This window comes from Maricaulis sp., assembly GCF_030149515.1.
GTDB lineage: Bacteria > Pseudomonadota > Alphaproteobacteria > Caulobacterales > Maricaulaceae > Maricaulis.
Map to the genome: position 1 here is coordinate 55,713 of NZ_JASBRI010000003.1, position 111,491 is coordinate 167,203.

Sequence of the window (111,491 nt, forward strand, 5' to 3'; positions counted from 1 at the left end):
AAAATAACGTGCCAGAACAGCTGGATGCCCTGACCGTTGTAGAACATGGTCGCCCCGGCGTCGGTGCCAAAGCCACCGGCGAATCCGGCAACGGAGAAGGCCATGACCTGACCGGCGATAACCGAATAGGTGGTCAGGATCAGGAAGCCGGCGGCCGTACACACCCAGCCAACGATCGACCATTTGCCCGACTTGCCCGCTTCCTGGGCCATTTTCCGGGTCGAGGAGATCGCCGATTGCTGGGCGTGGCGGCCGATGGAGATTTCCGCCATCAGCACTGGCAGGGCAAACAGGATCACGCACGCGATATAGATCAGCACGAAGGCCGAACCGCCATTCTGGCCCGTCATGAACGGGAAGCGCCAGAGGTTACCCAGACCGACAGCCGATCCGACCGCAGCCATGATGAAAGCAAAACGCGACGACCAGTGTGCGTGCGTCCCCGTGGGCGTAACCGCCATGAATCTCTCCCCTCACATGGGCGCGTATTGGGCGCGCCTGCCTTGCATAAAATTGTCGCGCACACTTCCCCAAGCGCGCGGAACCGTCAAGTTGGGTTCGCCAGCGCAGTAAGCCTAGCCGAACAGCCCCGCCCCCCGCGGCGGCTCCGCATTGCGATGGATGTGGGCACCGAGGATCAGGCCGAAACCGACGAGCACCGCCAGCACCACCGTCCCGCCATAGGAAATCAGCGGCAAGGGCACGCCGACCACCGGAAGCAGGCGCGAGACCATGCCGATATTGATGAAGACATAGGAGGCATAGGTCGCGATGATCCCGAATGTCAGGATGCGCAGGAACGGGCTCTTGCAGCTGATCGCGATCATCACGGCCTGGGCCATGATCAGCGCGTTGATCGCCAGGATGGACACTCCGCCGACAAAGCCGAACTCCTCACCGAGCGCGGTGAAGATGTAGTCTGTCTGCATTTCGGGAAGATAGCCCAGCTGGGACTGGGTGCCTTCCAGGAATCCCTTGCCCGTCATCCCGCCGGATCCAAGCGTGATCATGGCCTGGTTCGGGTGATAGTTGATCCCCAGCGGATCGAAATCCGGATTGGTGAAGGCCCGCACCCGGTCCATCTGATACTCGGCCAGGATATTCTCCAGACCGTAGAGACCGATGCCGATCATGCCGGCCATGCCCACCCCCGTAACGACCAGGATGAACCACCAGCTGAGCCCCGCCATGAACACCACGGCCGCGCCCGTGGCAGCCAATAGCAGCGTCGTACCCAGATCCGGCTGTCCAACGATCAGCGCCGCAGGCGCACCGATGATCAGCAGGGGCGGGATCAGTCCGGACAGGGTCGTCACCTTCTCCGCCGGCAGATCGTGATAGTAGCGGGCCAGAGCCAGCACCAGTGCAAGCTTCATGATTTCCGAGGGCTGTAGTCGCACCGGGCCGAGATCGACCCAGCGCTGGGCGCCATTGATGCTGACACCCATGACCTCGACCAGAACCAGCAGTATCAGCGCCACGACGTAGACGGGATAGGAGACGCCCATCCAGAAGCGCGGCGGAAACATGGCCACAACCACCATGGCCACGAGTCCGATGGCCAGGCGGATGGCATGGTTGAGCGCCCAGGGCGACCAGCTGCCACCGGCCACGGAATACAGCATGCCGATACCGGCCACGCCCAGCAGGAGAAGAAGCAGAACCAGCGTCCAGTTCAGCTCCATCATCTTGCCGCGCAGATCGCGCGGCACGCTTTCGCGGAAGACCGCCATTCAGGCCCCTTCCCGCCGGTTGCGCCGCAGATCGGCGAAGACGCCGGCCCGGCTGGACGGATCCCTGGCCACGACCCGGCGCAGGATGTCGCGCGCCGGCCGCGTCGCCGCGCTGGACCCGCCGCCATGTTCGACGACGACGACGACCGCGTATTTGGGATTGTCCGCCGGCGCATAGCACATGAACAGGCCATGGTCGCGCAGACGCCAGGGCAGATCCTCCTGGTCGCGGACGCCTGCTGCGCGCTCTTCGGCGGTGATGGAATAGACCTGGGCCGTCCCCGTCTTGCCCGCCATTTCCACGCCTTCGATACCCAGCCCGCCCAGCGAATAGGACGTGCCGCCCGGCTCGTGCACGACCGCGCGCAACCCGTTGCGCACCTGTGCCAGCGCCTCGTCGGTCACGCCGATATAGGGCGCAGGCCGCGCGAGGGCGTTCCGGTAGAGCGTCGGCGTGACGGCCCGGCCTGAGGCCACGCGGGCGGTCATGACGGCCAGTTGCAGCGGCGACATCGCCACCGCGCCCTGCCCGATGCCGACATTGTAGGTGTGCCCCGTCGTCCACGGCTCGTTGTGCCGGGCCCGCAACCAGGCCGGATTGGGCATATTGCCCGAACGTACGCCGGCAATGCCGATATCGAACTGCTCGCCGGCGCCGAAACGCACGGCCATGTCGTGCAGGCGGTCGATACCCAGCCGGTTGGCCATTTCGTAGAAGAAGATGTCGCACGAGGTCTTCACCGCCTCGTGGATATTCACGATGCCGTGCCCCTGGCGCCGCCAGCAATGGAATTCCCGATTGCCCAGCCGGGTCGAACCGGTACAGCGGATTGTCTCGGACGGCTCGACCAGCCCGTGTTCCAGCGCCGCTGTCGCCACCACCGCCTTGAAGGTCGAACCGGGCGGATAGGTTCCCTGGATGGACTTGTGGAACAGCGGATTGTGGTCGTTCTCGCGCAGCGCCGCATAGTCGTCGGTGGAGATACCGCCCACAAAGAGGTTCGGGTCGAAACTCGGCGTGGAGACCAGGGCGATCAGCTCGCCCGTATTCACGTCGAGGACAACGGCCGAAGCCGCCTCCTGGCCCAGACGCTCGTGCGCGAAGCGCTGGATGTCGGCATCCAGCGTCATCACCACGTCCTGGCCCGGCTGTGGCGGGGTCGACTGGTCGGGCAATTCCCGGATCACCCGGCCGCGCGCATTGACTTCGGTCTTGAGGGCCCCGGCCGCGCCGCGCAGATCGTGTTCGCGCGCGCTCTCGACGCCGGTCTTGCCGACCCGGAAGCCGGGATGGCGCAAGAGGCGTTCGGCCTCACGCGGATTGTTGGCGATGTCGTCCTCGTTGGGCGGCTGCACATAGCCGGCCACATGGGCGAAGGACGCTCCATACGGGTAGGCGCGCACCTCGCCGACATCGGGAATGATCCCGGCCAGGTCCGGGGCGTTGAGGTTGATGGCCGAAAAGGTCTGCCAGTCGAGATCGTCGGCAACGGTGATCGCCCGGAAGCGTTCCTGCTGGCTTGCGGTGCGCAGGATGCGGCTGCGGGCATAATCGCCCAGCGGCATGAAGCGGCTCAAACGGTCGAGCGCCGCCTCCACGTCGCCGGCCTGTTCGGGCACCAGCAGCACGCGGTAGCTGTCACGGTTTTCCGCGATGGCGACGCCGAACCGGTCGAGAATGCGCCCGCGCGAGGGCGGCAGCAGGTAGAAATTGAACTGATTGTCTTCCGAGAGCAGGCGATAGCGCTCGTTTTCAAGCACTTGCAGCGAGTAGAGGCGGCCCGCCAGGCCGACGAAAGCCAGCCCGCCCAGGCCCGACATAATCAGGGCCCGGCGGGTGAATTTCAGATCCTGTTCCTGACGGTCGGCACGCATGAGATCTCGCGATCACCCCCCGATAAACCCGCTCCGCCCGCCGCGGCGGCGGCGAAGCACGAGATAGGCAATGAGCGGAAACATGAGGATCGTCGCGACGATCTCGATGATCAAGGGCTGCAGATCGGCCATCTGCTCCAGGGCGAAACTGCCGGCCGCGAAGGCGATGGCATGGGCCAGCAGCAAGGTGGCGGCAAAACGGGCAAAGACCGGCGGCAGATCGCGCGGCATGCCATCCTCGCCGCGGAAGCGGAACACCGCGATCGCGATCAGGTAGGACAGGGCCCACACCCCCATCGGCGCCCCGGTCAGCAGGTCCTGGGCCAGGCCGATGGCAAACACGGCGACCGGCGGCATGAATTGCGGCCGCAGGCCCGACCACAGGAAGATCGCCATCAGCGGCCAGGTCGGCATCACGGTGATGCCGTCGATCAGGCGCGTCGGCGCAGCCTGGACGATCAGGGCCGCCAGAACTGTGAGAATGCAGCCGATGGCGGAAAGCCAGAGCGCGTCGCGTTCCGTCGGTTTCCTCACGGTGTGCCCTCCGGATCCTCGGCCGCAGGCGAGGGTTCGGAGCCGCCTGCCGGTGCCGTCTCCGTCTCTGCCGTTGTCCCGGCCGTCGCCGGCCCGGCCTCGACCGGATCTACCAGGTCCGCCTCGCCGGCATCGACTTCCCGGTCGGGCGGCACGATGCGGCGATACGGCCAGACCCAGACAAAATCGATCGGGGCCTGGTCGGAATAGAGCCGCACCCGCCACTCGCCGTCACGCGTCGACACCGCCTCGCCGACCGGCAGGCCGCGCGGCAGGATGCCGCCATCGCCCGAGGAGACGATGCGGTCGCCCTCCTGGATGTCCGGCGCCCGGCCGACATATTCCAGGCGCGGATAGGGTGAATTGTCGCCGATCAGGATGGCCCGGGCATTGGAGCGGTCGGCCATGACGGGAACCCGGCTGTTGAGGTCGGTGAGCAGCAGGACGCGGGCCGAGCGCCGGCCGGTCTCGTAGACCCGGCCGACCAGGCCGTAGAGATTGATGACGGGATAGCCGTCCTCGATGCCGGCATCCGAGCCCCGCCCGATCAGGCGCGCCTTGACGAAGGGACCGCGCGGATCGGCCACGGTCCAGGCGCCGATCCGGTCCTCGATGGCGGGCGAATCAACGTTCAGCGCGTCCTCGTAGACCTCGATCCGGTCGCGCTGGCGATAGGCCAGGTCTTCCCAGTAGCGCGCCTCGATCAGTTGCTGGCGCAGGCGGGCATTTTCCTCGGCCAGTTCGCCCTGGCGGCGAAAATAGGGGCCGATATTCTTGACCGCACGCAGGGGCTGGGCGCCCAGTTCCAGGAGCGGTGCGGCGATATCGGTGAACGCGGAGCGGAAGTCCGCAAAGGCGTCCGAACGCGAAGCCGGCCGGTCGAAGGCGATCAGGGCGCCGGAGAGGACGAGAAGCGCGATGAACAGCGTCCGCGAGAACCGGACACCTTGATCACCGTCATGTCGTGTCGAGCGCCTGGACGCCACCGACTCACTCCTTCTGCCTCCATGCGCTGGAGGTTACACGGCTTCGGAGAGGATGGGCCGCCAGACCCGCAAGTCTTCCACGGCTTTTCCGCAGCCCAGCACCACGCAGGACAGCGCCTCGTCCGCAAGGCTGACCGGCAGGCCCGTGCGCTCGCGCAGTTCGGTGTCGAGATTGCGCAGCAGCGCGCCCCCGCCCGTGAGAACAATACCCTTGTCGACGATATCGGCCGCCAGTTCCGGCGGCGTCGCCTCGAGCGCCTGTTTGACCGCCTCGACGATCTGCTCGACCGGCTCGGACAGGCTGTCGGCGATCATCGCCTCGGTGACCGCGATCTCGCGCGGCACGCCATTCATCAGGTCCCGGCCCTTGATGTCCAGCGACAGGCCCTCGCCCTTCACCGGCGGCATGGCCGAACCGATTTCCTTCTTGATCCGCTCGGCCGAGGTCTCGCCGATCAGAAGATTCGCGGAACGGCGGATATAGTTGATGATGGCCTCGTCCATCTTGTCGCCGCCGACGCGCACCGAGCGCGAATAGACGATGCCCGACAGCGACATCACGGCCACCTCGGTGGTACCGCCGCCGATATCGACGATCATCGAACCGGTCGGCTCGTCGATCGGCAGGCCGGCCCCGACGGCCGCGGCCATCGGTTCGTCGATGAGATAGACCTTGCGGGCACCCGCGCCCAGGGCGCTCTCGTGGATCGCGCGGCGTTCCACGGCGGTCGCGCCGGAGGGGACGCAGATCACCACCTGCGGCGACACCATGGCCCGGCGATTGTGCACTTTCTGGATGAAATGCTTGATCATTTCCTCGGCGACGTCGAAGTCGGCGATGACGCCGTCGCGCATCGGCCGGATGGCTTCGACATTTCCGGGCGTCTTGCCGAGCATCAGCTTGGCTTCCGCACCGACCGCCTGGACCTGCTTGCGGCCCTTCTCGATCTTGTAGGCCACGACAGAGGGTTCGTTCAGGACAACGCCGCGCCCCTTCACGTAGACGAGCGTGTTTGCGGTTCCCAAGTCGATGGCGATGTCCGCAGAGAGTAAACCGAAAAGGCTGTTGAGCATGAGCGTGCTGGAGTCAGGGCGGGTGTGGCGGCAATACCGCGGTGCAACTTGTTTTCTTGTGCGATGCTCCGCCCGACATTGCAAGGGGGGCGCACCGCACGGCCGCATATGGCGGCAAAAGATATGGTTGGAGGTTATGGCCGAATTCAGGCTGGTTCTTCGCTTGTCTCCTTGTCGCGATTGCGGCGCAGCCATTTTCGGGCCACCAGCATGATGCCGATCCAGGCCGCCACGGCGACCAGCAGGGCCAGGCCCAGCAGGACCTTGCCCTCGGTGAGCATGGCCAGGATGCTCTGTCCGGCAAGCCCGACGACAACGATTTTCGGGGCCGTGCCCAGGGCCGTACCCAGGGCAAAGGCCCAATAGGGCGTGCGGGCGATGCCGAACCCCATGTTTACGACGATGAAGGGGCCCGAGGGCACCCAGCGGACCACCATCGAGGCCAGAAGGCCGTTCCGGCCGATGAAGCTGGAGATCCGGTTCGCCCAGTCGCCGCCATAGCGCTTGAGAATGCGGGCACCGAACAAGCGGCCGAGGATGAAATTGACCGACGCCGCCACCAGCGTGGCGATCCAGGCGTAGAGCGAGCCCATGACCGGTCCGAAGGCGACAATCGCCGCCGCCATCAGGCCGAATTGCGGGGCTCCGAGAAAGGACAGGGCCGTGAAGACAAGTATCGTGACCGGCAGAGCGTACCAGCGCCCCGCCATATCCGCGAACCAGTCGCTTGCCGCACCGGGCTCCAGATCCAGGACGAAACGCCCCATCAGGAAGACGATGCCGACCATGGCGAACAGCGCGACCGAGACGCCAACGGCGCGGGCGGCGCGGGCATCCATGCGCAGAATGAAATCGAGAATGCGGTTCATCGCTCCGGCCATCCGCCCTGCAGTGTGCCACTAGCTAAGCACGGATTGCGCCTGCGGCAATCGGCATCAGCCGTCGGCATCGCCCGCCGTATCCTCGGCAGCGTCCACCGCCTCGCCCGAGGCGATAGCCACCAGCTTGGCGCGCTGTACCGCCAGAATGGCCAATTGCTCGTCGAGCACTTTGAGGATTTCCCGGGCTTCGTCCTTGTCGACACGGCCCGGCGAGCGCTCGGTCTCGCTCAGCGATTCCATCAGCGCGGAGATATTGCGCGCATTGGACTGGCTGGCATCCCCCGCCAGGGCCAGCCAGTTGGCGTCCCCGGCCTTCTCGATCGGCAGGAAGATCCCGCCGGCCAGCGCCGCCAGATGCTGGGCGGCGGCGGTCGATCCCGCCTCGGTCAGGGTCGCAATTCGCGTGTAGGAAATCTCATTGGTCGAGTCCGGGTCGGCCAGGGCGTAGACCCGCGTGCGGCTGAGATCGAGCAATTCCATGACTTTGGGAATGCCGCCAACCTCCTCGAATACGCGCGCCACGACTTCCTTGGGCTCGCCGTACCGCCGGACCTTGACCGGATTGAATGACATTCTTTGCCCCCGCGCCGTAATACCAATATTCCCGACTAATACAGGTTGATGATCTTGTTGGCTATTTCGTGGCACCGTAGATCCGGCTGCGAAGTTCAGCACCGGCATCCTCGATCGGCAGCGTCTTGTCGGCCGCCCGGTCGGCCTTCATGGCGTCGCCGGCCTCATGGGTCTCCACCCATAACCGCGCGAAACTCCCGTCCTCGATCGCGGCCATGGCCTGATCGAAGGTGCGCCGTAATTCGGGACCGGCAATCCGGTCCTCGATCTGGCGCGCACCGAACTCTGCCGTATCGGAAATTGCCTCGTACATGCCCGCGATGCCCCGCGCCTGGATCAGGTCGGCCAGGTATTTGATCTCGTGAACGCAGTCGATATAGGCCATGCGCGGCGACACGCCGGCGGCCACGAGCCGGTCGAAACTCGCCTTGGCCAGCGCCACCATGCCACCGACCAGGACCGCCTGTTCGCCGAACAGGTCGGAGACGGTCTCCTCACGGAATGTAGTCGGAAAAATCCCCACCTCGCCGGACCCGATCCCCGCCAGATAGGCCAGCGCCAGCTCGCGCGCCGTACCGCTGGCGTCCTGATGCACGGCCCAAAAGCCGATCAGCCCCCGGCCCTTCTCGAACTCCTGCCGCACGGCACCGCCCGGCCCCTTGGCCGCAGCCAGGATCACATCGGCATCGGCCGGCGGATCGATCAGCCCGTAATGGATGGAAAAACCGTGGCACAGGATCAGCGCCTGCCCCGGCTTGCGATGGGGCGCGATATGTCCGGTCCATATCTGCCGGTGCGCCTCGTCGGCGGCCAGTAGCGCAATCGCGTCGGCCCAGCCGGCTGCATCGTCCAGGGAGACGACCTCGAAACCGTCGGCCTCGGCCCTGGCGCGCGACGGCGATCCGTCTCTCAGCGCAATGCGGACTTTGCGCACGCCGCTATCGCGCAGGCACAGCGCATGGCTGCGGCCATGATTGCCGTAGCCGACAATGGCAAGACGGCAATTGCGGATAGGGGCGAGATCGATGTCCGGGGTGTATAGCGGTTCGGTCATGCGGAGCGGGGTTTTGCGAATCGGCTTTGGCAGAGGCCCCGATAGGACGGCCCGCACGCGCCGATGTCCAGAACCGGCCCGGTCATCCCTCGCCGGCAATCAGCGCCGCAAGCGCTGAGCGGGCCTCCACCGGATCGAGCGCGGTGATGCGCGGCCAGCTGCCGCACTGATTGCGGAACCAGGTCAGCTGGCGCTTGGCGTAGCGGCGGCTGTCGCGCCTGGCAGCTTCCACCGCCTCGTCCAGCGGGGTCTCTCCGCGCAGATGCGCCATCAGCGGCGGCACGCCGAGCGCCTTCATGGCCGGCAGGTCGGGATCAAGTCCCCGGGCCGCAAAGGCGCGGACCTCGTCCAGTGCCCCCGCTGCCATCATCCCGTCGAACCGCCTGTCGATGCGCGCATAGAGTGCCTCGCGATCCGGTTCGATCACCAGCCCGCGCCAACACCCCGGTTCCAGCATGGGTTCGGTGCGGTCGTGAAAACGCGAAAGGCTTTCCCCGGTCTGGTAGCCGACTTCGACGATGCGCTGCAGGCGCTGCCGGTCCGCGGCGTCCACCCGCGCTGCGGACAGGGGATCCAGACGCCTCGCCTCGGCACGCAGGGCGTCCATTCCGCCCTGTTCGATCAGGTCCGACGCGCGCTGGCGGGCCTCCGGGCCGATTTCGGGAACGGGAGCCAATCCGGCAGTCAGCGCATTGAAATAGAGCCCGGTTCCGCCGACGAGGATCGGCGATCGGCCGCGCGCCCCGATGTCCTCGATGCAGGCCAGAGCCGCATCGGCCCAACGTCCCACGGACCAGCGCTCGGCGGGATCGGCGATACCGAAGAGATGGTGCGGCGCTTCAGCCTCTTCTTCCGGCGAGGGGCGTGCCGTGATCAGATGCAGACCGTCATAGATCTGCATCGAGTCGGCATTGACGATCTCGCCATCAAGCTCCCGGGCCGCAGCGATGGCCAGCGCGGTCTTGCCCGCCGCGGTCGGTCCCGCGATCAGCCAGGTGCGGCTCACGGGCGTATGGATTGCAGCACGTACTGGCCGCCGCGATTGATCTGGAAACGGATCGGACCGCCGCCATGACCGGACACGATCTCGCGGATATCGGCAACGGTCTCGACCCGCGTGAACTCGACCTCCTCGACAACATCGCCGGGCCGGATCTTGCCGGCCGCGTCGGACGCGGGGTCGACCTCGGTCACCAGGACGCCGACCGCGTCGGGATCGACGCGGTAGCGCCGGCGGGCGGGCGCGTCCAGAACGCCCAGCGTCATGCCCAGAATCGTGTTGCCATTGCCGGGCGTCGGATCGACGACACCGTCATTGTCTTCGTCTTCCGGCGCCCCGGCGCCGCCCTCTTCCTCGAGTTCGCCGATGGTGATGTCCAGGGTCATCGGCCGGTCCCGGCGGATGATCTCGATCTCGACTTCGCGGCCGATCTCGCTTTCCGCGACCATGCGGGGAAAGCTCTGGCTGTCACGCACCCGGCGGCCGTCAAAGCGCAGCACCAGGTCGCCCTGGCGCAGACCCGCCGCATCGGCCGGCCCGCCCTCCTCCACACGCGAGACGATCGCGCCATGGGGCGTGTCCAGTTCGAAGCTCTCAGCCAGTTCCGCCGTGACGCGATGTACGCTGACACCCAGCCAGCCGCGACGGGTTTCGCCAAATTCGATCAACTGGTCGACAACGCGCGTGGCGATGTTGGAGGGAATGGACAGGGAAATACCGACGCTGGCGCCGGTGGGCGAAAGGATCAGCGTGTTCACCCCGATCACGTCGCCGCTCATGTTGAACAGCGGGCCGCCCGAATTGCCGGTATTGATGGCCACATCGGTCTGGATGTAGTCGTCATAGCGACCGCCCGCCTCGCGGCCGCGCGCCGAGACGACGCCGGCCGTCAGCGTGCCCCCCAGGCCGAACGGATTGCCGATCGCGATCACCCAGTCGCCCACGCGGGCCGTGTCGCTGTCGCCGAACGCGACCGAGGGCAAGGGCTCGTTCACCTGCATGCGCAGGACAGCCAGGTCGGTCACGGGATCGATGCCCACGACATCGGCGGCAAAGACGCGGCCGTCGGGCAGCGAGACTTCCACCTCATCGGCGCCGTCGATGACGTGGTTGTTCGTCACCACAAGGCCTTCCGGATCGATGATGAAGCCGGATCCCAGCGAGTTGGCGATGCGCGGCGCGTCGCCGAAAATATCGTTGAAGCGTTCCAGCGGCGAGCCTTCCGGGAATTCCGGCAGGCCGTTGCCCGAATCCAGCCGCTGGGCCGCGGAAATGTTCACGACCGCGGGCGAGAGGCGTTCCGCCAGATCCGCGAACCCGTCCGGTGCCGGGTGGGCCAGCACCGCGGGTGTGAGGATCACGCAGAAGAGGAAAGCCAGGAAACGCCGCATCATTCACCGCCGCAGAAGAAGAACAGGAAGTTCGTTCACGTGAATACAGCTTCGCCGGGCGGGGCCGCAACCGCAACGATGCAGGCGCAGTCTAGCGCAGCACCAGCCAGACCAGGCCCACGCCGAGACACAAGGCCGTGAGCCCGGCCAGCCGCAACTGGTCCGGGCTCATCTCGCCGATGCGGGCGATCATGCCTTTCATGGCGCCGGGCGCCAGGGCATAGGCCGCGCCTTCAAGCGCAATCGCCACCCCGACGCCGGCGATGAGGATTGTCCACACTTACTCGTTGCCGGCTTCCGACCGGAAGTAATCGAAAAACTCGCTGTCCGGCGGAATCACGATCGGTGTGCCTTCCACGATAGCCTGTTCATAGGCCTGCATGGAGCGGTAGAAACCGAAGAATTCGGCATCGCGATTATAGGCGTCGGCATAGATGGCGTTCCGCTGGGCATCGCCCGTACCGCGGATCCGCTCGGCCTCGGCGCGCGCCTCGGCACGGATGATTGCGGCCTGGCGGTCGGCATCGGCCCGGATCTCCGTGGCCCGCTGCTCGCCTTCGGCGCGGATGCGCGCGGCTTCCTGTTCACGCTCCGAACGCATGCGCTGGAACACATTGTCGGCGATCTGCTGGGGCAGGTCGGCGCGCAGGATCCGCACATCGATGACTTCGATGCCGAAATTGCCGTTGACCACCTGGGCCTCGACCGCATCCTGGACCCGGTCCATCAGGGCCGCACGCTGGCCGGAGATAACGTCGCCGGAGGGGATCGAGGCGATCGCGCCACGCAGGCTGTCATCCATGATCTGCTGCAGACGCACCCGGGCCCCGCGTTCGTCGCGGAAGGTCTGGTAGAAGCGCAGCGGATCGGAAATGCGGTAGCGCAGAAAGGCGTCGACGATCAGCCGCACCTGGTCGGACGCCTGGATTTCGGCGGCGTCCATATTGAGTTCGATATTGCGCTTGTCGAACATCAACACGTCCATGACGAAGGGCAGCTTGAAGTGCAGCCCCGGATCGGGATCGGCGCGTTCGTTCACGGCATCGACCGGTTCGCCCAGGCGCAGCACCAGCGCCTGTTCGGTTTCGCGGACGGTATAGACGCTCTGGAGGCCGACAAAGAGCGCGGCCACCAGGACGATGATTCCCAGCGTGCGGATCATTGGTCGTCTCCTTGCGTGTTGCGCACCCGGTTGCGGCCGAGCTCGTTGAGCGGGAGGTAGGGCACGGCCCCGGCCTCGCCGTCGAGAATGGTGATGTCGGAACGGCCGATGACGCGTTCCATGGTTTCCAGATACATGCGCCGGCGCGTGACGTCGGGGGCCTGGGCATATTCCTGGTAGATGGCGATGAAGCGGTCGGCGTCACCCTGGGCCTGGGCGATCACCGAGTCGCGATAGGCTTGCGCGCGCTGGGTAAGCTGGGCCGCCTCACCGCGGGCCGCCGGGATCACGCTGTTGGCATGCGCGGTGGCATTGAGCTGGGCCCGCTCGGCGTCCTGCTCGGCCACGTCGACATCGCGGAAGGCGTCGATCACGCGCTCGGGCGGCTGGGCGTTGCGCAGGTTGACCTGCAGGATCTCCACGCCGGCATCGTATTCGTCGAGGGTCTGCTGCAGCAGTTCGCGGGTGCGGCTGGAGACCTCGGCCCGGCCTTCCGTGATGATGAATTGCAGGTCGGATGTGCCGATTACTTCGCGCATGGCGCTTTCGGCCACGTCGCGAACCGCGCCCTGGATGTCGCGCACATTGAACAGATAGTCGCGCACACCATCGGGATAGGCGAGATTGACGCGCCACTGCACCGAGAAGTCGATATCGACGATATTCTCGTCGCGGGTCAGCATCTGGCCTTCCGGACCCTGACCGATCTGGATCGTGTTCGTGGTCGTCACTTCCGGCAGCAGCACCGTTTCGATCGGCGTGGGCAGCTTGAAGTGGAAGCCCGGCGAGGTGGTGCGGGAATATTCACCGAAGCGCAGCACGACGCCGGCCTCGCTCGGACCGACCTGGTACCAGCCCGAACCGGGCATGACGAACCAGACCGCCGCGATGATCGCGACAATGAAGCCGAGGCCGAAAGCGCTGGCACCGCCGCCTCCCTTCTTGCCGCCACCGCCATTGCCGCCGCGGCCGCCGCCGAACAGGCCGCGCAGGCGGCGCTGCATGTCGCGGACGACTTCGTCGAGATCGGGGCCGTCATCGCCGCCACCGCCGCCCTGGGGGCGCCGGCCCCACGGGTTCTGGTTGTTGTTGCCGCCGGAGCCCCAAGGGCCTCCGCCGCCGCCACCCTGATTGTCGTTCCACGGCATGGGTCGGATCGATCCTCTCGTCTGGTTTGCCGCCCTACATGAACTTAAGCGCGGCGGGGTTCAAGGGGATGAGGGGCGGGACAGACAGATGCCGCGTCCCCCGCTGAGCCGTCAGACCCGCTCCAGACAGCGCATGACGAAGGCATGATCGTCGCCCTCTCCGGCGGTTACGGCCTCGCGCAGGATCTCCGTCCAGGCGCTTTCGTCGAAGTCGGGAAAACGGGTTTCGCCGGCCGGTTCGGCGTCGACTTCGGTCAGGTACAGCCGGTCGGCCAGGGCCAGGGTGCCGGCATAGATCTGGGCGCCGCCGATCACGAAAACCTCGTCCACCCGGTCAGTATTGGCCTGGATGAAGGCGGCATCCATCGCCGCACCCAGATCGGCCACGGCCCGGGCGCCCCGGGCGGTATAGCCGGGCTGACGTGTCACCACGATATTGAGCCGGTCCGGCAAGGGTTTGCGCGGCAGGCTTTCCCAGGTCCTGCGGCCCATGATCACCGGCTTGCCGCGCGTCAGGTCCTTGAACCGCCGCAGGTCGGAGGACAGGCGCCAGGGCAGGTCACCGTCTGCACCGATGACATTGTTGCGGCCCCGCGCGGCGATCAGGCAGATTTTCGGAACGATAGTGGTCATGCGTCTGCGGGTTCGTCGAGCCAGCTCAGCCATTTTTCGCGTACGGCCGCATCCAGGTCCACACCTTCATCGCGCGCCAGCAGGAGCAGCATGCCCAGAACGTCGGCCATCTCCCGGGCCATGGCCGTGCGCGCCTCATCGCCGGCGGGCCGTCGCGTACGGCCGCTGGCGGTCAGATAGGACTGGGTCAGCTCGCCGACCTCTTCCTGCAGTTTGAGCAGATGCCAGTCGCCCGACCGGTCGATGCCATAGCGCCCGGCATAGATGTCAGACACCTGCGCGATGCGCGCGGCAAGATCGCCGAGCGGGCGGGTCAAACCGCCACCGGTGCGGCGATGCGGGGATGCGGGTCGTAGCCCTCCAGCACGATATCCTCGTACTCGAAGGCGAACAGGTCCTTCGCATCCGGATTGAGCCTCAGCCGCGGCAGGGCGCGCGGGGTGCGCGACAATTGTTCGCGCACCTGGTCCATATGGTTGGAATAGATGTGCGCATCGCCGAAGGTGTGGATGTACTCGCCCGGTTCCAGGCCGCAGACCTGCGCCACCATGGCGGTCAGCAGTGCGTAGGATGCAATGTTGAACGGCACGCCCAGGAACATATCGGCCGAACGCTGATAGAGTTGGCAGGACAGTTTCCCGTTCGCCACATTGAACTGGTACAGCGTGTGGCAGGGCGGCAGCGCCATGTTGGGCACGTCGGCCGGATTCCAGCCCGACACGATCAGCCGGCGCGAGGACGGGTTCGTGCGGATCTGTTCCAGGATATTGGACAACTGGTCGATCTCGGTGCCGTCGGGCCCTTCCCAGCGCCGCCACTGCTTGCCGTAGACCGGACCGAGATCGCCGTTCTCGTCGGCCCACTCATTCCAGATCGTCACGCCACGTTCCTGCAGCCAGCGCACATTCGTCTCGCCACGCAGGAACCACAACAACTCGATCGCGATCGACTTGAAATGCACCTTCTTCGTGGTCAGCAGCGGGAAGCCCTGCGACAGGTCGCAGCGGAGTTGCCGGCCGAAGACCGAACGCGTGCCCACGCCCGTGCGATCATTCTGTTCCGCCCCGGTCTCCAGAATGTCGCGCAACAGGTCGAGATAGGCCAGTTCGACCGCGGAGCCGGCCTCGCCGGCGCGGCCTGCATCGTCGGCCCGGTTATCGGAATAGGCCACATCGGCCATGGCGGTCTCCTGCGGTCAGCGCAACCGGAATGATTCGCAAACATCAAGTCTACCGGTATCCGGCGCCACCGGGAGCCTGTCCGCTGCGGCCGTCCGGGGATAACCGGCCAGGCGCGAAGACTTTCCTGCGCTTCGGCGGATGGCAAGCCGGCTGCAGCAGCGGCCCGGCACCCGGCCCTCCCGCCCTTCACGCGATCTGGCGGGGCCTCTGGCGCATGTCTGACGGGCGTGTGGCGCACGTCTGGCGGGTCCCTGACGCCCGACCGGCGTGGCGGCGCAGCGCCCGTTCTGGCCTTTGGAGCCGGCCCGGCTACTATCCGCACACAGGAGACGATCATGGCATTCAAGGCAGACGCATCCAAAATCAGGCGCTGGCGGGAAGAACGCCACTGGTCCCAGGAACACCTGGCGCACCTGGCCGGCATCGGCCTTCGAACCGTCCAGCGGATCGAGACCGGCGAGCCGGCCTCGCGCGACACGCTCACCGCACTTGCGGCCGCCTTCAATGTCGAGGCCATTGCCCTGTGTATCGACCCGGAGGCGGAAGCCGCCGATATCGTCCAGCGCCGGAACAGGGAGGCAGGCGCCGGTCTGCGCCTGTCCTTCTGGATCAATCTCGCCGGCTATCTGCTGGGCATGGTCGTGTTCGCGGGCATCAGCCTGGGCATGGGCACCTTCGTGATGAAATGGCCGGCGATCTGGTGGACGATCGGCCTGGCCGGCCATGGCTTCACGATCGCGATCGTCACGATCGTCGCCCGCCACCAGGCGCGCTGACCCGCTCCCGGAAACGCACGGCCGGCCCGGCCACCGGCCGCGACAGCCTGCGGACAGCACGGTGGCAGGAATGATCCACACCCCGTGTCCACTTTGCCGGCCGGTTCGGTCAGTATCCGCTTGCCTTGCCGCCTCGTTCCAATATCGTACCGGACGGAACATTTGAAGAACAGATACGGAGACCTCAACCATGCTCGGTTATGTGACACTGGGAACGAACGACCTGCCCCGCGCCGCCGCCTTCTACGACAGGATCTGCGCCGAGTTCGGCGCCGGCCGCTTCATGGAGGCGGACACCTTCATCGCCTGGGCGGGGCCGGACGGCGGGTGCGGTATCGGGCTGACCAAGCCCTTCGACGGCAATACGGCCACCGTCGGCAATGGCGTCATGGCCGCCTTCCAGGCCAAGGACCGCGAACAGGTGGACCGGGTCTACAAGCTGGCCATCGAACTGGGCGCCCAGGACGAGGGCCCGGCCGGCCCGCGCGGCGACAATTTCTACGCCGGCTATTTCCGCGACCCCGACGGCAACAAGCTGAATGTGTTCTGCATGGGCTGACGAAGCTGCGCCCGGCACTCTTTCTTCCCCCGCATGGCGGGGGAAGAAGCTTTGCCAAGGGCAAAGCCGAAGGGGGCCGTCGCCCCTTTCTCTCCATTCTTTCCGATCGCAACCCGGCGAAGGCCGGGCGGAAATCCGGGACCTACCGAACCCCGATCAAGCCACACATCTGCAGCAGGTAGTCCCGGATCGTACCGACACGCCCGGGCAAAGTCGCGCGTTCGCTCGATAGCCCGGCGCACTGTATCCTTCTGAGGAAATAGCCTGCTGCCAGCTCCGGAATCCCACCGCCTGCCTCCCCCGCCATTCTCACCTATAGTGAGATGTCGATTCCCAGGGGGCTTCATGACGGACACGCCGAACCAATCCCGCTGCGCCGATTGCGGGGCCGCGCTATCCGGACCGTTCTGCGGGCAGTGCGGACAGTCGGACCAGGATATCCGCCAGCCGGTACGCACCCTGTTCACCGATTTCGTCGGCGACGCCTTTGTCTGGGACGGGCGGATCTGGCGCACGCTGCGGCGCTTGTTCGCCAATCCCGGCGCCCTCGCCCGGGCCTATGCCAACGGCCAGCGCGCCCGCTGGACCCAGCCGATCCGACTTTACCTGGTCATCAGCCTGGCCTTCTTCTCCTTGATGGCGCTGGCCGGCGTACGCGTGCTGGCGGTCACCATCACACCGGATGCCCAGACCGTGCGCGCCCAGGATGCCGAGGTCGTGCAACAGCGCCGCGACCGGCTCGATCAGGCGATCGCCGAGGCGGCCCGGGCCGGCAACCCGCCCCCGCAGCTGTGCGGTGTCGCGCCCGGTCCGGACGAGCTGGCCGAGAACGGCGCCCTGCGCCTGGCCCAGGACACGAGTGTCCTGATCACCCTGTTCCAGTTCACGCCCACACCGGAAGGGCGGGAATTGTCGCCCGAAGATGCCCAATGCCTGGACACGCTGATGCGCTCGGCGGGCCTGCCGGCCGAGCTGGATCGCGCCGCGCTCACCGATCCGCAGGGCTTTGAGACCCGCACCTCGGCCGCAACGGGTCAGGCACTGATCCTGATGCTGGCCGTCTTCGCGCTCTTCAATCTCATGCTGCACCCGCGCACACGGATCATCGAACACATCATCTATGCGCTGTATTTCCACGCCGCCCTGCTGCCGGTCGTGGCCGCCGCACTGCTGGGCGCCCACCTGCTCAACGCCCTGCCCGGCTCGGCCATTGCCATCGCGGTACTGGCCAACCTGGCCAGCCTGGTCCAGGCATGGCGAGCCGACCGCGCCTTCTATGGCTCCAGCTGGTACGGCGCCAGCCTGCGCCTGCCCGTCCTGTACATAGGCTACGTCACCGGCCTCGTCCTGGCGGCCACCTTGCTAATCTTGCTGCCGGTGCTATAGCGGCGGGCCGGTCGGGCGCGTCTCTCCCATTTCTCCCGGACGCAGCCCGGCGAAGGCCGGGCGGAAATCCGGGCCCCACCGAACCCCGATCAAGCCACACATCTGCAATGGATGCCCCCGGATAGCACCGCGCGACTTCGGGAGAACGACGCGAACGGGATGACCCGGCCCCACACATCCTTGACGCTGATGGCTGCGCAGGCCGTGTCTGAAGTGCCCGGGTCGGCTGTCGCGCCTTCTATCGGTCCTGCTGGTATTACGCGGCCCCGCGTTCCCCTGCTCTATGTGGGCTATCTGGCCGGACTGATCGTCGCGTCCATTCTACTCATTCTGCGCCCCCTGATGTGACCGGCCGGACTGGTGCGCCCCCTTCATCTTGGCGGGACGATCGCCTATATTGAGGTTGCTGGCTTGCCAGCTATGGCGATAAACGCGCTCGTAATAACCGGACCGGACCCGGGGGCAGTACCCGGCGGCTCCACCATAACTGCTCTGCGTTGGCAGACATGCTTGGGGCCGAAACAGGATCGACGGACGGGTAAAGGGGATTGCTTTCGCCCGGGTGAGGCCCGTTACAGGCTCGTTATGAAAGTTGCCAACGACAACTTTGCTGAAGAGACCGCTCTCGCCGCGTAATGCGGTGCGGGTAATCTCGCTTTAAACTCCTGGACCCTTTAGCCGGTTCAGGCGGGGCTCGGAGGCGCCTGGCAACAGAAGCCTCCACTTTGATCTGCCGCAAAACGCCGGCAGAAATTCCGCCGTACCCTGAATAAAATAGAACGCCGGCACCCTCTGGTCGCCGATGCCGGCGCAGCGTATACGCTAAACGTGTGCCGTTTTTCCCGGCAGCCTAGAGTGAGCGTATGCGCAAACCCACACCGCAAATCGAATGGATTGGACAGGATGTTCTGTCGCTGACCGTCATGTCCGGCAGCAGCTGGCTCGCCCTTCTGGATGCCGTCGAAACCCTGTCCGAGCTGAACCTCTCTTCCCGGCCGGTCAACTATCTGATCCGGCTCGATGGCCGGGCCAGCTTTGCCGATGGCGGACGGGCCGACAATCTCGCCGAATTCTTCCTTCGCTTCATTCCGGCGCGCACCGCACTGGCAGTGATCCACAAGACGGAGTTCTCCGGCGGCGCGGCCGAATTCCTGTCCCGGCTTGCCGCGGCCGGCTATCAGGTTGCGACCTTTTCCGGCACGACACCCGCCCTCGCCTGGCTGCGCCGCAATCCGACGCGATGCCAGGTGCGCGGCCTGTCCTGCAGCCCGGATTGCCCCGAAGCCTATTCGCCGACCTGCCCCGCCATCGGCGCGGCATATCGCGAAACCACGCCCGTCGTGCCGGCGGACAAGGTCCCCCCCGGGCACAAGGACACGGGATAATTCGCCTTGCACACGTACGGTTAAGCCGGGATTCACGTCACGATACCGCTTCTGCAGATCAGCAGCCGATATGCGTTGACCTTGCCTAGGCTTGGAGTACCCTCAAATCGGGAGACCCGGGGGAATGCAAGATGGCTAAGGACCTGATGCGCTACGATTTAATGGCGCAGGACGCTCTTCGCGGGGTGGTCCGTCAGGCTCTGCTCAAGGCTGGCGGCCCCGAGGGGCTGCCCGGTCAGCATCATTTCTACATCACTTTCCGCACCCGGGCACCAGGCGTCGATATCGATCCCAGCCTGCTGGAAAAATACCCCGAGGAAATGACCATTGTCCTGGAACACCAGTTCTGGGACCTCGACGTGACCGAAACCGGGTTCGAAGTGACGCTGAAGTTTTCCGGCGTCCCGAAATATCTGAAAATGCCCTATTCGGCGATCTCGCGCTTCCACGACCCCTCGGTCGGCTTCCATCTGCAGTTCGAACAGGAGCCGGATGCCGAGGCCGCCCAGACCGGCCCGGACGATGACGAGCCTAAGGCGGCGGCCGGCGGAAAAGCCCCGGCCGGTAAGGTCAAGCCGAAATCCGGCGATGGCGCGCAGGTCGTGTCACTCGACAGTTTCCGCAAAAAGTAATGAAGGTTCCGGGCCTCGTCGCACCGGACCTAGCCGGCGGCGCCCCGCCGGAACCGCTGGATGCGGCCCAGATCCGCGCACATCTGGGCCAGCGGGCCAATCACCCTCACGCCTCCAGACTTCTCGGTTTCAGCCTCAGGGATTTCTCGATCGAGGAACGCTGGCTGGAAGCCGACTTCCACCCGACCGGCCAACTGGCCAATCTGCGCGGCAGTGTGCAGGGCGGTATCGTGACGGCCATGCTGGACGAGGTGATGTCGCTGTCGGTGCTCGTTGCCGAACGCTTTACCTGCGGCGTGCCGACGCTGGAAATCAAGACCAGCTTCTTCAACCCCCTGCCGGTCGAACCCTGCCGCGCCCGCGGACAGGCGCTGCGGATCGGCGGACGGGTGGCTTTCATGGAAGGCACGATCTGGACACCGACCGGCGAGATCGCGGCCAAGGCCAGTTCCACCTGCCAGGTCCGCCGCGTCAAACCCGCCGCGCGATGAACACGGGCGATCCGTTCGCCGGCAAGGCACGCGCCCTTCTTTTCATCGCCCTGGCGCAGGTTCTCGCCCTGTCTGTCTGGTTCGCCGGCGCTGCAGCATTGCCCGGCCTGATCGCCGCGGGCGACCTATCGCCGGCGCGGCAGGCAGCGCTGACGAGTGCGGTGCAGATCGGCTTTGTCGCCGGTGCCCTGGCCAGCGCAATCTATGGATTGCCAGACCGGATCGATCCGCGCCGCGTCTTTGCCTGTGGCGCCGTCATCGCCGCGCTGGCCAATATCGCCGCGCTGGCGCTGGAGCCCGGTTCGGCCGCCATGATCGCCACGCGCTTTGCAGCCGGGGCCGCACTGGCGCTGGCCTATCCCGTCGGCATGAAGCTGGCAGCCAGCTGGGCGCGCGGCGATACGGGCTTTCTGGTCGGCCTGCTGGTCGGCGCGCTGACCCTGGGCTCGGCCCTGCCCTTTGCCTTCAATCTTGCCGAAACCGGCCCGGGCTGGCAGATGCCTTTTCTCGTCTCCGCCCTGGCCGCGCTGGCAGCCTCAGGGCTGATCCTGCTGGCCGCCGGCGGGCCGGGTCTGCGTCCGGCGCCTCCCTTCCGGCCCGGCGCGGCCCTCCTCGCCTTTCGCGATCCGGCCCTTCGCCTGGCCAATCTGGGCTATCTCGGCCACATGTGGGAGCTCTACGCGATGTGGGCCTGGATCGCCCCGTTCGCCCACGCCTACTGGTCGGCGCGCAACGGGTCGCCCCTTGCCGCCGACCTGACCGCCTTTGCCGTCGTCGCGGCGGGAGCCATCGCCTGCCTGGCCGCCGGATTGCTGGCCGACCGGCTGGGCCGCACGGCGGTGACCATGGCCGCGATGGCCGTTTCCGGCAGCTGTGCCCTGGCGGCGGGCCTGGTTTTCGGCCTTCCGCCCTGGCTGATGCTCACCGTCCTTTTGATCTGGGGCATGGCGATCATTGCCGACAGCGCGCAATTCTCCGCCGCAATTGCCGAGCTGGCTCCGCCCGAACGCACCGGGACGCTGCTCACCCTGCAGACTGCGCTGGGCTTTGCCCTCACCGCGATCATGGTTCAGCTGCTGCCGTTCTGGATTGGCTGGGCCGGGTGGCAATGGGCCTTCGCGCCGCTGGCCATCGGCCCCTTCCTGGGCGTCTGGGCCATGGGCCGGCTGCGAGCGCGGCCCGAAGCGGCCAGGCTCGCCGGCGGTCGAAGGTAGGAGAGATCAGTCCTCTTCACCGGGCCACTCCACGATATGCCTGTCCCAGTCGATGGTGGTGAAGGCGTCTTCCGACGTCACCTGTCCGGCCACGCTCATCCCGGCCTTGCGGGTGGAGTCGGGATCGCCGGTCTTCAACGGATGCCAGTCGTAGAGGTCCCTGCCTTCGGCCACGAGACGGTAGGCGCAGGTCTTCGGTATCCAGTCCAGCTGGTGGATGGCCTCGGGCGTCAGTACCACGCAGTCCGGCACATGCCGCTTGCGGTTGGTATAGTCGCTGCAGCATCCCTTATCGCAATCATACAGCTTGCAGGCGATGTCTGTTTCCAGGCGCAGCCCCGTATCCTCGTCCTCCAGCTTGATCAGGCAACACTTTCCGCAATGGTCGCACAGGGCTTCCCATTCCTGCGGCGTCATCTCGGCCAGGGATTTCATTTTCCAGAAAGGCTGCGGCATGATCCTCGCCTGAATTCCGCCGTTATTGAGAGGCTTTAGACTGGGGTTTGCCCACCGGTTCGGCCATTGGGGGTGGCTATAGCATGTATCAGGAGCCGTTTCGCGCGGATCACATGATGGAACGCGATCGCCGCGAACGCCGGACCCGCACCATCCTCGGCGCAAGCCTGGGCGTGGTGCTCCTGATCGCCGTCGTCTCCATCGGCAGCGTCTGGCACTGGGCCTTTCACGACCTGCCGCCCGTTCCCACCGGTGCCGGCGAATTGTGGAGCGTGCGGCGCGAACCCGCGGTGACGCTGCAGGACCGCAATGGCCATGTCCTTGCCGTGCGCGGTCCGCTCTATGCCCGGGCCGTTGCGCTGGACAGCCTGCCCGAACACGTGCCGCAAGCCTTCCTGGCGATCGAGGACCAGCGCTTCTACGAACATTCCGGCGTGGATTTCCGCGGGGTCGTGCGCGCGGTCTGGCGGAATGTCCGGGCCGGCGAACTGGTCCAGGGCGGATCGACCATCACGATGCAGCTGGTCAAGAATCTCATCCTCACGCCGGACCGGCATCTGCGCCGCAAGCTGCAGGAAATGCGCCTGGCCCGCGCGCTGGAACGCCATCTCACCAAAACGGAAATCCTGGAACTCTATCTCAACCGCATCTATCTCGGCGCCCGCGCCTACGGGATCGAGGCTGCAGCCCGGCGCTATTTCGACAAGTCCGCCACCGAGCTGACCCTGGCCGAAGCCGCCTTGCTGGCCGCCCTGCCCAAGGCGCCCAGCCGGCTCGACCCGACCACCAATCTCGAAGCGGCCCGAGCCCGCGCCGCCCAGGTGCTGGCGGCGATGGAGGAGGCCGGCTACATCACGCCGGACCAGCACGCCGGAGCGCTGGCCGATCCGGCCGAACCGGTGGCCGACACGTCCGATCCCAACGCCACGTCGAACTGGGGGCACGCCTTCGACTTTGCCCTGGCCGAGGCGGAACGCCTGGTGTCGGGCGACGTGCCCGATCTCGTCATTCGCACTACGCTCGATCCCGAACTGACGCGGGCCGCCCAGGAAACCATGGAAACCGTGCTCGCCGAACAGGGCACAGCCGTGAACGCCGGTGAGGCGGCCGTCATGCTGCTCGCTCCGGACGGGGCGATCCGCGCCTTTTCCGGCGGACGGGATTATGCCGCCAGCCAGTTCAACCGCGCCATCCAGGCCCAGCGCCAGCCCGGCTCGGCCTTCAAGCCCATCGTCTTCGCCGCCGCCCTGGAGGCCGGCTACGACCCCTCGTCGGCGGTCTGGGACGAACCGGTCGATCTGGAAGGCTGGACGCCGGAAAATTTCGGCGGCGGCTATCGCGGACTGGTCACCCTGCAGGACGCCCTGAAACGTTCGATCAACACGGTCGCCGTGCAGGTCGCCAGCGAGATCGGGATCGGGCGGATCGTGGAGATGGGGCACCGGCTGGGCATTCGCTCCGACCTGCCCGAACTGCCGGCCATCGCGCTGGGCGCGGCGGAAGTGAACCTGCTCGAACTCACCGCTGCCTATTCGGTCTTCAACAATGACGGGGCCTACCGCGAACCCTATTTCATCCAGTCCATCACCAATTCGCGCGGCGACGTGCTCTACGAGCATCAACGCATCGGCGCGCAGCGCGCGATGACGGCGGAACGGGCGCAGGCGATGTCGACCATGCTGCAGGATGTGGTGCTGACCGGAACCGGCCGCCGCGCGGCGCTGCCCGGCCGGCGCTCCGCCGGCAAGACCGGCACCAGCCAGTCCTTCCGCGACGCCTGGTTCGTGGGCTATACGGCCGACTATGTGGCGGGTGTCTGGGTCGGAAACGACGACGACAGCCCGATGCAGGACGTCACCGGCGGTGGCCTGCCCGCGGAGATCTGGCGCCGCTACATGATCCGCGTTCATCAGGGCCTGCCCGCACGGGATCTCTCGGCGCCGGCCCCGCGCACGCGTTCGGAACGGGAGGAGCGCCTGGCAGCCTTTTATTCCGACTTGTCGGCGGCGTTTTCCGAACTGCTCGAGGACACGCCCAGCGAACGCTGAAGCAGCACTTTCAGCTCAACGATCTCCGACTTCAGCTCAGCCACTTCATGGTGCAGCCGGTCACGATCGGCATCGGCTTCGGCGTCGCGCGCCTCCTCGTCATCGAAATGCTTGGCCTGCAGGCTGTCCACGATGATGGCGATAAACAGGTTCAGCACGGCGAAACTGGTCAGCACGATAAAGACAACAAAGAAAATCCAGGCCCAGGGATGGGTCTCCATCACCGGTATTGCCACATCCGATGCCCAGCCCTCCAGCGTCATGACCTGGAAGAGGGAAAAGGCACTGTCGGCCAGCGTGCCGAACCGCTCCGGCACGGCGTCGCCATAAAGCTTGGTCGCCATCACCGCGGAGACGTAGAACATCAGGCCCAGAACGGCGATCACCGCCCCCCTGCCGGGGATGGCGCGCAACAACGCCTCGACCACCTTGCGCAGGTCCGGCATCACCGAGAAGAGGCGGAAGGCGCGCACGATGCGCAGCGCACGCAGGACCGAAAACCCGCCCGCCGTCGGCAGGATGGAAATCACGATCACGCCCAGATCGAACCAGTTCCAGCCCGAAAGGAAGAAACGATGGCGGTAGACGACGAGTTTCAGCAGGATTTCCACGACGAAGATGCCGACGATGACCGTATCGAGCATCGGCAGCCAGGTCGTGAACCACTCGCCCTCATAAGGGTAGGTTTCCAGCCCCAGCGTGATCGCATTGATCACGATCAGCGTCATGATGAAATTGCGAAACGGCGCGCTTTCGACGAACGATTTCACCTGTCCCCTCCGGTGCAATCCGGGACGGCGCCGCCCCGTAGCGTCCTGCTCCTAGCTCTGTGGAGGCGGGAATTCAATCGGAGGCGCTGTCTTCTTCCGGGCAAAAAATCCGCCGATCGTTCGAATTTTACCGAACCACTTATCCGCGATTTAACGACGGCCATTGTATCGTGCAGGCAACCAAGGGTATCCGTTGCATGCAACTGCACCAAACATCCGACACATCGCCGGACGGCATGGGCACGCCAACCGGCGACTCCGTAAGGGGCGACGAGATCACGATCGCCTATCAGCCGATAGTGCGCGGAGCAGCAGTCGCGGTGCTGGGATATTTCCTGTTCGACCTGACCACCCGGCTGATCTTCCCCGGCGACAGCCACCACGGTGTCATGCTGATCGCGGTCAGCCTGGCCTCGCTTGTCAGCCTGGGTGTCATGCGTCACCTGCGCCGTCCGCAAAACGCCCGCCAGCTGGAAATCAGCGGCGGCATTCTGTGCCTCACCCTGTTCGTCAATTCGAACCTCCAGCAATCGCTGTATTTCGAGACGGAGAACCTGATCTACGCCATTTTGATGATGCCGATCTTCGCGGCGATCCTGCCGCGCAGACGGACGGCTGCGGTGGCGGTGATCCTGTGTTTCGCCAGCCTCATCGCTCAGGTCCATCAGAACCTGCCCGCTCAGCTAGCCGACTATATTTGGACAGGGGTGTCGGGCGTTGTCGCCGGCATTTCCGTTGCCCTGATCATCCGAACCGCCGTCCTCAACGCCGTGAAAGCCCGTCTCGAAGCGGTGCGGGACCGCGAGACCGCCGAGGCGCTTGCACGCGAAGCCAAACATCTGGCCGAATGCGACGCGTTGACCGGACTACCCAATCGGCGCAGCTTCTTTCTGGCGCTCAACGAGCGGATGGAGCGCCTGCGTGAACATGGCGAGCCCTTTGTCCTGGCCCTGGTCGACCTGGACGGTTTCAAGCCGATAAACGACACGTACGGCCATGCTGCCGGGGACGAGATGCTCGAGACCGTCGCCGAACGCCTGACGGTGGCCGGTGGCAAGGACGCCATGCCGGCGCGCCTGGGCGGCGACGAATTCGCCCTTCTGGCGTGCATCGATCCCTGCACCGCCGAGACCGCACTGTCCCTGGGCCAGCGCGTCGAGTCCAGCCTCGCCGAGCCCTATGCGCTTGGCCCCTACACCTGCAAGGCAGGCGGGTCTGTGGGCCTGCTGATCTGCAAGGATCCCGAATTGAGCGTGCAAGACCTGATGGAACGCGCCGACCATGCGCTTTACTTCGCCAAGCGGGCGCTACGCGGCAAGGCCGTCCTGTTCAACGCCGCCCTGGAACAGGAAATGACAGCGTCCAGCCAGGTCGACAAGGCACTTCGCCGCAGCGATCGGGAGGCCGAATTCGAGGTCTATTTCCAGCCGCAGTTCGACGTCGTCAAATCGCGTATCACCGGCTTCGAAGCGCTGGCGCGATGGCACTCGCCCGAGCTGGGCGCCGTGACCCCGGATGTCTTCATTCCCGCGGCAGAGCGCGCCGGGCTGATCCGCCCGCTGACCCGAACCCTGCTGGGCAAGGCCCTGGATGCCATGTCGGCATGGCCGGAGGAAATCCGCCTCTCTTTCAACCTGTCCACGCACGACCTGATGTCGCCCAACGCCATCGAGGACATCCTCAAAACCGTCGCCGCCAGCGGCATCCGCCCGGACCGGATCGAGTTCGAGATCACGGAAACCGCGATGATGGGGGATTTCAAACAGGCTCGCCACGCCATCGGCCGTATCAGCCAGGCCGGTCACAGCGTCGCCCTGGACGATTTCGGCGTGGGCTATTCCTCATTGCGGTATCTGCAGCAGCTGCCGGTCACGACGTTGAAAATCGACCATTCCTTCGTTGCCGATATCCTGGCCGAGACCTCCTCCTTCAAGATTGTGCGCACGCTGCTGTCGCTGTCCCGGACACTGGGGCTGGGCTGTGTCGTCGAGGGGGTCGAGAGCGAGGCCCAGTTGCACATCCTGCGCGGAATGGGTGCCCGGCACGTCCAGGGCTATCTGATCGATCCCCCGATGCGGGCCGACGCCGTGGCCGGCGCACTGGCCCGGAACCGGGACTTCTCGCCACAGGCCCTGAGCCGTCCGGTTGCCGCCGGATACGGGACGGCCTGACCGAAGATGCCAATCCGCGCCCCCTTCCTTCGCATCACGATCGTTGCCGTTGCTGTGCTTGCTGCCGAAGGTCCGGCCGTGGCCGGCGACCGGCTGGAGGGCTGGGCACGCCGTGGTGCGGTCTATCAGAGAACGCCGATGGATGGCGGCACGGCACAGGCCTGCGCCGCCCTGTGCGCGAGGGACCGGCAATGCCGTTCCTGGGTCTGGACACGTCCGGGACTCGACGGCCCCGACGCCCAGTGCGCCCTTCTGTCTTCGGCCCCGACTCCATACCGCGCGCCTGGCCAGACCACCGGCCTGGGTGTGGAGCTGGTCCGGAACATCGAGGAGGCGGCCACCAGGCCGCCGACACAACGTGAAATTGATGCGCTGCGTGCCACACTTACAGAGCCGCACAAATAAGCGCGATATCCAACAATTTGACCGACGGCGCGTACGCTTTTTTTACCCGCTGAGGTCATGTTCGAACACCAAGGGATGGTGCGGAGCGGGCAATGGCCGTCGTCAGCAAGCTGAACAATCTGGTCGACCTGGCACGGGAAAAATCCTCCGAACGCCGGCGCGCCTTGCTGCGCGAGGTCACCGATCTCTTCTTCGAGGAGACGCCGGCCCGCAACAGCGCCGTCTCCAACAAGTTCGACGAAGTCCTGTCCTCGCTCGCCGTACAGAGCGCCCAAGAGGCGCGCGAGGAACTGGCCGAACGCTTTGCCGACAGCCCGATGGCACCCCCGGGCCTGGTGCTGCAACTGGCCCGGGATGCAATCGAGGTCGCCGCACCCATCCTCAGCCGCTCCGTGGTCCTGTCCGACGAGGACCTGGTCTCGATCGCGGAGACCGGCGGACAGACCCATCTCAAGGCCATCAGCCGCCGCTCCGAAGTCTCCGAACGCCTCTCCGACACCATCGTGCGACGGGGCAATGACGAAACGGTCGCCAGCCTGATCGGAAACGAAGGTGCCAAACTCTCGCGCGAAGCCTTCGAGACCGTCACCGAGCGCGCAGAAACCTCGCCGGCCTTGCAGGGTCCGCTCGTGGAGCGCGGCGACACGCCCAACGACCTCATTGCCGACCTCATGCTGGCTGTCGGGAACCATCTGCGCGACCGCATCATGGAACGTTTCGACAGTGTCGATCCGAAAGTGCTGGAACAGGCCATGGAGGCATCCCGCACCCGCCTCGCCGCAAGGGTTGCCGACGACCAGGCCGTTGCCGAAGCCGAGAAATTCGTGAGCGCCATGGCGGTGCGCAAGAGGCTCGACGGCGGCCTGCTCGCGCGCCTCCTGCGGGAGCGCGAAATGGTCAAGTTCAACGTCGCCTTCGCCGAGCTGACGGGCGTTGACTACATCACGGCGAAACGCGCCATCGAGCAGGACTGTATTGACCCCCTCGCCCTGATCTGCCGTGCAGCCGATTTCGACAAGGCCCTGTTTGTCACCCTCGCCGTGCTGCGAAACACCTCGGACGCCAGCGCCTTCCGCGACGCCAAGGAACTCGGCACGCTCTATGACTCCATCACTCCCAACGACGCCGCCCGGGCCATGCGCTTCTGGCGCATGCGCCGGGACATGGCAGCGTAGGCTGTCGGCATTGGCGGTGCGGCCCTACCCGTCGGACGCACCCTCGCTGCCGCCGGAGTCCCCATCCTCCTTGCCGGGATAGCGTTCGAACCATTCGCGCAGATAAAGCTGCGTTCTCAGCATGTTCGACGGGACGCTCCAGGTACCGTGATACTCCCGGTTCATGGAGATCAGGACCGACGGCACACCGCGCCGAACCAGATTGGCGTACAGTTCCTCGGCCTGGGCCAACGGTGTGCGCAAATCCTCCGCTCCCGTCATCAACAGGGTCGGCGTCGTGATGTTGTGGGCATGCATGATCGGCGAATGCTCGAGCCAGTTGGTGGGATCTTCCCAGTAGTTCGGGCGGAACCGGTTGAAGCTCCATGCCGAAATATCGGCCTGACCGGCAAAGCTGATCCAGTTGATCACCGGACACAGGGAGGCCGCCGCCGCGAACCGGTCGGTATGCGCCACGACCCACGCCGTGAGAACTCCTCCGCCGGAACAGCCGGTCACATACATGCGCGCCTCGTCGATGAAGCCGCGCGCGACAACCGTGTCGACCCCGGCGAGCAGGTCTTCCAGGTCGGCGCGTCCGGGATAGGCATTGTCGATGGCGTTGGCGAATTCCGGGGTGTAGCCCGTCGAACCGCGCGGATTGGTGAACACGACGACATAGCCCTGCGACGCCCATTCCTGAAAACGGAAGTTGAAATTCACCCCGTACATGGCGTGCGGGCCGCCATGGATGTGCAGCATGAGCGGATAGCTCTCCCCGGGATCGAAATCCGGCGGGTAGACGACCCAGCCCTGAACCGGCGTACCGTCGGGCGACGTGTAGTTGATCTCCTCGACGCGCCCCAGCGTGACACCGTCGAGAATGTCTCCGTTGAGGTCGGTCAGGGTGCTCAGCCGGCCCCGGCGTCCGACCAGGGCAACATTGCCCGTATTGACCGGCGAGCTCAGCGTCCCTGCCGCCTCCCCGCCATCACTCATCGAAGCCAGATAGAAGCGGTGCCCGCCTTCGGTCAGCGTGCGCGTATCGCCATTGAGACCGGTATAGGCCAGCTGGGTCGAGCCGCGGTAATTCATCGAATAGTAAAGCCCGCGGCTATTACCGGCCCAGATCAGGGTCCCCGGCGTGTCGGGCAGATCGTCGCGCAGGATACGGATATCCGATCCGTCGGCCGAGACAATGTTCAGCGAATTGGCGGGATAGTTTACCGCTTCGGGCTCATGGCCCACATAGGCAATATGGCGGCCATCGGGCGAAACGGCGGGATTGCCCCAGAAGCCGCCGTCATCGACGAGTGTCGTGATCTCGCCGGTCTCCACCGACACGCGATGAATGGCCGAGACCCGGTCATCGCCGGTCGGGTCGGGCTCGCGGTTGCCGTCGAAGACAATGTAACGGCCATCGGGCGTCCAGTCGAAACCACCCGATCCCACACCGGAAAAGCGCAGCGTGGCGTCCCATTCCCCTTCGGTGAGCTGACGCGGCGTGCCGCCGTCTGCCGGTGTGACGAAAAGATGATCATGGCCGGTTCGCGCGCCTTGCCGGTCGACGCGATAATTCAGCCGGTCGGTCACGAAGGGATCCGGCGTCCAGTCCGCGCCTTCCGGCCGTGACGGCAGCGAGATGGTCAGCGGCGGCTCGAAGGGGACCTCGCCGAGAAAGGCGATTCGACGGCCGTCCGGGGCCCAGTCGAAACTCCTGATCTTCACATCGGTGTGCGTGATCTGGCTTTCGGCACCGGATGCATCCATCCAGCGCGTGAAAAGCTGAGGGCGCTCATCGACCGGCCGCAGAAATGCGATCCGGTCGCCCTCCGGCGACCACCGTACGGCACTGCCCTCGGTCAGGAAACGATGCCGGCCGCCATCGGCGTCCATGATCCATAACTCGCTGGCCCAGCGGTCGGCCATCGCGTCGACCCGGCGGCGTGTATAGACAATGCGTTCGCCATCGGGCGAGATCTGCGGTGAGCCGGCCTCCTCCCAGTCCAGATAATCTTCCAGAGCCAGGGTTTGAGGCCCCTCGTTCCCGGCCTGTCCCCAAGCGGGCGCAGCGGCCAGCGACACCGCGCACAGGGCGAATGCGATTTTCATGATGTGTCCCTCCCCTGCCGGTCCCGCTTTGCCCGGGGCCGGCTATTGGGCGAAAGACTAGGCAACACCTTGCCGGCTGTCGACAAGGGCCGGGTTTTTCCCCGCCGGACGTTCATGGCAGACTGGGGCCATTGGCAGGGTGGCCCATGCCCGACAGTGCAATCGCCGAACTCGAAAACTTCCTCCTCCGCCACAGCCTCGTTCTGGCCGTGCGCCCGGCGGATACGGGTCTGGAGGGGTTCGCGGCCGTCGACATCCTGCTCTCCGATCCCTACGGAGACAGCCGCCTGACCGTGTTCGACGAATACGGGGACACCGCCACCGGCGATCCGTTGTTGCTGGCCGTACTGTGCGGGTTCGCATTCCAGGAACTGGACGATGCCGGCAACGCCGCCGAATGGGCACGGGCCGAGGGCCTGCCGCCGGACAGGGCCGGCCCCGTTTACGCGCGCAACCTCGCGACACGCGATGCCGTATTCCAGACCATCGGCGAATGGCCGGACGTGATCTCCCCGCTGGACTGGCAGCTCAATTCCGGCCCTGCCCGGACACTCCGGGAGCGTGCGAAGGCCGCGCGCCGGCGCTAGCCGGCAGCGGCGGCCGCCAGTTCCGGCGTGACCTGCGGGATACCGTCCGGCGCCTCGACCGGATTGGCACCATGCGGCTATTGCGCGTCCGCCACAGCTGCGGCCGCGCCGTCGCCGGCCGGCGGCTGGAAGACTTCCGCGCCGCTTTCCAGATAGACCGAGGTCGAGGGGAAGGCGAATTCCGTACCCGCTTTTTCAACGGTCTGCTTGACGAACAGGGCCAGGTCCTCCTTGAGGCGCAGCCATTCGCCCCAATTCGTCGTCTTGGTGAAGCAGTAGAGCAGAAAATCGATCGAGGACGGGCCGAACGCGTCGACGCGCATGAAGGTGGCCACGTCCGGCGGATCGGCGAATTCGGGATGATCGGTGACCCAGGCCAGCACCTTGTCGCGGATCTCGCGCAATTGTTCGCTTGTCGTGTCATAGCGCACGCCGATCGCCCATTTGATGCGGCGGTGCGTCATGCGGGAGAAGTTCGTGACGGCATTGTCGGCGAGTTTCGAATTGGGCACATAGACCGGGCCCTTGTCGAAGCGGCGCACCAGGGTGGAACGGAAATTGATTTCCTCCACCGTCCCCTCGACCACGCCATCGACCAGGATCCAGTCGCCGGGAAGGAAACGTTTTTCGGCCAGGATCAGGATGCCGGCAATCAGGTTCTTGAACAGGTCCTGGGCCCCCAGGCCGATCGCCACACCGAACAGGCCCAGGCCGGCGACGATGCCCGCAACCGGAATGTCCCAGATCTGCAGTACCGCTGCCGCGCCGACTATGACGAACAGGATGCGCATGGCCTTGGTCAGCCAGTCGATCATCACCGGCGTCAGCGCGCTGCGTACGCCGCGCATGGCAAGGGCCAGGGGTCCCACGGCATTGTGCAGGGCCCAGAACAGCGCCACCACGACCAGCGACTGCACGAACTGCTCGCCGCGCAGCGCTCCGTCACCGCCCAGATGGATGATGTTGATGGAGAAGAAGAGCGCCACGATCACCGGTACGAGCTTCATCGGCCCGGACAGTGCGGCAACGACCTCATCGTCCAGCGTGGTCTCCGATCGTCCCGCCAGCCGTGTCAGCGCCGCGATCAGCCAGCGCGCGATCAGGCCGCGCACCATGAAGCCGATCAGCACAACCAGTACGGCCGCCAGGCCCTGTCCGACACTGACGCCGAGGAAGGAGGTGTTCCACACCTCCACGACAATGGACCAGAAGTCCCGGAGCTGTTGCGGAAGACTGTCGCTGGCTGCAGTGCTCATGCGGCGCGTTCCTTGGCTCTATGGAAGGTAACATCGGGAAATTTCTCTTCCGAATAGGACACTTCCCAGGCGCTTTTGGCCAGAAAAACCGGATCGCCATTGATGTCCTCGGCCATGGCCGATTTGTGCCGGTCGGCGAACGCCTCGATCTTGTCGCGCTCTCCGGTCACCCAGCGCGCGGTCTCGTAGGGCGCCGCCTCGAACTGGACTTCCAGCCCGTATTCCGCGGCCACGCGTTCGCGCATCACGTCGATCTGCAGCGCCCCCACCGCACCGACAATGAAGTCGCCGCCCAGCACCGGGCGGAAAAGCTGTGTCACCCCCTCCTCTGCCAGGCTTTCGAGCGCCTTCTTGAGATGTTTCGCCTTCAGCGGATCGGCCAGGCGTGCGCGGCGCAGGATTTCCGGGGCGAAATTGGGAATGCCCGAGAAGCGCAGTTTGCCGCTTTCTGACAGGCTGTCGCCAACACGAAGCGTGCCGTGATTGGGCACCCCCATCACGTCGCCGGCAAAGGCCTCGTCGGCGATCTCCCGGTCCTGGGCGAAGAACAGGATGGGCGAGGACACGGTAAGCTGCTTGCCGGCCTCAGTCTTCAGCTTCATGCCGCGTTTGAACCTGCCCGAACACAGGCGCACAAAGGCGACCCGGTCGCGGTGATTGGGGTCCATGTTCGCCTGCACCTTGAACACGAAGCCGGCAACCTCCTTGCCGCCCGGCTCGACATCCACCGGCTGGCCGTTGGCAATGGCCGCCACGGGCGCGGGACCGGGGATCTTGTCGGCCAGGCCTTCCAGCAACTCGCGCACGCCGAAGCCGCGCAGGGCGGAGCCGAAGAAGACCGGTGTCAGATGTCCTTCCAGAAAGCTCCGGGGATTGAAGGGCGGGCAGAGTTCCCGGGCCACTTCTGCGCCTTCGCGCAATTCATCGACCTCGTCCCCGGAAAGGAATTCACGCACTGAATTGCCGTCCAGCGCCACGCGCGCCGCCGGCTCGTGGGGGTCCACATTCTCGCCCGGCTTGCGGTAGCGCAGGAAGTCGCCGCTGCCGATGTCGAGCACGCCCTTGAACCGCTTGCCGGAACCGCACGGCCACTGCATCGGCGTTGCGTCCAGCGCCAGCTTGTCCTGGATGTCTTCCAGGAGGTCGACCGGGTCCAGCGCTTCGCGGTCCATCTTGTTGATGAAGGTGACGATCGGGATGTCGCGCAGCCGGCAAACCTCGACCAGTTTCAGCGTGCGCGGCTCCACACCCTTGGCGGCGTCAAGCACCATGATCGCGCTGTCGGCTGCGGTCAGTGTGCGGTAGGTGTCTTCGGAGAAATCCTCGTGACCCGGCGTATCGAGCAGGTTGAAGAGGAGGCTGCGATGCTCGAACGTCATCACCGAGGCCGAAACCGAAATCCCGCGTTCCTGTTCGATCTTCATCCAGTCCGACTGGGTGCGCCGGTTCTCGCCGCGGGCACGCACCTGCCCCGCCAGGCGGATCGCACCGGCGGACAGCAACAGCGTTTCGGTCAGCGTGGTCTTGCCCGCGTCCGGATGCGAGATGATGGCGAAGGAGCGGCGGCGCGCCCATTCGGGCGCATCGGTCGGATTGGCGGTCATTTCGGGCTCGCGGTCAGTGCAAGCCGCGGGGTTACCCCGTTCCCGTGGCCTGAGGCAAGGGGCCACTGCTCCGCGTCCAGACCGCCGAGTTCACGTCGGCGGCCATGAGCGGGCGGTCTGACTGACGTCCCCAGAGATAGGCAAGCGTCTCGATCGGCACGTGTGCATAGCGCAGGCCGACATCGGCATGGGTCTTGGCCCCGTCCGGCCGCACGGCAAGCAGGGCGTTGGCGCCCGGCGCAACATACGTGATCAGGGCGACCAGGTGCTTTACGTGTTTGGGCTTGTTCTTCGCAATATTCGGATCGGCGAAGACAGCCTCACGGACCAGGGCGTTCAATTGGCCCGCTGTCAAAGCCTCGACCTGGGCGCTTGTCAGCGGAATCTCTCCACTGCGCAGCACACTATTCAGATCACCCAGATCGAAGACGACATCGTTGAACAGAAACAACATCGTTGAACCCGATACATCGTGAGCAGATTGATCGCGGACATTATCGCCAGCCACCGTTAAGGATTTTCTACCGGCTCGGTCAGGAAGTGGCGCCCGTCGCGATCCTCGATTTCCACCAGCCAGAGATCTGGATCACTCTCCAGCCGGCGCCGGCAATACGCATCGGCATCCGCTTCCGGCACCGGCCCGTCGCGAAATACCTGCCAGATCCGTTCGCCATGCCCGTCCCGCGCCGGGACAAGAAGGCGTGCCAGACCGTCTCGCAATACCACTTTGACGAGAACGGCGCCGGCATCTTCGTCTCCCCGGCGAATCACATAGATCGCAGCCAGGCCTGTTTCAGCCCGCCTGACAAGGGCGTCCACCCAGATTTTCGTCTTCAGCCCACTCATTTCCGTTGATGGCAGCGCAATTGCTTAATAATCTGTAAACGGGTGAGGGAGCGTTTCATGTTTGTACGTATCGTATCGGTTGCGGTCGCCGCATGGGCTGTCGTGGTGTCTGGTGTGTTCGCGGCTACGGCCCAGGACACTCATATCGACACGGATCGCATCAATACGGAAGAGCGTGCCCTGGCCGATCTCGACGGCAGCGGCGACGCCTTCGTTCTCTCGAACACCCAGCCGACGACACATATCCGCTTCACTCTGCCGCCCCATGTCGTGACATCGGAGGCCTGGTTGCGCCTGGCCGCACGCCCCGCCAGCGACACCACCGCCGGCCGGATCCAGGTCAGCGTCAACGGCGGGGAAGCCATTGTCATCCGCCCCCAGCCACGCGCCATGGAAGCCCGTTTCGCGCTGTTCTCCGCCGATGTCCGGCCGGGCGAGAATGTTCTGGAGATCAGCTACACCAACGAGTCGGCGGCAACCGGATGGATCGTCGATGCCCGGCGATCGCAATTGCGCCTCACGCTTGAGCCCGTGCGCCCTGTGGAGAGCCTCGGGGAGCTTGAACATACACTGGGCGCCAGTTTCGCTGCGCCGCGCCGTATTGCGCTGGTCACCGATGCAGGCCGTGAACGGATCACGCTCGAGGCCCTGGTCGCGCAGGGGCTCGCCCTGCGCGCCGGCGAAGTTCCGCTGTTCACCGCCGCCGAGGACAATGCCGACCTGATCGTCCGGATTGCCAAAGCCGGGCGCCTGGACGACGGGGACCGGGCCGCACTGCGCCAGGGCCAGAGCCAGGGTCCGGAAATTGCCTTTCGCAATGACGGGACACCCCGGCTGATCGTGACCGGCCGCAATCTCGACGAAGCCACCGCCGCCGCCCGCCTGATGGCCGCCCGTGCTTTCGACGGCTATGGCTCGACCTTCCTGGCGGCCGATGCGATCACCGCCCGCCGCCTGGGCGAGCGCCAGGTGCGCGACGCGCGCCAGCTGAGCGAGAATGCCAGCCTGCGCACCTTTGCCGCCTCCGGCCTGCCCTTCAGTGCCGATCAGGGCGCGCGCACGGCCGTCCAGTTCTCCACCCGCTACGATGCCGACCGCCACGGCGCCTTATCGGTGATGGCACGCGCCGCGCTGATCGGTGGTCAGGCCTGGCTCTATGCCTGGTACGGCGATACGTCCGAAACCGCACCGGCGGACCACAACCTTCTGATCATCGGCCCGAATTCGACCGACGTCGCCGATGTCGACCGCAATGCACCGGACGAGTTGCGCGCCGCCCTGCGTGCTGCGGAACGCTCCCGCGGCCAGCGTGGCCTGATGCGCCTGGCCGCCGCGGCCTACGCCGATGCCGGTGAGCATGCTGCATCGGACAGCGATGCGGATGCCGCGGATATCGGTGTCGGCGTGGCCTCGCTGTTCCGCGACCGGCAGCAGGCCGGGCGCTGGATCGGCACGCTGACCGCGCCGGACGTTGCATCCTTCGAGAATGCCGGCCGCAGCCTGGCCCGTTCCGATCTCTGGCAGGCGCTTGAAGGGCGTGCGGCGGTGTGGAGTTCACGCGGGGTGACCCCGCTGGACTTCTCGGTGGCAGCGCCGACATTGTCCGATCGCGCCCGCGAGTTTGCAATCGACCATACCCGCGACGCGGCCCTGGTCCTGTTCGGGGCTGCGCTGCTGATGCTGGTCCGTGGCTTGGCCCGGCGCCGACGCGCCGTTCGAGCGTGATTTTAATCAATGCCTTAGGCGAAGATTAACCCTGCTTCTTCACGGGGCATAAAAGCCGTGTGTGATAGTCCGGACGCATGCAATCGGGACGTCACATGCACCATCCGATCACAAATCTGGCACGCGCCGTGGGCGCCGGTCTCGCACTGGCCGGCCTGACATCTCCAGTCATGGCGAACAATGCCGGTGAACAATTCGGAGAGCGCGAGCTCGCCCTGGCGCTCGACGATCGCTGTCATCTATTCAGCCCCGCCCAGCGCGCCGCCCTTGACGCGGCACGGCTGCAGGCCCGCGGCATCCTGCTGCGCGGCGGCGTGACGCACACGGCCCTGGACGACTATTCCCGGGAGCTTGAAGCGCAGGCCGATGCCACACAGTGCTCGCGCCCGGAAGTCGACGATCTGCGCCTGCGCGTCGTCGAGGCTTTCATTGCCTGGCAACGCGTCCGCGACATGGAGTTTCCCGGCGGCGCATTCGGCTGGACCGCCACGCGCTCCTTCATTGCCGGAACGCCGGGTTGGGCCGTCCTGCAGGATACCGGCGAGCTGAGAGTGGGCATCACCCGCGACGGCGACAATCATCGCTTTACCGTGGCCATGCCGCGTGTGGAGAACGCCGTGAGTGCGGTTCTGGTGATGCGCGATCCCGGCCGCGCGCCCGAACTCTACGACCCGACCATGGGCGGGCATTTCCCGGCACCGGCCGGCGCCGGATGGGCCGATTTCACACCACCGAACTTTGCCCGTTCCATGATCTGGGCCTCCGGCCAGGGCGATCGCGCCGATACGGCCGCGCTTAGCGACGGCGGCGATGGCCTGGTCTTTCACTTTTCCGGCCGCGCCGCCGATGCGCTGGCCGTCCTCGACCCGCGCGAAACCGCCAGGGTCGAATTGCTGGGCCGCAATGGCGAGCCCCTGGCCGTGCATTATTTCGAAATCGGGGATTTCGCGGCCGCCCGCGCCTTCCTGCGCGCCGGCAATCTGGCCGAAACGCGGAGCTAGGCCGCGTCGGTCTTCCCCGTGGTGATGTCCTGCGAAGCCGCCTGCGCGCGCTCAATCTGCTGACGCACATCGAGTCCCGTCGAGGACGGGTAGTCCGCAACCTCGCCTTCGCCACGATCGAGAATGGGCAGGCTGACCGTGACGGTCGTGCCAACACCCTTGCGCGAGGCGATATTCATCTGACCGCCGTGCAGCTCGGCCAGGGCCCGCACCAGGGAGAGGCCCAGCCCCGTCCCGCGCTTCTCGATATCCCGGGCGTTGGACGCCTGGCGATAGGGCTGGCCAAGGTTTTGCGCGTCTTCCGGATCGATGCCCACGCCGCTGTCGCCAACCGCCAGTACCAGCTGACCGCCCGACGGACGAGCCATGACCACGATCGCACCGCCCTTGGGCGTGAACTTCACGGCGTTGGACAGAAGGTTCAGCAGGATCTGGCGCAGGGCCTTGCGATCGCCCAGCACCGGCAGCGGTGTGTCATTGCGCTTGACCGACAGCGTGATTCCGGCCTCCTCGGCCTGCAGCCGCATCATCTTGGCGGCCAGTCCGACGACTTCGTCGATCTCGAAACGCTCGCGCACCAGTTCATAGCGGTCGGCCTCGATCTTGGACATGTCCAGAACATCGCCGATCAGTTCCATCAGATGCTGGCCGCTCTCATGGATCAGATCCGCATATTCCGCATAACGCGCCGGCATCGGTCCGAACAGGCGGGCCTTCATGACGTCGGAAAAGCCGACAATGGCGTTCAGCGGCGTGCGCAATTCGTGACTTACGGACGCCAGGAATTGCGATTTCGCCCGCGCCTCCTCCTCGGCATGCGCGCGCGCGGCTTCGGCCTCGCGCAGTCGCGCCTCGAGCGCGGGACCTTCATCCCGGGACAGCACCGCCACCGAGCCGCCATGCACGGGACGGGTTGCCAGGAGGACATCGGCCTCGCGGCCGCGATCGCCGCGCAGCGTCAGGTGCTGGCTTATGGGACGGATCGCGGCACGGCGCGCCGATGCGGCCAGATCCGCCCGGTCGTCCTCGTCAAACCCCAGATCGGCAATCGGCAGGCCTGCCAGATCGCGCGGAAGGCCCGGCGAGAGATCGCGCAGACCCTGCGAGGCGGCCAGGATATGACCGTCGCTGTCACAGGCCAGAAGGGCCACCGGCGCTGCATCGAAGGCCTTGGAGCGAACGCGGCCGCGCTCGGCTTCGCGGCGGATCTCGTCGGTGTCGCGCATGGCCCGCAATGCACCGAACCCGAAACCGGCGGCCATCGTCAGCGCACAGCCGGTGACGAAGGGCAGGTGCAGTTCCACCGCCATCGGAGCGGGATTGATAAAGCCGCTCGCCTGCAACAGCGCCACAAGCAGGGCTGCAAGCCCCGACAGGGCTGCGGCCTTGACCACGGCGTCGCGCTCGCCGCTGGCGGCGGCAACGGCCGGCGCCAGCAGGAAAGCCAGGACGCCGATGCCGGTCACGCCGCCACCCGTCACGGCGACAGCCGCCGCAAAGCCGGTCCAGATCATCGCCAGCACGAAACGCTCGAACGGCCGGTCCAGCCGCGGCATCAGCACGAAGCCGGCGAAGGCCGGCCCGGCAACCGCCGCAAGGCCGAGCACACGCAACCATTCCGGACCGTCCAGGATCGGCCAGATCTGGGGAATGGCAGCCGCCAGCGTGCCAATCCATACAAGATTGACAAGCGGGCCTCCCCGGCGGGCCAGCAAGGCCGAGATATCTCGCTTTTTCGGGTCCATGTCCTACCGGTGCGACTCGGTACTGATTCCTTCACGGAATCTTCGCCTTTGGCGTTAACAAATACTGAATCTTAAATTTTGTTCATTTACGGATGGGTTCCGTAAGGTCACAGAATAAATCATCACATATGGGCACTTGGAGCTATTCGCGCTGCAAGGCAATATGCGACCCGACGGGGTAAGGAGCTTCAGGATGTTTACGACTTGGCTTGCCGCACTCGTGCTGACGACGGCCAGCGTTCAGGAATCCCGGAGCGACATGCCGCAGACGGCCGCGCCGGTCCAGGACGCGCCGGTTGCCGCCGAGCCCGCCGAAACACCAGCCGCCCCGCCCGACATGCCGGCGCAGGCCGCCGGCCCGCAATTGCGGTTCGACACCGCACCGGCGGAACCGGATATCGTTCGCACCTCTGCGCGCGATTATGCCGCCTTCCACCACACGGTGGCCGATCTGCGTGAAGCCCCGATCGGATCCGCCGAGGATCTCGACACGGCCATGGACCGGCTGTCGGTCTTTTACGGCGAGGAACGCCTTGTGCGCGCATGGATCGCCTATGCGGCCATCGTCGCCGCGCACCATCCGGAATATCTCGACGAGATTCGCGAGCTGGCCGACTATTACGGACCGCAAGCCGCGATCTCCGGGCTGATGTACGATCCTGCCTATGCGACCAGTTTCGGCTCGGCGGCGGCGGCCCAGGATTCCGTGGTGGACGCCATCGAGCGCGACAATGAAGAGATCCGCGAAGTCTCGCAGCGCTATCGCACCGCCGCCTACGACCTGCAGTCCGAACGATGGGCCAACCGGGTCTATCGCGACCGCGCGGAACGCCTGGCCCGTATTGTAGAGGTAAGCGACGATCCGATCCTGATGCCGGACGAGCTTTCGATGTCTCTGGATACGGGGCTGGATGCCGGAGTGCCCGCATCGGCCCTGTTCGAACGCCTGGACGCCGTGCCGGTCGAAAGCGCCCTGGGGCCGCAGCTGACACTGACCGTCGGCGAAGCCACGCCGGACCCGGACCGCACCCGTATCGGCCGCATCCTGTCGGTTGCCGCCCTGCAGTCGATCGACGGCACCATGGGGACGGACACGGATGCCGCGATCGACAACCTCCTGGCCGATCCGTCTGTCGAACGCTGTCTCGCCTGGGTTCGCCTGGACCTGCAGCAATGCGTGGCGGCGGGGCATTTCAAGTATGAGGACAGTTTCTGCATCGCCGAACACGCGCTGCTGGACGTGTCCCGCTGTCTGGCGACAGCGAATCCGGCCCAGTAGGCGGCATTCGAACCGTTCCGGCAGCCACGCGTTAACAAAAAGTGTCCCAGTTGGGGACTCGGTAAAATTGCGCGCAAATTTTACGAAAAAAATCTGCTCCAGTTTTGCACGCTGTTCGCTCTGATACCCGGAATCGCGTGCAATAGCGTGGGTTTTCACCTAGCCTCATTCCTGCACTGACAGGTCCGGAAGAGATCGCCGGTGCCAATAAGAAGAGGAGGCCTGGTCATGATGTTTCTTATTCGCGCCGCTTTCTGGCTCGCGATCGTCAGCGTCTTCGTCCCGCGCGATTTCGCCGGGGAAGCGTTCGACCTGCCCTTCGATCTCGCCCAAACCCGCATAGATGCCGCCGAGCCCGTCGATGGCTGGTGCAAGGACAATGCGGCCATCTGCGAAGCCGGTCGCGAGGCTGTCCGCCTGGGCGGTTTCCTCACAGACATGGCCGCCAACCGCATCGAAGCCGCGCTCGACGAGCGCGAAGAGACCGGCAAGTCCTGACCCCGAGCCGCTTACAGGACTTGCTTCGCGCGAGCGCCCGCACTACGTCGGCGCTGTCATGACGGCACAAGCGATCCAAACCGAAATCGACGATATCGTGGATGAGTTCGACCTCCTGGGCGACTGGGAGGAGCGTTACAAATATCTCATCGACATGGGCAGGGCCCTGCCCGAAATGCCCGAGGAAGACCGCACCGCCGAGAACAAGGTGAAGGGCTGTGTCAGCCAGGTCTGGCTGGTCACCGAACCTTCGGGCGACATCCTCACCTTCCGCGCCGACAGCGATGCCCATATCGTGCGCGGCCTCGCCGCCCTTTTGCTGCGGCTCTATTCCGGCCGCTCGCGCGACGACATCCTGTCGGTGGATGCGCGCGAGGTTCTCGAGCGCATCGGGCTTTCCGAACACCTCTCCCCGCAACGCTCCAACGGGCTGAATTCCATGATCGGCCGTATTCGCGGTGCGGCGGAAGCGGCCTAGGTCAAACCGTAGATCTCGGCCAGACGCCCCAGCGCCAGTTTCACCGCCGTCCGTCCCGAGCGCTGCGCCCAGCCAAAGCGGCGCTCCATCGCGGCCAGGCTTTCCTCGCGGATGAGAACCGCCTCGACGATACGCGCCATGCCGGGACCGAGCCGGTCGAGCGCGTCCATCACACGATCCTTCGCCGCGATCGCACCGAGGGCGGCATCCTCGGGACCCCTGCACGGCCCCTCGCCCCGGCGCGGTGCCGTCGGCGACCAGTTCCGTGTGACATTCCGGGTCAGGGTCGAGCGGTGATAATCGGCCAGAAAGCGTTCGGCAGCATTGCGCTCTGCGGGTGCGAGATCGGCGGCCCAGGGGCCCAGCGCGCCTTCCCGGGCATTGGCCCGGGCGGTGACGATAGTGCCCGTTTCCAGCATGACCGGCCGGTCGACCCAGTCGCGATGCTGGTCCGCCACATCCATATCCTGCCGCAGCACCGCCAATCCGGCGGCGGAGAGGACATGACCCGCCCCGCGGCGCGTCAGCCAGCCCTGCGCTTCGGCCCGTTCGGCCTGGTTCGCGGAAATCCGGGCGACGGGGCGGCGCCGCCGGTCCGCCCCGGGGAATACGCCCCGGCCCTTGCCGCGGCCCGCAATGGGCAGGAGGACATTTCCGTCCCGGGCCAGCGCCCGCATCCAGCGCGGGGCGTTCACGACGACGCCCCGCCATCCGGGTTGATGCAGATGCGCGGTGTGGCACGCAGGCTTTCCTCCAGCGCATCCATGTATTCGTCGAACGCGGCGTCGTCGCGCCTGTCCTCGATGCGATGGCAGGCATGGGCCGCCGTCGACCGGTCGCGGCCGAAGGCCTGGGCAACCCGCGACAGCGGCAGTTCGAAGGCGACATGGGCGAGATACATCGCCGCCTGGCGGGCCAGGCAGGCCTCGCGCGAGCGCCGGGTCGGCGCCTCGACTTCCTGCTGGGTCACGCCGAATGCGTAGGCTGCGGCGCTCTGGGCCAGGCGGGCACGGGCAACGTCGTCGTGCAATCGCTCCATCGGTGGCGTCATGAACTCCTCCCGGTCTCGCGCGGCGTCCCTTCGCGCCGCGGCATGACGGTCATGCTAGGGAAGCAAAGCCAGGTGGGGATAATATTCCTATATCAGGTGTAAAGAAAGAGGGCGCCACCTTTGCGTGTGGCGCCCTGCTTCCCCGTCTAAGTGCTTGCGACTTAAGGGGCCATATAGGCAATCAACAACACGATCGCCAGCAGCGCACTCGTCCAGATCGCCAGCAGACCACTGGGGATATCCCGGCTGAGGGCGCCCATAGGACTGAAAGCCTCGAACAGACGTCCACCCATCCGTCCGCGCGTGGCGCCCAGAACATTGCCAATCGAGGCCCAGAGCCGGCCGAACATCGCATGACCCCAGCGGGCCACACCGTCGGCCGCGCGGCGATAGATCCAGTCGAAATCGATATTCACCGACCGTTTCTCGTCGGGATACCATTTCATGCGCACCAGGAAGGCGAAGGCGAACAGGGCGGCCAGCAGGAGCTGCATCTGCCCGACGACGTGATCGAAGGTCCACATCGGATACTCGTTCGCCACCTCCGGGAACGGCGTGAGATTATAAAGCGCCCGATAGCCGCCCGGGATGCCGAACATGTCCGGCCAGCCCAGATAGATGCACATGAGCGCGGCGATCCCCATCGCCATGAGCATGTTCACCGGCGCTTCGCGCACGCGGTGCCCCTTGTCGTGGGCGAAGAAGGCGAAATACGGGATCTTGATGCCCGAGTGCTCCAGCACGCCGGCCGAGGCAAACAGCAGGATGAACCAGACGACATAGTGGTGCTCGTGCGCCACCGCAGCCAGTGTCATCGCCTTCGCGACGAAGCCGGAGAAGAGCGGGAAGGCCGAGATCGAAGCCGCGCCGATGATGCAGAAGATCGCCGTGGCCGGCATGGTCTTGAACAGACCGCCCAGTTCCGAGGCCTTCACCGTGCCGACCCGATAGAGGACCGCGCCCATGCTCATGAACAGCAGGGCCTTGTAGATGATGTGCACGAAGGCGTGCGCCGCCGCGCCGTTGATGGCGAGCTCGGTGCCCACGCCGACGCCGACGACCATGAAGCCCAGCTGGTTGTTGAGCGAGTAGGACAAGACCTTGCGCAGGTCGTTCTCCACCACGGCAAAGAAAACCGGGAAGGCCGTCATGATGGCGCCGATCCAGATCAGGATCTCCGTGCCGGCATAGCCGCGCGCCAGGGCGTAGACTGCCAGCTTGGTGGTGAAGGCAGACAGCACAACGGCGCCGGTCACCGTCGCCTTGGGATAGGCGTCCTGCAGCCAGTTGTGCAGGAAGGGGAAAGCGCATTTGATACCGAAGGCGAGGAAGATCAGCATGCCGCCCAAGGTCTCGGTCGACAGGCTGTCATCGAAGGCCCAGCTGCCGGTATCGGCCGCATGCACCACCGCGCCGGCCAGCAGCATCACGCCGGACAGGACATGGATCGCCAGATAGCGCAGGCCGGCCTTGTAGGCGGCCCGGGTGCGCGAACCCCAGATCAGGAAGACCGAGGAGATCGCGGTCAGCTCCCAGAAGAAGAAGAGCGAGAGCAGGTCACCGGAAAACACCGCGCCCAGGCCGGCACCGGCATAAATGAGGCCGGCCGCATCGGCGACACGGTCTTTCTCGTGCAGCCCGTAGAGCGCGTTGATGAAGGCCGCGATGATGAAGATCAGCCCCCAGATCCGCGACAGGCCGTCATAGCGGAAGGTTTCCAGCACGAAACCGCCCAGCTCGATGAGGCCGCCGGTATGCACGCCCGCCGGCACGTTGAACCACAGGAAGCCCGCCAGGATCGGGGCCAGAAGGGCCAGGCCCTTGCGGACATGGTGGTTCGGTATGGCCGCCGCGAGGAGGCCGCCGAGAATGACCGGCCAGGCGGGGGAGATGTCGTAGAAGGCTTCGATCATTGATCGCCCTCCCCGTCCCAATAGTCTTCCTCACGCCCCAGAAGGCCGCGGATCACGAACCAGCCCACCATGACGGCGAGGACGAAGGATCCGAACCCCCAGAGCGCGTAAAAGCCTGTCGTCTCGGCCAGATGCACGTATTCATGCCGGTGATGGAACAGGTCGATCGCCGCAAAGCCGACCGCCAGGACCAGCAGCACCCAGAGCATGGAGGATTTCAGCCATTTCGCGTCCAGCCACAAAAAGGGCCGGGCCGCAGGATGGACAAGATCATCATGTTTGCCGGATTGATCGCTCACGAGGCGGCCTCCGCAGCAAGGGACGAGGAGAAGAAGACCGGCGCGAGGTAATCGCGCAGCGGTCCGATCAGGAAGAAGAGAACGATGACGCCTGCCGCGGTGATCACCGGCGGCAGAATGACGAACATCGGCGGTTTCTTCTTCAGGCCTGCCTCTTCCGGCTTGGCGAAGAAGCCGCGCGCGGAAACCGGCAGGAGATAGGCGACATTAAGGATGGACGACGCCACCAGCGCCACGATCAGCAGGCCGTGGCCCGATTCCCAGGCGCCCTGCATCAGGAAGAGTTTCGGCCAGGTCCCGCCCAGCGGCGGCAGACCTATGATCGACAGCGCGCCGACCGTATAGGCGATGAACAGCCAGGGCATATAGCGGCCCAGGCCCGCCATCTGCGAGATCTCGGTCTTCTTGGTGGCGGTGTAGATGGCGCCCGCACTCATGAAGAGGGTGATCTTGCCCCAGGCGTGCATCACGATCTGCAGCGCTCCGCCCAGCATGGCCAGCGGCGAGGCGAGCATCACGCCCAGGGTGACATAGGACAGCTGGGACACGGTGGAGAAGGCCAGCCGGGCCTTGAGATTGTCCTTGGTCATGGCGACGACCGAGGCCAGCACGATGGAAATTGCGGCGATCCACGCCAGCGCATCGGAGGCCGGAGCCGCGGCGATCAGCGCCGGGCCGAAAATATAGGTGCCGACTTTCAGCATGGCGAAGACGCCGGCCTTGACGACGGCCACGGCGTGCAGCAGCGCCGAGACCGGGGTGGGTGCGACCATGGCATTGGGCAGCCAGGGGTGAACCGGCATCAGCGCCGCCTTGCCGATCCCGAAAGCGAAGAGGACGAGAAGCACGCTGGCGATCGCGGGGGTGACATCATTGATGGCCAGAAGCCCGCCCGCGACAAAATCGGTCGAGCCGGCGAGGAAGTGCGTGGCGATCACCGCCGGCAAAAGGAGGCCGATCGAGGTTCCCAGCAGGATGGACAGGTAGATCGCGGCCCCCCGCTTGGCATTGGCATCACCCTTGTGCGCAACCAGCGGATAGGTCGACAGGGTGAGAACCTCGTAGAAGAGGAACATCGTCAGCAGGTTGCCCGACAGGGCCACGCCCATGGCGGCGCCGATGGCAATGCAGAAACAGACATAAAAGCGCGTCTGGTTCTTCTCGTTGTTCCCGCGCATGTAGCCGATGGAATAGAGCGAGTTGACGATCCACAGGCCCGACGCGACAGCGGCGAATACCGCGCCGAGGGGTTCCAGGCGGAAGACCAGGTGCAGGCCGGGCGCCAATGTCGCCAGTTCCAGGGTCGGATGACCACGCGCAACCTCGACCAGATAGGCCACATTCAGCGCCAACAATACGGCGGCGACCAGAGTCGCGCCTTCGCGCAGATTCGGCTGGCGCCCCAGAAGCGCAACGGCAACCCCGCCGATAGCCGGAATGGCGAGCGCAAGCGCGAGCGAGAGTTCAGGCGTCCACATCAACTTATTGTCCTCCCATCACGGCGTCTGCGGCCGCGCGGGCCAGACCGACCAGCGGATCGGCGTGGAAGAAGAAATAGACATTGGCCACCGCCAGGATCCCCATGGGCGCCAGCACCATCCACGGCGCCAGGCGACGTTTGGCAATCTCGCCATGATGACTGGGCGGGGTTTCCATCCAGATTGCCGCCAGAAGCCGCGCAACATAGGCCAGTGCCAGAAGCGAGGAGATCATCAGCGCAGCAACCGCCCACCACCAGCCGCGATCCAGCGCAGCGGTGACGAGATACCATTTCGAAGTGAAACCGACGGTCAGCGGCACGCCGACGAGGGACAGGCCCGCCACTGTAAAGGCCATGGCCGAGGCAGGCATGGTCTGGCCCAGGCCGGCGAGATCCTTGACCCGGCGCACGCCGAAATTCAGGGCGAAAGCCCCCAGCGCCATAAACAGCGCGCCCTTCATCAGGGCGTGGTTCATCAGGTGAAGAAGACCGGCCGACAGGCCCGCGGCCGTGCCCATGCCCAGGCCCAGCATCATGTAGCCGACCTGCGCCACCGAGGAATAGGCCAGAAGGCGGCGTGCATCGGTCTGAAAGACGGCCTGCACCGAGGCCACCATCATCGCCACCACGCCGACCACGGCAAACAGCCAGGTAAAGGACATGGAGACAAAGCTCACGTCCGGGTGGAAGACCGAAAAGACAAAGCGGATCAGGGCGTAGAAGGCCACTTTGGTGGCCGTCGACGCCAGGAAGGCCGTCACGAAATTCGGCGCGAAGGCATAGGCGTTGGGCAGCCAGACGTGCAGCGGGAACATCGCGGCCTTGAGGCCCAGCCCCACAACGATGAAGGCAAAGGCGGCCTGGGTGACACGGTTGTGTCCGTTCGCCTCCAGAATGACCGCCATGTCGGCCATGTTGAGCGTGCCGGTGGCCATGTAGAGAAAGCCCACGCCGATGACGAAGAAGGTCGCGCCGATCGTGCCGAGGACAAGATAGTTATAGCTCGCCGTCAGCGCCCGCCGGTCCTTGGCGGCGCCCATTGCGATGATCGTGTAGGTCGAGATCGAGGAGATTTCGAGGAAGACGAAAACGTTGAACGCATCGCCCGTGATTGTCACGCCCAGAAGGCCGGCAAAACATACCAGGAAGGCCGAATAGAACAGCGCTTCCTTCCTGGGACCGATCTCGTCGGCCACGCTGGGCAGCGCATAGATCACGCACAGGAGGCCAACAATGCCCACCAGGAGCAGGAGCGGCACATTGAGCATGTCGACGCGCAGTTCGATCCCCCAGGGCGGCGGCCAGCCACCCATGGCGTAGGAGATCACCCCGCCGGTCGAGACCTGGCCCAGCAGGACCAGGGAAAGCACGGCCACGACGATCGCGGTGACGAGGGTCACACCCCAGGCCCAGGGTCCGCGGGGCATCAAAGCGGCGATGGCGGCAGCAATCAGCGGCACAACCACGATAAGGGCGGGCGCATGCACGGCAGCACCGGCCGGCAGGAGTGAGGCCAGCATGTCCATTTATTCGGAACTCCCGGTCTCAAGGGAATAGTCGGCCGCGTTGAGGGCATCGTCCTCGATCGTGCCGTAGGACTCGCGGATCCGCACCACGAGTGCCAGGCCGACGGCCAGCGTCGCCACCCCGACGACAATGGCGGTGAGGATGAGAACGTGCGGCAGCGGGTTGGAGTAGACGGCCTCGGCCGCATAGTGCGCCGTGTCGGCCGCGTAATGCGCGGCGTCGGCGCCATAACCGGCAGCCGTTTCAGCACCGTGAGCCGCCGTTTCGGCACCATGTCCGGCGTCCTCGCCATGCCCGCTATCGACCAGGATCGGCGGCTGGCCGCCAAACACCTTGCCGATGGTGATGTAGAGCAGGAAGACCGAGGTCTGGAACAGGGACAGGCCGACCAGGCGCTTCACCAGATTGCCGGTGGCGATGATCACGTAGAGCCCGGTCATCATCAGGATGATGATCGGGATGTAGTTGAAGCGTTCAATGAGGATGTCGAGCATGATCACCAGTCCTCGTCCCGGATGTCCGGCACCCGGCCGGCAAAGGCGTAGAAGATCGCCAGCATCACCGAGGCCACCGTGCACAGCACACCCAGCTCGACGAGCAGGATGCCGTAGTGCTGGCCGGTATGATGACCCTGGTCGGGATGCAGCGCGTCGTAGTCGAGGAAATTCAGCGGCTCGCCGGCCCCGTTCATGAACAGGGTGGCCACGCCAACCCCGGCATACAGCAGGACACCGGTTGCCGCGCCGATACGGGCAACGACCGGCGGGATGGCCTTGCGGGCTTCTTCCATGCCGAAAATAAGCGCGTAGAGGATCACCGCCGCCGCAACAATAACACCGGCCTGGAAACCGCCCCCCGGCCCGAAATCGCCGTGGAACTGAACATAGAAGCCGAACACCACGATCATCGGGATCAGCAGTTTGGAAACGACGCGCAGGATCAGATGCGGGCTCATGCCTCGTCCTCCTCCTCGTCTTCGCGGCGGCCGGTGCCAAAGCCCAGCAGCAGCATCACGCCCAGTGCGGCAGTAAAGATCACCACGGTCTCGCCGAAAGTGTCATAGCCCCGGTAGGACGCCAGGACAGCCGTCACGACATTGGGAACGCCGATCTCGTTGGGTGTGCGATCCATATAGTCCATGCCCACATAGGCATTGGCGGGCGAATTGGGATCGCCATAGACCGGCATGTCCGGAATGGCGAAGAACAGCGCAGCACCGGCCGCCGCGACCACCGCCAGCGCGGCCCAGTGGCGCTTCTGTCCGGCCGGCTCGCTCTCGCGGGCGGTCAGCAGCATGGCGCCCAGCATCAACACAGTGGAAATTCCCGCACCGACGGCGGCTTCCGTAAAGGCCACGTCGACGGCGTCCAGCGAAACGAACCAGGCCGCCGAGAGCAGCGAATAGACACCGGTCAGCATCACCACGGCGAACAGGTTGCGCAGGCGGACGATGGCAAATCCGACCGCCAGCAGCATGGCGATCAGCGCATAGTCGAGATACTGGGTAAGATCATTGTCCATCATGACGTGCCCTTCCCGGCCGGCTTGCCGGCCTCGCTCGGGTGCGGCGGACGGAACCGCGACAGGTGCGGCTTGTGGCCGGCCCGGTGCGCGGCATTGGCGATCGCGTGGGTGGCGGTCGGACTGGTCAGGAAGAGAAGCAGGCCGACCAGGGCCAGCTTGGCTACGGTCTGCCAATCATGCGCCTGCAGGACCAGGCCGAGCACGATCAGTTCCGCGCCCAGCGTGTCGGTGACCCCGGCCGAATGCATGCGGGTATAGAAGTCCGGCAATCGAATGACGCCGATGGCGCCCGCCAGCACGAAAACCAGACCGGCCGTCATTGCTGCAACCGAGGCTGCGAACAGCGCATACTGGATGATCTCGCCCCAGTTCATTGCTCATACTCCCCGTCCAGCGCCTTGCGCAGCGACATCTGCGCCAAGGCGATTTCCAGCGAGCGGTAGCGGAAGAATTTCAGGATCGCGATCGTCGCGACGAAATTGATCAGGGCGTAGAGCAGCGCGATGTCGATCGCGTCCTGGCGCCCCACAAGCGCGGAGAAGACCAGCAGGAACAGGACCGTCTTGGTCCCGAAGGAATTCATGGCCAGCACACGGTCATAGAGTGTCGGGCCGGCGAACAGGCGCGCCAGCATGATCGCCATGGCGGCAGCCACTCCCAGCGCCACCAGGAAGGTGACAACTTCCATTATCGTGTCTCCCGCTTGCCATCCGATGCGGCGTCCGAACGCGCACCCATTTCCGCGAACCCGGCCGGATCGGTGAAGGAAGTATCCAGTGCGTGGACGAGAAACCCGTCCTCCTCGACATCTACTGTCACCGTGCCCGGCGTGAGCGTGATCGAGTTGGCGAAGACGCACAGGCCCAGGCCCGAACGCTGTTCGGCCGGTACGCGGACCAGGCGGGGCTCGATATCCAGCTCCGGCTTCATCACCAGACGCGTCACGGCCAGGTTGGCTTTCAGGATTTCTCCGCCCAGCCAGCTCCAATAGGCAAAGAGCGGAAATGCAGGCGCGACCGGCACCGTCTCCCGGTCGACGATTCGCATCCGGAATGTCAGGGCGACCGCGAGTGTAATCGAAACCACCCCCAGGGTCATGACGATGGGATAGTCGCCAGACAGGGTGAACGGCCCTGACAGGGTAAGCCAGAGCGCCACCAGAATGGCGGTGAGGCTGACGCCGTAGAACATGGAAACTCCCCGCGCGATAACGCTTGAGCCTCGGTTATTAGCGGGACAGGCGAGCCTTGACCAGACGAACCGGACGGTCAGTTGCAGACACAACCGGCGTAGGGTTATTGGCTCGCCCGGTGGCGGACGTCTTGCGGAACGCCAGGACGGCGTCCGCACCAGCGCCTGCGCACGAAGACTAGTCCTTGTCTTCCATGGACAGGTTCAGATAGCGCAGCACCGTCTGCGCCTTTTCCACCGACAGGCTGTCATAGACCTTGCGTGCCTGTACAAACGGATCGCTGTCCTCGGACCGCCCGAGCCCCTGCCAGATGTGGACGAAAGACGGCCATTTGAGCCCGGTTGCCTTGCACAGGATCGCCAGCGGTTCGCCAGCCATGTCGTCGAGCATCCGCAGGACGAGACGCCGGTCGACGGCGGCCAGGACAGCGATTTCGGAGACGATTTCGGGCCGCGCCCCGTCTCTGGCCATCGCCTTGCAGGCCCCCTCCAGGGATCCGAAGGGGCTGGCTTCGGCGGCATCGCGATTGCGCTGCCGCCGGTCGATATAGCGCAGCACCCGCGCGACCATCGGATCGGACCAGTCCTCGGCGGCTGCCATTGGAAAGATGTCATCCGAGGCTTCCCGCAGAATGGTGCGATCAACGGCGAAGCGCTCGAGGATCTGGAAACGGTCGACATGTTCACAACCCCAGAACAGGCGGAAGGCCTGGGCCGGGCGGAACTCGTCCCGCCGGATCAGCAGCGCCGGATAGCTTGGCTCCTCCATCGCGGCACCGACGAGATGATCGAGGGTCGGTGTCGCGAGCGTGGCGGTCTTGTTGCGCAGCAGGCGTTCGACGACCGGCGTCTCGCCATAGGCGGCCAGCGCCGCCGACACGGTTTCCGACAGGTTCTCGCGCCGCGCGATGGTCAAACGGTGTTGCAGCGTGCCGGCACTGACGATTTCCAGCATGTCGAAATCGGTCAGCGCGGTACAGGTCTCCAGGATGGGTGCGGCCACTTCGAACTCGTCGCTCGCCAGCGTGCGCAACAGGCGGTGCGGCGCATCGACAAGGCCGGCCAGGCGCTGGGCGCAACGCTTTCTGAGGTCGATATCGCTGGCGCGGATTACATCGTAGAGCAGGTCGCCGACGATCCAGCGCTCACGCGGCGTGATCCGGCTGGACGGCAGGCCCACAATATCCGCCAGACGCCGCGCCAGGACGGCGCGTGTCCTGGGCGTGGCGGCGGGTTCGGTCAGATCGAGCGGCTGGGCATCGGCCATGCAAACGAATCCCGGGCTTCAGGTCATGCGCCAGAATGCCGCGCGTGCGTTAACGAATAGTGCCCCATCACGCCTTTCGCAGCCACGGGATGAAGGCTACAAATCTATGCATGAGCCGTTTCGCGACCCTCGGCGGGCGCGCCGGCCCGGGACGCCTGCAGATGCAGGCTCTGGCCGCTGCGCTCTTCCTGGCCGGTCTCCTGATCGCCGCCCTGGCGGCGGCCCAGGAACCGGGCGGGGCAAGAACAGCCTATCTCATTGAAATCGATGGCGCGATCGGCCCGGCAACCGCCAGCCACGTCAGCCGCACGCTGGATGAGGCTGCGGACCGGGGCGGTGCCATCGCGGTGATCCGCATGGACACTCCGGGCGGTCTCGACACCTCGATGCGCGACATCATTCAGGCCATTCTCGCCTCACCCGTGCCCGTTGCGGTTCACGTCGCCCCCTCCGGATCGAGAGCCGCCAGTGCCGGGACCTATATCCTCTATTCTGCCCACATCGCAGCCATGGCCCCCGGGACGACACTGGGAGCGGCAACACCCGTTCAGATCGGCGGCGGCAGCCTGCCCTTCGGCGCCCCCCAGGACGAGGGCGACGCGCAGGACAATACCGGGGACGACGCCAGGACCCCCACCTCGCCCACAGCACCGTCGACCGCGATGGAAGCCAAGGCGGTCAATGATGCCGTCGCCTATATCCGCTCCCTGGCCGATCTGCGCGGCCGCAATGCCGACTGGGCCGAGCGTGCCGTGCGCGAGGCCGCAAGCCTGCCGGCCGCCGAGGCCGTGGAGGCCAATGTCGCCGACTTCATCGCTGACGATATCGATACCCTGTTCGCCGCCGCCCACGGTCGCGAGGTCATGGTGGCGGGACGCCCCGTGATCCTGAATATGGAAGGGCTGAGCGTCGAACGGCTGGAGCCGCGCCTTCGTGAACAGATCCTGTCGGTCATCACCGACCCCAATGTCGCCGTCATCCTGATGATGATCGGCGTCTACGGCCTGTTTTTCGAGTTCCTCAATCCCGGCGCGCTCTATCCCGGCACGATCGGCGCCATCTGCCTGCTTCTGGGCCTGTATGCCATGGCCGTGCTGCCGGTGACCTATGCGGGCGTGGCGCTGATCCTGCTCGGCCTGGCCCTGATGATCGCGGAAGCCTTTGCGCCCTCGTTCGGGATACTGGGCATCGGCGGCGTGGCGAGCTTCGTGATCGGTGCCGCCATCCTGATCGAGCCTGGCACGCCTGGCTTTGAAATCTCCTGGCCGTTGATCGCCGGCACGAGTGCGGCCATGGCGGGCCTGGGCCTCGTCATCGCCCGCGTGACCCTGCGCTCCTTCAGGCGCCCGGTGAGCACCGGCCGCGAAGAGATGATCGGCGCGCACGGCGTCACCGAGCCGGACTGGTCCGGCACACGCGGTCATGTCTTCGTCCACGGCGAGCGCTGGCGTGCGGTTTCCCGAACCCCGCTCGTGCCCGGCCAGCCCGTTCGCGTGACCGGCGTCAATGGCCTCACCCTCACCGTAGCCGCGGAGACATCCCGATGAAGGACCTGATCCCCATGCTGTCCAATCTGACCTTCTACCTGCCGATCATCGTGCTGGGCTTTGTTGTCCTGGCCTCCGCCATCAAGATCCTTCGCGAATACGAGCGCGGTGTGATCTTCACCCTCGGGCGCTTCAGCGGCATCGGCGGACCGGGCCTGTTCCTGCTTATCCCCTTCATCCAGCAGATGGTGAAAGTGGACTTGCGCGTCATCGTGCTCGACGTACCCAGCCAGGATGTGATCAGTCAGGACAATGTCTCGGTACGCGTGTCCGCCGTCGTCTATTTCCGTGTCATCGATCCGGAACGCGCCACCATCCAGGTCGAGAATTTCATGCAGGCCACGAGCGAGCTTTCACAAACCACGCTGCGCTCGGTGCTGGGCAAGCACGATCTCGACGAAATGCTGGCCGAACGCGACAAGCTCAATGCCGACATCCAGGAAATCCTCGACAGCCAGACCGATGCCTGGGGCATCAAGGTCGCCAATGTCGAAATCAAGCACGTCGACATCAATGAGAGCATGATCCGCGCAATCGCCCGCCAGGCCGAGGCCGAACGCGAACGGCGCGCCAAGATCATCAATGCCGAAGGCGAACAGCAGGCCGCCGCCAAGCTGGTCGAAGCCGCGGAAATGCTGGCACGGCAGCCTGAATCCATGCAGTTGCGCTATCTCTCATCGCTCAACTTCATCGCCGGGGAAAAGAACTCCACCATCATCTTCCCCTTCCCGATGGAGCTGGGACAGTGGCTGAAGCGCAATGGCGGAAAAGACGGTCCGGGCGAGAGCTAGGGCTCGCACGCGAGCTTGCCTGACGCGCACTTCTTGCTAGACAGGATGCCTTGCCAGCGTCCGTGCACAGCGGCGGACAATCCCGGATCCACAATGCGCGTCGGTCTCCTTGCCCGTTTTTCGTCCCCTCGCCGGTAATCGCAAACTCCGCCTGCCGCCTTTTGGCGCCTATCTGATCCTGGTGGCGGGCTGGTTCTTCGGCTTCGGGCTGCAGACCACGCTGTTCCCCGGCGTCATCACCTTCACCCTCGGCGAAAGCCCGGAGCGCCTCGGGATCGCCCAGGCCGCGCTGACAGCACCGATGATGCTGCTCCTGCCCTTCGCCGGCGTGCTGGCGGAGCGCCGGGACCGGCGCGGGATCATTTTCTATTTCTACCTTTTTGCCGGCCTTTCGGCCGCCACGCTGGGCGGGCTCCTTCTGGCCGACCGCCTGTCCTACTGGGTCATGGTCTCATTCGCCCTGATGATCGGCGTGGCCGGCGGTTTCGTCATGCCGGCGCGCGACAGCGCCATCAATCCGGTCGTGCGAATTTCCGGCCGCACCCGGCATGGCGGGATCGAATTGCAGCGCGCCGTGGTGATGGCCTCGGCAGTCCAGTTCGGAGCCCAGATCGCCGGCATGGCGCTGGGCTATATCGCCGCCTATACCGGACCGGGCGCATTGTTCATGGTCCAGGGCCTGGGCCTGACTGTTGGCGGCCTGTCGGCCGCCCTCCTTCCGCGTCTGGGCTCGAAGCGGAACCGGTCTACAGCTCACCCCCTACACGATCTGGGCGAGGGAGTGAGCGCCGTGTTCCGCTCGCCGGTCCTGATGCCGATGACGGTGATCATGATCGCCATCGGCATTCTCGTTGTCGGCGGGGCCTTCCTGGTGCTGATCCCGCTCCTGATCCGCGAAGCCTATGGCGGCGGTTTCCGCGAGATCGCCAGCCTGATGGTCGCTTTCTGGGTCGGCGCCTTCCTGGCCAATATAGCGCTGGCCGTGTTCCGGCAGATCGAAAAGCCCGGCCGGGCGCTGATCCTGGCCCAGTGCGTCACCGTGCTCGCCACCGGCGCCTTCGCCCTGCCCCTGCCCTTCTGGTCGCTTTACCTCCTCGTCTTCATCTGGGGCCTGGGCGCGGGCGTGGCGATTTCGCTGTCACGCTCGGTGGTGCAGGAACAGGCTCCGCCGGACAAACTGGCGCGGGTCATGTCAGTCTACCAGCTCGGCCTGTTCGGCGGCATGCCCCTGGGCGCCGTCCTGATGGGTTTCATGATCGGCGGGCTCGGCCCGCAATGGTCGGCACTGATCCCGATGATCGGCCTCGGACTGGTTCTGGTGATAATCTCTGCAACGACACCCATATTGTCGGTTCGCCGAGGCCAGCCGCACGTGCTCGTTTCGCCGGCCAGGGAGAATGAGGATGCCGAAACTCAGTGAAGACGAGATCGCCCGGCTAAAGGCCGGGCTGGATCCGCAGACCTATGCCATCGCCTTCGAGGAGGGCACGGAACGCGCCTTTACCCATCCGCTCAATACGGAAAAGCGCAGCGGAACCTATCACTGCAAGGTCTGCAGCCAGGCCCTCTTCTCTGCCACGCACAAATATGAGTCCGGCTCGGGCTGGCCGTCCTTTTACGATGTCAGCACTAGCGATGCTGTCGAGACCAGGACCGACTTCAAGCTGAGCGTTCCGCGCACGGAAATCCACTGCGCCAATTGCGGCGCCCATCTCGGGCACGTATTCCCGGACGGACCGCGGCCGACCGGCCAACGCTATTGCACCAACGGAACCGTGCTGGATTTCCGGCCGGAGGGGAAAGACGGCTGAGGCCGGCAACTAATTGGGGGAGAGTATGAATTCGAACACATTCGCCGGGCGGTTCGGCGTGGGACTGGTCGTCCTTGCCCTTGCCGCCTGCAGCCAGGAGACGTCCATGACCACCGAGACGACGGCCGCCAGCCAAACCGCCGCCAACTCCGCCCTGATCCTCCGGGCCCAGGGCATCGAACCGCCGCGCGCAGAGCAGCGGCCGGTCGAGATCGAGCAGCTCGGTATCGTGCGGGTCGACGAGTACCAATGGCTCAAGGACGAGAACTGGCAACAGGTGATGCGCGAACCGGAAACGCTGGACGCCGATATACGCGCCCACCTTGAGGCGGAGAACGCCTATCTCGACACCGTCATGGCGCCCACGAAAGACCTGCAGGAGCGGATCTTCCAGGAAATCCGGGGCCGTATAAAGGAAGACGACAGCTCGGTTCCCGAGCGCGACGGCAATTTCGAATATTTCACCCGGTATCGCGAAGGCGGCCAATATCCCATCTATGCCCGCCGGGCGATTGATCCGGAAACCGGCGAAGGCGCGGGCGAAGAGGAAATCCTGGTCGATGGCGATGCCGAAGCTGCCGATTTCGACTATCTCGACTTCTCCACCATGGACCACTCGCCGGACCATCGATACGTCGCCTATGGCGTCGATGTCCGCGGTTCCGAGTATTACGAGATCCGCATCAAGGAGATCGCCACCGGCGCCATCGTCGCGACACTGACCGATGAAAGCTCGGGCGACTTCACCTGGGCCAATGACAGCGAAACGCTCTACTGGGTCTGGCGCGACGAAAACGGCCGCTCCAAGCGCGTCTACCGCCAGTCGCGTGATGGCGGTGCCAGCGAGCTGGTCTACGAGGAGCCCGATGACGGCTTCTTCGTCTCGGTCGGCCTTTCGGACGCACACAACTACGTGGTCATCAGCGCCGGCGGCCACACCTCCAACGAAATTCGCATCCTTGATGCCAACGATCCGGCGGCCGAGCCCCGGCTGATCGCCGCCCGAGAGGACGGGGTGGAGTACTACCTCACCGAGGCCCGCGACCGCTTCTATTTCCGTACCAATGCGGACGGTGCGGTGGACTTCAAGATCGTCTCCGCCCCGCTGGACGATCCGGGCCGGGAGAACTGGGAAGACGTCGTGCCGCACCGGCCCGGCGTGCTCGTGCTGGACTGCATAGGTTTTGCCGGCTGGCAGGTGCGCATGGAGCGCGAAAATGCCCTGCCCCGCATCGTGGTACACAACTACGAAAGCAGTGAGGAATACGATATCGCCTTCGATGAGGAAGCGTATTCCCTGGGCATTTCAGCCGGTTATGAATTCGAGACCGACACGCTCCGCTTTTCCTATGAAAGCCCGTCCACGCCGGAAGAGACCTATGATTTCAACATGGCCAGCCGCGAGCGCGTACTGCGCAAGCGCCAGGAAGTGCCCTCCGGTCACGATCCCGAGGATTATGTCGTTCGCCGGATCATGGCCCCTGGCCATGACGGGGTCTCCATCCCCGTCACCATTCTCTATCGTCGCGACACGCCGATCGACGGCACGGCGCCGCTGATACTCTATGGCTACGGCTCCTACGGCATCACCATTCCGGCGGCCTTCCGGGTGACCCCGCTTTCCCTGGTCGATCGTGGCATGGTCTATGCCGTCGCCCACATCCGGGGCGGAATGGCGAACGGGTATCAATGGTATCTGGACGGAAAGCTGGACCAGAAGACCAATACTTTCCGGGACTTCGTCTCCGCCGGCGAAGCACTGGCCTCCGAGGGCTATACGTCGCGCGGCAATATCGTCGCCTATGGCGGCTCGGCCGGGGGGCTGCTGGTGGGGGCGGCGATCAATCTTGCCCCGGACCTCTTCGCCGGCGCCATTGCGGCCGTGCCCTTCGTGGACGTTCTGAACACGATGTCGGATGCGGAACTGCCCCTCACCCCGCCGGAATGGCCCGAATGGGGCAATCCGCTGGAAAACGAGACGGATTACCGCACCATCGAGGCCTACAGCCCCTACGACCAGATCGAGGCAATGGACTATCCCCATGTCCTGGCCACGGGCGGGCTTACCGATCCGCGCGTGACCTACTGGGAACCCACGAAATTCGTCGCCCGCCTGCGGGAGACGCGCACGGATGACGGGCTGACACTGCTGAAGATGAATATGGGCGCTGGCCATGGCGGTGCATCGGGCCGTTTCGACAGCCTGCGCGAAACCGCGCTCAACTGGGCCTTTGCCCTGATGGTTGTGGGTCTTGCGGACCGTGAAGTCGAGGCCATTGCCGCCGAATAGCCGTTCGGGGACAGGTGGATAGCACCTATCCCCGCCTTCCCGGCCTAACCGTCCATCGAGTAGACGAGCTGGGTCGTTGCGCCACGGAACATGACCGGCTGACCGTCCCGGATCTGCGGATTGTAACGCCAGCGGCTTACCGCGTTCAGCGAAGCGCGTTCGAACGTGCTCGACGTGCAGGAAAGCGTGCGCACATTGGCCGTCGTGCCCTGGGGGGTAATGTCAAAGATCACAGTGCATTGCCCCTCCAGTCCGCGCGATGCGGCGGACGGCGGATAAGCGGGATTGATGCGCACGGTCGGCACCGGCGACCGTGCCACCGGAACCAGGCCCGAACCACCTGAGATATCGCGGGTTTCCACGGGCGGCAGGGTCCAGGAGACACCGGCCGGCGCCCCGTCCACGGCACTCGCCGGCGTATCGGGTCTGGGCAGCGGCGGCGGCGCCTCGACCGGCGGGATTACCTCGATCGGCATGCGCTCGTCCGGAAAGAGCTCGTCCGGTTCGAAGCGAATCTGGACCGGCGGCAAGTCCTCCACCGGTTCGGGCGCCCATGGCCCGATATCGATGAGATTGTTCATCAAAACGAACAGCCCGGCGGTCACCGCGGCGGCGACGGGCAGAACGATGGGCGTACGGATGGGATGAAATGTGGCTGTCATATCTTCAGGCTCCCCACGGGATAAGCCCTGCATGGCCCCGGACAGGTCGTCCCCTCTTTCTCAACCCGGCCGGAAGCCCCGGACGCAGTCCTCGCGCACCGGACCGGCCGGAACGGCGGGGCTACAACTCAGCCATCCGCCGCAGGATCAGTACACACCGGATTGCAGGCGAAGACGGGACCAAACCGGGACGGAATGTGGCTGCAACAGGGTCATTTCAGGATGAACACCAGTGCGAGCGCGCCTGCCCGCCCGGCCCGGCCGGGCTCCCGGAAATGGTCCGGCATGTACACCTCCCCAAGTCATGACGCGAACTCCCCAGCCTCGGTGCATGCCGTCATGATACGGAAAGGTTTGCTTCACAACCGGGTGGGAATTGGGCGCGCAGTAGTCGTGCCTCGCTGCGCTGCGGCGAGGGCGTGAATGGAGCGCCGCGCTGTGCGCCCCGGACCGACATCGCCACAGCCAAAAGAAAACGCCCCGGCCGAGGCCGGGGCGTCTCATCTGTCAGCCAAGCTGGAAACCGTCCTAGCCGGCGTCCTCTTCTGCCGGGGCGTCGCCTTCGGCGACGTCTTCTTCCTGGCTGATCTCCTCGCCATACTGGTTGTAGAGATCGGTACAATTGTCCGGAACGTCGACCACGATCCGGCCTTCCTCATCGACATCGCCCAGGAGAATGGCGGTCTCGCGCAGATCTTCGACCGCGAAGCGGCATTCGTCCTGGCGAACGCGTTCGCGGATGCGGATCCGGTCGGCGGCCGCGGCGCGCTGGGTGTTGATATAGTTGATCCAGCCATTCGCCGTACGGCGCGAATAGGGATAGCGCGCGCCCTCGCGGAAGGCGGCCAGGGCGCTGTCGGTCCGGCCAAGATCCACGCGCACATTGCCCAGAAGCGTCCAGGCATTGCCCGGACGGTCGAGACCGCCGCGGTTGAGCGCTTCCTGGAAGGCATCTTCGGCCGCAGCCAGCTGGCGCTCCTGATAAAGCGCTTCGGCGAGCTTGAGGTAGTTGTCACCATCACCGGTCAGCTGTGCCAGCTGGCGCAAGACCGGAATGGCGCGTTCCCATTCGCGCGCCTGACGCCACATATTGGCCAGCAGCTGGACATTGTTTTCCGTGCGCTCGACGGCGCCGGAATTCAGCTCACGCTCCAGGATCACGGCACCCCGATAAGGATATTCATAGAAGCTGTAATACTGGGCGAGCGCCACAATCTCACGGCTCTCGGTGAGCATGCCGTTGATATACATGATCTTGTTGGCCTCGAACGCATCTTCCTCGCGGCCCGTCTGGGCCAGCAGGGACGCGTAGGAGCGCCAATTGCTCTTTTCCGTCGGCCAGCGCGCAACCATCTGTTCGATGATCCGGAACTGGTCCGGCACCCGGTTAAGCTGCTGATAGTAGAACAGCATCAGCGAGTGATCGCCGCGGGTGCGTTCGGCCGCAGGGCGCAGGCTCCAGAAGCGTTCGGCCCAGGGCAGGCCGTCGCGATAACGTTCGGCCTGGCCATAGGCCTGGGCCAGCATGCGCGCGACACCGACATTGATGGCGCTCTCGCCACCGGCTGCAATCGCCTGCTCGAGCGACTGGATGCCCTCATTGTAGCGGCCTTCCGCAATCAGCAGCTGGCCGATATTGATCCGCAGGTTGACGATTTCCTCGGTCAGCATGGCGCCCGTCTGGATCGCCGCCTGCCAGTCCTGGATGGCCCGGCTGATCTGTTCGATCTCGTAATAGGCCCGGCCGCGCATCTGCAAGGAGATCGAACGCTCATACGCATTGATGTCGGACATGCCGAGCGCACGGTTCAGGGTCTCGATGGAGGCCGCAAACTGGTTCTCGCCCTGCAGGTTCTGTGCTTCCAGCACGATCTCGCCGATCCGCGCCGAGAATGTCCGGTCCGCACCGTCATTCTCCTCTTCCTGGTTCTGGTTCCGACGCTGGGCGTCGGCGTCCGTGACCATTACCCCGGCCAGCGAGGCAGCAAGGGCAAGCGTCGCGACGGAGCGCAACAGGCCCGATGTATCGAAACCGTTGAAACGGATCATCGATGGCTCCTTCATACCGGCCCCACTCCCCGGACCGGCTTTGACAATGTTGACGGAACGCGGGGCCCCATCCCCGGGGCCGGTCCCGATGCGCGAAATCTGCGGGGGCGGCCGCCTGGCGGCCGCCCCCGTTCAGTCTAGTCGCTCAGGTTGAAATCGAACTGCGTGCGAACGCCCCGGCGGGCCACCGGCACACCATCCACGACCTTGGGATTGTAGCGCCAGCGTTCCACAGCACGGATCACCGCGCGGTCGAACAGGGAACTCGTGCAGTTCAGCACTTCGATATTGGTCGGCGTACCGTCCGGCGTCACGTCGAACTGGACGGTGCACTGGCCCTCGACCCCGCGTTCCGCAGCCCGCATGGGGTATTGCGGTTCGATCCGCACCAGCGGCTGGGCATCGCGGTCTGAGACCGAGAAGTTGACCGTATCGCTGCCCAGTTGCGGCGCTTCGAAATCCGGGATCGCACCCATCACCGTGGCCAGCCCCTCGGAGGGCTGCTCGGCGCGCTGCCGCTCGATCTGCGGCGGCGGGGGTGGCGGATCGACCTGCTGGACGTCCTCGATCGTCGTGTCGCGGCGGCGGGCTTCCACCTCCTGAACTTCATCGTTGATCGAGAAGTTCCGGTCTTCGACATCCTCGTCGATCGGCGCACCCTCGACGAGGATGAGCCGGGTCATGACGAAGAACAGCACCACCGTGATGATGGCTGCGACCGGGACACCGACTACGAGGCGGACAAAATTACCCATAATGTCTCCTCCCTACTCCTGGAGCGTCGAAACATGCACTTCGACACCCATTTCTATGAGCAGTTCCTGGACGTCGAGGATGAGGCCGATATTGGCTTCCTCGTCGCCCTGGATGGCAGCTCGTCCCTTGGGGTTCTCCTGCAGCAACTGCTCGATCACCCCCCGCAGCTCATTCATCTCGTAGACCCGGCGATTGACCCAGATCTCGTTGTCCGAGGTCACCGCGATCAGCATCGACGGGTTCAGATCGTCCTCCATCATGGCGTCGGGGCGGAAAGTATCCACGCCGGGCTCCTTGATGAAGACCGAGGTCACGATGAAGAAGATGAGCAGAATGAAGACGACGTCCAGCATGGGCGTCATGTTCAGCTCGACTTCTTCCTCGCCGGTATTCACGCGACTGACACGTCTTGCCATGCCTGCCTCCCCTTAGCTCTGCTCACCGCGTGAGCGCTGGATCGAGACCGGGACACCATTGGTGCCCATCTCGTCCCAGATCTGCACGATGATGCCGTGGTCGGCCTCGTCCTGGACTTCCAGGAGCACGGCACTGTTCGGCGCTTCCGCCCGGAAGCGGTTCACGGCCGACAGCACGCGGTCGACATCGGTCCGCACCTGGTTGACGAAGATCTGATTTTCGTCATCGACCTGCACCACGATCGGCGGCGGTGCATTCGAGTCCGGTGGCGTGTCCGATTCAGGTGGCGGACGCATGTCGATACCTTCTTCCGAGAGGAAGGTGGCAGTGACGATGAAGAAGATCAGCAGGATGAACACGATGTCGAGCATCGGTGTCATGTTCACTTCGGCCTGATCGTCGTGGTGTTGGGCTCTCCGTCTCATGCTGCGCGCTCCTCACCGATTTCGAGCGAGTCGGCCAGCCGCGCCGTGCGGGACTTGGCCAGACGCTCGATCTGGTTGGCGAAGATCAGGCCCGAGATGGAGGCCACCATGCCGGCCATGGTCGGGATCGTGGCGCGCGACACGCCGGCCGACATGGCCTGGGCGTCGGACGAGCCTGAGATCGCCATGACATCGAACACAGAGACCATCCCGGTCACCGTCCCGAGCAGTCCGAAAAGCGGCGCGACCGCGACGAGCGTCTTCACGAGCTCGACATTCTGGTCGTTGCGCTGTTTGACCTCCGAGATGAGTTGGTCGCGGATGGCATGGGCATACCAAGACTTCTTGTCTGCCCGCGCTGTCCACTCCCGCTGCGCCTGCTTCGCAATGCCGTCCTGGGCAAAGAAGAAGAAGGCGAAGCGCTCGAGGATGAAGGCCCACATCACGAAAGTGATGATCATGATCCATGTCAGGACCGGGCCTCCCCGCTCGAGGAACTCCTGAAGGCCGGTTGTAACGGCCTGGAAATCCATAGCGGTTCCTCCGATTAGCCGTGACGCTCTTCAGCGTGACGCGCGACCATGCCCGCAGCCTGTTCTTCGAGCACCTGCTGAACGCCGCGCGCGAAGGACTGGGCGAAGCTGTGAATGAACAGCAGCGGAATGGCGGCAATAAGGCCAAGCACCGTGGTCATGAGGGCTTCGGAAATACCGCCGGCCATGATCCGCGGATCGCCGGTGCCGAACAGGGTGATCTGGGTGAAGGTCTTGATCATACCCGTCACCGTACCCAGCAGGCCGAGCAGCGGAGCGATACCGGCCGCCAGCTTCAGGAAGTTGAGGCCGAATTCCAGCTTCGGCGATTCCTGCAGAATGGCTTCGTCGAGCTTGAGTTCCATCGTCTCGACGTCCTTGTCCTTGGACGCCTCATAGGCCAGCATCACACGGCCGAGCGGGTTGGACTTGGAGCCCTTGGACTTGCGCTTCTGGCCGGAGACAGCCGCCTGGGTGCCCAGCAGGACGAAGAGGCGGAACAGGCCGAAAGCGGCCGAGATGATCAGCAGGCCGATGATGACCTTACCGACATTGCCCGACTGCTCGATACGCTCGGAGATGTCCGGAACGTCCTTGTAGATGTCCAGAAGCGGACCGCGGGACGGGTCGACCACGCCCATGACGATCTCGTTCGGATCGGCATTGAACAGGCTGGAGGCACCGCCCACGAAGTTGGCCGGCGGCTGGGCCGGCAGGTCGCGGAGGTTCCAGGCACCCGTCGTGTCGTTCTCTTCCCAGAGCGCGAAACGCTGGTTGTTGTTGTGGTTGGTGAAGACCACGAACGGACCGACGCGGGTCGCCGGAACGGCTTCGCCGCCACCGATGCCGGTAACGCGGGTGTTGAAGGTGACGACCTGCTGCTGCTGGATCATCTCTTCGATCATGCGGCGCCAGATGTAGTCCAGCTCCGAACGGGTCGGCAGGGTCCGGCTGTTGGCCAGGGTTTCCAGCGCATCGGCGCGGCCCGGGAACTGCGCCGAGACGATCGACGAATCGATGATGGCGGCAAATTCGCCGGCGGTCTGACGGGCCTGACCGAACAGTTCGCCGAACGCGCCCTGACGCTGACGCAGCTCGGCGTCGAGTTCGTCGATCTGGGTCTGGTTGGCTTCGAACTGGGCCGTGAGATTGTCGGCCTGGTTGCGCAGCGCCGCCAGCTCGTTGCGAGCCTGGTTCAGCAGTGCCTGCTGCTGGTTCGTGCTCTGCTGGAATTCACGCAGGCGTGCCTGGTTTTCCGCGCTCGCTTCACGGGCGTCGGAACGCACGCGGTTGAGGAGTTCGCTGAGGGATCCGGCGGGCTCGGTCTGAGCCACGGCGCCGGAGGTGAGTGCCACGCCCATGGAAACGGCAGCGGCGAGCATTTTGATGGTCGTCTTCATAATCCTACTCTCCGTTCCAAGCCGTTACTGGGCAACCTGCGGGCCAGGCAGCGGGACGAGGAAGACGGACGGGGTCGTCACTTCCTCGGCGATGCGGATGGCGCGGGTCACGTTGGCTTCGTAGCTGCCCGGGAGTGCTTCCCAGTCGCTGGAGTTGTTGTGGCGGATGGTCATGCGGCCATCGTCGTACTGGCGGATCATCGCCACGCGGCCGATCTGAAGGACCTTCACATTCACCGGAATGCCGTCCTCGATCACTGTGTCGTCATAGGCATTCAGCGAACGGCCGTAGGACGCTTCGATGTCGTAGGCATTCAGGATCACGCGATAGCGCTCGGCCGGGGAGACGTTCGGGTCGTCGACCAGCTCGTACAGGTTTTCGATACGGGCCAGGCGGCCATTCTCGCCTTCCAGGCGGAAGGGCAGGTCGAGGTTCACGAACTCTTCCAGGTTCTGAACCATTTCCCGCATCATCGGCGCGAGATCGGTCTGGATGCTGTCCACACGCTCGATCTGCTGCTGCAGGGAATCGACTTCGTTCTCCTGCGAACGAATGAAGACCTGCTGCTGTTCCACGAACAGGCGCTGGGATTCGATCTGCTCCAGCAGCGCGCGATATTCGAGTTCGATATCGGTGCGCTGGTCGTCCAGCTGGTCGATGCGGCGCTGCGTCTGCGCACCTTCCTGCGTATTGTTGCGTGCAACACTGAGCGTTTGGTCCAGCTGCGCAACGGCGGCCCCCCCAAAGGCGCCCGCCGCAACCGTCGCCATAAGCGACGCGCGAACCAAATTCTTCAAGTTCACCATTTCTCGCCTCACAATGGTCAATGCGGGTCCCCAAAGGTTCCCCGCCCCAATAAAACTTCGATGCTGACCCGGCATAGGCCTGCCGGTTTGGCCCCCTACCCTGAATGTTCAAGCGGCCTGCAGACAGCTTCCGCACACGGCGGCTTAGCGATCAAGTCTAGCCGAGTGGTTACCGCAGCTGCGGATCACCCGATACCCCGTGATGGTTGCTCCATCATCTTATAGGCGCTCTCGCGCCGCTTGAAAAATCGCATGAACGCTAACACCAGCGTTACACCACGATCAATACATCTTTGTGGCTGGAATGCGGCGCGAACTGCGCACAAATGGGCGGGATTCGCCTGATACGATCACCGCAACTGCAATGCTCGCCTGTAGGGAGTGATTGCCATCCGGCCGGTTTCGCATCGAAACACGGTGCCGCACCGGATTGCCGCCCAGATCTGCCTGCGCAGTCATGTCACGTCTTCGTGACCGGCCGGTCCTGTAGGGAAAGAAGGGATGGCTGGGGCGCCAGGATTCGAACCTGGGAATGTCGGTACCAAAAACCGATGCCTTACCACTTGGCGACGCCCCAACCGGGCCCGTCAGCGACGACGGAGCGCGGTAGATACATAACCCCCGTCGGGGATGCAACGGTGCAATGCGGTCGGCTGCAGCGCCAACTGCACAATCGGGGTGCATAACTTACAACAGGAAGCAGCTGCATTCAGCCGCGCAGCACCGCACAGAACCGGGCCTGCAAAGCCCTGCGTTTCGCGCGTTGCACCGGACCGGAGAGTTGGCTATAAGCCGCGCCTCGGTTCGGAGTATAGCTCAGCCTGGTAGAGCACCGTCTTCGGGAGGCGGGGGTCGCAAGTTCGAATCTTGCTACTCCGACCATTCTCTCTTTCCCGCCCAGATTTCTCGAACACGTCCGGCATCGCGCACCGGGCGGGACACGCGGCTGCACAGTCCCTCGACCGCTTTCTGTCACAACACTACATTATGCCCCCAAAACGGGACCGCTTCTTGCACAACGGTCCTGAAGGTGTGCACGCGCGGGTCGGAAGGGGCTCTCATGAAACAGTTCTGGATTACTTTCTTCGGATCGATCGTCGGCGTGATCGTCGGCTCGGTCCTGGCGGTCATTGTTCTCGTCATGCTGATCGGCGCCATGATCGGCGCAGCGCTGGAAGGGGCCGAGACCGACGCCACCCTGCCCCGCGACGGCATCGTGCTGGAACTGGACCTGCGCCAGCCGCGCCTCGACACGCCCTCGCGTTCGCCCTTCGGTTTCGCCGAACCGCTCTCGGCGGTGGAAATCGTGCAGACGCTGCAGGTCGCCGAGAACGACGATCGTGTGCAAGGCCTGTTCATTCGCGCCAACGAGTTCGGCATGGCGCCGGGTCAGGCCGAGGAGATCCGCGAAGCCATCGCCGATTTCCGCGAGGCCGGGAAATTCGTCCTGACCCACGCCCAGGGTTTTGAGGGCACCACGGTAACCGGCTATTTCGCAGTGTCCGGTTCCGACGAGATCTGGCTGCAGGACACATCCAGCTTCACCCCGGCCGGTCTGGCAGCGGAAGTGATGTTCCTGGGCGGCCTGTTCGAGCACTTCTCCGCAGAGCCGCAATTCGAGCAGTTCCACGAATACAAGAATGCGGCGAATACCTATACCGAAAGTACGCTGACCGAGCCCCATCGCGAAGCCGTGGAATCCTACATCGGTTCGATCTTCGACACCGCCGTGGCGGCGATTGCCGCAGACCGGGGTCTTGCCGGTGCAGATCGCGCCCGCGCCCTGTTCGAAGCCTCCCCCCACACCGCCGAATCCGCCCGCGAGGCCGGGCTGGTGGACCGGCTGGGACATGTGATCGAGGCGCGCGAAGCCGCGCTCTCCCGTGCCGGCCAGGATGCGCAGACGATCGAGATCGCCGATTACCGCGAACAGGCCACGCCGGCCTGGAGCAATGCGCCGGTCGTCGCCCTCATCGAGGGTCAGGGCGCCATCGTGACGGGAACACCGGAACAGGGCCCGTTCGGTGGTGAGGAGATGATCGGCGGCGACTTCATGTCGGAAGCCATTCTGGACGCCGCCGAGGACACCAATGTCCGCGCCATCGTGATCCGGGTCGATTCGCCCGGCGGTTCCGCGATTGCCTCCGACCAGGTCTGGCATGCGATCAACCGCGCCCGCGAGGCCGGTAAGCCGGTCATCGTCTCGATGGCCTCGCTGGCTGCATCGGGTGGCTACTACATCGCCGCACCGGCCGACTATGTCGTCGCCCACGCGACTACGCTGACCGGTTCGATCGGCGTTCTGGGCGGAAAGATCGTGCTGGACGGCACGTTCGATCTGGTCGGCCTGAATGTGGAGACCATCTCGGTTGGCGGCGAATACGCCACCGCCTTTTCCAGCCAGCAGGCCTGGAGCGAAACCCAGCGCGCCGCCTATCGCAGCCAGATGGAAGACATCTACGACGACTTCACCCAGCGCGTCGCCGATGGCCGCGACCTGCCGCTGGAACGCGTTCTGGAGATCGCCCGAGGCCGTGTCTGGACAGGTGCCCAGGCGCTGGATCTGGGCCTGGTCGACGAGATCGGCGGTTTCCGCGATGCCGTCGATGCGGCCAAGGAGCTGGCCGGCATCGCGCCGGAGAGCGATGTCCGGTTGCGCCGTTTCCCGCGTCAGCGCACGCCGCTGGAACAGTTCCAGGAACTCTTCGGCGTCTCGGCCGAATCCGCCGAGGCCGCAGCACGCCTGAATGCGCTGATGGATCTGCCGGAAGTTCGCGCTGCCGTACGGGCCCGCGAGGATGCCCGCCAGACCGGTGTCCAGATGCGCAGCCAGGTGGCCGCACCGCGCTGACCTCCGGTCCGCACACATGCGAAAAGGGCCCGCCTTTGCGGGCCCTTTTTTGTCGCCGGATGCCGCGCCGTCACACCGCCATGAAAATACCGACGAACAGCAGAAGCAGCAGTCCGAACGACAGGATGATCGAATAGACGAAGTCCATGAACAGCGTGCGGACCGCCGAGGAAAAGCGGCCGTGGGCATAGACCGTCCGGTGCAGCCGGTAGAGATAATAGTTCGACCACAGCACGAAGACGAGCATCGCCCAGCCCGCACCGATGGTCAGACTCATCAGCCCCAGCAGGATAAACTGGAAGAAAAGAAAGGCGTGGAAATGCAGCGACACGATGAGGTGGTCGTAGAAGAAGAAGCCACGCTTGTAGAAGTGCGTCGCCGCCAGCAGCAGGGCGTAGATCGGCAGCATCAGAAACAGAAGCCGCGGCGCCCAGGTCTTCATGGCCACCCACAGTGCCTCGCCCTCGGTATCCACGATCCGGTCGGCCTGATCGGCCAAACGCTGGCGGAACCAGAGCGGCAGCTCGGTGATGTCGTCGTCGAGCGAGATGTTCCAGCCCTCCATTTCCACCACCTCGTCCTCGCCATCGCTGGCCGTTTCGGAGTCTGGGTAGAATTCGGGCAATAGCGCCTGGCGCAGGTTGAGCTTGATGTCCTCCAGATTCTGCTGGCGCTGCATGGCCCTGACTTCCGGCGGCACCGCCTCCATGGCGTCGAGTTCGGCCTGCGCGGCATCCAGCCCGGCGGTCACCTGGTCGCGAACCTCCGGCGGCGCGTTTTCAAGCCCCGCGCGGGCTTCCTCCAGTCCCTGCCTGTTCGCCTCGATATCGCCGGCATCCGGCGCCGTGCCGCCGCCATTGACCAGCGAGAAGGCGAGGAAGAAGAGAACGCTGGCGGTCAGGTAGAGCCGGAAGGGCATGACATAACGCGCCCTCACGCCGGAGAGGTATTGCCGGGTGAGCTTGCCGGGCCGGAACATGAGAGCGGGCAGTGTGCGCCACAACCGCCCCTCGATCCCGAACAGCCCGTCCAGTACATCCAGCAGAAGATCCCAGATCGGCCGGTGAAAGGTGTCCGATGTCTGGCCGCAGCTGTGGCAGACCGGACCCGAGAGCACCGTCCCGCAATTGGAACACGTCCCGGCCGGGGTCGGCGATTCGAAGACCGAATAGTGGTCTGCCTTCTTTCGCTTGGACGACTGGATGGCGTCGCCGACCTCACCGCTGCCTGTTCCGGCGACAATCGCGTCGGAAACCGTATCTCCACCCGTCATGAAAAAGCCCCGCGACCTGCCATCAAAACGTCAAGCTAGGTCCGCGGGGCTCTGTCTGGCAAGCGGCGCCCTATTCTTCGCCGGCTTCGGCCTGGCTGGAGGCGAGGCAAAGGTAACGCGTCCGGTGGATATCGACGATATTGTCTTCCCAGCCCGTCACATCCGGATTCACCAGATTTTTCGAGACATAATAGACGATCGGGATGATCGGCATGTCGTCGATCAGCGTCTGTTCGGCGCGCGCCAGCATGCGGCCGCGCACTTCCAGGTCCTGTTCCCGGTTCGCCGCCGTGACCAACGCGTCGTACTCCGGATTATTGTAGCGGGAGTAGTTCATCGGAATCGAACGGTACTCCCCGAGGAACAGGAAGTTGTAGGGATCGTTGTAGTCCGCGATCCAGCCGCCATCGGCAATCTGGAAGTCCTGGGCGCGCAGATTGTCGTAGTGGATCTGCGTATCGTTCACGATGAGTTCGGGTTCGACCCATTCGGCAATCGCGGACCAGTCGTTCTGAACCACCGGTGCCACACGCGGATTGTCCCGTGTCGCGCGGTACGTGTATTCGAACTGCAGCGGATTGTCGGGGCCGAAACCGGCCTCTTCCAGCAGCTCACGGGCCCGGGCACGGCGTTCCTCGATCGGCGTATCGGCCCACTCGGCGCGGACACCACCCGGATAATTGGCGACACCCGGCGGCACCATGGAATAGGCGGGCTGGTATCCGGCCCGCAGGATTTCCTCGGCGATAAAGCTGCGGTCGATCGCCATGCCCAGCGCATTACGCACACCCGGGTCCGCGAACATGTCCAGCGTCGTGTTCACCGAAAAGTAGATCGTGCCCATATAGGGCGCGATGCGCACATACTCCGGAATTTCCCGCCGCAGGAAGTCCAGCTGCTGGCCAGGGAAGTCATTGTTGATATGCAGCTCGCCGTTGCGCACACGGCGTCCGGCCGCGCTGTTGTCGACGGTCGGGTAGTAATACACGTCGTCAATGCAGACACTCTCATTATCGAAGAAGGTCGCATTGCGGGTGAGATGCACGAAATTGTTCGTCCGCCAGTCTTCCAGGCGGTAGGCGCCATTGACCTCGATATTCGCAGGCCGCACCCATTCATCGCCATATTGCTCGACGACATGCCGGGGCACCGGGAAGCTGGTGTAGTGGGTGAGAAGCCCCGGCAGATAGGGGGCCGGATTCACCAGCCGGACCTCGAGCGTCCGGTCATCGATCGCGCGCACACCGATCTCGTCCGGCGAAATCTCCCCGCGCGTGGCCGCTTCCATGCCTTCGATGGGGTAAAGCAGGGAGACGTATTGCGCGCCGGTCGCCGGCGACGCGATTCGGCGCCAGGCAAAGACGAAATCGTGTGCCGTGACCGGCTGGCCGTCGGACCAGCTGGCTTCGCGCAGCCGGAACGTCCACATCAGGCCGTCTTCGCTGACCTCCCAGCTTTCGGCCATGCCCGGAATCGGTTCGCCGGCAATGTCTTCCGTGAACAGGCCGATGAACATGTCGCCGATGATGTTGTTTTCCCACGTTCCGCTCGCCTTGTGCGGATCCAGTGACAGGGGCTCCGAGGAATTGCCCCGATGCAGGACGACGGTGTCGCTATCGACTGGATCGCCACCACCGCAGGCGACGACGGCCAGCGTTGAGGCAGAAACGAGCAGGCTCTTGATGATGGCTTTGCGGATCACGATATCGGTCTCCCCTCCGACGCGTCACAAATTCGTGGCTTGCGATATGTTCTAACCGAACATGACGGGCCGGTCGACAGCGACCCACCGGTCGCGCATAGTTCGCAAGCTCGAGAACTTGGCTGAGAGAAGATGAACGTTCGATTACTCCTTTTGATTTCGCCACTTGCCCTGGCTGCTGCGGCGCAGGCCCAGACCGGTGCCTCCCCCCTGCAGCCCTTGTTCGAATGCCGGGAAATCGTCGACGACTCAGCTCGGCTGGCCTGTCTGGACGCCGCGGTCGATGCGCTGCGCGACGAAGCCGCATCGGGTGAGGTGGTAGCCGTCGAGCGCGAACAGATTGAAGCGGCGGAAGAAGCCACCTACGGCCTGTCCATTCCCAATTTCCGCCTGCCGAGCCTGTCCCTGCCGGGTTTCGGCGGCGACAATTCCGATATGGCCGAGGCGGAGACAGCACCGCACTCGCCGGACCGGGTTGTCGTGCGCAATGACGACGGTTTGATCGAACGGATCGAGGGTCTGGCCATCACCGAGATGACAGTCAACCGTCTCGGAAAGGTCGAACTGACCCTGGCCAATGGCCAGCGCTGGCGCCAGACCGACAGCGAACGTGTCTTCCGTGCCAGCCGCGGCGCGTTCGACGGCCTCACCGCAACCATCCGTTCCGGAGCGCTGGGATCCTATTTTATCAGCCTTAGCAATTCGTCGGGCTGGTTCCGCGCCGAGCGGATCGAATAACCCTGTTGAACAAGGTCGCTTTCATGTCCCTGACTTCCCGACTGCTGCTCTCCGCGGCGATTGCCGGCACCCTGGCGCCGGCCGCCCTTGCCCGCCAATCCGACCCGGTCGACGGGGTTCTGGCCTGCCGCGGCATTGCCGATATCGAAGCCCGGCTTGCGTGTTTCGACGCGGCTGCCGCCACCCTTGCCGCCGCCCGCGATGGAGGCGATATCGTGATCGTCGAGCGCGACGATGTGGAAGCGGTCGAGCGCGACAGTTTCGGTTTCAACCTGCCCAGCCTGCCGCGCTTTCGACTGCCGGTGCTGGCTGCGCGTGAACGTGAAGCGCACGAAGCCATCGCAGAAACGGACGGCTCGGGCAGCGCCGGGGCCGAGGTCGCCGACGCGACGGCGCCCACGCCTGCACCGGCCGGGGAAAGCCGCACGCCAGCCGCCCGCACCGTCGCCGAGGCCCCACGTTCCGGGTCCCGCACTGCGGCCCCCGAGTCCGAGCCTGCCGAGGACGAGATCGTCATTGTCGAACGGACCTCCGAAGGCGATGTGGAGACGGTGACGATGCGCATCGACCGCGTCGAGACGGTCGGCTATTCCACGCTGGTTTTCCATATGGTCAACGGCCAGGTCTGGCGGCAGGTCGACAGTACGCGTATCCGCCCGCCTTCGGGCCGCGCCACGGCCGAGATCAGCCGCGCCATGTTCGACAGCTACCTTCTGCGCGTCAACGGAAGCGGCCGCGCCATCCGCGTCCGCCGCGAACGCTAGCACCCGCACGGCCGGACAGGTCGAGGACGGGCCGCCTGCGGGCGGCCCGTTTTTGTTTGGCGAATAGCCCCCGTCAGGGATCTGCCATTAGCGGTCCTTGGGATCGATCGCGTCGCGCAGGCCGTCTCCGATGAAATTCAGGCAAAACAGGGTGACCATCATGGTCACGGCCGGCCCGATCAGCGTCCACGGCGCGGGCTCCATGTCCTGCGCGCCGGCCGAGATCAGACGGCCCAGCGAGGTCAGCGGCTCCTGCACGCCCAGGCCCAGGAAGGACAGGAAGCTCTCGGCCAGGATCACCACGGGGATCATCAACGTGACATAGACCACGACCGGCCCCAGCACATTGGGAATGATGTGGCGCTGAATGGTACGGAAACGCGACACGCCCGCAGCATAGGCCGCCTCGACGAATTCCATGTTCTTCAACGCCAGTGTCTGGCCGCGTACAATACGGGCCATGGTCAGCCATTCCACCGCACCGATGGCAACGAAGATGAGAACGATATTCCGCCCGAACACGACCATCAGGATGATGACGAAGAAGATGAAGGGCAGCGAATAGAGAATGTCGACGAAGCGCATCATCGCCTGATCGATCTTGCCGCCGACAAATCCGGCCGTGGCGCCCCAGGTCACGCCGATCGCCAGCGACACGATTGTCGCCACCACACCAACCATCAGCGACACGCCCAGCCCGACCAGAATGCGCGCGACCATGTCCCGGCCCTGGGCGTCGGTGCCCAGGATGTGCCAGTCCTCCAACGTCGGAGCGATCCAGACCTTGTCGCGATAGATGGTGTCGTAGTCGTGGATCCACAGCGCCTGGCCGATTGTCGCCAGCAGGACCAGGATGGCCAGTACGACCATCGAGGTCACCGCGGCCCGATTGCGCAACAGTCGCGCCAGCGCATCATCCCACAACGACCGGCCCCTCACCGCGGCGGTCTCCATGAGGTCCGTCTTTTCCTGGGGCGTGGAGATCAGGCTCATGACTCGTACTTCACTTTCGGATTGAGCACGCCGTAGAACAGGTCCGCCAGAAGATTCAAAAGGATGATCAGCGCGGCGTAGATGATGACCACACCCATCACCACGGTGTAGTCGCGCTGCAGAGCCGCATCGACGAAATGCTTTCCGATGCCGGGCAGCTGAAAGACGCGCTCGATAACCAGAGAGCCCGACAGGACGGCCGCCGAGGCCGGCCCGAGATAGCTCACCAGCGGCAGGACGGCCGAACGCAAGGCGTGCTTGAAGATTACCGCCGGGGCGGACAGGCCCTTGGCACGGGCGGTTCGGATATAGTTGGACCGGATAACCTCGATCATCGAGGCCCGCATCAGCCTTGCAATGATGGCAATCTGCGGCAGGGCCAGAGTGATGATCGGCAAGACCAGCCGGTCAGGCGTCATACCCAGGCGCGGATCCAGGCCGCCCGTGGGCACCAGGCCCAGATAGAGGCCGAAGACCAGCGCCAGGATCGGCCCCATCACGAAGGGCGGGATGGATATTCCGACCATGGCGAAGGTCATGATCGAGAAATCGCCGGCCGTGTTCTGGCGCAGCGCAGCAATCGAACCCAGCAGGGACCCCAGACCGATGGCCAGTGCCATGGAGAACAGGCCGATCGTCGCACTGACGGGAAAGCCTTCCGCGATGATTTCGGAGACGCGCTTGTCGCGCAACTTCAGGGACGGTCCCAGATCGCCCTGGAACAGATTACCCATATAGTCGACATATTGCCGCCAGAGCGGCTGATCCATGCCGTAATTGGCCAGGATGACCTGGCGCGTTTCCTCCGGCATCGGCCGTTCCAGGTCGAACGGTCCGCCCGGCGCAGCGCGCATCATGAAAAAGGCGACCGTGATGATCACCAGAATCGTCGGAATGGCGACGCCGATGCGTCGAAGTACGAAACCAAACATGAATGAACCGGGTCCGCCGTGTTTTGCGGCAGTTTCAATGCGGCCGGGGCGTTGTCAATGAAGCCGCTGCCGTTAGCGCTCCGCCGAAACCGTTTCCGGCGGCGGGATTTGTGCCGTCCGTGACTGTACAGGCTGGACCGTGACGTGACTGACAAAAACGTGCGCCAGCATCAGCAGAAGGACCAGCCATCCAAGCCGCAAGAGCCGCTTGCTTAGGAATTGACCCGCGTTCACATTCACCCCCGTAGATCGGTTCGATCTCCGGTCACGCAATATCCGCGCCGCCCGTGATCCAGCGTGAATTGCATGTGTTCCGCATATGCCTAGGATGCGGCCCGGTTGGTACAGGAAAGGCCGATCCATGCACAGTGCGCTGTGGTGGCGAGATTTCGAGTTTCAGGACGGGATCGTCACCGTCAAGAAGACGGGTGCACGCCTGCCGCTGGAACCGGGACTGATCGGCGAGGTTCTGGCCTGGTTCCCGTTCTACTTCACGGTTGAGGGCTGGCGCTTGAAGACCGCCGCCCAGGCCGGACCCAGGATCTGGTTCACGCCGGACCGGCCGCGTCCCTGGTATCTGATCTGGTCGGTCCTGCATGCCGCCGGCGCCCGCATCGCCGATTCGCCGGCCGATGCGGATGCCGTCTTCGTGTTCGACGATTGCACAACCTGCACGCCGATCCCGGTTCCGCCCGGCGCCCGTGTCATAAACCGGGACTGTCAGAGCATTGCAAAGAGCCATGTCGCGCGCGTGTTCGAACAGTGTTTCGGTTATTCCCTCGCGATCGACCCGGAAGGCTGGAGCGGACCGATGGTCGAGAAATCCGAGATCAATGGCGCCCATGATGGCCGCATCATCCGGGGCCCCTGCATTGCCAAGCCCGGACATGTCTATCAGCGCGTGATCGACAATTCAGTGGGCAATGGCCTGGTCGAGGACCTGCGCTGCCCCACCATGGCGGGACGCATTCCGCTGGTACTGCGTAAACGCCGGCGCGTCGAACACCGCTTCCTCAACTCCAACGACGAGGTCGACTACGCCGAAACATCCAGCGTGCTCACCGCCGCAGAGCAGGATCAGCTGGCCCGGTTTACACAGGCCATGAAGCTGGACTGGGGCGGGCTGGACGTGCTGCGCGATCGCGAGGACGGGCGACTCTACGTTGTTGATGTCAACAAGACCGACATGGGCCCGCCCATCGCCATGCGGCTGACCGACAAGGTCGAAGTCACGCGCCGCCTGGCCGAAGCCTTTCTCGATTACCTGCGACAGACGCCGCCCACCGCCCTGACGCACGCCTCATGACCGCGATCCCCTTCGTCCGCGAATTCGATTTCGAATACGGCCGGTGCGACCGCCTGTCCCGCCGTATCCGCCGTGTCATCGCCCCCAATCCGGGCCCGTTCACCTTCACAGGAACCGGCGTCTACATCGTCGGCGACGGCGAGGTGGCGGTGATCGATCCGGGCCCGGTCGAGCCCGATCACATCGCCGCGCTGGACGCTGCGATCGAGGGCGAACGCGTGACCCATGTCTTCGTCACGCATCACCATCTAGACCACTCCCCCCTCGCCCATCCGCTGGCGCAGCGGCATGGCGCGAAAGTCTATGGTTTCGGACGGCAGGATGCGGCTCCGGCGGGCGGTGAAGTGCGTCTGGAGGCCGGCGACGACACGGGATTCAAGCCGGATGTCCAGATTTCCGACGGCGAGGAGTTCGAAGGCGCAGGCTGGACCATCGAAGCCCTGCACACGCCCGGGCACACCTCCAACCATGTCTGCTATGCACTGCTGGAGGAGAACACGCTCTTCTCCGGCGACCACATCATGGGTTGGTCGACCAGCGTGATCAGCCCGCCGGATGGGCATATGGGCGATTATCTGCGCGAGCTCGCCCGGGTGCGAGACCGCGGGTTCGACATCCTCTGGCCGACCCACGGTCCCGCGATCGCCAACCCGCGTCCCTTCATCCAGGCCTATATCGATCATCGCCTTGACCGCGAAACCCAGATTCTCGAGCAGATCCGCTGCGGCCGCACCGCCGTGCGCGGCATTGTCGAGGCGATGTATGCCGATATCGACAAGCGGCTGCACCCGGCCGCCGCACATTCCGTGCTCGCCCACCTGATCCATCTGGTGGAAACCGGCCAGGTGACCTGTAACGGCACGCCCGGTCTGGAAACTGACTATGCGCTGGGTGAAACCGTCCTAAGCGGGTGACATTGCCCCCAGAAAATCCCGGACCCGCCGCGCGTTGCGCCCGAGATCGTGGATGCCGGGATTGCGGGCCAGGGAGCGGATATCCACCAGGCTGCCACCCTCGCCATCCTCGCGGACCCGCACCACGATGTCGTCGCGCAGGCCGAACCAGACGCTTTCGGCGCCCGCCTCGAACATGGCGGCACTCTCCGACGCGGTACCGACGCGCCAGCGCTCTTCATGGGCATAGTCGAGCGCCCGGCGAAAGACGGTATCCGGCGCCAAGGGGACGCGCGCCGTGACCAGGCCCGGATAGGCGGCGGCCTGGACCTCGGCGAGGGGCCGGCCATCCGGCGCTCGTTTCGCGGCATAGTCCAGCGTGGCGTCCGCCCGCGACCGCCGGGCCTGGAAGGATGGCGTGAAATGTGGCGGGTCGTCCGGATCCGTCGTGATGTCGAGCAGGAGCGGCGTCGTGGCCCGGGCCCGATCAACATGCCAGTCCCAGCTCAGCCCGGTCGCGGCGACCACCAGGGCCAAGACCGGCGATGTCACGACGCCGACAGCCTCGCGCCCGAGGATGCGGTAGACCAGCATCAATACGGCGCCGAGGAGACCGGCAACGAGGCAGGCGAGCAGGAGTTTGTAGCCGGCCGAATGCGTCATCCAGTCCAGACCGAAAGCGACCGTCCAGAACTCCCACTTCGTTCCCAGAGCCGCCACGAGGAACCAGACCGGTACCGTGACAGCGAGCAACGCGCAGATCCAGCCCAGCGGGAGAATGATCGCCCGCAGCACCCCCAGCAGTCTGTCCATGAAAATGCCCCCGCTCGGCTCTTTCGATATCAAGGATACAACCGGTGTACGGTCCAAGGCGAGGCCAAATCCCGTCGCAAAAACGACATTCTGTCGTGCAGGCGGAAAGGCCTGTCGCGCCAGAACTCGATCGAAAGCGGTTTCACGCGATAGCCCGACCAGTGCGGCGGCCGGGGAACCTCACCCAGCCCGAAACGGGCCGCTTCGCGCGCCACGGCCTTTTCAAGGGCAAAACGGCTTTCCAGTTCGCGCGACTGTTTCGAAGCCCAGGCCCCGATCCGGCTGTCCCGGGCGCGCGAGGCAAAATAGGCATCGGCTTCCTCGGCCGGTACCGGCTCTACCGGCCCGCGCACCCGCACCTGGCGGCGCAGGGACTTCCAGTGAAAACACAGCGCCGCCTGGGCGTTCTCGGCGAGCTGGCAGCCCTTGGCACTCTCCAGATTGGTATAGAAGACGAACCCGTACGCATCGACATCTTTCAAGAGCACCATGCGCACATCGGGAAGCCCGTCTTCGTCCGCCGTCGCCAGCGCCATCGCATTGGCGTCATTGGGTTCCTTGCGCTTGGCATCTTCCAGCCACTCGCCAAAGAGCGAGAAAGGATCCTCGCGGCCGAAGATTTCCGCGGCATTGTCCTCGGCGGTGCGCGCATAGTCCGCTTCGCCCGGCGAGGGCGGGATCAGGTCTTTCCTGGGCATGGGCGTTCCTCCACCGGGGGGTCTGGAGCCTAGTTAAACTCCGGATGCAGCGCGTCAACCTTTCGGGAATCTTCTTGCGCTAATAAACCCCTATGACATCGCGCGTTACGAGTATCCGGGAAGCTTATTCTGCGCTCGGCCTGATGCCGGGCGACGGTCCCGGCGCGGCCAAGTCGGCCTTCCGCGCACTTGTGAAGATGCTTCACCCCGATATCGCGCCGCCCACGCCGGCGACACTCGCCCGCCTGGCCGACATCGTAGCGGCGATGGAATTGATCAAGGCCGCCGGCCCGGCCTGTCTGGAAATCGAGATCGACAGTACCAGCGCCGCTACGGGCCTGACGCGCACCCTGCGTTCGGGCGAGAGGCCCATACTGGTACGCATCCCGGCCGGGATCCGTGACGGTGAACAGATCGCCGCTGTAGGCGAGCCGGACATTCTCGTCACCATCCGTGTGCATGCCCGTTCAGCGCCACAGACCGAGCCGGACTCCGTCCTGGCCGAAAGCGCGGATCTGGACGCTTTCATCCACGAATATTCACGCCCCTCGGCCCATGCCCGCCTGGCGCGCTGGATCCGCAAAGCGCAGTCGGCCGCTTAACGGCAGCGAAAACCGCGTCTAGTCTGCTGGAAAAGCGCGGATCGATCATGTCTCACAACTCCTTCGGACACCTTTTCCGGGTCACCACCTGGGGCGAAAGTCATGGACCGGCCATCGGCGCCGTCGTCGACGGCTGTCCGGCCGGCATCCCGCTGACCGAGGCCGATCTCCAGCCCTGGCTGGACAAGCGCCGCCCCGGCACCAGCCGGCACGTCACGCCGCGCCAGGAACCCGATCGCGTGCGCATCCTCTCCGGCACATTCGAGGACGACCGCACCGGCGGGCCTGTCACAACGGGCACACCGATCTCGCTGGTGATCGAAAATGTCGACGCCCGGTCCCGGGACTACAGCGATATCCGGGACAAGTGGCGGCCGGGCCATGCGGATTATACCTACGACATGAAATACGGTGTGCGCGATTACCGCGGCGGCGGCCGGTCCTCGGCGCGCGAAACGGCAATGCGCGTGGCCGCCGGCGGCATAGCCCGAAAGGTCCTCGGCGAGGGTATCACCATCCGTGCCGCCCTCGTCCAGGTCGGCGAGCGCAGGATCGACCGCGGGCGCTGGGATTGGAGCCAGGTCGCAGAGAATGCCTTTTTCTGCCCGGATGCCGGGACCGCCGCACTGTGGGAGGCGGATATGGACGCCCTGCGCAAGGACGGATCCTCCACCGGCGCGGTGGTGGAAGTCGTCGTCTCCGGCGTGCCGGCCGGCTGGGGCGCCCCCGTCTACGGCAAGCTCGACAGCGATCTGGCCATGGCGATGATGACCATCAATGCCGTCAAGGGCGTCGAGATCGGTGCCGGCTTCCAGAGCGCAGCCCTGCGCGGCGAGGATGCCGCCGACGAAATGCGCATGGGCGAAGACGCACCCCGGTTCCTGAGCAATCACAATGGCGGAGTTCTCGGCGGCATTTCGACGGGCCAGGACCTGGTGATTCGCTTTGCTGTGAAACCGACCTCCTCCATCCGCATCGAACGGCAGACGCTGGACCGGGATTTCGAGGAAACCGTCATCTCCACGAAAGGCCGGCATGATCCCTGTGTGGGCATTCGGGCCGTTCCGGTTGGCGAGGCCATGGCAGCCCTGGTGCTGGCCGATCACAAACTGCGCCATGCGGGGCAATCGGCCTTCTAGATCACGGCCTTCGGACAGAGATGAAGCAATCGTTCATGCTGGGCTCATCGACCGTCGCCTAACCTTGGGGCAATCTGGCCGGACCGAAACCGGCGAAGACCCCGGAGGCGTGTCCGATGGCACCACGCAAATTCCGCCTGCTCGGCGCCGCCATGGCAGCCCTGCTTCTCATTCCTGCCGCGCTGGACGCCGCACCGGCCGAAGCCCAGCGCTTCGAACGCGGCGAGCGGGGAGATCGCGATGCGCAGCCCGATCGCGGCCCGCGCCGCGAAGCCGCTCGGCGCGGGGACCGTGGCGCCCGTCCGGACCGCGGTCCGCGTCGCGCCTCCTCCGACCGGGGACCGCGCCGGGAAGCTGCCAATCGGGGCGGCCGGACCGAACCGCGTCATGTCCGGCCTCAGCCGGACCGCCGCGATGTCATGCGCGATCCCGGCAATAATCCGCGCGATCACCTGCGCGACCAGCCCCGGCCCCGCCGGGACTTCCGGTCGGACCGGCCCGTACGCCGGCCCGTCCAGGACAGTGCCCCTACCCGCGCACCGCGGCCGGCCGTGATCCGGGAGACGAACCGCGGAGGCAGTATCCGGGACCGCCATGACCGGCGCGACGATGTGCGCGACCGCCGGGACAGGCGCGATGGCCGCTGGGATCGGGATCGCCGGAGCGGCCGCGACAACCGCTTTGATCGCGACCGGCGGGACCGTCACGGCCGGTGGGATCGTGATCGCCGGGATGGCCGTTGGGACCGCGACCGGCGCGACAGACGTTGGGATCGCGACCGCCGCGACCGGCGCTGGGATCGCCGCCCGGGCCGACACCCGGGCGCCCACCACGACCGCCGCCGCTGGGAATATGCCCAGCGCCGCCGCGACTTCTACCGCGACCGGGCTCGCCGACAGGCCCAGCTGCGCTGGCTCCGCCACATGAACCACGGCTGGTCCAGTTCGCGCTATTATGGCCACTGGGGCCCTTCGAGCCGCTGGCGTTATCACCGCACCTATTACAATCACGGCTATGACCGCCGCCGCTTCGCTTATTATGACGGCCTGTGCCGCTATGAGGGCAATGGCGACGCCGCGATCGTCGGTGCGCTGCTCGGCGCCCTGATCGGCGGCGCCGCGGCGGGTGACGACAGTGTGGGCGCCGGCATCCTGGTGGGCGCGGGCTTCGGCGCGGTTCTGGGGTCCAGCCTCAACCGGATCGACAGTTGCGACCGCGCGCAATACCACTACGCCATGAACTACGCCTTCGAGTACGGCCAACCCTATTACTGGGGCAATCCATACTCCGGTGTGCGCGGTGCGGTCGTCATCCGCGAAACCTATTATGTCGGCGGCCGGGAATGCCGCTGGGGCGACGCGGAAATCTACATGCCCGACGGCACGTACAATTACGACCGGGTGCGCATGTGCCGCGACGCCTACGGCGACTGGCAGGTGGCCCACCGCCAGTAATTGCGCGTCTTCCCTGACGACCTTGGGGGCCGGTGGCACTACCGGCCCCTTTCTTGCGAGATTGTCATCGGAGCGTTCATCCTGGGCTCATCGGCCGGGTGCGAGAGTACCTGCAACATCCGGGACATGCCGTGCCCGGCCGAACTGGAGGTAGACATGAAACTGCTGACCCCCGCCCTGCTTGCCGCCACGGCGCTGTCGGTTACCCTGCCGGCTGCTGCGCATGCCCAGGCTCACCGCGATTGCGAAACCGAACGCCAGAACCGCCAGATCGCGGGCGCCCTGATCGGCGGCGTGCTCGGTGCGGTCATCGGTAACGAGCTGGCCGACGATTCCAACAATAACCGCCACGGCCGTCCGGACCGCTGGGACCGCCGCGGGCGTTGGGACGACCGGGGCCGTCACGGCTACGGCCGTCATGGCCGCTGGGACCGCCGCTATCAGCATCGCGACCGCGGCAATGCGGAAGAAGTGGGCACGATCGCCGGCGCCGGCGTCGGCGCGCTGATCGGTGCGGGTATCGCCGGCGGTGAGGACTGCCGCGGCACACGCCACACCCGCCACGATCCATATGCCGGAAAGCCGGCCGGCCATTACGGAGACTCCCGCTACGAGGAGTCCTATTATGACGACAGCCACTATTCCGGCGGTTATGCCGGCGACACCTATTATGCACCGCAGGACTACGGCCAGGATTATGGGTCTTCCGCCGAATTACTGGGCGGCCCGGACGGCCGAACCGACACCCGCGTTTACACCGCGTCGTCATCCTATAGCACCCGGAACTGCCAGTGGATGAATGGCGGCGTTGACCGGATGTACATGTGCCAGGGTACGGACGGGATCTGGCGCCCGGCGGATACCTACGGCCGCTAGGCGAAACCGGAACCGGGGAACCGGGGAGATTTTCGGACGTTTCGGGTTTCTATGATTGGATTGTGCAGGTGGCGGCCATAAGGTACTCCCTGTTGCCGTCACCCCCCGCTATCGGACTATCTATGACCATCCGCACCGAGACGCCGGCCAACCCTTCCAGACCCGCCTTCACGTCGGCGACGGCCCGCGCACGATCGCCTTCACTCTTCACCAGCCCGCCCTTGCCGATCGAGGCCCTGCCTACTTCGAACTGGGGTTTGATCAGGGCGATCGCATCGCTCCTGTCCTCTACCAGGCGCAGTGCCGGCGGGAGCACCTTCAGGAGCGAAATGAAGCTGGCGTCACAGACCACCAGCGAAGGCGGTTCGGAAAACATCGATGCCGCCAATGACCGCGCATCGACCCCTTCCATCGAGACGACTCGGGTGTCGGCCTGAAGCCTCGGGTGCAACTGGCCGCGACCGACATCCACTGCGTAGACCTGCCGCGCCCCGCGTGACAACAGGACCTCGGTAAATCCACCCGTCGACGCGCCCACATCCAGACAGATCCGGCCGGCGGGATCGATCTCGAACGCCTCCAGCCCCGCGACCAGTTTCAATGCGGCCCGCGACACCCAGGGATGTGCAGCCTCTGCCGCAATCTGCGCGCCCTGGGCGATCTTCTGGGACGCCTTGGTAACCGGCACGCCGTCGGCCGAAACCTTGCCCGCCGCGATTGCCGCCTGGGCCTTGGCCCGGGTCTCGAAATACCCGTTTTCAACGAGATAGAGGTCGGCGCGCATGGCAGCGCCGCTAGCCCGCGCTGACGGCTGCCGTCAATTCTGCCGCCGCTGCATCCTGACCCATCGCCTCGAGTGCGGTGGCGGCGATGTGGCGGGCATTGAGGCCGGCTTCCTCGTACATGTTGTAGGGCGTGTCCTGGTCCTGGAAGATGTCCGGTAGTGTCATGGTGCGGATTTTCAGGCCGCGGTCGAGCGCGCCCTTTTCCGCCAGGAATTGCAGAACGAAGGCCCCGAACCCGCCGCGCGCACCCTCTTCCACCGTAACCACGACCTCATGCTCGCGCGCCAGGCGCAGGACGAGATCCTCGTCCAGCGGCTTGACGAAACGGGCGTCGGCCAGCGTGGTGGAAAAGCCCTTGGCCGCCAGCATGTCGGCCGCCTTACCGGCCTCGTGCAGGCGTGTGCCGAGGCTCAGGATCGCGATGCGCGACCCCTCCCGCAGGATGCGACCCTTGCCGATCTCCAGCGGTTCGACGATCTCCGGCAGCTCCATGCCGGCCCCGGCACCGCGCGGGTAGCGGAAGGCGGAGGGGCGGTCATCGATCCGGACCGATGTGGCGACCATGCGCGAAAGTTCGAGCTCGTCCGCTGCGGCCATCAGTACCATGCCGGGCAGTTGACCCAGATAGCCGATGTCGAACGAGCCGGCATGTGTGCATCCGTCCGCGCCCACAAGGCCCGCCCGGTCGATCGCGAAGCGCACAGGCAGGCCCTGGATTGCCACATCGTGGACGACCTGGTCGTAACCGCGCTGGAGAAAGGTGGAATAGATGGCTGCAAAGGGCTTCATCCCGTCGGCGGCGAGACCGGCCGCGAACGTCACGGCATGCTGTTCGGCGATCCCCACGTCGAACATGCGTTCGGGGAAGCGCTCGCCGAACAGGTCCATACCGGTGCCGCCGGGCATGGCGGCGGTGATGCCGACAATGCGCTCGTCCCGTTCCGCTTCGCGGATCAGCTGCCGGGCGAAAACCTTGGTGTAGGAGGGCGGACCGCCCTTGGATTTCTGCTGCTCGCCGGTGACGACGTTGAACTTGGCCACGCCATGATACTTGTCGTCGGCCGCCTCGGCCGGGGCATAGCCCTTGCCCTTCTGGGTCACGACATGGATCAGCACCGGCCCGCTGTCGCCGTCGCGCACATTGCGCAGGACCGGGACCAGCTGGTCGAGATCATGGCCGTCGATGGGGCCGACATAGCGAAAGCCCATCTCCTCGAACAGCGTGCCGCCCATGGCCATGCCGCGCATGTATTCCTCGGCCCGGCGCGCGGCTTCCTCGACGCCCATGGCCTTGGCCACGCCCTTGCCCAGTTTACGGATATTGCGATAGCTCTGGCTGGAGACCAGCCGCGCGAAATAATGGCTCATCGCCCCCACGGGCGGCGCGATCGACATGTCGTTGTCATTCAGGATAACGATCAGGCGGCCGCCGATATGGCCGGCATTGTTCATCGCCTCATAGGCCATGCCGGCCGACATTGAGCCATCGCCGATCACGGCGATGACATTGCGATCCTCCTGCTTGAGATCGCGCCCGACGGCAAAGCCAAGGGCCGCAGAGATCGAGGTTGAGGCGTGAGCCGCACCGAACGGATCGTATTCGCTCTCGGCGCGCTTGGTGAAACCGCTGAGGCCGCCGCCCTGGCGCAGGGTGCGGATACGGTCGCGCCGGCCGGTGAGGATCTTGTGCGGATAGCACTGGTGACCGACATCCCAGACCAGTGTGTCCCGCGGGGTTTCGAAGACGTGGTGCAGCGCGGTCGTCAGCTCGACCACACCCAGGCCGGCTCCCAGATGCCCACCCGTTACCGAAACGGCATCAATCGTTTCCGCGCGCAATTCGTCAGCCACTTGCCGGAGCTCTTTCAGGCTCAGGGAGCGAAGGTCTGACGGTTCGCGGATCCGGTCGAGAGTCGGGGTGGTTAGCGCCATTAAGGTCCCGCCTTTCACGAGCGCCGGGCGACGATGAAGTCGACGGCCTCTTTCAAAACATCTGCCCGGGCGCCGAAAGGTTCAAGGTGATCCTTGGCTTGCGCGGCCAAATGCCGCGAACGCTCCTGCGCGCCTTCAACGCCCAAAATGGTAACAAAGGTGGCTTTTCCTTGACCGGCATCCTTGCCGGCCGCCTTGCCCATTTCATCCTGGTCGCCCGTGGCGTCCAGCAAGTCGTCCGTGATCTGATAAGCCAAGCCGAGATCGTGCGCAAACCCCTCAAGCGCCCGGCGAACATGATCCTCCACCTCCTTCAGGATGGTGGAAATCTCGACCGCATAGCTGATCAGGGCACCGGTCTTCATGCGATGCATGCGCGTGACCACGGAAATGTCGAACCGCTCGGTCTCCGCACGGATATCGATCATCTGGCCGCCCACCATGCCATAGGGACCCGACGCCCGCGACAGCCGCTCGACCAGGCGCGAGCGCACACTGCCGCGCTGATGCGTGTCGGGGTGGGCGAGGATTTCGTAGGCCACGGACTGCAGCGCGTCGCCCGCCAGAACGGCGGTCGCCTCGTCATATGCCCTGTGCACGGTCGGCCGACCGCGGCGCATGTCGTCGTCGTCCATGCAGGGCAGATCGTCATGGATCAGCGAATAGGCATGGATACATTCCAGCGCACAGGCCGCGCGCAGCACACCCCGCTCATCCGCGCCGACAAGCTTGCCCGCCTCGACGGCGAGGAAGGGCCGCAGCCGCTTGCCCGGCCCCAGCGCAGCATAGCGCATGGCCGAATTGAGATGGGCCTCCGGCCCCTCCGCACGAGGCAGAAGGGCGTCGAGCGCGACGGTGACCCGGTCGGCGGCTTCGTTGAGGCGCTGTTCGAAACTGTCCATGAGCCCGCCTAGTGCATCCGGGAACCGTTGGGAACCTTTTGGTCGGGTCCCAGGAGAATGATGGCGCCGCCGGCATCCGAGGCGCCAAGGACGAGTATTTCCGATCTGATCGGTCCGATCTGGCGCGGCGGGAAATTCACCACGGCCAGCACCTGGCGCCCGACCAGTTCCTCCGGCGTATAATGCTCGGTGATCTGGGCCGAACTTTTCTTTTCGCCCAGCTCCCCCATGTCGACCCACAGCTTGATCGCTGGCTTGCGGGCTTCGGGAAAGGGCTCGGCCCGCGTCACCGTGCCGACGCGGATATCGAGTTTCAGGAAGTCTTCGATCGTGGCCTGCGGAGCGGGCGCCTTTTCCTCGGCCATCGTTCAGTCCAGCCCGGCCGGTTCGACGGCCGGTTCGCCATTCTCGCCCCGCACGATCTTCTCGACCTTCAACTCGGCATTCTTCAGTTTGGCATCGCAATGAGCGCGCAGGGCGGCGCCACGCTCGTAGATTTCAATCGAGCGTTCGAGCTCGACCTCGCCCGATTCGAGCTGCTGCACGATGCGTTCAAGCTCGGCGAGCGCCTGTTCGAAACTCAAGGAATCGATGTCGGTATTGGGCGTTTCGGACATAGCTTCCCCTCCTCGCGGGACGGCAGCATAGAAAGCGGTTCAATGTGCGGCAATGCCGCGAATGCGGGTCTCAACGTGGCCGGTATTCATAGCGCCGCCAAGACCAGTAGGAGTCGCCGCCATCGCGCGCGCAAACCCAGCCCGAGCCGTGCAAATGCGGCCGCATCATGCGGTTGAACCAGCCATGGGCGCATAACACAACCGGGCCCGCTGCAGCCGCCTCGATCAATTGCGATGCCGCCGATGCGGCACGCACCTCGGCGGCAATCCGGCTCTCGCGTCCGCGCGACCAGCCCAGCCACCAGGAGCAGCGCGCAAACACGCCCCAGGTCTTGGCCATAAAGCGTCCCGGCAGTGGCGGCGGCGGCAGTTCAGCTTCCACGAAAACCGGGTCGATCTCCAGCTTCCGGCCCGGCGCAACGGCCTCGGCCGTCTCCACCGCCCGGCGCAGGGTGGATGCAAACACGGTGCGGGCCTCGCGCGCCGCCTCGACCAGCGCCGAAGGCGGCGACTGTCCGGCAGTGAGGCCGGCCGGCTGGTACTGATTATCCCACCAGTCTTCGTAACCGCGCCAATCCAGCCACGCCTCGCGATTGGCATCCGGACGGCCGTGACGGGCAATCGTGATACTGCCGGGCTGCGTCATGGTCAGTTCGCTGGATGTCTGGTTCATTCGGGGATCGCGCGGGGAGGAACGGATCAGCCGGTGCGCCCCGTCGCCACCCGCCAACACTCGGTACGTCAGGCCCGGGAGAGCGCGCGAACGAAGGCCGCAGCGGAACGCCCCATGGCCGGGCAGTCGTATCCGCCCTCCAGCACGGAGACAAGCCGGGAGAACGCAAATTCGGCGGCAATGCCAGCCAGTTGCGATGCTGCCCAGTCATAATCGTCCTCCGTCAGGCCCATGCCGCCCAGAGGATCGGCGGCATGCGCATCGAATCCGGCCGAGACCAGGACCAGCGCCGGCTGCGCCTTGCGCAGGGCCGGAACGACCTCGCTGGAGAAGGCCTGCCGCCAGGCCTTGCTGTCTGTGCCTTCAGGCAGCGGCACATTGACCACATTGCCGTTCAGACCGGTTTCGCCGCGGTTTCCCGTGCCCGGATAGAGCGGCGACTGGTGAAGGGAACAGAACAGGACGCGCTCGTCGCGCTCGGCCAGGCATTGGGTGCCGTTTCCGTGATGCACATCGATATCGACAATGGCGACGCGCGACAGCCCGTGCACGTCGAGGGCGTGCCGGGCCGCGAGGGCGACCTGATTGAACAGGCAAAAGCCCATCGCACGGTCCGGTTCGGCATGATGGCCCGGCGGCCGGGCCAGGACAAAATAGGAACCGCTGCCGGTCTCCACGGCACTATCCACGGCCAGCAGCGCCCCGCCGACAGCCGCGAGGGCGGCGCGGGCACTGAGACTGCAGACCTGGGTGTCTTCGGCAAGGGAGACCCATCCGTCTACACCCGCGTCCGCACAGGCCGACAGGACGCGATCGACATGCTCGACGGAATGAAACCGGGCGAGCGCCTCGACCGGTGCCTGTTGTGCGGTCTCCCATTGCACACCGGGCAGCGCACCGAGGGCGTCCCGGACCGCCGTGTAACGGCCGGCATGCTCGGGATGACCTTCGGGGACGACGTGATCAAGGCTGGCGGGACTGTCGACAATCGTGGCTCTCATGCCACCAGTTTCGCGCGACACGGCCCGCTTGCCCAGCCCGTTTCGGGAGAAATTCAGGCGCTCAGCCGAGCCACCTCCGCGCCGTTCCGCCGCGCGGGCAGCAAGACAACGTCTTCCATGAACTGGGAATAGTCACAGAAGATTTCCTCGCCGGGCTGGATGTCCCTCACCGCTACGCCGCTGCCATCACCCGCGGAAAAGTCCAGATTGGGATCGGACGAATGATTGAGAAAACGCGCATGATCACCGTCCAGCAGGTAGGCGTTCAGGCTGCGGTCAAAATAGGCATAGCGCTGGATATACTGCCGGTAGACTTGCGGGCGATCGGCGATCTGCGCCTCGGTCAGTATCAGATCGACGGCCGGGTCCAGGATCCAGACCAGCGTTCCCCGGGAGATGAATTCTGCAGCAAAAACACCCAGTCCTTCGACCGGGCTGGGCATAAGATAGGTTTCGACCAAAAGCATAGGTCAGACACTCCGGCCGGCCGCGTCGACGGCCAGCGAGATTCATGCAGCCGGGGTCCGGCCGCAGAGTGCGACGCTCCAACGCCCATATTGGCGAATTTTCACGATTTGCAAGAAGGATTTTTGACCCGCCCGGGACGGGACGCCATGCCTAGAAGACGTCCGGCGACACCCCGCGCATCCAGGCAATGGCAAAGGCTACAGCCAGACACGCAACTATGACGACACTTAGCCACCCGGAACCCGATCTCGTCCGCATCCTGCACCCCTCCTCCCGTTCGCGCGACACGCGAAGGTTAGCGGTGAATCGGATTCAATATGTGACAGCAATCACGCTGTCGGCGGAGATGTTTCGTCTCAATGGCCCAGCGTGACATTCATGATCTTCACGCCCGGCGGCGCGGGCACATCGTCGGGCACGAAGAAATCGGGCAACAGCTCGACATTCGGGTCGTAGCTGTACTGGTCGAGATCACGTTCGCCCTCTTCCCAGAGGAAGGTATCGTCTATGAGAAAATTGCCGGTGAAATCGGAAGCAGGCTTCAGGAGAACCCGGTAGGCTGTGTCCGCCAGGATTTCCGGCTTGCGGCAATTCTTCATCGCTTCGTCATTGGCCAGAACGTTGGAGATCGCGGCGGTCGCCACGGCGGTACGCGGCCAGATCGCGTTGGCGGCGATCTTGCCGCTGAACTCTTCGCCCCAGCCCAGAATGCACAGACTCATCTGGTATTTGGCGCTGGTATAGGCGACGTGCGGGCCGAACCACATGCCTCGCATGTCGAGCGGCGGAGCCAGCGCCATGATGTGAGGATTTTCAGCCTTCATCAGGTGAGGCAGGCATTTCTGGGTGGTCAGGAAGGTGCCGCGGCCATTGACGGCGTGCATCAGATCGTAGCGTTTCATCGGCACGTCGAGGGTGCCGCGCGGATAGATCGCCGACGCATTGTTGATTACGGCATCGATACCGCCGAAGCGGTCTACTGCGGCTTCGACCGCCGCCTCCACAGCCGCTTCGTCACGAATATCGCATTTGACCGCCAGCGCCTGACCGCCGGCCTTCTCGATCGCCTGGGCCGCGGTATGGATCGTGCCCTCTAGACGCGGGTCGGGCTGATCGGACTTGGCAGCGATAACGATGTTCGCGCCGTCGCGGGCACAGCGCTCGCCGATCGCCAGGCCGATACCGCGGCTGGCGCCGGTGATGAAAATCGTCTTGCCCTTGAGGCTCATGGTCCTCTCCCCTGGCTTTGCTTCGGGGAGAGGTTAGAGCGAGGTCAGAGCCCGCGCCAGACCCGGCCGCGGGGACAATACAGCCCGTCTTCGCGGCGGCAGCGTTCCAGGGTGAACAGCACGGTCTCTGCCCGGCCGACCACGTTCTCCAGCGGCACAAGGCCCGGACCGCTCGGCGCGCGGCTGTCGTTGGAGGCATCGCGATTGTCGCCCATCACGAACACCGTCCCCGGCCGCACCGTCACCGGTCCGTAATTGTCCAGCGGCGCATTGTCGCGCTGTTCGTAGATGGAATGCTCACGGTCACCCGGCAGGACTTCAGTGTAATGCGTCGTGGTGACGACCTGCTGGGAGGGGTGTTCGCGATAGGAACGCACCTCTTCGAACATGCGCGGCACCGCTTCGCCATTGAGATAAAGTCTGCCCTCGCGCACCTCGATCACGTCGCCTTCGATACCGATCACGCGCTTGATGAGATTGCGCGGCGGGCTCTGGCGCTCGTCGCGGAACACAACGACATCGCCGCGGCGCGGATTATGCCAGGCGATCCGTCCGTCCCAGTTGTCGGGCAGAAGATAGCCTATCCCCAGCGGCAGCGAATGCACGGAGTAGCCATAGGCCCATTTAGACACCAGAACCCGGTCGCCGACTTCCAGCGATGGCTGCATGCTTTCGGAAGGAATGTGGAACGCCGCGAAACCGAAGGTGACCAGGCCCAGCCAGACCGCCGCAACGCCGGCAACGAAACGCACGGTTTCCATGATCTCGTCGGCGGCACGGCCGGCGAGACGTTTCATCAGGGGACTCATTTCAGTTTTACCGCCGTTCCATAGGCCAGGATTTCCGCTGCGCCTTCCATCACCGCCGACGTCGACAGGCGCACCGTGACGATGGCGTCGGCACCGAGTTCCTCGGCATGCCTGCACATCCTGTCCAGTGCGGTTTCGCGGGCTTCGGACAGAAGGTCGGTATATTCGGGCACTTCCCCACCAACCAGATTACGCAGGCCGGCGATGAAATCGCGGCCGAAAAAGCGTGCCCGTACGACGTTGCCACGCGCTATGCCGACCGGCCGGTCGATCTCGCGGCCCGGCACGGTATCGGCCATGGTTACAATCAAGCTCATTCGTCCTCCCCGTCCGCGAAGCGCACGCGATGATCGCGCGCCCGCAGAAACATGATCGCCATGCCCAGCGCCGGTGCCCCTGTGACCGGCAGCCAGAGCAGACTCACCGGGTAGGGCATGTGCCAGCCGGCGAACAATCCCAGCATCACCAGCACCAGGTAGGCTGCCAGTCCGCACAACAGAAGCGCCGGGCCGAGATGATCCATTACTCTGCCTAACGGCACCTGAACGGCTCCTGTCTCAACTCACTTTCAACCCCGAATACGTCGAAACCCGCCCGCAACCAAGGCTGCGGCCGCATCATGACAGCATTTTCAGCAAGGCGTGACATCCCCGCCGCACATGGGACGGCGCCGCGTGCGGTCCCGCTCCACTGGTCCCCGTTTTGCCATTTTCGGCAGGCACAAACACCATCACCATGAGCGACACGATTTACGAACCCGAGGGCACGCCCGCCGCCGACCGCGATGACAAGCTGATGGCCGGGCTCAACTATGTTCTTTTTCTTATCGGCAACATCATCGGCGTCTCCAGCCTGGTTGCCGTGATCATCGCCTACGCAAGGCGCGATGCCGCACCGCACTGGCTGCAGTCGCACTACACCTATCAGATCAAGAGCTTCTGGGCCGCACTGGTTGGCCTGGTGGCGTGCACACTGATGGTCTTTACCGTCATCCTGTCACCGTTCGGGCTGATCGGCTTTGCACTGATCTGGGTGTGGATGCTGGTCCGCTCCATCGTCGGCCTCGTGCGCCTGCTCGACAACCGCGGCCACCCGGACCCGCACGGGATGTGGGTGTAGGCCCCGGCTTCTAGAATCCCACCTCATCGATCATGTCCGCACCAATTGTGACATCGTCGACGCGCGAGGGGGCCAGCGTCATGACAGCTTCGGCGTAGAAATTCGCCAGGGCGATGCGCTGGGTCGCGAAGGCAGGATCGCCTATATTTTCCTTCTGCCGACGCCGCGCGGCCACCGCGCCGACACACAACAGCCATCCGCCCACGACTTCGCCGGCCAGGGTCAGAAACGGCGTTGCGCCGGCCAGCCGGTCCTTCATGTCGGCATCCTCGAGCCAGTCGACGGCTTCGCGGAGAGATTCCAAGGCATCCTGCAACCGCTCGCCCATCAGCGGCAGGTCGGGATGGGACGAGGTGTTGCAAGCCTCAATCGTCTGTTCGATGTCGGCGAAGAGCTCGTCGAACGCGGCGCCGCCATCCATGTTCAGCTTGCGGCCGACCAGATCAATCGCCTGGATTGCATTGGTGCCTTCATAGATCGGGGTGATGCGCGCGTCCCGCAGATGCTGGGCCGCGCCGGTCTCCTCGATATAGCCCATACCGCCATGCACCTGCAGCCCCATTGAGGCGACCTCGACGCCGATATCGGTCGACCAGGCCTTGGCAACAGGCGTGAGCAGGTCCTCGCGCCGCCTGGCCGCTGCCCGCTCCTCGCCGTCCTCGGCATAGCGCGCCATGTCGGCCGCCACGGCACAGGACACGCAGATCGCCCGCGATGCGGCGATCTTCGCACGCATGATCGACAGCGTCCGCTTGATGTCGGGATGGTGGATGATGGCGTGCGGCGCCGGTCCATCGGCATCGACGGCTCGCCCCTGCCTACGCTCCTGCGCATAGGCCAGCGCCTGCTGATAGGCACGCTCGGCGATACCCACGCCCTGAACGCCCACATTCAGCCGCGCAGAATTCATCATCGTGAACATGCAGCGCATGCCGGCGTTTTCCTCGCCGATCAGCCAGCCGGTAGCGCCGGAGTATTCCATCGTGCAGGTCGGCGAACCGTGGATGCCCAGCTTCTCCTCCAGCCCGATGGCACGCAGGTCGTTGCGCGAGCCGTCGGGAAGGATTTTCGGCACCAGGAAAAGCGAGATGCCCTTGGTACCCTCCGGAGAGCCCGGCGTACGCGCGAGAACGAGATGGACGATATTCTCCGCGCAATCGTGCTCGCCCCAGGTAATGAATATCTTCTGGCCGGAGATCGACCAGGATCCGTCGCCGTTCGGCTCGGCCCTGGTGCGCAGCGCGCCGACATCGGACCCGGCCTGCGGCTCGGTGAGGTTCATCGTCGCCGACCATTCGCCGGTCAGAAGCTTCGAGAGATAGCGCTGTCTCTGCTCGTCGGTGCCATGCTCGATCAGGGCTTCGATACCGCCATAGGTCAGCATCGGCCCCAGACCGAAAGAGAGATTGGCACCCTGGATCATTTCCAGAACCGCCACGCCCAGCGCCCGAGGCAGGCCCATCCCGCCAAGGTCGGCCGGGAATTGCAGCCCTTGCCAGCCACCCTCGACGAATTTGGCATAGGCCTCCCTGAAGCCAGCCGGCGTGGTGACGTCTTCGCCATTGAGCTTGCAGTGCTCGGCATCGCCCACCCGATTCAGCGGGGCAAGGACATTCTCGGCCAGCTTGGCCGCCTCCTCGAGGATCGCCGCGGTGAGATCGGAAGTGAAGTCGGGAAACGCACCGGTCGCCTTGAGGCCTTCCACGGCCGCGACCTCTTCCAGGGTGAAACGCAACTCGTCCACGGGTGCGCGATATGTCATGCCCGACCTCCGATTTTGGTTTTCTGGCGGCGAACATAACCTGCCCGGCCGGCGATGCGAATCCGGAAACAGTGTTTTGTCCATCACGCGCAAGGCTGAGACTTTCCGGACGCGCCGGATCGCGCCATATGAGGGCGATGATGTACGACCGCCTGATACCGCTGCTGGCACTTTTCGCAGCGTCCTGCGCCACGCCCACGACGGATCCCCGGCATCTGCCCGCAGGCGAATGGCAGCTGGACCCGGCCCATGCCAGTGTGATCTGGCAAGTCCGACACATGGGGCTGAGCTGGTATACGGGCCGTTTCGATACCGTCGATGCGCGTCTGGATTTCGACCCCGCCCGGCCCGAAGCCTCGCGCCTGACGGTGCATATCGACCCGGCGTCGATCTCCACCGGCGATCCTGGCTTCGACCGCCAACTGGCGCAGGACTGGTTTCATGCCGGCCGGCATCCGCAGATCCGTTTCGTCAGCGAGCGTGTGGACACTACAGGCGAAAACCGCGGCCGTGTCGAAGGCCTGCTTTTCCTCAACGGGCACAGGGCGCCCCTCGTCCTGGAGGTCGAGTTTAATGGCGGCCTCGACAACGTGTTGACGGGGCGGGACACGATCGGCTTCAGCGCCACAGCGACCCTCGACCGGACAGATTTCGGTGTGGGCAATTTGCCGCAGACGGTTCTGGGGCATGAGGTCCGTGTCATAGTGGAAGCGGAATTCGTGAGAAGGGGAGCCCCCACATGACCGGGACATCACGTTACAGCGCCGTCGCCATCGCGCTGCACTGGATCATCGCCGCCCTGCTGATCGGTATGGTGTTTTTCGGCTGGTATATGGAAGATCTGCGCGACGCCGCCTTCGGCGGAGGCAATGTCTCCCTCGACCAGGTGCAGGAAGCCTACAATTTCCACAAGACGACCGGGCTTCTCGTCCTCGTCCTGTCCCTTCTCCGTCTCGGCTGGCGCCTCACTCACAAGACACCCGGCATGCCGGCCGGCATGAAGCCCTGGGAGACGCTGGCAGCACACACCGTGCATTGGGCCTTCTACGGGCTGATGATCGGCATGCCGATCATGGGCTGGATCTCGGCCTCCGCCTCGGAGCTGCCATCATTCCTGTTCAACAATCCCGACCTGCCCTTGCCCCGCCTTCCGGTACCGCAGGACGAGGAACTGCACGAGGTGACCGGTTCCATACACGGCGCAGGCGGCTGGCCCATTCTGGTGCTGTTCGGCCTCCATGTCGCTGCCGCCCTGAAGCATCAATTTGTCGACAAGGACGGGCTGCTCGCCCGGATGATCCCGATCCTGAAAGGATAGCCCGCATGTTGCGTTACGCGTTTTTCCTCGCCCCGGCCCTCATCGCCGCACCGGTAGTGGCCCAGGACTGGACGGTCGATCACGGCGCCAGCTCGGTCGGTTTCGAAACCACCGTGTCCGGCGGCTCCGTGAACGGCACTTTTTCGGACTGGTCGGCAGAGATCGTGCTGGACCCGGACAATCTGGAAGGCGCGCGTATCGACGCGCGCGTCATGACAGCAACAGGGTCGACGGGAAATACGCAGATGGACCAGACCATGCTGTCCAATTCGGGACTGAACCCTGTCGCACACGAGGCCGCGACCTTCCTGTCCGAGGATATACGCGCCACCGACAACGGTTACCAAGCCCACGGCACGCTGACTATCGCCGGCACGGCGCAGGACATTGTCCTGCCCTTCACACTCGACATCGCTGACGGCCGCGCCATCGCCGACAGCCGCTACACGCTCGCCCGCACCGATTATGGCGTCGGCTCGCCGAGCTGGGGCTCGGCCGCCGCAGAGGTAACGCTGATCCTGCATGTGGAGGCGAATGCGGCTCAGTAGGCTTGCGTGCCGGGGTGACGAAGCGCTAGCTCAGGCGTCATGAGTGCCCCGATCAAGCCCGCCACGTCCGAAAGCATCGAGGAAGCCGCCGCCATTCTGCGCGCAGGCGGCCTTGTCGCCATGCCGACCGAGACCGTTTACGGCCTCGCCGCCGATGCGTCGAACTCCGATGCAATCACCCGGCTCTACGAAGTGAAGGGCCGGCCACGCTTCAATCCGCTGATCGCCCATGTCACGGGACCGCGCATGGCCAGGACTGTGGCCGAATGGCCCGAACTGGGCAGCAAGCTGGCCGGCGCTTTCTGGCCCGGACCGCTGACCCTGGTCCTGCCGAAGAAGCCCGGTGCGGCCATTGCCGATATCGCCAATGCGGGGCTGGACAGCCTGGCCCTGCGCGCGCCGGCGCACCCCGCCGCACGCACGCTCCTGTCGGTGTTCGGCAGCCCGCTGGTCGCGCCGAGCGCCAACCTGTCCGGCACGATCAGCCCGACCACCGCCGCCCACGTTGCCGAAAGCCTCGGCGAGGCCGTCGATCTGATTCTCGATGGCGGCACCTGCACGATCGGCGTGGAATCCACCGTCATCGCGATTGACGAAGACAAGGCCGTCCTGTTCCGGCCCGGCGGCCTGGACCGGGCCCAGATTGAAGCGATCGCCGGCCCGCTCGGCACGCCTGACGAAGCGGCCGCACCGGCCAGCCCGGGGATGCTGAAAAGCCATTATGCGCCAAACGCGGCCATGCGGCTCAATGTGACCGAGAAGCAGCCGGGCGAACTACTGCTGGGTTTCGGGGATATCGGCGGAGACCTGAACCTGTCTGCCGAAGGTGATCTGGCGGAAGCTGCCAAACGCCTCTTCTCCGGCCTGCGTGAGCTCGATGCCCGCAAACCGGACCGCATAGCGGTTGCGCCAGTCCCGGAACAGGGTTTGGGTGAAGCCATCAATGACCGTTTGCAACGCGCCGCCGCACCGAAGGACTGAACCGACATGACCGCCGCCGTCACCCTGCCCGCCGATCTGATCGACCGCCTCAAGGCCGCTCTGGGCCCGAAGGGCTGGAGCGAGGACCCGCACGAAGTGGCACCGCACGTCGAGGACTGGCGCGGCCGGTACAAGGGCCAGACCCCGATCCTGCTCAAGCCGGGGACGACGGACGAGGTCGCAGCAGCCGTGAGATTGTGCGCCGAAGCGGGTGTGGCGATCACACCTCAGGGCGGCAACACCTCGCTGTGCGGGGCCGCGACACCGCAGGGCGAAGTGCTGATCACGCTGAAACGGATGACCGCTGTGCGCGAGGTCGATGCCGACAATGATTCGATGACCGTCGAGGCCGGCTGTGTTCTGGAAAACCTGCAAAGGACCGCAGAGGAGGCAAACCGGCTTTTCCCGCTCTCGCTGGGTTCGCAGGGCTCCGCGATGATCGGCGGGCTGATCTCCACCAATGCCGGAGGTGTGCACGTCTTGCGCTACGGCATGACACGGGAACTGGTTCTCGGTTTGGAAGCGGTGCTCCCTGACGGAACCATCTGGTCCGGCCTGACGGGACTGCGCAAGGACAATATGGGCTACGATCTCAAGCAATTGCTGATCGGCGCGGAAGGAACGCTGGGCATCATCACTGCCGCGACGCTGAAACTCTTTCCGCGGCCCGGCCGGACCGAAGTCGCCTTCATCGGCCTCAACTCAGCCGCCGATGCGGTAAAGTTCCTGGGCCTGGCCAAACAGGTCTCCGGCGGGGCTGTGACAGCCTTCGAGCTGATGCCGCGCATGGCGCTGGACATGGTGCTGGAGCACGTATCCGGCACCCGCGATCCGCTGGAAACGGCGCATGACTGGTATGTCGTCTGCGAGATGAGTTTCGGCCGGCCGGACGGCGCCCGCGAAACCATGGAAGCCGCACTGGAGCGGGGATTCGAGGCCGGTCTTGTACAGGATGCGGCCCTGGCGGAGAACGAGTCCCAGATCGAGGATTTCTGGCGCCTGCGCGAGACCATCGCCGAGGCCGAACGCGCACATGGCAAGGCGGTCAAGCACGATATCTCCATTCCGGTCTCCAAAATGCCCGCCTTCATCGCCGAGGCGGCGGAGACGGTCGAGGCCGAATTCGACAATGCTCTCGTCATCGCCTTCGGCCATGTCGGCGACGGCAATGTCCATTTCAACGTCGCCCCGCGCGACGCCGGGGGGCCCGATGTGCTCGCCCGGGCCGACGCGGTCTCGAAACGCGTCTACGACCTGGTTGACGGGTATGGCGGCTCGATCTCGGCGGAGCACGGGATCGGCATTCTCAAGCGCGAGGAACTGGCCGCGCGCAAGCCGGTCGATGTCGCCGTGATGCGGGCGATCAAGCGGGCCCTTGACCCGCAAGGCATCATGAATCCGCGGGTCTTGCTGGGCTGACGCGTTACCCGGCGACAGAACGCAGATACTCCCGGCCGAAATCCACTTTCAGCGCGGCCCATAGCGGCAGGTGGTCGGACATCTGATGGGTGCGCCAATAGGTGCGGTAGTAAAGCGACTTGTTGCCACGCGGCTCGCCACGGGACGTGATGTCGTAGGCTTCACCCATATCGGGAATGTAGAGCGTCTCGTCCGCTTCCCGGTAGACCACCTTGTAGAAGTCGAACGCACCCGCCGCGATGATCTGGTCGCGGGCGAGGTTGGGCGTCATGAACGCCATCTGATCGAAGAAACGCTCTTCCTTGCCGACATTGGTCACCTTCTGCAGGCCGGGCGGAATGGTGAAGCCGGCATCGGTCAGCGCCTGAAAAGTCACGTCGTCGGGTGCGAAGATATTGAAATCGCCCAGCAGGATCAGATTATTTGCCCAGGCATGATCCTCCCTGGCGCGGTCGGCCATGAAGTCGGCGATTTCGCGGATCTCACGTTCGCGCTTTGGATCGTCGGCCCGGCTCTCGCCATATACGATGTGGACCGTCGACAGCATGAATTTGAACCAGCCGGCCTGAAATCCCACTACATAGGGTGTGCGCGCCAGCTGTTGCGAGGGCGTATAGACCAGTTTGCGATTGCCGTCGCGCGTCTCGATGGGCGGGATGACCACCTCGCCTGCCAGGCCGCCGAAGCGGACCTTGCGGCTGTCATAGAGAAAGGCCATGCGCTCACTGTTGCCCTGCGTGCCGCCGGTCACGTCGGTGACCAGATAGTTCCACCAGCGCCCCAGCAGACCGCGCAACTTTTCCAGCGGCGCAGTGTCCAGTCGCACTTCCTGCAGTGCCACAAGGTCAAAGCGGGAAATGATCTCCGCGATATAGTGATAGGGCTCGATCCCGCGCAGGCCGTAGGCCCGACTGTCGAACTCGCGAATATTCCACGTCGCCAGCAACAGCGTGTCGTCCAGCGTCTTGGACGGAATTTCGGCATCCAGCTTGTCGCCAAGGCGCAGGAGCCGATCGGCGATCCGCCTTTGCACCGGATCGGCCGCCTCCAGATCGTAGAAGAACGACATCATCCCCTCCCGGCTGTCGCGCACTGAAGTGTACAACCGAAACGGGAATGGAACCACTGGCATCGCGTCACTGCGCGCCTTATCTTGTCGCCGAAAGGAGATTCCCACGATGCTCGTCCTGCTCTCCCCGGCCAAAGCCATGAATTTCGATCCGATCGAGCGCGATTTGCCCGCGACCACGCCGGCATTGATCGACGACACGCGGGTCCTGTCGAAGACGACGCGGCAGCTGACTATCTCCAAGATCAAGACGATGATGGGGATCAGCGACGATCTGGCGAAACTCAATCGCGAGCGCTTCCAGGCGTTTGACGCGGAAATACCGGGCGAGAAACAGGCTGCCTTCGCTTTCAATGGCGAGGTCTACCGCGGGCTGGATGCTGCCACGCTGAGTGACGAGGACTTGGCTTGGGCGCAGGATCGCCTGCGCCACCTATCCGGCATGTACGGTGTGCTGCGCCCGCTGGATGCGATCCACCCCTACCGGCTGGAAATGGGCCGCAAGCTGCACACCCGCCGCGGAGAAAATCTCTACGATTTCTGGGGCGACCGGATCGCGAAGGAACTCAACCGCCTGCAGGAGGGCGAGCGCGATCCGGTCGTGCTCAACCTGGCCTCCAACGAGTATTTCAAGTCGGTCGATCGCAGGAAGCTCAAGGCTCGCGTGGTCACGGCGAACTTCAAGGAAGAAAAGGACGGCCAGCTGCGCACGCTCATGGTCTTCGCCAAACAGGCCCGTGGCATGATGGCCCGCTGGGTCATCCAGAGCCGCGTCGAGGACCCGGCCGAACTGACGAAATTCGAAGCAAGCGGCTACCGGTTCGAACCGGATGCGTCGAGCGAGGACGAACTCTTGTTTACCCGGCCCCAGCCGGCAGCGGCGAAAGCGGCTTGAGACTTGTTGGCTGCCCTGCAGCGCTTGCCTCACACTTGACCCCGCCCCCGCCTTCCCCTTTCTTGCCCGAAACTCAAACTTGAAAGGTGGTTCATGTCTGCGATCCGTACCGATCTGTCCGGCCAGGTAGCCCTTGTCACAGGTTCGACCAGCGGCATCGGCGCTGCCATGGCCGAGGCGCTGGCGGAGAACGGTGCCCATGTGATCCTCAACGGGCTGGGCGATGCCGGCGGGATCGAGACCCTGCGGGCAAGGATCGCCGCCGATCACGGTGTTGAGGTCCGCTACCACCCCGCCAACATGCTCAAGCCGGACGAGATTGCCGACATGGTCGGCTTTGCCGACAGGGAGTTCGGTCGTCTGGACATCCTGATGAACAATGCGGGAATCCAGCATGTCGCACCGGTGGACGAGTTCCCCGAAGAGAAGTGGGACGCGATTATCGCCATCAATCTCACCTCGGTCTTCCACGCCGCCAAGGCGGCCCTGCCGATCATGAAACGCCAGGGCAAGGGGCGGATCGTCAACCTGGCCTCGGCGCATGGGCTGGTCGCCTCGCCCTTCAAGTCGGCCTATGTGGCGGCCAAGCACGGCGTCATGGGCTTCACCAAGACGCTGGCCCTCGAGGTCGCGGAAGCCGGAATCACCTGCAATGCCATCTGCCCGGGCTATGTCAAAACGCCGCTGGTGGAAAACCAGATCGCCGACACGGCCAAGGCGCGCGGCATTTCTGAAGAGGAGGTGGTGCGTGACGTGATGCTGGCCGCTCAGCCGACCAAGCAATTCGTCACCTACGATCAGCTGGCCGGGGCGCTGCTCTACCTTGTCTCAAGCGCGGGAGCCAATATGAATGGGTCCTGGATCAGCGTGGACGGCGGATGGACGGCGAAGTGAGCCCGACAACCCATTTCATCGATGTCTGAGCGGGACCGGCCGATCGCGGGGGCCGGGATCGTCGTGTTTCGCGGCGACGACGTCCTGCTGATCCGGCGGGGCAAACCGCCCTATGAGGGCGAGTGGTCGCTGCCGGGCGGCAAGATCGAATACGGCGAGACCGCCGCGGAAGCCGCACTGAGAGAGTTGATGGAGGAGACCGGCACGACGGCCCGCATCGCCGGCCTGATCGACGTCATCGACAGTATCGGTGCGCGCGAACCGGGCCGGCCGGGCGACTGGCACTACGTCCTGATCGACTTTGCCGGCATCTGGACGGGCGGCGATCCGGTGGCCGCGGACGATGTTTCGGAAGCTGCCTTCTTTCCCTATGAGGAGGCCGTGAGGCGCACGCGCTGGGACCGGACACGCGATGTTCTCGGACGGGCCCGCGACATCGTCAAGGCCTTGAGCGCGCCACAATCCGGGGCATGATGCGCCGCATGCGCACACTTTGCCTTCTCTGTCTGTCCCTCGTTCTCGCCGGCCCGGCCGAAGCGCAAAAGCCGCGCGACATCGTCCAGACGCCGATCGAGGACGAGGTCGACCGGGACCGCACCCTGCCCTTCCTGGCCTACACGCTGGGCGAGCTGCACTACCTGGCCTATGCCTGCGAAGGCCCCGACGCGCAGGAATGGCGCGGGCGCATGGTCGAACTGCTGGCCATGGAGGCAGCGGACAATGGACGCTTCCGCGACCGGCTGATCGACAGTTTCAATGAAGGCTATCGCTCCCAGCAGCGCTATCGGGCCCGCTGCGGGATCGAGGCCGACGCCGAACGCCGCGCCCTGGCCCATCGCGGCCGCGATCTCTCGGAAATGATGCGCTCGGCCTATTTTGACTGAGGCATGCCTGCTACATCCTGACAGAAGGATGGCGGTAGAGGGACACAAGTCTTGCTTGTCCCGTTTCAAAACCCCTCATGTCCCGCTATTGATTCAGCTTGGGTCATGAGGGGAGACCATGTCAGATCGCCGTTCACAGCTTGAATCCTTGAGTATAGACCGGGGCGACGATGAGGGCCGCACCGGCGTTCCGGTCGGCGTGACCGCCGTGATTGCCCTTCTCATCGGCGGAGCTTCGGCGGGCGCGACCTGGTATTTCACCCGCGGCGAAGCGCCGGAACCGGCCCAGCCGCCGGCTGCCGCGCAACCCGCCCAGACTGCGCCCAGCGAGCTGGTCTCGCCGGCACCGGCCCAGACCAGTTCGCGCGCGTCCGGCCTGGTGGCGTCGGGCTATGTCGTCGCCCGGCGCCAGGCCACGGTTTCCGCCGAGATTACCGGCCGGATCAGCGATGTGCCCGTGGAAGAAGGAACGGTCGTCGAGGATGGCGAAGTCGTCGCCCGCCTGGACGACGAACGCGCCCGTATCCAGCTGCAATTGCTCGAAGCCCAGCGAGAGGCGGCCGCGGCGCGTACCCGTTCGCTGCTGGCCCAGCTGGCCGAAGCGGAACGCGTGGCCGCGCGAGCCCAGACCCTCGCGGAACGCTCGATCGGTTCGGAAGCCGCCGTGACCGCCGCCAGGGCCCAGGCCGACAGCCTGACCGCCCAGATAAATGCAGCCCGCGCCGATTACCAGGCCGCCGACGCCCAAGTGGAAAGCCAGGAGGACCTGGTCGACCGCCACATCGTGCGCGCGCCCTTTGCCGGTGTCGTTGTAGCCAAGAACGCCCAGGTCGGCGAAATCCTGTCGCCTGCATCGGCCGGCGGCGGCTTCACCCGGACCGGTGTCGCCACACTTGTGGACATGGACTCGCTGGAGCTGGAAGTGGACGTCAATGAAGGCCAGATCGGCCGCGTGACGCCGGGCCAGCGTGTCGAGGCCCGTCTCGACGCCTATCCCGACTGGCGCATCCCAGCCCATGTGGAAGCCATCATCCCGACCGCTGACCGGGCCCGGGCCACCATTACCGTGCGTGTCGCATTCGACGAGCGCGACGATCGCATTTTGCCGGACATGGCCGCGCGCGTAGTCTTTGTCGAGTAGAAGAGCTTTAATTTACAAAGTGGAGTCTCTGCTCCACACTGACAGACCGCCGCACGCCTCCGGTACCGGATACGGCACGCGGCACCGGAGACAAGGGGAGTGGAACCCGTGGCATCGCTTTACGAACTAAAAGACCTGTCCAAAAGCTATACGCGGGGCAAGGAATCCATCGCGATTTTCGAACATCTCACAATGTCCATCCCGCAGGGTGATTTCATCGCCATCATGGGACCGTCCGGCTCGGGCAAGACTACCCTGCTCAACCTGCTGGGCGGTATCGACCGGCCTTCTTCCGGCGCGGTCGAGTGCGAAGGCGTGCGGGTCGACAAACTGTCCGAAGGCAAGCTGGCCAAATGGCGCTCGGAGAATGTCGGCTTCATTTTCCAGTTCTACAATCTGATGCCCACCCTCACCGCGGCGCAGAATGTGGAACTCCCGCTGCTCCTGACCAAACTGTCCGGAAAACAGCGCAAGGAACGGGTGAAGACCGCGCTCGATATCGTCGGCCTGGCCGACCGCGCCGGGCACCGTCCGCGTCAATTGTCCGGCGGCCAGCAACAGCGTGTCGCCATCGCCCGCGCCATTGTCGCCGATCCCAAGGTTCTGCTGTGCGACGAGCCGACGGGCGATCTCGACCGGGCCTCGGCCGACGAGATCCTGGAAACACTGCAACTGCTGAACAAGGACCTCGGCAAGACGATCGTCATGGTCACCCACGACCCGTCCGCCGCCAAATACGCCCAGCGTGAGCTGCATCTCGACAAGGGCCGTTTCGTCGAAAAGGAACTCAATCCGGAGCCGGCACAATGAACGACCTGACGCTCATCCGGAAGAACCTCTTCCGCAAGAAGCTGAGGGCGATCCTTCTGACCCTGTCGATCCTGATTGCCTTCCTGATCTTCGGCGTTCTCGGGGCGTTTCACACGGTCTGGACGTCCGGTTCGGAAGTGGCGGCCGACAACCGGCTGGTCACCGTCAACAAGATCAATTTCACCGTCTCCATGCCCTACGCCTATTGGGGCCGCGTCCAGGCCGTGGAGGGCGTCGAGGCGGCCGGCCATGCCAGCTGGTTCGGGGGCTATTACCAGGACCCGACCCAACAGGTGCAGACTTTCGCGATTTCGCCCGAGGCCTATCTGGCCACCTATCCGGAACTCGTCTTTCCGGAAGGCCAGCGCGAGGCTTTCATCGAAAACCGCACCTGCCTGGCCGTCGGCACCGATCTGGCGAGTTTCTTCGGCTGGGAAGCCGGGGACCGTATCCCGCTTCTCTCCAACATCTGGCAAAAAACCGACGGAACCTCGTCCTGGGAGTTCGATATCTGCGCCATATTCGACGGCCGTGAAGAAAACATGCCGGCGAATTACGCCATGTTTCACTACGACTATTACAACGAGGCGCTCGCCTTCAATCAGGACCAGATCGGCTGGATCGTCACCACCACCACAGATCCATCCCTGAACGATCAGGTGGCGCGCGAGATCGATGCGATGTTTGCCAACTCGCCGGCCGAGACGGAAACCTCGACCGAGGCCGCCTTCAACGAGGCCTTCGTCAACCAGTTCGGCAATATTGCGCTTATCCTGCTCTTCGTCGTCGGTTCGGCCTTCACCACGATCCTGATCATCGTCGGCTTCACCATGGTCACTGCAATCAATGAACGCACCGGCGAGATTGCCGTCATGAAGACGCTCGGCTTCCCGGCGCCGCGCATCTTTCGCATGGTGCTTTCCGAAAGCGTGCTGCTGAGCGTCATCGGCGGTTTGCTCGGACTGGGGCTTGCCACCTTGATGATCAATGCGATCGCGACCGTTGCCGCTGCCTTCCTGCCAGGACTTGCTATGCCGCTGGACGTCTTTGTCGCTGGCGTGATCATCGCCGTCATCCTCGGACTCGTCACCGGCCTGGTGCCTGCCATCAACGCCCAGCGCGTGAGAATCGTCACCGCGCTCGGCAAGCAATAGGAGACGCGCCATGTTCAAACAGATCGGCGCCGTCACGATGATGAATCTGCGCTCCATTCCCCAGCGCGCAGGCCTGTCCATCGCCACTATCATCTCCATCGCCCTGGTCACCGGGGTCCTGCTGGGCTTCCTCGCCATGTCGAACGGTTTCCGGGCGACGCTCCAGGGCACGGGTTCGGAAAGTGTGGCCGTGATGCTGCGCGGCGGATCCCAGGCCGAACTGAATTCCGGTCTTTCCAGTGACGATGTCCGCCTGATCGAGGACGCCGCGCCGGGCATTGCCCGGGATGCCGGCGGGCGTCCCCTCGTCTCGGGCGAGCTTTATGTCATTGTCGACGGGATCAAGCGCTCATCCCAGACCGAGGCCAACCTGCCGCTGCGCGGCGTCGGGGAGCGTGCACTGGATGTGCGCGAAGGCTTCCGGATCGTCGAGGGGCGCATGTTCGAACCGGGCACGAACGAGCTGGTCGTCGGCGCGGCGGTGCTCCGCGAATTCCAAGGTTTCGACCTGGGCGAAACGATCCGCCTGGGCACGAATGAATGGGTTGTGGTCGGGATCTTCTCCACCGGCGGCTCGGTGTTCGAAAGCGAGATCTGGGCCGACCTTGCCGTCATTCAGAACCTCTACAATCGCGGAACCGGTGTGCAATCCATCCGCGCCCGTCTGACCTCACCCGGCGCCCTGGAAGATCTTCAGGCGTGGGAGGAGGACGAGCCGCGGCTCAATCTCGATATCGAAAACGAAACGGAATTCTTCGCCGACCAGGCGGGCGGCACCGCCGTGCTGATCGAATATATCGGCTGGCCACTGGCCATCATCATGGCGATCGGAGCCCTCGCCGGGGCCTGGAACACGATGTATTCCTCGGTCGACACCCGCATGCGGGAAATCGCAACCCTGCGTGCCATCGGCTTTTCCGGCTTTGCGGCCTCGGTGGGCACAATGGTGGAATCGCTGGTCCTGGCCGCGATCGGCGGACTGGTCGGTGCCGTGGCCGTCTATCTGTTGTTCAACGGCGTGTCGGCCTCAACCCTCGGCTCGGGCTTCACCCAGGTCGTGTTTTCCTTCGCCGTGACCGGCGGATCGATCGTCGCCGGCATGGTCATGGCCGTAGTGATCGGCTTCTTCGGCGGCCTCGTCCCGGCCATCCGCTCGGCCTATGTGCCGCTGCTGACGGTGCATAGAAGCGAGTAGACCTTGTTGGCGCGGCTTCGCCGCGCGCCCCTCATCCGTAGTACGCATCCTCGGCCGCACGGAGTTTTTCCTCCTCCTTGTGCGGCGGCAGGATCTCCATCTTCACGTGGCGGCGGCGATTGGTGGAGATTACGAAGAAGCGCTTGTCGGGATGTTCGAGCTTGCACTCGAGCATGGCCGAAGTGATCAGATCGACATTCTTCAGATCATCGTCGGACATGCCGAAGGAGTGCGGCAGGTCGTGCCCATAGTCTTCCAGGCCCATTTCCACGCATTGCCGGATCGCCCGGCGCTTCAGACCGGCCGTCGTCAGGTGCGGACCGAGTTCTTCGCGGATTCCCGGGTTGGAACAGGGGAAGATGGCGACATAGTTCGGCTCTTCCGGTAGATGGCCGGCATCAACGATGAGTTTGAGGCCTTCGCGAATGACCTCGCGGGAATGCTGACGCGCCGTAATGATAGCGACCGGACGGCGCTTGAGCACGGCGTACTTGAAAATCTCCCAGGACGGCCCGCGCCAGCTGGCTGTATCGAGCGCCCGGCGAACGTCGCGCAGCAGGTATTCCTCGCCATGCCGGTCCTTGCCGTCGGCGAATTCGCGATAGGCGCGCTGCGGCGGATCGGCCCAGTCCTCCCAGATCCCCGGCACACCGAGATAGGCCTTGATATCCTCGTATTCATGCTGGCGCATGGCGCGCTCTTCGCCAGTCACCGTATTGAGTAGATGCACCCGCGTGGGCAGGTGCAGGATATTCTCGTCGATATCGAAGAAGTAGAAGCTTTGCCTGTCCACGCTGGACGTCCCTGCTCTTGCGGATCGTTAGGCGCCGCATACAGAGCCCGGCGGAAAGGTTCAATACTCGGCGTAGGATTTTTCTTCCACGATGGCCGAACCCAGCAGGAGATTGATCTCCTTCTTCAGCGCGGCGCGCTTGTCATTGGTGATGTAGACGGCCCGCGCGAGACGAATGAATTCCTCGCCGAAATCCTTGTTGCGTTCGCAATCGCGGATGTCGTCCTCGATCTCCCAAAGCGCCTCGTTGACCTGTTTCAGCTCGGCATCGAGACGCGCCATGTCCTCGCTGTCCGGGATCGACTCGGCACGGGTCCTGTTGAGAACCTCCAGCTCGGCGCGGACATTCTTCAGCTTGGCTTCATCGGCAATGCGTTCGGACTTGATGCGCAGGATGGTGATCTTGTCGATCAGTTCGCCCGGCGCAATGGCGGTCATGATGGTGGTGGTCACGTCGGTTATCTCTCGTAGGGACAGAAGGACAAGCCGCGGAGCGCCCATCCTCCCCCTCGATGGGGGAGGGGGACCGCCGCGAAGCGGTGGTGGAGGGGGTGGGGGCGAGGTTTCTGCAAGCTATCAAGCACCGGGATTCACCCCTTCCGACCCGAAGCTTCGCTTCGGCCCACCTTCCCCATCAAGGGGAAGGATGACGGGTTCGCTCGCTGTGCTCAATGCCATGATCTCTAGCCGCGCTTCGGCAGCGCTTCCTGGAAAGTCACCGGCTCGCCGGCGCCCTCCAGCACCAGTTCGCCGTCACGCATCACGGACCGGCCGCGCACGATCGTGCCGACCGGCCAGCCGGTCACCGTCATGCCGGCGAACGGCGTCCAGCCGGATTTCGAGGCCGACCAGTCATCGGTGATTTCCACCCGGCGCTTCATGTCGATCAGCGTGAAGTCGGCATCCCAGCCCGCGGCCATCCGGCCCTTGTTCGCGATACCGAAAATCCGCTGGGCGCCGTGCGAGGTGAGATCGACGAAACGCTCGATGGTCAGACGGCCGGCGTTTACATGATCCAGCATGATCGGGACCAGTGTCTGCACCCCCGGCATGCCGGACGGGCTGGCCGGATAGGGCTTGGCCTTTTCCTCCAGCGTGTGCGGGGCGTGGTCGGACCCGATGACATCGACGATACCGCGCTGCAGGCCGCGCCACAGCCCGGCCCGGTGATGAGCGTCGCGCACCGGCGGATTCATCTGGGCGCGTCCCTTGATGCGCTCATAGATGTCCGGGCCCTCCAGCGTGAGATGCTGGGGCGTCGCCTCGACCGAGGCGACATCGCGGTGATCGGCCAGGAACTCCATCTCTTCGGCCGTCGAAATGTGCAGCACATGAATACGCTTGCCGGTCTTGCGGGCGAGGCGCACCAGGCGCTTGGTCGACATGATCGCCGCTTCGGCATCGCGCACCACGGGATGACTGGTCCAGTCGCCCTCGACGGCCAGGCCGCGCCGGTCGGCCAGACGGTATTCGTCCTCGGAATGGAAGGCCGCCCGGCGCGAAATAGCGTTCAACACGCGTTCGACACCTTCATCGTCCTGGACCAGCAGAGAACCGGTCGAGGCGCCCATGAAGACCTTCACGCCGCAACAGCCCAGCATGCGTTCCATCTCGGCCAGTACACCGGAATTCTCGTTGGTCGCACCGGCATAGAAGGCATGGTCGCAATGCATGCGGCCCTTCGCGCGGGCCAGCTTGTCCAGGTGCATGTCCGGCGAGGTCGTGGTGGGCTCGGTGTTCGGCATTTCGAACACGGCCGTCACACCACCCATCACTGCGGCCAGCGAACCCGTTTGCAGGTCTTCCTTCCACTCCATGCCCGGTTCGCGGAAATGCACCTGGGTGTCGATCACGCCGGGCACCACGGTAAGGCCGGAACAGTCGACCGTCTCGCCGGCCGAGGCCCGGGACAGATCGCCGATTTCCACCGTCTTGCCATTCGTGACGCCGATATCGGCCCGGCCGCGTCCATTGTGGTTGACGACGTCGCCGCCCTTCAGAATGAGATCGAAATTCTGGCTCATGGCATTGTCCTCTCGAACAGGCGTTTGGCGGCATCATACACAGTATCGACGTCGAGGTCGGCTAGCAGGCTTTCCGGATGCCTGCGCCGGTCGGAATGCGCCCGGTCGATCTCCTCGAACGAGGCCGGACCGCGGACCAGGTCGCAATGTTCGCCCCAGGGCCCGTAGCAGCGATCGTCGGACGGACCGAACAGGCCCAGCGTAGGCGTGCCCACGGCCGCGGACATGTGCATCAGCCCGCTGTCGTTTCCGACATAGAGCCGGACCCGTTCCAGGCAGGCCGCCGTCTCGGGCAGGCCCAGCCCCAACAGATCGACGAAATCGAATTCCGGCAACGCCCCGTAGATCGGCTGGGCATAGCCCTCATCGTGCGGACCGCCCAGCATCACCACGCGGGCATGCGGCATCTCGCCGTCCGGCCCGGTGAAGCGCAGGATGAATTCGGCGAACTTCTCCGGCGGCCACACCTTGTAGATCCACGAGGCCGACGGGCAGATGGCCAGGTATTGCGACCCGTCCGGCAGAGCGGGCAGGCGCTCTCGTGCCGCGGCACGATGGTCCTCGCCCAGCCACATCGCCGGCGCGGGAGGATTGTCTTCCAGGCCCAGCACGCTGGCGGCCTCGACGACTTTGGCGATCGGTTCGCGCGCCTGTTTGAGGATTTTGCGCTCCTGCGCCCGCAGCAGCCAGGCCGTTGCCGAACAGCGCATGTCGACCACCAGATCCCACTGGATGCCCACGGTCTGGCGCCACAGATTGAACCAGTGTGTACCGGCGGGCCGCTTGGCCATCACGATGATCCGCTCGACACGCGGCACCTGTTCGAACAGGGCGGCCGCCAGGGGACCGCAGGCGATGGTGAAGCGGGCGTCCGGCCGCGTTTCGACGAGATGGTTCAGCACGCCGGAATTGATGATGGCGTCGCCGATGCGGGTCGATGTGATGAAAAGCACGCGTTCCATGGCAGCGGGCAATAGCGCGCATGGCGGGACTTGGCCAGACGCGATCTCAATGCCATATGCCTTCCATGACCATACCCGATGCCCTGCCCAACACCCTGCCCGGCCGCTCCGTGCTTTCGGTAGCCGGAGCGGAGGCGCGCTCCTTCCTGCAACGCGTGATCACCGCCGATGTGACCGACCTCGAACCCGGCACCTGCCGGCCCGGCGCCCTGCTGACCCCGCAGGGCAAGATCCTGGTGGATTTCATGATTTTCGCCGACGGCCAGACGGTCTGGCTCGATGTGCCGTCCGAAGCCGCCGAGAGCCTCGTGAAACGGCTGAGCCTGTTCAAGCTGCGCGCCAGGGCCGAGGTCGTTGTGAATGCCGATCTCGTCGCCGTCTGGGCGACCTCGCCCTTCCCGGGCTCGGCGCCCGATCCACGCCTGGACAGCCGTATCCATCGCGGCATTACCCAAAGCGGCGGGCCGGAAAAATCCCTGGATGCCTACGAGTTCGAGGCCGGTGTGCCCGCATTTGGCCGGGATTACGGCGAATCCGAAGTCTTCCCTACCGACGTCAATCTGGATGTCTATGGCGGCGTGGCCTGGAAAAAGGGCTGTTTCATCGGCCAGGAAGTGGTCTCGCGCATGAAACGCCGCGGCACGATCCGGAAACGCTCCATCCCCGCCGTCTTCGCCGGCGAGGCTCCGCCGCGCGGAACCGCGGTGATGGCGGGCGACAGCCGGATCGGAGCGATCAGCTCGGCACGGGGGCATAGTGCCATCGTCCTCGCGCGCCTGGACAAGCTGGGCGCATCGGAGCGCTACGCCGAAGCCGACGGCCAGGAAGCCCATCTCTCGATCTCCGAGGATGTCCTGCCTCCGCAGGGCGAGACGCGTATCGGCTAGGATCCTGCCGGCGTGAGGAAGGTATTCACGGTGAGCCGTCCCCGGTCGGCATCGGGCGAGAAGGCGAAATCCTCCGGCATGTCGAATGCATGCAGCACGATGCCCGGATAGATCACCATCCGGTTGAAGACCGCCTCGACACCGCCGATCCGCTCGAACATGGCATCGCTGCCGGCGGGATAGCGCCGGGGCGGCATGCCGTGCGTGGCGACATCGGCCTTGAGGGCAGCCTTGTAGTCCGGAAAGCGCGCATCGGTGACGGTTTCCCAACCGGTACTGCGATGCCGGTAGAAGCCCGTCCCGCCCTTCGCCGGCTCGCAAAGATAGTGCAGCAGGGCGAGTTTGCGGTCGTCGACGCCGTCGAAATGCGGCAGGCACTGCATCGGCAGCAATTCCTCCGCCGGTGTCGTCACCAGCGAGTAGAAACATTCCTGGATATCGAAACCGCCGGGATAGCCGAACACCGCACGCGTAAGCGCCGCCAGCGCCTCGCCGCTCCCGTCGAGCCCGTCGATGCGTGGTTCGGCGCGAATGCCTGGGTAGAAGGGCGCATTCTTGCGGAAGACCCGGGTGCGTGCGTCCGCCAGCATCGCCTCGGGCTCGCGGGCAAAATTGTCGATGATGGCGACGGGCACGCCCTCGC

117 protein-coding genes, 2 tRNA genes and 1 other RNA gene (2 of these 120 cut by a window edge) are annotated in these 111,491 nt (G+C 64.8%); 48 read left to right on the forward strand and 72 right to left on the reverse strand.

Annotation, left to right across the window (positions count from 1 at the left end; genetic code table 11):
• From Q1U94_RS01750 to Q1U94_RS01830, 17 genes are all read right to left on the reverse strand, one after another.
• Positions 1–461: the beginning of a sodium-dependent transporter gene (locus Q1U94_RS01750; protein WP_300541313.1), read on the reverse strand. It extends 892 nt beyond the left edge of the window; only the first 461 of its 1,353 coding nucleotides appear in the window; its start codon is at positions 459–461; the stop codon falls past the left edge of the window.
• Between the two features lie 114 nt (positions 462–575).
• Positions 576–1,733: a rod shape-determining protein RodA gene (rodA, locus tag Q1U94_RS01755; protein ID WP_300541315.1), complete on the reverse strand. Its 1,158-nt coding sequence runs from the start codon at positions 1,731–1,733 to the stop codon at positions 576–578.
• A complete protein-coding gene (gene mrdA, locus Q1U94_RS01760) occupies positions 1,734–3,608 on the reverse strand; it encodes a penicillin-binding protein 2 (protein ID WP_300541316.1) in 1,875 nt (624 codons plus the stop codon).
• Between the two features lie 12 nt (positions 3,609–3,620).
• Entirely contained in the window at positions 3,621–4,142 is a 522-nt protein-coding gene (gene mreD, locus Q1U94_RS01765; protein WP_300541318.1) for a rod shape-determining protein MreD, read from the reverse strand.
• Positions 4,139–5,128, reverse strand: a complete 990-nt coding sequence (mreC, locus tag Q1U94_RS01770; protein ID WP_300541320.1) for a rod shape-determining protein MreC — start codon at positions 5,126–5,128, stop codon at positions 4,139–4,141. The genes mreD and mreC overlap by 4 nt, the downstream gene beginning before the upstream one ends.
• Positions 5,129–5,161: 33 nt before the next feature.
• Entirely contained in the window at positions 5,162–6,202 is a 1,041-nt protein-coding gene (locus Q1U94_RS01775; RefSeq protein ID WP_300541322.1) for a rod shape-determining protein, read from the reverse strand.
• A 146-nt stretch (positions 6,203–6,348) separates the two neighbouring features.
• A complete protein-coding gene (locus Q1U94_RS01780) occupies positions 6,349–7,071 on the reverse strand; it encodes a VTT domain-containing protein (RefSeq protein ID WP_300541324.1) in 723 nt (240 codons plus the stop codon).
• Between the two features lie 66 nt (positions 7,072–7,137).
• The gene (locus tag Q1U94_RS01785; RefSeq protein WP_300541326.1) at positions 7,138–7,656 is read right to left on the reverse strand and encodes a hypothetical protein; all 519 of its coding nucleotides are present in this window, start codon (positions 7,654–7,656) and stop codon (positions 7,138–7,140) included.
• 61 nt (positions 7,657–7,717) lie between these two features.
• The gene (gene ilvC, locus Q1U94_RS01790) at positions 7,718–8,710 is read right to left on the reverse strand and encodes a ketol-acid reductoisomerase (protein ID WP_300541328.1); all 993 of its coding nucleotides are present in this window, start codon (positions 8,708–8,710) and stop codon (positions 7,718–7,720) included.
• A gap of 82 nt (positions 8,711–8,792) precedes the next feature.
• Positions 8,793–9,716, reverse strand: a complete 924-nt coding sequence (gene miaA / locus Q1U94_RS01795; protein ID WP_300541330.1) for a tRNA (adenosine(37)-N6)-dimethylallyltransferase MiaA — start codon at positions 9,714–9,716, stop codon at positions 8,793–8,795.
• Positions 9,713–11,104 (reverse strand): Do family serine endopeptidase, encoded by a 1,392-nt coding sequence (locus Q1U94_RS01800; RefSeq protein ID WP_300541332.1) that lies wholly within the window; start codon positions 11,102–11,104, stop codon positions 9,713–9,715. The genes miaA and Q1U94_RS01800 overlap by 4 nt, the downstream gene beginning before the upstream one ends.
• Positions 11,105–11,192: 88 nt before the next feature.
• Positions 11,193–11,381, reverse strand: coding sequence for a DUF2065 domain-containing protein (locus tag Q1U94_RS01805; protein WP_300541334.1), 189 nt, complete (start codon positions 11,379–11,381; stop codon positions 11,193–11,195).
• On the reverse strand, positions 11,382–12,263 hold the full coding sequence (locus Q1U94_RS01810) for a protease modulator HflC (protein WP_300541335.1): 882 nt from the start codon (positions 12,261–12,263) through the stop codon (positions 11,382–11,384).
• On the reverse strand, positions 12,260–13,411 hold the full coding sequence (hflK, locus tag Q1U94_RS01815) for an FtsH protease activity modulator HflK (protein ID WP_300541336.1): 1,152 nt from the start codon (positions 13,409–13,411) through the stop codon (positions 12,260–12,262). The genes Q1U94_RS01810 and hflK overlap by 4 nt, the downstream gene beginning before the upstream one ends.
• Before the next feature lie 111 nt (positions 13,412–13,522).
• Complete coding sequence (locus tag Q1U94_RS01820; protein WP_300541339.1) at positions 13,523–14,044, reverse strand: dihydrofolate reductase; 522 nt, start codon at positions 14,042–14,044, stop codon at positions 13,523–13,525.
• Positions 14,041–14,361 (reverse strand): phosphoribosyl-ATP pyrophosphohydrolase, encoded by a 321-nt coding sequence (locus Q1U94_RS01825; RefSeq protein WP_300541341.1) that lies wholly within the window; start codon positions 14,359–14,361, stop codon positions 14,041–14,043. Before Q1U94_RS01825 ends, Q1U94_RS01820 begins: the two co-directional genes overlap by 4 nt.
• A complete protein-coding gene (locus tag Q1U94_RS01830) occupies positions 14,358–15,224 on the reverse strand; it encodes a thymidylate synthase (protein WP_300541343.1) in 867 nt (288 codons plus the stop codon). The genes Q1U94_RS01825 and Q1U94_RS01830 overlap by 4 nt, the downstream gene beginning before the upstream one ends.
• 336 nt (positions 15,225–15,560) lie before the next feature.
• On the opposite strand from Q1U94_RS01830, the gene Q1U94_RS01835 reads away from it, so the two are divergent.
• From Q1U94_RS01835 to Q1U94_RS01870, 8 genes are all read left to right on the forward strand, one after another.
• Complete coding sequence (locus Q1U94_RS01835; RefSeq protein WP_300541345.1) at positions 15,561–16,001, forward strand: helix-turn-helix transcriptional regulator; 441 nt, start codon at positions 15,561–15,563, stop codon at positions 15,999–16,001.
• A gap of 190 nt (positions 16,002–16,191) precedes the next feature.
• A complete protein-coding gene (locus tag Q1U94_RS01840) occupies positions 16,192–16,560 on the forward strand; it encodes a VOC family protein (RefSeq protein WP_300541347.1) in 369 nt (122 codons plus the stop codon).
• 345 nt (positions 16,561–16,905) lie between these two features.
• The gene (locus tag Q1U94_RS01845) at positions 16,906–17,946 is read left to right on the forward strand and encodes a DUF3667 domain-containing protein (protein WP_300541349.1); all 1,041 of its coding nucleotides are present in this window, start codon (positions 16,906–16,908) and stop codon (positions 17,944–17,946) included.
• A gap of 366 nt (positions 17,947–18,312) precedes the next feature.
• Positions 18,313–18,671, forward strand: a transfer-messenger RNA (tmRNA) gene (ssrA, locus tag Q1U94_RS01850).
• Between the two features lie 138 nt (positions 18,672–18,809).
• Positions 18,810–19,331 (forward strand): hypothetical protein, encoded by a 522-nt coding sequence (locus Q1U94_RS01855; RefSeq protein WP_300541351.1) that lies wholly within the window; start codon positions 18,810–18,812, stop codon positions 19,329–19,331.
• 131 nt (positions 19,332–19,462) lie between these two features.
• A complete protein-coding gene (locus Q1U94_RS01860; protein ID WP_300541353.1) occupies positions 19,463–19,963 on the forward strand; it encodes a ClpXP protease specificity-enhancing factor SspB in 501 nt (166 codons plus the stop codon).
• Complete coding sequence (locus Q1U94_RS01865) at positions 19,963–20,454, forward strand: PaaI family thioesterase (protein ID WP_300541355.1); 492 nt, start codon at positions 19,963–19,965, stop codon at positions 20,452–20,454. The genes Q1U94_RS01860 and Q1U94_RS01865 overlap by 1 nt, the downstream gene beginning before the upstream one ends.
• Positions 20,451–21,668 (forward strand): MFS transporter, encoded by a 1,218-nt coding sequence (locus Q1U94_RS01870; RefSeq protein ID WP_300541357.1) that lies wholly within the window; start codon positions 20,451–20,453, stop codon positions 21,666–21,668. Before Q1U94_RS01865 ends, Q1U94_RS01870 begins: the two co-directional genes overlap by 4 nt.
• 6 nt (positions 21,669–21,674) lie before the next feature.
• Here Q1U94_RS01870 and Q1U94_RS01875 read toward each other — a convergent pair whose 3' ends face one another.
• Positions 21,675–22,124 carry a YcgN family cysteine cluster protein gene (locus Q1U94_RS01875; protein ID WP_300541359.1) on the reverse strand — a complete coding sequence of 150 codons (450 nt, stop codon included), beginning with the start codon at positions 22,122–22,124 and terminating at the stop codon, positions 21,675–21,677.
• Positions 22,125–22,237: 113 nt separating this feature from the next.
• On the opposite strand from Q1U94_RS01875, the gene Q1U94_RS01880 reads away from it, so the two are divergent.
• On the forward strand, positions 22,238–24,172 hold the full coding sequence (locus Q1U94_RS01880; RefSeq protein ID WP_300541361.1) for a transglycosylase domain-containing protein: 1,935 nt from the start codon (positions 22,238–22,240) through the stop codon (positions 24,170–24,172).
• Here Q1U94_RS01880 and Q1U94_RS01885 read toward each other — a convergent pair.
• Positions 24,112–24,942 carry an ion transporter gene (locus tag Q1U94_RS01885; RefSeq protein ID WP_300541363.1) on the reverse strand — a complete coding sequence of 277 codons (831 nt, stop codon included), beginning with the start codon at positions 24,940–24,942 and terminating at the stop codon, positions 24,112–24,114. The two genes, Q1U94_RS01880 and Q1U94_RS01885, sit on opposite strands and share 61 nt — an antisense overlap.
• 197 nt (positions 24,943–25,139) lie before the next feature.
• Between Q1U94_RS01885 and Q1U94_RS01890 the strand changes: the two genes are divergently transcribed.
• From Q1U94_RS01890 to Q1U94_RS01900, 3 genes are all read left to right on the forward strand, one after another.
• Entirely contained in the window at positions 25,140–27,113 is a 1,974-nt protein-coding gene (locus Q1U94_RS01890) for an EAL domain-containing protein (protein WP_300541365.1), read from the forward strand.
• A 6-nt stretch (positions 27,114–27,119) separates the two neighbouring features.
• Positions 27,120–27,518 (forward strand): PAN domain-containing protein, encoded by a 399-nt coding sequence (locus Q1U94_RS01895; RefSeq protein ID WP_300541367.1) that lies wholly within the window; start codon positions 27,120–27,122, stop codon positions 27,516–27,518.
• A 92-nt stretch (positions 27,519–27,610) separates the two neighbouring features.
• Positions 27,611–28,693, forward strand: coding sequence for a DUF2336 domain-containing protein (locus Q1U94_RS01900; protein ID WP_300541369.1), 1,083 nt, complete (start codon positions 27,611–27,613; stop codon positions 28,691–28,693).
• 24 nt (positions 28,694–28,717) lie between these two features.
• Here the strand turns inward: Q1U94_RS01900 and Q1U94_RS01905 are convergent, their stop codons facing one another.
• Complete coding sequence (locus Q1U94_RS01905) at positions 28,718–30,784, reverse strand: S9 family peptidase (RefSeq protein WP_300541371.1); 2,067 nt, start codon at positions 30,782–30,784, stop codon at positions 28,718–28,720.
• A 146-nt stretch (positions 30,785–30,930) separates the two neighbouring features.
• Here Q1U94_RS01905 and Q1U94_RS01910 point away from each other — a divergent pair, with 146 nt between their 5' ends.
• A complete protein-coding gene (locus Q1U94_RS01910; RefSeq protein ID WP_300541373.1) occupies positions 30,931–31,371 on the forward strand; it encodes a hypothetical protein in 441 nt (146 codons plus the stop codon).
• Between the two features lie 77 nt (positions 31,372–31,448).
• On the opposite strand, the gene Q1U94_RS01915 is transcribed toward Q1U94_RS01910, so the two are convergent.
• Genes Q1U94_RS01915 through Q1U94_RS01930 form a run of 4 tightly spaced genes read right to left on the reverse strand, consistent with a single transcriptional unit; the run spans position 31,449 to position 35,077 of the window.
• A complete protein-coding gene (locus tag Q1U94_RS01915; protein WP_300541375.1) occupies positions 31,449–32,627 on the reverse strand; it encodes a mechanosensitive ion channel family protein in 1,179 nt (392 codons plus the stop codon).
• Positions 32,624–34,231, reverse strand: coding sequence for a peptide chain release factor 3 (locus Q1U94_RS01920; protein WP_300541377.1), 1,608 nt, complete (start codon positions 34,229–34,231; stop codon positions 32,624–32,626). The genes Q1U94_RS01915 and Q1U94_RS01920 overlap by 4 nt, the downstream gene beginning before the upstream one ends.
• Before the next feature lie 31 nt (positions 34,232–34,262).
• The gene (locus Q1U94_RS01925; RefSeq protein WP_300541379.1) at positions 34,263–34,685 is read right to left on the reverse strand and encodes a hypothetical protein; all 423 of its coding nucleotides are present in this window, start codon (positions 34,683–34,685) and stop codon (positions 34,263–34,265) included.
• Between the two features lie 56 nt (positions 34,686–34,741).
• Positions 34,742–35,077: a DUF1491 family protein gene (locus tag Q1U94_RS01930; RefSeq protein WP_300541381.1), complete on the reverse strand. Its 336-nt coding sequence runs from the start codon at positions 35,075–35,077 to the stop codon at positions 34,742–34,744.
• A gap of 57 nt (positions 35,078–35,134) precedes the next feature.
• Here Q1U94_RS01930 and Q1U94_RS01935 point away from each other — a divergent pair, with 57 nt between their 5' ends.
• Together Q1U94_RS01935 and Q1U94_RS01940 are read left to right on the forward strand one after the other, a co-directional pair.
• Positions 35,135–36,802, forward strand: a complete 1,668-nt coding sequence (locus Q1U94_RS01935) for a cellulose biosynthesis cyclic di-GMP-binding regulatory protein BcsB (RefSeq protein ID WP_300541383.1) — start codon at positions 35,135–35,137, stop codon at positions 36,800–36,802.
• A gap of 95 nt (positions 36,803–36,897) precedes the next feature.
• On the forward strand, positions 36,898–37,803 hold the full coding sequence (locus Q1U94_RS01940; protein WP_300541385.1) for a hypothetical protein: 906 nt from the start codon (positions 36,898–36,900) through the stop codon (positions 37,801–37,803).
• On the opposite strand, the gene Q1U94_RS01945 is transcribed toward Q1U94_RS01940, so the two are convergent.
• Entirely contained in the window at positions 37,800–39,548 is a 1,749-nt protein-coding gene (locus tag Q1U94_RS01945) for a HAMP domain-containing sensor histidine kinase (protein WP_300541387.1), read from the reverse strand. The genes Q1U94_RS01940 and Q1U94_RS01945 overlap by 4 nt on opposite strands.
• 193 nt (positions 39,549–39,741) lie before the next feature.
• Here Q1U94_RS01945 and Q1U94_RS01950 point away from each other — a divergent pair, with 193 nt between their 5' ends.
• The 3 genes from Q1U94_RS01950 to Q1U94_RS01960 all read left to right on the forward strand — a co-directional run bounded on the left by Q1U94_RS01950 (position 39,742) and on the right by Q1U94_RS01960 (position 41,803).
• Positions 39,742–40,827 (forward strand): hypothetical protein, encoded by a 1,086-nt coding sequence (locus Q1U94_RS01950; RefSeq protein WP_300541389.1) that lies wholly within the window; start codon positions 39,742–39,744, stop codon positions 40,825–40,827.
• A gap of 228 nt (positions 40,828–41,055) precedes the next feature.
• A complete protein-coding gene (locus Q1U94_RS01955; RefSeq protein ID WP_300541391.1) occupies positions 41,056–41,325 on the forward strand; it encodes a hypothetical protein in 270 nt (89 codons plus the stop codon).
• A 58-nt stretch (positions 41,326–41,383) separates the two neighbouring features.
• Positions 41,384–41,803 (forward strand): SufE family protein, encoded by a 420-nt coding sequence (locus Q1U94_RS01960; protein ID WP_300541393.1) that lies wholly within the window; start codon positions 41,384–41,386, stop codon positions 41,801–41,803.
• On the opposite strand, the gene Q1U94_RS01965 is transcribed toward Q1U94_RS01960, so the two are convergent.
• The 13 genes from Q1U94_RS01965 to Q1U94_RS02025 form a co-directional block, all read right to left on the reverse strand.
• The gene (locus tag Q1U94_RS01965) at positions 41,800–42,498 is read right to left on the reverse strand and encodes a DUF6456 domain-containing protein (protein ID WP_300541395.1); all 699 of its coding nucleotides are present in this window, start codon (positions 42,496–42,498) and stop codon (positions 41,800–41,802) included. The two genes, Q1U94_RS01960 and Q1U94_RS01965, sit on opposite strands and share 4 nt — an antisense overlap.
• Positions 42,495–42,854 carry a helix-turn-helix domain-containing protein gene (locus Q1U94_RS01970; protein ID WP_300541397.1) on the reverse strand — a complete coding sequence of 120 codons (360 nt, stop codon included), beginning with the start codon at positions 42,852–42,854 and terminating at the stop codon, positions 42,495–42,497. The genes Q1U94_RS01965 and Q1U94_RS01970 overlap by 4 nt, the downstream gene beginning before the upstream one ends.
• Before the next feature lie 161 nt (positions 42,855–43,015).
• Entirely contained in the window at positions 43,016–44,767 is a 1,752-nt protein-coding gene (locus Q1U94_RS01975; protein ID WP_300541399.1) for a Na(+)/H(+) antiporter subunit D, read from the reverse strand.
• Complete coding sequence (locus Q1U94_RS01980; protein WP_300541401.1) at positions 44,764–45,066, reverse strand: hypothetical protein; 303 nt, start codon at positions 45,064–45,066, stop codon at positions 44,764–44,766. Before Q1U94_RS01980 ends, Q1U94_RS01975 begins: the two co-directional genes overlap by 4 nt.
• Positions 45,063–46,544 (reverse strand): proton-conducting transporter membrane subunit, encoded by a 1,482-nt coding sequence (locus Q1U94_RS01985; protein WP_300541403.1) that lies wholly within the window; start codon positions 46,542–46,544, stop codon positions 45,063–45,065. Before Q1U94_RS01985 ends, Q1U94_RS01980 begins: the two co-directional genes overlap by 4 nt.
• Positions 46,545–46,548: 4 nt before the next feature.
• Positions 46,549–48,072, reverse strand: coding sequence for a monovalent cation/H+ antiporter subunit D family protein (locus Q1U94_RS01990; RefSeq protein WP_300541405.1), 1,524 nt, complete (start codon positions 48,070–48,072; stop codon positions 46,549–46,551).
• Positions 48,073–48,567 (reverse strand): cation:proton antiporter subunit C, encoded by a 495-nt coding sequence (locus Q1U94_RS01995; RefSeq protein ID WP_300541407.1) that lies wholly within the window; start codon positions 48,565–48,567, stop codon positions 48,073–48,075.
• A 2-nt stretch (positions 48,568–48,569) separates the two neighbouring features.
• The gene (locus Q1U94_RS02000; protein ID WP_300541409.1) at positions 48,570–49,028 is read right to left on the reverse strand and encodes a Na(+)/H(+) antiporter subunit B; all 459 of its coding nucleotides are present in this window, start codon (positions 49,026–49,028) and stop codon (positions 48,570–48,572) included.
• Entirely contained in the window at positions 49,025–49,597 is a 573-nt protein-coding gene (locus tag Q1U94_RS02005) for a DUF4040 domain-containing protein (protein WP_300541411.1), read from the reverse strand. Before Q1U94_RS02005 ends, Q1U94_RS02000 begins: the two co-directional genes overlap by 4 nt.
• Positions 49,594–49,971 carry a monovalent cation/H(+) antiporter subunit G gene (gene mnhG / locus Q1U94_RS02010; protein ID WP_300541413.1) on the reverse strand — a complete coding sequence of 126 codons (378 nt, stop codon included), beginning with the start codon at positions 49,969–49,971 and terminating at the stop codon, positions 49,594–49,596. Before mnhG ends, Q1U94_RS02005 begins: the two co-directional genes overlap by 4 nt.
• Positions 49,968–50,285, reverse strand: coding sequence for a monovalent cation/H+ antiporter complex subunit F (locus Q1U94_RS02015; protein ID WP_300541415.1), 318 nt, complete (start codon positions 50,283–50,285; stop codon positions 49,968–49,970). Before Q1U94_RS02015 ends, mnhG begins: the two co-directional genes overlap by 4 nt.
• On the reverse strand, positions 50,285–50,788 hold the full coding sequence (locus Q1U94_RS02020) for a Na+/H+ antiporter subunit E (RefSeq protein WP_300541417.1): 504 nt from the start codon (positions 50,786–50,788) through the stop codon (positions 50,285–50,287). Before Q1U94_RS02020 ends, Q1U94_RS02015 begins: the two co-directional genes overlap by 1 nt.
• A 178-nt stretch (positions 50,789–50,966) precedes the next feature.
• A complete protein-coding gene (locus Q1U94_RS02025) occupies positions 50,967–52,055 on the reverse strand; it encodes a DUF2336 domain-containing protein (protein WP_300541419.1) in 1,089 nt (362 codons plus the stop codon).
• 110 nt (positions 52,056–52,165) lie between these two features.
• On the opposite strand from Q1U94_RS02025, the gene Q1U94_RS02030 reads away from it, so the two are divergent.
• The 5 genes from Q1U94_RS02030 to Q1U94_RS02050 all read left to right on the forward strand — a co-directional run bounded on the left by Q1U94_RS02030 (position 52,166) and on the right by Q1U94_RS02050 (position 58,494).
• The gene (locus Q1U94_RS02030; RefSeq protein ID WP_300541421.1) at positions 52,166–53,602 is read left to right on the forward strand and encodes a nodulation protein NfeD; all 1,437 of its coding nucleotides are present in this window, start codon (positions 52,166–52,168) and stop codon (positions 53,600–53,602) included.
• Positions 53,603–53,610: 8 nt separating this feature from the next.
• On the forward strand, positions 53,611–54,393 hold the full coding sequence (locus tag Q1U94_RS02035; protein ID WP_366917243.1) for a slipin family protein: 783 nt from the start codon (positions 53,611–53,613) through the stop codon (positions 54,391–54,393).
• A 109-nt stretch (positions 54,394–54,502) separates the two neighbouring features.
• Positions 54,503–55,813 (forward strand): MFS transporter, encoded by a 1,311-nt coding sequence (locus tag Q1U94_RS02040; protein ID WP_300541425.1) that lies wholly within the window; start codon positions 54,503–54,505, stop codon positions 55,811–55,813.
• Entirely contained in the window at positions 55,797–56,204 is a 408-nt protein-coding gene (gene msrB / locus Q1U94_RS02045) for a peptide-methionine (R)-S-oxide reductase MsrB (RefSeq protein WP_300541427.1), read from the forward strand. The genes Q1U94_RS02040 and msrB overlap by 17 nt, the downstream gene beginning before the upstream one ends.
• 25 nt (positions 56,205–56,229) lie before the next feature.
• A complete protein-coding gene (locus Q1U94_RS02050) occupies positions 56,230–58,494 on the forward strand; it encodes a S9 family peptidase (RefSeq protein ID WP_300541429.1) in 2,265 nt (754 codons plus the stop codon).
• A gap of 44 nt (positions 58,495–58,538) precedes the next feature.
• Here Q1U94_RS02050 and Q1U94_RS02055 read toward each other — a convergent pair whose 3' ends face one another.
• The 9 genes from Q1U94_RS02055 to Q1U94_RS02095 form a co-directional block, all read right to left on the reverse strand.
• Positions 58,539–59,156 carry an energy transducer TonB gene (locus Q1U94_RS02055; protein WP_300541431.1) on the reverse strand — a complete coding sequence of 206 codons (618 nt, stop codon included), beginning with the start codon at positions 59,154–59,156 and terminating at the stop codon, positions 58,539–58,541.
• Positions 59,157–59,684: 528 nt separating this feature from the next.
• Positions 59,685–61,205 carry a tetratricopeptide repeat protein gene (locus Q1U94_RS02060; protein ID WP_300541433.1) on the reverse strand — a complete coding sequence of 507 codons (1,521 nt, stop codon included), beginning with the start codon at positions 61,203–61,205 and terminating at the stop codon, positions 59,685–59,687.
• Between the two features lie 137 nt (positions 61,206–61,342).
• Entirely contained in the window at positions 61,343–61,960 is a 618-nt protein-coding gene (locus Q1U94_RS02065) for an energy transducer TonB (RefSeq protein WP_300541435.1), read from the reverse strand.
• A gap of 12 nt (positions 61,961–61,972) precedes the next feature.
• Entirely contained in the window at positions 61,973–62,377 is a 405-nt protein-coding gene (locus Q1U94_RS02070; RefSeq protein WP_300541437.1) for a biopolymer transporter ExbD, read from the reverse strand.
• A gap of 12 nt (positions 62,378–62,389) precedes the next feature.
• Positions 62,390–62,803 (reverse strand): biopolymer transporter ExbD, encoded by a 414-nt coding sequence (locus tag Q1U94_RS02075; RefSeq protein ID WP_300541438.1) that lies wholly within the window; start codon positions 62,801–62,803, stop codon positions 62,390–62,392.
• On the reverse strand, positions 62,800–63,336 hold the full coding sequence (locus Q1U94_RS02080; protein WP_366917242.1) for a MotA/TolQ/ExbB proton channel family protein: 537 nt from the start codon (positions 63,334–63,336) through the stop codon (positions 62,800–62,802). The genes Q1U94_RS02075 and Q1U94_RS02080 overlap by 4 nt, the downstream gene beginning before the upstream one ends.
• A 14-nt stretch (positions 63,337–63,350) precedes the next feature.
• Positions 63,351–64,736 carry a MotA/TolQ/ExbB proton channel family protein gene (locus Q1U94_RS02085; protein WP_300541442.1) on the reverse strand — a complete coding sequence of 462 codons (1,386 nt, stop codon included), beginning with the start codon at positions 64,734–64,736 and terminating at the stop codon, positions 63,351–63,353.
• Positions 64,737–64,760: 24 nt separating this feature from the next.
• The gene (locus Q1U94_RS02090) at positions 64,761–65,507 is read right to left on the reverse strand and encodes a DUF3450 domain-containing protein (protein WP_300541444.1); all 747 of its coding nucleotides are present in this window, start codon (positions 65,505–65,507) and stop codon (positions 64,761–64,763) included.
• A gap of 538 nt (positions 65,508–66,045) precedes the next feature.
• A tRNA-Gln gene (locus Q1U94_RS02095) sits at positions 66,046–66,120 on the reverse strand.
• A 228-nt stretch (positions 66,121–66,348) separates the two neighbouring features.
• On the opposite strand from Q1U94_RS02095, the gene Q1U94_RS02100 reads away from it, so the two are divergent.
• Together Q1U94_RS02100 and sppA are read left to right on the forward strand one after the other, a co-directional pair.
• A tRNA-Pro gene (locus Q1U94_RS02100) sits at positions 66,349–66,425 on the forward strand.
• Between the two features lie 178 nt (positions 66,426–66,603).
• Positions 66,604–68,394, forward strand: coding sequence for a signal peptide peptidase SppA (gene sppA, locus Q1U94_RS02105; RefSeq protein ID WP_300541447.1), 1,791 nt, complete (start codon positions 66,604–66,606; stop codon positions 68,392–68,394).
• Positions 68,395–68,464: 70 nt separating this feature from the next.
• Here sppA and Q1U94_RS02110 read toward each other — a convergent pair whose 3' ends face one another.
• Both Q1U94_RS02110 and Q1U94_RS02115 read right to left on the reverse strand, forming a co-directional pair.
• Positions 68,465–69,667 (reverse strand): DUF3667 domain-containing protein, encoded by a 1,203-nt coding sequence (locus Q1U94_RS02110; protein WP_300541449.1) that lies wholly within the window; start codon positions 69,665–69,667, stop codon positions 68,465–68,467.
• 70 nt (positions 69,668–69,737) lie between these two features.
• Positions 69,738–71,369 (reverse strand): peptide ABC transporter substrate-binding protein, encoded by a 1,632-nt coding sequence (locus tag Q1U94_RS02115; protein ID WP_300541451.1) that lies wholly within the window; start codon positions 71,367–71,369, stop codon positions 69,738–69,740.
• Between the two features lie 132 nt (positions 71,370–71,501).
• Here Q1U94_RS02115 and Q1U94_RS02120 point away from each other — a divergent pair, with 132 nt between their 5' ends.
• Both Q1U94_RS02120 and Q1U94_RS02125 read left to right on the forward strand, forming a co-directional pair.
• Positions 71,502–72,107 carry a hypothetical protein gene (locus Q1U94_RS02120; protein ID WP_300541453.1) on the forward strand — a complete coding sequence of 202 codons (606 nt, stop codon included), beginning with the start codon at positions 71,502–71,504 and terminating at the stop codon, positions 72,105–72,107.
• Between the two features lie 23 nt (positions 72,108–72,130).
• Positions 72,131–72,871 (forward strand): hypothetical protein, encoded by a 741-nt coding sequence (locus tag Q1U94_RS02125; protein ID WP_300541455.1) that lies wholly within the window; start codon positions 72,131–72,133, stop codon positions 72,869–72,871.
• Between the two features lie 87 nt (positions 72,872–72,958).
• Here the strand turns inward: Q1U94_RS02125 and Q1U94_RS02130 are convergent, their stop codons facing one another.
• Positions 72,959–73,864 (reverse strand): ABC transporter permease subunit, encoded by a 906-nt coding sequence (locus Q1U94_RS02130; RefSeq protein WP_300541457.1) that lies wholly within the window; start codon positions 73,862–73,864, stop codon positions 72,959–72,961.
• Positions 73,861–74,796, reverse strand: coding sequence for an ABC transporter permease subunit (locus tag Q1U94_RS02135; protein WP_300541459.1), 936 nt, complete (start codon positions 74,794–74,796; stop codon positions 73,861–73,863). The genes Q1U94_RS02130 and Q1U94_RS02135 overlap by 4 nt, the downstream gene beginning before the upstream one ends.
• Positions 74,797–75,157: 361 nt before the next feature.
• Here Q1U94_RS02135 and Q1U94_RS02140 point away from each other — a divergent pair, with 361 nt between their 5' ends.
• The gene (locus Q1U94_RS02140; RefSeq protein WP_300541461.1) at positions 75,158–76,102 is read left to right on the forward strand and encodes a hypothetical protein; all 945 of its coding nucleotides are present in this window, start codon (positions 75,158–75,160) and stop codon (positions 76,100–76,102) included.
• Positions 76,099–77,016 carry an MBL fold metallo-hydrolase gene (locus Q1U94_RS02145; RefSeq protein WP_300541463.1) on the forward strand — a complete coding sequence of 306 codons (918 nt, stop codon included), beginning with the start codon at positions 76,099–76,101 and terminating at the stop codon, positions 77,014–77,016. Before Q1U94_RS02140 ends, Q1U94_RS02145 begins: the two co-directional genes overlap by 4 nt.
• Here the strand turns inward: Q1U94_RS02145 and Q1U94_RS02150 are convergent.
• Together Q1U94_RS02150 and pdxH are read right to left on the reverse strand one after the other, a co-directional pair.
• Positions 77,005–77,808 (reverse strand): DUF1499 domain-containing protein, encoded by an 804-nt coding sequence (locus Q1U94_RS02150; RefSeq protein ID WP_300541465.1) that lies wholly within the window; start codon positions 77,806–77,808, stop codon positions 77,005–77,007. The genes Q1U94_RS02145 and Q1U94_RS02150 overlap by 12 nt on opposite strands.
• 29 nt (positions 77,809–77,837) lie before the next feature.
• On the reverse strand, positions 77,838–78,506 hold the full coding sequence (gene pdxH / locus Q1U94_RS02155) for a pyridoxamine 5'-phosphate oxidase (protein ID WP_300541467.1): 669 nt from the start codon (positions 78,504–78,506) through the stop codon (positions 77,838–77,840).
• Positions 78,507–78,598: 92 nt separating this feature from the next.
• Here pdxH and Q1U94_RS02160 point away from each other — a divergent pair, with 92 nt between their 5' ends.
• The 4 genes from Q1U94_RS02160 to Q1U94_RS02175 all read left to right on the forward strand — a co-directional run bounded on the left by Q1U94_RS02160 (position 78,599) and on the right by Q1U94_RS02175 (position 82,577).
• Positions 78,599–79,108: a hypothetical protein gene (locus Q1U94_RS02160; RefSeq protein WP_300541469.1), complete on the forward strand. Its 510-nt coding sequence runs from the start codon at positions 78,599–78,601 to the stop codon at positions 79,106–79,108.
• A gap of 47 nt (positions 79,109–79,155) precedes the next feature.
• The gene (gene aroC / locus Q1U94_RS02165) at positions 79,156–80,247 is read left to right on the forward strand and encodes a chorismate synthase (RefSeq protein ID WP_300541471.1); all 1,092 of its coding nucleotides are present in this window, start codon (positions 79,156–79,158) and stop codon (positions 80,245–80,247) included.
• A 116-nt stretch (positions 80,248–80,363) separates the two neighbouring features.
• Positions 80,364–81,701, forward strand: a complete 1,338-nt coding sequence (locus Q1U94_RS02170; RefSeq protein ID WP_300541473.1) for a hypothetical protein — start codon at positions 80,364–80,366, stop codon at positions 81,699–81,701.
• A gap of 156 nt (positions 81,702–81,857) precedes the next feature.
• Positions 81,858–82,577, forward strand: a complete 720-nt coding sequence (locus Q1U94_RS02175) for a hypothetical protein (protein WP_300541475.1) — start codon at positions 81,858–81,860, stop codon at positions 82,575–82,577.
• Positions 82,578–82,626: 49 nt separating this feature from the next.
• On the opposite strand, the gene Q1U94_RS02180 is transcribed toward Q1U94_RS02175, so the two are convergent.
• The 12 genes from Q1U94_RS02180 to Q1U94_RS02235 form a co-directional block, all read right to left on the reverse strand.
• Positions 82,627–83,361 carry a TlyA family RNA methyltransferase gene (locus Q1U94_RS02180; RefSeq protein WP_300541477.1) on the reverse strand — a complete coding sequence of 245 codons (735 nt, stop codon included), beginning with the start codon at positions 83,359–83,361 and terminating at the stop codon, positions 82,627–82,629.
• A gap of 10 nt (positions 83,362–83,371) precedes the next feature.
• Positions 83,372–85,294 carry a 1-deoxy-D-xylulose-5-phosphate synthase gene (gene dxs / locus Q1U94_RS02185; protein WP_300541479.1) on the reverse strand — a complete coding sequence of 641 codons (1,923 nt, stop codon included), beginning with the start codon at positions 85,292–85,294 and terminating at the stop codon, positions 83,372–83,374.
• Positions 85,295–85,308: 14 nt separating this feature from the next.
• Positions 85,309–86,196 carry a polyprenyl synthetase family protein gene (locus Q1U94_RS02190; RefSeq protein ID WP_300541481.1) on the reverse strand — a complete coding sequence of 296 codons (888 nt, stop codon included), beginning with the start codon at positions 86,194–86,196 and terminating at the stop codon, positions 85,309–85,311.
• A gap of 8 nt (positions 86,197–86,204) precedes the next feature.
• Positions 86,205–86,561: a tRNA-binding protein gene (locus tag Q1U94_RS02195; RefSeq protein WP_300541483.1), complete on the reverse strand. Its 357-nt coding sequence runs from the start codon at positions 86,559–86,561 to the stop codon at positions 86,205–86,207.
• A gap of 3 nt (positions 86,562–86,564) precedes the next feature.
• Entirely contained in the window at positions 86,565–86,813 is a 249-nt protein-coding gene (locus Q1U94_RS02200; RefSeq protein ID WP_300541485.1) for an exodeoxyribonuclease VII small subunit, read from the reverse strand.
• 70 nt (positions 86,814–86,883) lie between these two features.
• Positions 86,884–87,486: a histidine phosphatase family protein gene (locus tag Q1U94_RS02205; RefSeq protein WP_300541487.1), complete on the reverse strand. Its 603-nt coding sequence runs from the start codon at positions 87,484–87,486 to the stop codon at positions 86,884–86,886.
• Positions 87,487–87,554: 68 nt separating this feature from the next.
• A complete protein-coding gene (locus Q1U94_RS02210; protein ID WP_300541489.1) occupies positions 87,555–88,487 on the reverse strand; it encodes a histone deacetylase family protein in 933 nt (310 codons plus the stop codon).
• Positions 88,488–88,540: 53 nt separating this feature from the next.
• Positions 88,541–88,954, reverse strand: coding sequence for an SET domain-containing protein (locus tag Q1U94_RS02215; protein ID WP_300541491.1), 414 nt, complete (start codon positions 88,952–88,954; stop codon positions 88,541–88,543).
• A 357-nt stretch (positions 88,955–89,311) separates the two neighbouring features.
• Positions 89,312–90,184 (reverse strand): NAD(P)-dependent oxidoreductase, encoded by an 873-nt coding sequence (locus tag Q1U94_RS02220; protein WP_300541493.1) that lies wholly within the window; start codon positions 90,182–90,184, stop codon positions 89,312–89,314.
• A gap of 44 nt (positions 90,185–90,228) precedes the next feature.
• On the reverse strand, positions 90,229–90,981 hold the full coding sequence (lepB, locus tag Q1U94_RS02225) for a signal peptidase I (RefSeq protein ID WP_300541495.1): 753 nt from the start codon (positions 90,979–90,981) through the stop codon (positions 90,229–90,231).
• Positions 90,982–90,989: 8 nt separating this feature from the next.
• Complete coding sequence (locus Q1U94_RS02230) at positions 90,990–91,310, reverse strand: YbjQ family protein (RefSeq protein WP_300541497.1); 321 nt, start codon at positions 91,308–91,310, stop codon at positions 90,990–90,992.
• Positions 91,307–91,516 carry a hypothetical protein gene (locus tag Q1U94_RS02235; RefSeq protein WP_300541499.1) on the reverse strand — a complete coding sequence of 70 codons (210 nt, stop codon included), beginning with the start codon at positions 91,514–91,516 and terminating at the stop codon, positions 91,307–91,309. Before Q1U94_RS02235 ends, Q1U94_RS02230 begins: the two co-directional genes overlap by 4 nt.
• Before the next feature lie 212 nt (positions 91,517–91,728).
• Here Q1U94_RS02235 and Q1U94_RS02240 point away from each other — a divergent pair, with 212 nt between their 5' ends.
• Positions 91,729–92,112, forward strand: coding sequence for a hypothetical protein (locus Q1U94_RS02240; protein ID WP_300541501.1), 384 nt, complete (start codon positions 91,729–91,731; stop codon positions 92,110–92,112).
• A gap of 10 nt (positions 92,113–92,122) precedes the next feature.
• Here the strand turns inward: Q1U94_RS02240 and Q1U94_RS02245 are convergent, their stop codons facing one another.
• Entirely contained in the window at positions 92,123–93,874 is a 1,752-nt protein-coding gene (locus Q1U94_RS02245) for an acyl-CoA dehydrogenase (RefSeq protein WP_300541503.1), read from the reverse strand.
• Between the two features lie 128 nt (positions 93,875–94,002).
• Here Q1U94_RS02245 and Q1U94_RS02250 point away from each other — a divergent pair, with 128 nt between their 5' ends.
• From Q1U94_RS02250 to Q1U94_RS02270, 5 genes are read left to right on the forward strand one after another with little or no spacing between them, the layout of a single operon-like run.
• Positions 94,003–94,617, forward strand: coding sequence for a YceI family protein (locus tag Q1U94_RS02250; protein WP_300541505.1), 615 nt, complete (start codon positions 94,003–94,005; stop codon positions 94,615–94,617).
• Positions 94,614–95,192, forward strand: coding sequence for a cytochrome b (locus tag Q1U94_RS02255; RefSeq protein WP_300541507.1), 579 nt, complete (start codon positions 94,614–94,616; stop codon positions 95,190–95,192). The genes Q1U94_RS02250 and Q1U94_RS02255 overlap by 4 nt, the downstream gene beginning before the upstream one ends.
• A gap of 5 nt (positions 95,193–95,197) precedes the next feature.
• A complete protein-coding gene (locus Q1U94_RS02260) occupies positions 95,198–95,740 on the forward strand; it encodes a YceI family protein (protein WP_300541509.1) in 543 nt (180 codons plus the stop codon).
• Positions 95,741–95,779: 39 nt separating this feature from the next.
• Entirely contained in the window at positions 95,780–96,721 is a 942-nt protein-coding gene (locus Q1U94_RS02265) for an L-threonylcarbamoyladenylate synthase (RefSeq protein WP_300541511.1), read from the forward strand.
• Positions 96,722–96,727: 6 nt separating this feature from the next.
• On the forward strand, positions 96,728–98,140 hold the full coding sequence (locus Q1U94_RS02270; RefSeq protein ID WP_300541513.1) for an FAD-binding oxidoreductase: 1,413 nt from the start codon (positions 96,728–96,730) through the stop codon (positions 98,138–98,140).
• A 4-nt stretch (positions 98,141–98,144) separates the two neighbouring features.
• Here the strand turns inward: Q1U94_RS02270 and Q1U94_RS02275 are convergent, their stop codons facing one another.
• Complete coding sequence (locus Q1U94_RS02275) at positions 98,145–99,209, reverse strand: endonuclease/exonuclease/phosphatase family protein (RefSeq protein WP_300541515.1); 1,065 nt, start codon at positions 99,207–99,209, stop codon at positions 98,145–98,147.
• A 109-nt stretch (positions 99,210–99,318) separates the two neighbouring features.
• Here Q1U94_RS02275 and yaaA point away from each other — a divergent pair, with 109 nt between their 5' ends.
• From yaaA to Q1U94_RS02315, 8 genes are all read left to right on the forward strand, one after another.
• Positions 99,319–100,104, forward strand: coding sequence for a peroxide stress protein YaaA (gene yaaA / locus Q1U94_RS02280; RefSeq protein WP_300541517.1), 786 nt, complete (start codon positions 99,319–99,321; stop codon positions 100,102–100,104).
• Positions 100,105–100,197: 93 nt separating this feature from the next.
• Positions 100,198–100,998, forward strand: coding sequence for a 3-hydroxybutyrate dehydrogenase (locus Q1U94_RS02285; RefSeq protein WP_300541520.1), 801 nt, complete (start codon positions 100,198–100,200; stop codon positions 100,996–100,998).
• Between the two features lie 21 nt (positions 100,999–101,019).
• The gene (locus Q1U94_RS02290; RefSeq protein WP_300541522.1) at positions 101,020–101,472 is read left to right on the forward strand and encodes an NUDIX hydrolase; all 453 of its coding nucleotides are present in this window, start codon (positions 101,020–101,022) and stop codon (positions 101,470–101,472) included.
• Positions 101,473–101,480: 8 nt separating this feature from the next.
• Positions 101,481–101,882: a TIGR02301 family protein gene (locus tag Q1U94_RS02295; protein WP_300541524.1), complete on the forward strand. Its 402-nt coding sequence runs from the start codon at positions 101,481–101,483 to the stop codon at positions 101,880–101,882.
• A 118-nt stretch (positions 101,883–102,000) separates the two neighbouring features.
• A complete protein-coding gene (locus Q1U94_RS02300; RefSeq protein ID WP_300541526.1) occupies positions 102,001–103,023 on the forward strand; it encodes an efflux RND transporter periplasmic adaptor subunit in 1,023 nt (340 codons plus the stop codon).
• A 108-nt stretch (positions 103,024–103,131) separates the two neighbouring features.
• Positions 103,132–103,833, forward strand: a complete 702-nt coding sequence (locus tag Q1U94_RS02305; RefSeq protein WP_300541528.1) for an ABC transporter ATP-binding protein — start codon at positions 103,132–103,134, stop codon at positions 103,831–103,833.
• Positions 103,830–104,987 (forward strand): ABC transporter permease, encoded by a 1,158-nt coding sequence (locus Q1U94_RS02310; RefSeq protein WP_300541530.1) that lies wholly within the window; start codon positions 103,830–103,832, stop codon positions 104,985–104,987. The genes Q1U94_RS02305 and Q1U94_RS02310 overlap by 4 nt, the downstream gene beginning before the upstream one ends.
• A gap of 10 nt (positions 104,988–104,997) precedes the next feature.
• Positions 104,998–106,182 (forward strand): ABC transporter permease, encoded by a 1,185-nt coding sequence (locus Q1U94_RS02315; protein WP_300541532.1) that lies wholly within the window; start codon positions 104,998–105,000, stop codon positions 106,180–106,182.
• A gap of 31 nt (positions 106,183–106,213) precedes the next feature.
• On the opposite strand, the gene Q1U94_RS02320 is transcribed toward Q1U94_RS02315, so the two are convergent.
• From Q1U94_RS02320 to Q1U94_RS02335, 4 genes are all read right to left on the reverse strand, one after another.
• Positions 106,214–106,975 carry a hypothetical protein gene (locus tag Q1U94_RS02320; protein ID WP_300541534.1) on the reverse strand — a complete coding sequence of 254 codons (762 nt, stop codon included), beginning with the start codon at positions 106,973–106,975 and terminating at the stop codon, positions 106,214–106,216.
• Positions 106,976–107,035: 60 nt separating this feature from the next.
• The gene (locus Q1U94_RS02325; RefSeq protein WP_366917244.1) at positions 107,036–107,413 is read right to left on the reverse strand and encodes a DUF6165 family protein; all 378 of its coding nucleotides are present in this window, start codon (positions 107,411–107,413) and stop codon (positions 107,036–107,038) included.
• Positions 107,414–107,658: 245 nt separating this feature from the next.
• Complete coding sequence (locus Q1U94_RS02330; RefSeq protein ID WP_300541538.1) at positions 107,659–108,999, reverse strand: dihydroorotase; 1,341 nt, start codon at positions 108,997–108,999, stop codon at positions 107,659–107,661.
• The gene (locus Q1U94_RS02335) at positions 108,996–109,961 is read right to left on the reverse strand and encodes a glycosyltransferase family 9 protein (protein ID WP_300541539.1); all 966 of its coding nucleotides are present in this window, start codon (positions 109,959–109,961) and stop codon (positions 108,996–108,998) included. Before Q1U94_RS02335 ends, Q1U94_RS02330 begins: the two co-directional genes overlap by 4 nt.
• 65 nt (positions 109,962–110,026) lie before the next feature.
• On the opposite strand from Q1U94_RS02335, the gene Q1U94_RS02340 reads away from it, so the two are divergent.
• Complete coding sequence (locus tag Q1U94_RS02340; RefSeq protein ID WP_300541541.1) at positions 110,027–110,848, forward strand: hypothetical protein; 822 nt, start codon at positions 110,027–110,029, stop codon at positions 110,846–110,848.
• On the opposite strand, the gene Q1U94_RS02345 is transcribed toward Q1U94_RS02340, so the two are convergent.
• Positions 110,845–111,491, reverse strand: the 3' portion of a protein-coding gene (locus Q1U94_RS02345) for a DUF6445 family protein (protein ID WP_300541543.1). It continues 67 nt past the right edge of the window; only the last 647 of its 714 coding nucleotides appear in the window; the start codon falls outside the window, past its right edge — the gene reads right to left on this strand; it ends in the stop codon at positions 110,845–110,847. The two genes, Q1U94_RS02340 and Q1U94_RS02345, sit on opposite strands and share 4 nt — an antisense overlap.

Coding starts and splice junctions, on each gene's coding strand:
- rodA (WP_300541315.1), bottom strand. CDS start 1,733: ATGGCGGTCTTCCGCGAAAGCGTGCCGCGCGATCTGCGCGGCAAGATG.
- mrdA (WP_300541316.1), bottom strand. CDS start 3,608: ATGCGTGCCGACCGTCAGGAACAGGATCTGAAATTCACCCGCCGGGCC.
- Q1U94_RS01775 (WP_300541322.1), bottom strand. CDS start 6,202: ATGCTCAACAGCCTTTTCGGTTTACTCTCTGCGGACATCGCCATCGAC.
- Q1U94_RS01780 (WP_300541324.1), bottom strand. CDS start 7,071: ATGAACCGCATTCTCGATTTCATTCTGCGCATGGATGCCCGCGCCGCC.
- Q1U94_RS01785 (WP_300541326.1), bottom strand. CDS start 7,656: ATGTCATTCAATCCGGTCAAGGTCCGGCGGTACGGCGAGCCCAAGGAA.
- ilvC (WP_300541328.1), bottom strand. CDS start 8,710: ATGACCGAACCGCTATACACCCCGGACATCGATCTCGCCCCTATCCGC.
- Q1U94_RS01800 (WP_300541332.1), bottom strand. CDS start 11,104: ATGATGCGGCGTTTCCTGGCTTTCCTCTTCTGCGTGATCCTCACACCC.
- Q1U94_RS01810 (WP_300541335.1), bottom strand. CDS start 12,263: ATGATCCGCACGCTGGGAATCATCGTCCTGGTGGCCGCGCTCTTTGTC.
- hflK (WP_300541336.1), bottom strand. CDS start 13,411: ATGCCGTGGAACGACAATCAGGGTGGCGGCGGCGGAGGCCCTTGGGGC.
- Q1U94_RS01820 (WP_300541339.1), bottom strand. CDS start 14,044: ATGACCACTATCGTTCCGAAAATCTGCCTGATCGCCGCGCGGGGCCGC.
- Q1U94_RS01830 (WP_300541343.1), bottom strand. CDS start 15,224: ATGGCCGATGTGGCCTATTCCGATAACCGGGCCGACGATGCAGGCCGC.
- Q1U94_RS01835 (WP_300541345.1), top strand. CDS start 15,561: ATGGCATTCAAGGCAGACGCATCCAAAATCAGGCGCTGGCGGGAAGAA.
- Q1U94_RS01840 (WP_300541347.1), top strand. CDS start 16,192: ATGCTCGGTTATGTGACACTGGGAACGAACGACCTGCCCCGCGCCGCC.
- Q1U94_RS01845 (WP_300541349.1), top strand. CDS start 16,906: ATGACGGACACGCCGAACCAATCCCGCTGCGCCGATTGCGGGGCCGCG.
- Q1U94_RS01855 (WP_300541351.1), top strand. CDS start 18,810: ATGCGCAAACCCACACCGCAAATCGAATGGATTGGACAGGATGTTCTG.
- Q1U94_RS01860 (WP_300541353.1), top strand. CDS start 19,463: ATGGCTAAGGACCTGATGCGCTACGATTTAATGGCGCAGGACGCTCTT.
- Q1U94_RS01865 (WP_300541355.1), top strand. CDS start 19,963: ATGAAGGTTCCGGGCCTCGTCGCACCGGACCTAGCCGGCGGCGCCCCG.
- Q1U94_RS01870 (WP_300541357.1), top strand. CDS start 20,451: ATGAACACGGGCGATCCGTTCGCCGGCAAGGCACGCGCCCTTCTTTTC.
- Q1U94_RS01875 (WP_300541359.1), bottom strand. CDS start 22,124: ATGCCGCAGCCTTTCTGGAAAATGAAATCCCTGGCCGAGATGACGCCG.
- Q1U94_RS01880 (WP_300541361.1), top strand. CDS start 22,238: ATGATGGAACGCGATCGCCGCGAACGCCGGACCCGCACCATCCTCGGC.
- Q1U94_RS01890 (WP_300541365.1), top strand. CDS start 25,140: ATGCAACTGCACCAAACATCCGACACATCGCCGGACGGCATGGGCACG.
- Q1U94_RS01895 (WP_300541367.1), top strand. CDS start 27,120: ATGCCAATCCGCGCCCCCTTCCTTCGCATCACGATCGTTGCCGTTGCT.
- Q1U94_RS01900 (WP_300541369.1), top strand. CDS start 27,611: ATGGCCGTCGTCAGCAAGCTGAACAATCTGGTCGACCTGGCACGGGAA.
- Q1U94_RS01905 (WP_300541371.1), bottom strand. CDS start 30,784: ATGAAAATCGCATTCGCCCTGTGCGCGGTGTCGCTGGCCGCTGCGCCC.
- Q1U94_RS01910 (WP_300541373.1), top strand. CDS start 30,931: ATGCCCGACAGTGCAATCGCCGAACTCGAAAACTTCCTCCTCCGCCAC.
- Q1U94_RS01915 (WP_300541375.1), bottom strand. CDS start 32,627: ATGAGCACTGCAGCCAGCGACAGTCTTCCGCAACAGCTCCGGGACTTC.
- Q1U94_RS01920 (WP_300541377.1), bottom strand. CDS start 34,231: ATGACCGCCAATCCGACCGATGCGCCCGAATGGGCGCGCCGCCGCTCC.
- Q1U94_RS01925 (WP_300541379.1), bottom strand. CDS start 34,685: ATGTTGTTTCTGTTCAACGATGTCGTCTTCGATCTGGGTGATCTGAAT.
- Q1U94_RS01930 (WP_300541381.1), bottom strand. CDS start 35,077: ATGAGTGGGCTGAAGACGAAAATCTGGGTGGACGCCCTTGTCAGGCGG.
- Q1U94_RS01935 (WP_300541383.1), top strand. CDS start 35,135: ATGTTTGTACGTATCGTATCGGTTGCGGTCGCCGCATGGGCTGTCGTG.
- Q1U94_RS01940 (WP_300541385.1), top strand. CDS start 36,898: ATGCACCATCCGATCACAAATCTGGCACGCGCCGTGGGCGCCGGTCTC.
- Q1U94_RS01945 (WP_300541387.1), bottom strand. CDS start 39,548: ATGGACCCGAAAAAGCGAGATATCTCGGCCTTGCTGGCCCGCCGGGGA.
- Q1U94_RS01950 (WP_300541389.1), top strand. CDS start 39,742: ATGTTTACGACTTGGCTTGCCGCACTCGTGCTGACGACGGCCAGCGTT.
- Q1U94_RS01955 (WP_300541391.1), top strand. CDS start 41,056: ATGATGTTTCTTATTCGCGCCGCTTTCTGGCTCGCGATCGTCAGCGTC.
- Q1U94_RS01960 (WP_300541393.1), top strand. CDS start 41,384: ATGACGGCACAAGCGATCCAAACCGAAATCGACGATATCGTGGATGAG.
- Q1U94_RS01970 (WP_300541397.1), bottom strand. CDS start 42,854: ATGACGCCACCGATGGAGCGATTGCACGACGACGTTGCCCGTGCCCGC.
- Q1U94_RS01975 (WP_300541399.1), bottom strand. CDS start 44,767: ATGATCGAAGCCTTCTACGACATCTCCCCCGCCTGGCCGGTCATTCTC.
- Q1U94_RS01985 (WP_300541403.1), bottom strand. CDS start 46,544: ATGTGGACGCCTGAACTCTCGCTCGCGCTTGCGCTCGCCATTCCGGCT.
- Q1U94_RS01990 (WP_300541405.1), bottom strand. CDS start 48,072: ATGGACATGCTGGCCTCACTCCTGCCGGCCGGTGCTGCCGTGCATGCG.
- Q1U94_RS01995 (WP_300541407.1), bottom strand. CDS start 48,567: ATGCTCGACATCCTCATTGAACGCTTCAACTACATCCCGATCATCATC.
- Q1U94_RS02000 (WP_300541409.1), bottom strand. CDS start 49,028: ATGAGCCCGCATCTGATCCTGCGCGTCGTTTCCAAACTGCTGATCCCG.
- Q1U94_RS02005 (WP_300541411.1), bottom strand. CDS start 49,597: ATGATGGACAATGATCTTACCCAGTATCTCGACTATGCGCTGATCGCC.
- mnhG (WP_300541413.1), bottom strand. CDS start 49,971: ATGAACTGGGGCGAGATCATCCAGTATGCGCTGTTCGCAGCCTCGGTT.
- Q1U94_RS02015 (WP_300541415.1), bottom strand. CDS start 50,285: ATGGAAGTTGTCACCTTCCTGGTGGCGCTGGGAGTGGCTGCCGCCATG.
- Q1U94_RS02020 (WP_300541417.1), bottom strand. CDS start 50,788: ATGTTCTACGGCGTCAGCCTCACCGCCATTCTGGTGGCGCTCTGGCTT.
- Q1U94_RS02025 (WP_300541419.1), bottom strand. CDS start 52,055: ATGGCCGATGCCCAGCCGCTCGATCTGACCGAACCCGCCGCCACGCCC.
- Q1U94_RS02030 (WP_300541421.1), top strand. CDS start 52,166: ATGAGCCGTTTCGCGACCCTCGGCGGGCGCGCCGGCCCGGGACGCCTG.
- msrB (WP_300541427.1), top strand. CDS start 55,797: ATGCCGAAACTCAGTGAAGACGAGATCGCCCGGCTAAAGGCCGGGCTG.
- Q1U94_RS02050 (WP_300541429.1), top strand. CDS start 56,230: ATGAATTCGAACACATTCGCCGGGCGGTTCGGCGTGGGACTGGTCGTC.
- Q1U94_RS02055 (WP_300541431.1), bottom strand. CDS start 59,156: ATGACAGCCACATTTCATCCCATCCGTACGCCCATCGTTCTGCCCGTC.
- Q1U94_RS02060 (WP_300541433.1), bottom strand. CDS start 61,205: ATGATCCGTTTCAACGGTTTCGATACATCGGGCCTGTTGCGCTCCGTC.
- Q1U94_RS02065 (WP_300541435.1), bottom strand. CDS start 61,960: ATGGGTAATTTTGTCCGCCTCGTAGTCGGTGTCCCGGTCGCAGCCATC.
- Q1U94_RS02070 (WP_300541437.1), bottom strand. CDS start 62,377: ATGGCAAGACGTGTCAGTCGCGTGAATACCGGCGAGGAAGAAGTCGAG.
- Q1U94_RS02075 (WP_300541438.1), bottom strand. CDS start 62,803: ATGAGACGGAGAGCCCAACACCACGACGATCAGGCCGAAGTGAACATG.
- Q1U94_RS02080 (WP_366917242.1), bottom strand. CDS start 63,336: ATGGATTTCCAGGCCGTTACAACCGGCCTTCAGGAGTTCCTCGAGCGG.
- Q1U94_RS02085 (WP_300541442.1), bottom strand. CDS start 64,736: ATGAAGACGACCATCAAAATGCTCGCCGCTGCCGTTTCCATGGGCGTG.
- Q1U94_RS02090 (WP_300541444.1), bottom strand. CDS start 65,507: ATGGCGACGGTTGCGGCGGGCGCCTTTGGGGGGGCCGCCGTTGCGCAG.
- sppA (WP_300541447.1), top strand. CDS start 66,604: ATGAAACAGTTCTGGATTACTTTCTTCGGATCGATCGTCGGCGTGATC.
- Q1U94_RS02110 (WP_300541449.1), bottom strand. CDS start 69,667: ATGACGGGTGGAGATACGGTTTCCGACGCGATTGTCGCCGGAACAGGC.
- Q1U94_RS02120 (WP_300541453.1), top strand. CDS start 71,502: ATGAACGTTCGATTACTCCTTTTGATTTCGCCACTTGCCCTGGCTGCT.
- Q1U94_RS02125 (WP_300541455.1), top strand. CDS start 72,131: ATGTCCCTGACTTCCCGACTGCTGCTCTCCGCGGCGATTGCCGGCACC.
- Q1U94_RS02130 (WP_300541457.1), bottom strand. CDS start 73,864: ATGAGCCTGATCTCCACGCCCCAGGAAAAGACGGACCTCATGGAGACC.
- Q1U94_RS02135 (WP_300541459.1), bottom strand. CDS start 74,796: ATGTTTGGTTTCGTACTTCGACGCATCGGCGTCGCCATTCCGACGATT.
- Q1U94_RS02140 (WP_300541461.1), top strand. CDS start 75,158: ATGCACAGTGCGCTGTGGTGGCGAGATTTCGAGTTTCAGGACGGGATC.
- Q1U94_RS02145 (WP_300541463.1), top strand. CDS start 76,099: ATGACCGCGATCCCCTTCGTCCGCGAATTCGATTTCGAATACGGCCGG.
- Q1U94_RS02150 (WP_300541465.1), bottom strand. CDS start 77,808: ATGGACAGACTGCTGGGGGTGCTGCGGGCGATCATTCTCCCGCTGGGC.
- pdxH (WP_300541467.1), bottom strand. CDS start 78,506: ATGCCCAGGAAAGACCTGATCCCGCCCTCGCCGGGCGAAGCGGACTAT.
- Q1U94_RS02160 (WP_300541469.1), top strand. CDS start 78,599: ATGACATCGCGCGTTACGAGTATCCGGGAAGCTTATTCTGCGCTCGGC.
- aroC (WP_300541471.1), top strand. CDS start 79,156: ATGTCTCACAACTCCTTCGGACACCTTTTCCGGGTCACCACCTGGGGC.
- Q1U94_RS02170 (WP_300541473.1), top strand. CDS start 80,364: ATGGCACCACGCAAATTCCGCCTGCTCGGCGCCGCCATGGCAGCCCTG.
- Q1U94_RS02175 (WP_300541475.1), top strand. CDS start 81,858: ATGAAACTGCTGACCCCCGCCCTGCTTGCCGCCACGGCGCTGTCGGTT.
- Q1U94_RS02180 (WP_300541477.1), bottom strand. CDS start 83,361: ATGCGCGCCGACCTCTATCTCGTTGAAAACGGGTATTTCGAGACCCGG.
- dxs (WP_300541479.1), bottom strand. CDS start 85,294: ATGGCGCTAACCACCCCGACTCTCGACCGGATCCGCGAACCGTCAGAC.
- Q1U94_RS02190 (WP_300541481.1), bottom strand. CDS start 86,196: ATGGACAGTTTCGAACAGCGCCTCAACGAAGCCGCCGACCGGGTCACC.
- Q1U94_RS02195 (WP_300541483.1), bottom strand. CDS start 86,561: ATGGCCGAGGAAAAGGCGCCCGCTCCGCAGGCCACGATCGAAGACTTC.
- Q1U94_RS02200 (WP_300541485.1), bottom strand. CDS start 86,813: ATGTCCGAAACGCCCAATACCGACATCGATTCCTTGAGTTTCGAACAG.
- Q1U94_RS02205 (WP_300541487.1), bottom strand. CDS start 87,486: ATGAACCAGACATCCAGCGAACTGACCATGACGCAGCCCGGCAGTATC.
- Q1U94_RS02210 (WP_300541489.1), bottom strand. CDS start 88,487: ATGAGAGCCACGATTGTCGACAGTCCCGCCAGCCTTGATCACGTCGTC.
- Q1U94_RS02215 (WP_300541491.1), bottom strand. CDS start 88,954: ATGCTTTTGGTCGAAACCTATCTTATGCCCAGCCCGGTCGAAGGACTG.
- Q1U94_RS02220 (WP_300541493.1), bottom strand. CDS start 90,184: ATGAGCCTCAAGGGCAAGACGATTTTCATCACCGGCGCCAGCCGCGGT.
- lepB (WP_300541495.1), bottom strand. CDS start 90,981: ATGAAACGTCTCGCCGGCCGTGCCGCCGACGAGATCATGGAAACCGTG.
- Q1U94_RS02230 (WP_300541497.1), bottom strand. CDS start 91,310: ATGAGCTTGATTGTAACCATGGCCGATACCGTGCCGGGCCGCGAGATC.
- Q1U94_RS02235 (WP_300541499.1), bottom strand. CDS start 91,516: ATGGATCATCTCGGCCCGGCGCTTCTGTTGTGCGGACTGGCAGCCTAC.
- Q1U94_RS02240 (WP_300541501.1), top strand. CDS start 91,729: ATGAGCGACACGATTTACGAACCCGAGGGCACGCCCGCCGCCGACCGC.
- Q1U94_RS02245 (WP_300541503.1), bottom strand. CDS start 93,874: ATGACATATCGCGCACCCGTGGACGAGTTGCGTTTCACCCTGGAAGAG.
- Q1U94_RS02250 (WP_300541505.1), top strand. CDS start 94,003: ATGAGGGCGATGATGTACGACCGCCTGATACCGCTGCTGGCACTTTTC.
- Q1U94_RS02255 (WP_300541507.1), top strand. CDS start 94,614: ATGACCGGGACATCACGTTACAGCGCCGTCGCCATCGCGCTGCACTGG.
- Q1U94_RS02260 (WP_300541509.1), top strand. CDS start 95,198: ATGTTGCGTTACGCGTTTTTCCTCGCCCCGGCCCTCATCGCCGCACCG.
- Q1U94_RS02265 (WP_300541511.1), top strand. CDS start 95,780: ATGAGTGCCCCGATCAAGCCCGCCACGTCCGAAAGCATCGAGGAAGCC.
- Q1U94_RS02270 (WP_300541513.1), top strand. CDS start 96,728: ATGACCGCCGCCGTCACCCTGCCCGCCGATCTGATCGACCGCCTCAAG.
- Q1U94_RS02275 (WP_300541515.1), bottom strand. CDS start 99,209: ATGTCGTTCTTCTACGATCTGGAGGCGGCCGATCCGGTGCAAAGGCGG.
- yaaA (WP_300541517.1), top strand. CDS start 99,319: ATGCTCGTCCTGCTCTCCCCGGCCAAAGCCATGAATTTCGATCCGATC.
- Q1U94_RS02285 (WP_300541520.1), top strand. CDS start 100,198: ATGTCTGCGATCCGTACCGATCTGTCCGGCCAGGTAGCCCTTGTCACA.
- Q1U94_RS02290 (WP_300541522.1), top strand. CDS start 101,020: ATGTCTGAGCGGGACCGGCCGATCGCGGGGGCCGGGATCGTCGTGTTT.
- Q1U94_RS02295 (WP_300541524.1), top strand. CDS start 101,481: ATGCGCACACTTTGCCTTCTCTGTCTGTCCCTCGTTCTCGCCGGCCCG.
- Q1U94_RS02300 (WP_300541526.1), top strand. CDS start 102,001: ATGTCAGATCGCCGTTCACAGCTTGAATCCTTGAGTATAGACCGGGGC.
- Q1U94_RS02310 (WP_300541530.1), top strand. CDS start 103,830: ATGAACGACCTGACGCTCATCCGGAAGAACCTCTTCCGCAAGAAGCTG.
- Q1U94_RS02315 (WP_300541532.1), top strand. CDS start 104,998: ATGTTCAAACAGATCGGCGCCGTCACGATGATGAATCTGCGCTCCATT.
- Q1U94_RS02325 (WP_366917244.1), bottom strand. CDS start 107,413: ATGACCGCCATTGCGCCGGGCGAACTGATCGACAAGATCACCATCCTG.
- Q1U94_RS02330 (WP_300541538.1), bottom strand. CDS start 108,999: ATGAGCCAGAATTTCGATCTCATTCTGAAGGGCGGCGACGTCGTCAAC.
- Q1U94_RS02335 (WP_300541539.1), bottom strand. CDS start 109,961: ATGGAACGCGTGCTTTTCATCACATCGACCCGCATCGGCGACGCCATC.
- Q1U94_RS02340 (WP_300541541.1), top strand. CDS start 110,027: ATGACCATACCCGATGCCCTGCCCAACACCCTGCCCGGCCGCTCCGTG.